122 protein-coding genes and 2 tRNA genes (2 of these 124 cut by a window edge) are annotated in these 109,629 nt (G+C 66.6%); 78 read left to right on the top strand and 46 right to left on the bottom strand.

The features are described from left to right. On the bottom strand, positions 1-771 hold the 5' portion of the coding sequence (locus AB1411_03815; GenBank protein ID MEW6542719.1) for an MFS transporter. It extends 495 nt beyond the left edge of the window; only the first 771 of its 1,266 coding nucleotides appear in the window; the start codon lies at positions 769-771; the stop codon falls past the left edge of the window. Between the two features lie 177 nt (positions 772-948). Between AB1411_03815 and AB1411_03820 the strand changes: the two genes are divergently transcribed. The 7 genes from AB1411_03820 to AB1411_03850 all read left to right on the top strand — a co-directional run bounded on the left by AB1411_03820 (position 949) and on the right by AB1411_03850 (position 10,802). Continuing rightward, a complete protein-coding gene (locus AB1411_03820; GenBank protein ID MEW6542720.1) occupies positions 949-2,664 on the top strand; it encodes an NAD-dependent malic enzyme in 1,716 nt (571 codons plus the stop codon). Between the two features lie 58 nt (positions 2,665-2,722). Further along, the gene (locus AB1411_03825; protein ID MEW6542721.1) at positions 2,723-3,997 is read left to right on the top strand and encodes an NAD(P)/FAD-dependent oxidoreductase; all 1,275 of its coding nucleotides are present in this window, start codon (positions 2,723-2,725) and stop codon (positions 3,995-3,997) included. A gap of 13 nt (positions 3,998-4,010) precedes the next feature. Beyond that, complete coding sequence (gene alsS, locus AB1411_03830) at positions 4,011-5,675, top strand: acetolactate synthase AlsS (GenBank protein MEW6542722.1); 1,665 nt, start codon at positions 4,011-4,013, stop codon at positions 5,673-5,675. A gap of 7 nt (positions 5,676-5,682) precedes the next feature. Beyond that, complete coding sequence (gene budA, locus AB1411_03835) at positions 5,683-6,639, top strand: acetolactate decarboxylase (GenBank protein MEW6542723.1); 957 nt, start codon at positions 5,683-5,685, stop codon at positions 6,637-6,639. 48 nt (positions 6,640-6,687) lie between these two features. Next, positions 6,688-8,370 carry an energy-dependent translational throttle protein EttA gene (ettA, locus tag AB1411_03840; protein ID MEW6542724.1) on the top strand — a complete coding sequence of 561 codons (1,683 nt, stop codon included), beginning with the start codon at positions 6,688-6,690 and terminating at the stop codon, positions 8,368-8,370. Positions 8,371-8,473: 103 nt separating this feature from the next. Continuing rightward, a complete protein-coding gene (locus AB1411_03845; protein MEW6542725.1) occupies positions 8,474-9,961 on the top strand; it encodes a hypothetical protein in 1,488 nt (495 codons plus the stop codon). Between the two features lie 22 nt (positions 9,962-9,983). Further along, on the top strand, positions 9,984-10,802 hold the full coding sequence (locus AB1411_03850) for a methyltransferase domain-containing protein (GenBank protein MEW6542726.1): 819 nt from the start codon (positions 9,984-9,986) through the stop codon (positions 10,800-10,802). A gap of 71 nt (positions 10,803-10,873) precedes the next feature. Here the strand turns inward: AB1411_03850 and AB1411_03855 are convergent, their stop codons facing one another. Together AB1411_03855 and AB1411_03860 are read right to left on the bottom strand one after the other, a co-directional pair. Beyond that, positions 10,874-11,137 carry a type II toxin-antitoxin system RelE/ParE family toxin gene (locus AB1411_03855; GenBank protein ID MEW6542727.1) on the bottom strand — a complete coding sequence of 88 codons (264 nt, stop codon included), beginning with the start codon at positions 11,135-11,137 and terminating at the stop codon, positions 10,874-10,876. Continuing rightward, positions 11,121-11,423 carry a ribbon-helix-helix domain-containing protein gene (locus AB1411_03860; GenBank protein MEW6542728.1) on the bottom strand — a complete coding sequence of 101 codons (303 nt, stop codon included), beginning with the start codon at positions 11,421-11,423 and terminating at the stop codon, positions 11,121-11,123. Before AB1411_03860 ends, AB1411_03855 begins: the two co-directional genes overlap by 17 nt. A 110-nt stretch (positions 11,424-11,533) precedes the next feature. Here AB1411_03860 and AB1411_03865 point away from each other — a divergent pair, with 110 nt between their 5' ends. Further along, on the top strand, positions 11,534-13,228 hold the full coding sequence (locus AB1411_03865) for a tetratricopeptide repeat protein (protein MEW6542729.1): 1,695 nt from the start codon (positions 11,534-11,536) through the stop codon (positions 13,226-13,228). A gap of 12 nt (positions 13,229-13,240) precedes the next feature. On the opposite strand, the gene AB1411_03870 is transcribed toward AB1411_03865, so the two are convergent. Beyond that, positions 13,241-14,203: a threonine/serine dehydratase gene (locus AB1411_03870; protein ID MEW6542730.1), complete on the bottom strand. Its 963-nt coding sequence runs from the start codon at positions 14,201-14,203 to the stop codon at positions 13,241-13,243. A gap of 205 nt (positions 14,204-14,408) precedes the next feature. Here AB1411_03870 and AB1411_03875 point away from each other — a divergent pair, with 205 nt between their 5' ends. Together AB1411_03875 and bamE are read left to right on the top strand one after the other, a co-directional pair. Further along, complete coding sequence (locus tag AB1411_03875) at positions 14,409-15,566, top strand: pyridoxal phosphate-dependent aminotransferase (protein ID MEW6542731.1); 1,158 nt, start codon at positions 14,409-14,411, stop codon at positions 15,564-15,566. Between the two features lie 126 nt (positions 15,567-15,692). After that, positions 15,693-16,175: an outer membrane protein assembly factor BamE gene (gene bamE, locus AB1411_03880; protein ID MEW6542732.1), complete on the top strand. Its 483-nt coding sequence runs from the start codon at positions 15,693-15,695 to the stop codon at positions 16,173-16,175. Between the two features lie 32 nt (positions 16,176-16,207). On the opposite strand, the gene smbP is transcribed toward bamE, so the two are convergent. Further along, positions 16,208-16,579, bottom strand: a complete 372-nt coding sequence (gene smbP / locus AB1411_03885; GenBank protein ID MEW6542733.1) for a small metal-binding protein SmbP — start codon at positions 16,577-16,579, stop codon at positions 16,208-16,210. Positions 16,580-16,602: 23 nt separating this feature from the next. Next, a complete protein-coding gene (locus AB1411_03890) occupies positions 16,603-16,989 on the bottom strand; it encodes a hypothetical protein (GenBank protein MEW6542734.1) in 387 nt (128 codons plus the stop codon). 143 nt (positions 16,990-17,132) lie between these two features. Between AB1411_03890 and AB1411_03895 the strand changes: the two genes are divergently transcribed. From AB1411_03895 to AB1411_03910, 4 genes are all read left to right on the top strand, one after another. After that, complete coding sequence (locus AB1411_03895) at positions 17,133-18,125, top strand: hypothetical protein (protein MEW6542735.1); 993 nt, start codon at positions 17,133-17,135, stop codon at positions 18,123-18,125. 144 nt (positions 18,126-18,269) lie between these two features. Then, positions 18,270-18,443 (top strand): hypothetical protein, encoded by a 174-nt coding sequence (locus AB1411_03900; GenBank protein MEW6542736.1) that lies wholly within the window; start codon positions 18,270-18,272, stop codon positions 18,441-18,443. Positions 18,444-18,575: 132 nt separating this feature from the next. Further along, positions 18,576-18,836, top strand: coding sequence for a DUF5676 family membrane protein (locus tag AB1411_03905; protein MEW6542737.1), 261 nt, complete (start codon positions 18,576-18,578; stop codon positions 18,834-18,836). A 30-nt stretch (positions 18,837-18,866) separates the two neighbouring features. Beyond that, entirely contained in the window at positions 18,867-19,592 is a 726-nt protein-coding gene (locus AB1411_03910; GenBank protein ID MEW6542738.1) for a hypothetical protein, read from the top strand. Here the strand turns inward: AB1411_03910 and AB1411_03915 are convergent. From AB1411_03915 to leuC, 3 genes are all read right to left on the bottom strand, one after another. Continuing rightward, positions 19,589-20,410: an alpha/beta fold hydrolase gene (locus tag AB1411_03915; GenBank protein MEW6542739.1), complete on the bottom strand. Its 822-nt coding sequence runs from the start codon at positions 20,408-20,410 to the stop codon at positions 19,589-19,591. The genes AB1411_03910 and AB1411_03915 overlap by 4 nt on opposite strands. A 19-nt stretch (positions 20,411-20,429) precedes the next feature. Then, the gene (gene leuD, locus AB1411_03920) at positions 20,430-21,047 is read right to left on the bottom strand and encodes a 3-isopropylmalate dehydratase small subunit (protein MEW6542740.1); all 618 of its coding nucleotides are present in this window, start codon (positions 21,045-21,047) and stop codon (positions 20,430-20,432) included. Between the two features lie 101 nt (positions 21,048-21,148). After that, positions 21,149-22,552, bottom strand: coding sequence for a 3-isopropylmalate dehydratase large subunit (leuC, locus tag AB1411_03925; GenBank protein MEW6542741.1), 1,404 nt, complete (start codon positions 22,550-22,552; stop codon positions 21,149-21,151). Between the two features lie 132 nt (positions 22,553-22,684). Between leuC and AB1411_03930 the strand changes: the two genes are divergently transcribed. Together AB1411_03930 and AB1411_03935 are read left to right on the top strand one after the other, a co-directional pair. Then, the gene (locus tag AB1411_03930) at positions 22,685-22,873 is read left to right on the top strand and encodes a hypothetical protein (GenBank protein ID MEW6542742.1); all 189 of its coding nucleotides are present in this window, start codon (positions 22,685-22,687) and stop codon (positions 22,871-22,873) included. A 172-nt stretch (positions 22,874-23,045) separates the two neighbouring features. Further along, positions 23,046-23,792: a hypothetical protein gene (locus AB1411_03935; GenBank protein ID MEW6542743.1), complete on the top strand. Its 747-nt coding sequence runs from the start codon at positions 23,046-23,048 to the stop codon at positions 23,790-23,792. Between the two features lie 187 nt (positions 23,793-23,979). Here the strand turns inward: AB1411_03935 and AB1411_03940 are convergent, their stop codons facing one another. Beyond that, positions 23,980-24,594, bottom strand: a complete 615-nt coding sequence (locus AB1411_03940) for a CBS domain-containing protein (GenBank protein ID MEW6542744.1) — start codon at positions 24,592-24,594, stop codon at positions 23,980-23,982. A gap of 92 nt (positions 24,595-24,686) precedes the next feature. Between AB1411_03940 and AB1411_03945 the strand changes: the two genes are divergently transcribed. Further along, positions 24,687-25,163: an MEKHLA domain-containing protein gene (locus AB1411_03945; GenBank protein ID MEW6542745.1), complete on the top strand. Its 477-nt coding sequence runs from the start codon at positions 24,687-24,689 to the stop codon at positions 25,161-25,163. Positions 25,164-25,205: 42 nt separating this feature from the next. Here the strand turns inward: AB1411_03945 and AB1411_03950 are convergent, their stop codons facing one another. Together AB1411_03950 and AB1411_03955 are read right to left on the bottom strand one after the other, a co-directional pair. Then, entirely contained in the window at positions 25,206-25,925 is a 720-nt protein-coding gene (locus tag AB1411_03950; GenBank protein MEW6542746.1) for a hypothetical protein, read from the bottom strand. Between the two features lie 269 nt (positions 25,926-26,194). Then, on the bottom strand, positions 26,195-26,686 hold the full coding sequence (locus tag AB1411_03955) for a hypothetical protein (GenBank protein ID MEW6542747.1): 492 nt from the start codon (positions 26,684-26,686) through the stop codon (positions 26,195-26,197). Between the two features lie 182 nt (positions 26,687-26,868). On the opposite strand from AB1411_03955, the gene AB1411_03960 reads away from it, so the two are divergent. Genes AB1411_03960 through AB1411_03975 form a run of 4 tightly spaced genes read left to right on the top strand, consistent with a single transcriptional unit; the run spans position 26,869 to position 28,373 of the window. Beyond that, positions 26,869-26,997 (top strand): hypothetical protein, encoded by a 129-nt coding sequence (locus tag AB1411_03960; GenBank protein ID MEW6542748.1) that lies wholly within the window; start codon positions 26,869-26,871, stop codon positions 26,995-26,997. Further along, entirely contained in the window at positions 26,969-27,460 is a 492-nt protein-coding gene (locus AB1411_03965) for a DUF2569 domain-containing protein (protein MEW6542749.1), read from the top strand. The genes AB1411_03960 and AB1411_03965 overlap by 29 nt, the downstream gene beginning before the upstream one ends. Further along, positions 27,457-28,161 (top strand): class I SAM-dependent methyltransferase, encoded by a 705-nt coding sequence (locus tag AB1411_03970; protein ID MEW6542750.1) that lies wholly within the window; start codon positions 27,457-27,459, stop codon positions 28,159-28,161. The genes AB1411_03965 and AB1411_03970 overlap by 4 nt, the downstream gene beginning before the upstream one ends. Further along, a complete protein-coding gene (locus AB1411_03975; GenBank protein ID MEW6542751.1) occupies positions 28,158-28,373 on the top strand; it encodes a hypothetical protein in 216 nt (71 codons plus the stop codon). The genes AB1411_03970 and AB1411_03975 overlap by 4 nt, the downstream gene beginning before the upstream one ends. On the opposite strand, the gene AB1411_03980 is transcribed toward AB1411_03975, so the two are convergent. Beyond that, positions 28,336-29,514 carry a RuBisCO large subunit C-terminal-like domain-containing protein gene (locus AB1411_03980; GenBank protein ID MEW6542752.1) on the bottom strand — a complete coding sequence of 393 codons (1,179 nt, stop codon included), beginning with the start codon at positions 29,512-29,514 and terminating at the stop codon, positions 28,336-28,338. The two genes, AB1411_03975 and AB1411_03980, sit on opposite strands and share 38 nt — an antisense overlap. A 71-nt stretch (positions 29,515-29,585) precedes the next feature. Here AB1411_03980 and AB1411_03985 point away from each other — a divergent pair, with 71 nt between their 5' ends. The 4 genes from AB1411_03985 to AB1411_04000 all read left to right on the top strand — a co-directional run bounded on the left by AB1411_03985 (position 29,586) and on the right by AB1411_04000 (position 32,251). Continuing rightward, positions 29,586-30,476 carry a hypothetical protein gene (locus AB1411_03985; GenBank protein ID MEW6542753.1) on the top strand — a complete coding sequence of 297 codons (891 nt, stop codon included), beginning with the start codon at positions 29,586-29,588 and terminating at the stop codon, positions 30,474-30,476. Then, positions 30,473-30,790: a hypothetical protein gene (locus AB1411_03990; protein MEW6542754.1), complete on the top strand. Its 318-nt coding sequence runs from the start codon at positions 30,473-30,475 to the stop codon at positions 30,788-30,790. The genes AB1411_03985 and AB1411_03990 overlap by 4 nt, the downstream gene beginning before the upstream one ends. Before the next feature lie 76 nt (positions 30,791-30,866). Further along, positions 30,867-31,640 (top strand): exodeoxyribonuclease III, encoded by a 774-nt coding sequence (gene xth, locus AB1411_03995; protein ID MEW6542755.1) that lies wholly within the window; start codon positions 30,867-30,869, stop codon positions 31,638-31,640. 38 nt (positions 31,641-31,678) lie between these two features. Beyond that, on the top strand, positions 31,679-32,251 hold the full coding sequence (locus AB1411_04000; protein MEW6542756.1) for a hypothetical protein: 573 nt from the start codon (positions 31,679-31,681) through the stop codon (positions 32,249-32,251). Between the two features lie 64 nt (positions 32,252-32,315). On the opposite strand, the gene AB1411_04005 is transcribed toward AB1411_04000, so the two are convergent. The 3 genes from AB1411_04005 to AB1411_04015 all read right to left on the bottom strand — a co-directional run bounded on the left by AB1411_04005 (position 32,316) and on the right by AB1411_04015 (position 33,894). Next, positions 32,316-32,504, bottom strand: a complete 189-nt coding sequence (locus AB1411_04005) for a hypothetical protein (protein MEW6542757.1) — start codon at positions 32,502-32,504, stop codon at positions 32,316-32,318. A 123-nt stretch (positions 32,505-32,627) separates the two neighbouring features. Then, positions 32,628-32,939, bottom strand: a complete 312-nt coding sequence (locus AB1411_04010; protein MEW6542758.1) for a transcriptional regulator — start codon at positions 32,937-32,939, stop codon at positions 32,628-32,630. Positions 32,940-32,979: 40 nt separating this feature from the next. Further along, entirely contained in the window at positions 32,980-33,894 is a 915-nt protein-coding gene (locus tag AB1411_04015) for a cation diffusion facilitator family transporter (GenBank protein MEW6542759.1), read from the bottom strand. 142 nt (positions 33,895-34,036) lie between these two features. Between AB1411_04015 and AB1411_04020 the strand changes: the two genes are divergently transcribed. From AB1411_04020 to AB1411_04030, 3 genes are all read left to right on the top strand, one after another. Beyond that, positions 34,037-34,654, top strand: a complete 618-nt coding sequence (locus tag AB1411_04020; protein ID MEW6542760.1) for a methyltransferase domain-containing protein — start codon at positions 34,037-34,039, stop codon at positions 34,652-34,654. Positions 34,655-34,939: 285 nt separating this feature from the next. Further along, the gene (locus AB1411_04025) at positions 34,940-35,185 is read left to right on the top strand and encodes a hypothetical protein (GenBank protein MEW6542761.1); all 246 of its coding nucleotides are present in this window, start codon (positions 34,940-34,942) and stop codon (positions 35,183-35,185) included. Further along, on the top strand, positions 35,169-35,882 hold the full coding sequence (locus tag AB1411_04030) for a S16 family serine protease (GenBank protein ID MEW6542762.1): 714 nt from the start codon (positions 35,169-35,171) through the stop codon (positions 35,880-35,882). Before AB1411_04025 ends, AB1411_04030 begins: the two co-directional genes overlap by 17 nt. Positions 35,883-36,025: 143 nt before the next feature. On the opposite strand, the gene AB1411_04035 is transcribed toward AB1411_04030, so the two are convergent. Continuing rightward, positions 36,026-38,272: a radical SAM protein gene (locus AB1411_04035; protein ID MEW6542763.1), complete on the bottom strand. Its 2,247-nt coding sequence runs from the start codon at positions 38,270-38,272 to the stop codon at positions 36,026-36,028. Positions 38,273-38,459: 187 nt separating this feature from the next. Between AB1411_04035 and msrB the strand changes: the two genes are divergently transcribed. Further along, positions 38,460-38,909: a peptide-methionine (R)-S-oxide reductase MsrB gene (msrB, locus tag AB1411_04040; protein MEW6542764.1), complete on the top strand. Its 450-nt coding sequence runs from the start codon at positions 38,460-38,462 to the stop codon at positions 38,907-38,909. Between the two features lie 6 nt (positions 38,910-38,915). On the opposite strand, the gene AB1411_04045 is transcribed toward msrB, so the two are convergent. After that, entirely contained in the window at positions 38,916-40,019 is a 1,104-nt protein-coding gene (locus tag AB1411_04045; GenBank protein ID MEW6542765.1) for an SAM-dependent methyltransferase, read from the bottom strand. A gap of 166 nt (positions 40,020-40,185) precedes the next feature. Between AB1411_04045 and AB1411_04050 the strand changes: the two genes are divergently transcribed. The 3 genes from AB1411_04050 to AB1411_04060 all read left to right on the top strand — a co-directional run bounded on the left by AB1411_04050 (position 40,186) and on the right by AB1411_04060 (position 42,833). After that, on the top strand, positions 40,186-40,758 hold the full coding sequence (locus AB1411_04050; GenBank protein ID MEW6542766.1) for a DNA-3-methyladenine glycosylase I: 573 nt from the start codon (positions 40,186-40,188) through the stop codon (positions 40,756-40,758). Further along, positions 40,755-41,615, top strand: a complete 861-nt coding sequence (locus AB1411_04055) for an NAD(P)-dependent oxidoreductase (protein ID MEW6542767.1) — start codon at positions 40,755-40,757, stop codon at positions 41,613-41,615. The genes AB1411_04050 and AB1411_04055 overlap by 4 nt, the downstream gene beginning before the upstream one ends. Before the next feature lie 294 nt (positions 41,616-41,909). Continuing rightward, a complete protein-coding gene (locus AB1411_04060) occupies positions 41,910-42,833 on the top strand; it encodes a hypothetical protein (GenBank protein MEW6542768.1) in 924 nt (307 codons plus the stop codon). A 25-nt stretch (positions 42,834-42,858) separates the two neighbouring features. Here AB1411_04060 and AB1411_04065 read toward each other — a convergent pair whose 3' ends face one another. Genes AB1411_04065 through AB1411_04075 form a run of 3 tightly spaced genes read right to left on the bottom strand, consistent with a single transcriptional unit; the run spans position 42,859 to position 45,301 of the window. Then, positions 42,859-43,161 carry a hypothetical protein gene (locus tag AB1411_04065; GenBank protein ID MEW6542769.1) on the bottom strand — a complete coding sequence of 101 codons (303 nt, stop codon included), beginning with the start codon at positions 43,159-43,161 and terminating at the stop codon, positions 42,859-42,861. A 39-nt stretch (positions 43,162-43,200) separates the two neighbouring features. Next, a complete protein-coding gene (locus AB1411_04070; GenBank protein ID MEW6542770.1) occupies positions 43,201-44,229 on the bottom strand; it encodes a class I SAM-dependent methyltransferase in 1,029 nt (342 codons plus the stop codon). 28 nt (positions 44,230-44,257) lie between these two features. Beyond that, positions 44,258-45,301, bottom strand: a complete 1,044-nt coding sequence (locus tag AB1411_04075; GenBank protein MEW6542771.1) for a hypothetical protein — start codon at positions 45,299-45,301, stop codon at positions 44,258-44,260. 264 nt (positions 45,302-45,565) lie between these two features. On the opposite strand from AB1411_04075, the gene AB1411_04080 reads away from it, so the two are divergent. The 3 genes from AB1411_04080 (at position 45,566) to AB1411_04090 (ending at position 47,639) form a co-directional block, all read left to right on the top strand. Further along, positions 45,566-46,393, top strand: coding sequence for a S1/P1 nuclease (locus tag AB1411_04080; protein MEW6542772.1), 828 nt, complete (start codon positions 45,566-45,568; stop codon positions 46,391-46,393). After that, positions 46,374-47,036: a hypothetical protein gene (locus tag AB1411_04085; GenBank protein MEW6542773.1), complete on the top strand. Its 663-nt coding sequence runs from the start codon at positions 46,374-46,376 to the stop codon at positions 47,034-47,036. Before AB1411_04080 ends, AB1411_04085 begins: the two co-directional genes overlap by 20 nt. 198 nt (positions 47,037-47,234) lie before the next feature. Next, positions 47,235-47,639, top strand: coding sequence for a hypothetical protein (locus tag AB1411_04090; protein MEW6542774.1), 405 nt, complete (start codon positions 47,235-47,237; stop codon positions 47,637-47,639). 50 nt (positions 47,640-47,689) lie between these two features. On the opposite strand, the gene AB1411_04095 is transcribed toward AB1411_04090, so the two are convergent. Beyond that, positions 47,690-48,913, bottom strand: coding sequence for a serine hydrolase domain-containing protein (locus AB1411_04095; GenBank protein ID MEW6542775.1), 1,224 nt, complete (start codon positions 48,911-48,913; stop codon positions 47,690-47,692). Positions 48,914-48,943: 30 nt separating this feature from the next. Between AB1411_04095 and AB1411_04100 the strand changes: the two genes are divergently transcribed. Continuing rightward, complete coding sequence (locus tag AB1411_04100; protein ID MEW6542776.1) at positions 48,944-49,450, top strand: DUF4112 domain-containing protein; 507 nt, start codon at positions 48,944-48,946, stop codon at positions 49,448-49,450. Positions 49,451-49,537: 87 nt separating this feature from the next. Here AB1411_04100 and AB1411_04105 read toward each other — a convergent pair whose 3' ends face one another. The 3 genes from AB1411_04105 to AB1411_04115 all read right to left on the bottom strand — a co-directional run bounded on the left by AB1411_04105 (position 49,538) and on the right by AB1411_04115 (position 53,301). Continuing rightward, positions 49,538-51,556, bottom strand: a complete 2,019-nt coding sequence (locus AB1411_04105; GenBank protein ID MEW6542777.1) for a hypothetical protein — start codon at positions 51,554-51,556, stop codon at positions 49,538-49,540. Next, complete coding sequence (locus tag AB1411_04110) at positions 51,546-52,001, bottom strand: nucleoside deaminase (GenBank protein MEW6542778.1); 456 nt, start codon at positions 51,999-52,001, stop codon at positions 51,546-51,548. Before AB1411_04110 ends, AB1411_04105 begins: the two co-directional genes overlap by 11 nt. Before the next feature lie 88 nt (positions 52,002-52,089). Then, on the bottom strand, positions 52,090-53,301 hold the full coding sequence (locus AB1411_04115; GenBank protein MEW6542779.1) for a THUMP domain-containing protein: 1,212 nt from the start codon (positions 53,299-53,301) through the stop codon (positions 52,090-52,092). A gap of 34 nt (positions 53,302-53,335) precedes the next feature. Here AB1411_04115 and AB1411_04120 point away from each other — a divergent pair, with 34 nt between their 5' ends. Both AB1411_04120 and AB1411_04125 read left to right on the top strand, forming a co-directional pair. After that, complete coding sequence (locus tag AB1411_04120) at positions 53,336-54,073, top strand: SDR family oxidoreductase (GenBank protein MEW6542780.1); 738 nt, start codon at positions 53,336-53,338, stop codon at positions 54,071-54,073. After that, a complete protein-coding gene (locus tag AB1411_04125; protein ID MEW6542781.1) occupies positions 54,070-54,801 on the top strand; it encodes an SDR family oxidoreductase in 732 nt (243 codons plus the stop codon). The genes AB1411_04120 and AB1411_04125 overlap by 4 nt, the downstream gene beginning before the upstream one ends. A gap of 9 nt (positions 54,802-54,810) precedes the next feature. Here AB1411_04125 and AB1411_04130 read toward each other — a convergent pair whose 3' ends face one another. Both AB1411_04130 and AB1411_04135 read right to left on the bottom strand, forming a co-directional pair. Continuing rightward, positions 54,811-55,173 (bottom strand): hypothetical protein, encoded by a 363-nt coding sequence (locus AB1411_04130; protein ID MEW6542782.1) that lies wholly within the window; start codon positions 55,171-55,173, stop codon positions 54,811-54,813. A 25-nt stretch (positions 55,174-55,198) separates the two neighbouring features. Continuing rightward, positions 55,199-55,516, bottom strand: coding sequence for a hypothetical protein (locus tag AB1411_04135; GenBank protein ID MEW6542783.1), 318 nt, complete (start codon positions 55,514-55,516; stop codon positions 55,199-55,201). A gap of 140 nt (positions 55,517-55,656) precedes the next feature. On the opposite strand from AB1411_04135, the gene AB1411_04140 reads away from it, so the two are divergent. Both AB1411_04140 and AB1411_04145 read left to right on the top strand, forming a co-directional pair. After that, on the top strand, positions 55,657-56,208 hold the full coding sequence (locus tag AB1411_04140) for a DUF3365 domain-containing protein (GenBank protein ID MEW6542784.1): 552 nt from the start codon (positions 55,657-55,659) through the stop codon (positions 56,206-56,208). 6 nt (positions 56,209-56,214) lie between these two features. Next, entirely contained in the window at positions 56,215-56,649 is a 435-nt protein-coding gene (locus AB1411_04145) for a DUF5069 domain-containing protein (GenBank protein MEW6542785.1), read from the top strand. Here AB1411_04145 and AB1411_04150 read toward each other — a convergent pair. From AB1411_04150 to AB1411_04160, 3 genes are all read right to left on the bottom strand, one after another. Beyond that, positions 56,646-57,176: a DUF2726 domain-containing protein gene (locus AB1411_04150; GenBank protein MEW6542786.1), complete on the bottom strand. Its 531-nt coding sequence runs from the start codon at positions 57,174-57,176 to the stop codon at positions 56,646-56,648. The two genes, AB1411_04145 and AB1411_04150, sit on opposite strands and share 4 nt — an antisense overlap. A 4-nt stretch (positions 57,177-57,180) precedes the next feature. Then, the gene (locus tag AB1411_04155) at positions 57,181-58,353 is read right to left on the bottom strand and encodes an anhydro-N-acetylmuramic acid kinase (GenBank protein MEW6542787.1); all 1,173 of its coding nucleotides are present in this window, start codon (positions 58,351-58,353) and stop codon (positions 57,181-57,183) included. 169 nt (positions 58,354-58,522) lie between these two features. Beyond that, positions 58,523-59,779, bottom strand: coding sequence for an adenylate/guanylate cyclase domain-containing protein (locus tag AB1411_04160; protein ID MEW6542788.1), 1,257 nt, complete (start codon positions 59,777-59,779; stop codon positions 58,523-58,525). Between the two features lie 217 nt (positions 59,780-59,996). On the opposite strand from AB1411_04160, the gene AB1411_04165 reads away from it, so the two are divergent. The 3 genes from AB1411_04165 (at position 59,997) to AB1411_04175 (ending at position 62,861) form a co-directional block, all read left to right on the top strand. Beyond that, the gene (locus AB1411_04165) at positions 59,997-60,914 is read left to right on the top strand and encodes a metal ABC transporter substrate-binding protein (protein MEW6542789.1); all 918 of its coding nucleotides are present in this window, start codon (positions 59,997-59,999) and stop codon (positions 60,912-60,914) included. Between the two features lie 252 nt (positions 60,915-61,166). Further along, the gene (locus tag AB1411_04170) at positions 61,167-61,946 is read left to right on the top strand and encodes a metal ABC transporter ATP-binding protein (protein MEW6542790.1); all 780 of its coding nucleotides are present in this window, start codon (positions 61,167-61,169) and stop codon (positions 61,944-61,946) included. A gap of 96 nt (positions 61,947-62,042) precedes the next feature. Next, a complete protein-coding gene (locus tag AB1411_04175; GenBank protein ID MEW6542791.1) occupies positions 62,043-62,861 on the top strand; it encodes a metal ABC transporter permease in 819 nt (272 codons plus the stop codon). On the opposite strand, the gene AB1411_04180 is transcribed toward AB1411_04175, so the two are convergent. Continuing rightward, a complete protein-coding gene (locus tag AB1411_04180; protein MEW6542792.1) occupies positions 62,858-63,367 on the bottom strand; it encodes a pyridoxamine 5'-phosphate oxidase family protein in 510 nt (169 codons plus the stop codon). The genes AB1411_04175 and AB1411_04180 overlap by 4 nt on opposite strands. A 221-nt stretch (positions 63,368-63,588) precedes the next feature. Here AB1411_04180 and AB1411_04185 point away from each other — a divergent pair, with 221 nt between their 5' ends. Both AB1411_04185 and AB1411_04190 read left to right on the top strand, forming a co-directional pair. After that, a complete protein-coding gene (locus AB1411_04185; protein ID MEW6542793.1) occupies positions 63,589-64,152 on the top strand; it encodes a hypothetical protein in 564 nt (187 codons plus the stop codon). After that, complete coding sequence (locus AB1411_04190) at positions 64,149-64,691, top strand: NUDIX hydrolase (GenBank protein ID MEW6542794.1); 543 nt, start codon at positions 64,149-64,151, stop codon at positions 64,689-64,691. Before AB1411_04185 ends, AB1411_04190 begins: the two co-directional genes overlap by 4 nt. Positions 64,692-64,788: 97 nt before the next feature. Here the strand turns inward: AB1411_04190 and AB1411_04195 are convergent, their stop codons facing one another. From AB1411_04195 to AB1411_04210, 4 genes are all read right to left on the bottom strand, one after another. Then, the gene (locus AB1411_04195; protein ID MEW6542795.1) at positions 64,789-65,031 is read right to left on the bottom strand and encodes a hypothetical protein; all 243 of its coding nucleotides are present in this window, start codon (positions 65,029-65,031) and stop codon (positions 64,789-64,791) included. Between the two features lie 14 nt (positions 65,032-65,045). Beyond that, positions 65,046-66,023, bottom strand: coding sequence for a DNA methyltransferase (locus tag AB1411_04200; protein ID MEW6542796.1), 978 nt, complete (start codon positions 66,021-66,023; stop codon positions 65,046-65,048). 103 nt (positions 66,024-66,126) lie between these two features. Next, the gene (locus tag AB1411_04205; GenBank protein MEW6542797.1) at positions 66,127-66,582 is read right to left on the bottom strand and encodes a peroxiredoxin; all 456 of its coding nucleotides are present in this window, start codon (positions 66,580-66,582) and stop codon (positions 66,127-66,129) included. Positions 66,583-66,599: 17 nt separating this feature from the next. Next, positions 66,600-67,568, bottom strand: coding sequence for an aldo/keto reductase (locus tag AB1411_04210; protein MEW6542798.1), 969 nt, complete (start codon positions 67,566-67,568; stop codon positions 66,600-66,602). Positions 67,569-67,684: 116 nt separating this feature from the next. Here AB1411_04210 and AB1411_04215 point away from each other — a divergent pair, with 116 nt between their 5' ends. From AB1411_04215 to AB1411_04240, 6 genes are all read left to right on the top strand, one after another. Beyond that, complete coding sequence (locus AB1411_04215; protein MEW6542799.1) at positions 67,685-68,335, top strand: hypothetical protein; 651 nt, start codon at positions 67,685-67,687, stop codon at positions 68,333-68,335. 16 nt (positions 68,336-68,351) lie between these two features. Next, the gene (locus tag AB1411_04220) at positions 68,352-69,659 is read left to right on the top strand and encodes a transglycosylase SLT domain-containing protein (GenBank protein MEW6542800.1); all 1,308 of its coding nucleotides are present in this window, start codon (positions 68,352-68,354) and stop codon (positions 69,657-69,659) included. Positions 69,660-69,773: 114 nt separating this feature from the next. Next, positions 69,774-72,353, top strand: coding sequence for a serine/threonine-protein kinase (locus AB1411_04225; GenBank protein MEW6542801.1), 2,580 nt, complete (start codon positions 69,774-69,776; stop codon positions 72,351-72,353). Between the two features lie 18 nt (positions 72,354-72,371). Continuing rightward, entirely contained in the window at positions 72,372-73,193 is an 822-nt protein-coding gene (locus tag AB1411_04230) for a Stp1/IreP family PP2C-type Ser/Thr phosphatase (protein ID MEW6542802.1), read from the top strand. Positions 73,194-73,207: 14 nt separating this feature from the next. Further along, a complete protein-coding gene (locus tag AB1411_04235; GenBank protein ID MEW6542803.1) occupies positions 73,208-73,918 on the top strand; it encodes an FHA domain-containing protein in 711 nt (236 codons plus the stop codon). 33 nt (positions 73,919-73,951) lie between these two features. Next, positions 73,952-74,260 carry a hypothetical protein gene (locus tag AB1411_04240; GenBank protein ID MEW6542804.1) on the top strand — a complete coding sequence of 103 codons (309 nt, stop codon included), beginning with the start codon at positions 73,952-73,954 and terminating at the stop codon, positions 74,258-74,260. 3 nt (positions 74,261-74,263) lie between these two features. Here AB1411_04240 and AB1411_04245 read toward each other — a convergent pair whose 3' ends face one another. From AB1411_04245 to AB1411_04260, 4 genes are all read right to left on the bottom strand, one after another. Beyond that, positions 74,264-74,692 carry an ankyrin repeat domain-containing protein gene (locus AB1411_04245; protein ID MEW6542805.1) on the bottom strand — a complete coding sequence of 143 codons (429 nt, stop codon included), beginning with the start codon at positions 74,690-74,692 and terminating at the stop codon, positions 74,264-74,266. A 125-nt stretch (positions 74,693-74,817) separates the two neighbouring features. Further along, a tRNA-Met gene (locus AB1411_04250) sits at positions 74,818-74,894 on the bottom strand. Between the two features lie 51 nt (positions 74,895-74,945). Continuing rightward, positions 74,946-77,153, bottom strand: a complete 2,208-nt coding sequence (locus AB1411_04255; protein MEW6542806.1) for an ATP-binding protein — start codon at positions 77,151-77,153, stop codon at positions 74,946-74,948. Next, a complete protein-coding gene (locus AB1411_04260) occupies positions 77,150-78,289 on the bottom strand; it encodes an FIST N-terminal domain-containing protein (protein MEW6542807.1) in 1,140 nt (379 codons plus the stop codon). The genes AB1411_04255 and AB1411_04260 overlap by 4 nt, the downstream gene beginning before the upstream one ends. A gap of 273 nt (positions 78,290-78,562) precedes the next feature. Here AB1411_04260 and fmt point away from each other — a divergent pair, with 273 nt between their 5' ends. The 5 genes from fmt (at position 78,563) to pheT (ending at position 85,077) form a co-directional block, all read left to right on the top strand. After that, on the top strand, positions 78,563-79,534 hold the full coding sequence (gene fmt, locus AB1411_04265; GenBank protein MEW6542808.1) for a methionyl-tRNA formyltransferase: 972 nt from the start codon (positions 78,563-78,565) through the stop codon (positions 79,532-79,534). Between the two features lie 44 nt (positions 79,535-79,578). After that, complete coding sequence (gene rsmB / locus AB1411_04270) at positions 79,579-80,970, top strand: 16S rRNA (cytosine(967)-C(5))-methyltransferase RsmB (GenBank protein MEW6542809.1); 1,392 nt, start codon at positions 79,579-79,581, stop codon at positions 80,968-80,970. Further along, entirely contained in the window at positions 80,967-81,683 is a 717-nt protein-coding gene (rpe, locus tag AB1411_04275; GenBank protein MEW6542810.1) for a ribulose-phosphate 3-epimerase, read from the top strand. The genes rsmB and rpe overlap by 4 nt, the downstream gene beginning before the upstream one ends. A gap of 6 nt (positions 81,684-81,689) precedes the next feature. After that, positions 81,690-83,270: a phenylalanine--tRNA ligase subunit alpha gene (locus AB1411_04280; protein ID MEW6542811.1), complete on the top strand. Its 1,581-nt coding sequence runs from the start codon at positions 81,690-81,692 to the stop codon at positions 83,268-83,270. A gap of 106 nt (positions 83,271-83,376) precedes the next feature. Next, the gene (gene pheT, locus AB1411_04285) at positions 83,377-85,077 is read left to right on the top strand and encodes a phenylalanine--tRNA ligase subunit beta (protein MEW6542812.1); all 1,701 of its coding nucleotides are present in this window, start codon (positions 83,377-83,379) and stop codon (positions 85,075-85,077) included. 32 nt (positions 85,078-85,109) lie between these two features. Here the strand turns inward: pheT and rplT are convergent, their stop codons facing one another. The 7 genes from rplT to AB1411_04320 all read right to left on the bottom strand — a co-directional run bounded on the left by rplT (position 85,110) and on the right by AB1411_04320 (position 89,405). Beyond that, entirely contained in the window at positions 85,110-85,466 is a 357-nt protein-coding gene (gene rplT, locus AB1411_04290) for a 50S ribosomal protein L20 (GenBank protein ID MEW6542813.1), read from the bottom strand. A 95-nt stretch (positions 85,467-85,561) separates the two neighbouring features. Then, positions 85,562-85,759, bottom strand: a complete 198-nt coding sequence (gene rpmI, locus AB1411_04295) for a 50S ribosomal protein L35 (protein MEW6542814.1) — start codon at positions 85,757-85,759, stop codon at positions 85,562-85,564. A 44-nt stretch (positions 85,760-85,803) separates the two neighbouring features. Next, a complete protein-coding gene (gene infC / locus AB1411_04300) occupies positions 85,804-86,295 on the bottom strand; it encodes a translation initiation factor IF-3 (protein ID MEW6542815.1) in 492 nt (163 codons plus the stop codon). Between the two features lie 34 nt (positions 86,296-86,329). After that, complete coding sequence (thrS, locus tag AB1411_04305) at positions 86,330-88,273, bottom strand: threonine--tRNA ligase (protein MEW6542816.1); 1,944 nt, start codon at positions 88,271-88,273, stop codon at positions 86,330-86,332. A gap of 66 nt (positions 88,274-88,339) precedes the next feature. Next, positions 88,340-88,414 (bottom strand) — tRNA-Val (locus AB1411_04310). Between the two features lie 84 nt (positions 88,415-88,498). Then, positions 88,499-88,771 carry an HU family DNA-binding protein gene (locus AB1411_04315; GenBank protein ID MEW6542817.1) on the bottom strand — a complete coding sequence of 91 codons (273 nt, stop codon included), beginning with the start codon at positions 88,769-88,771 and terminating at the stop codon, positions 88,499-88,501. Positions 88,772-88,832: 61 nt separating this feature from the next. Further along, complete coding sequence (locus tag AB1411_04320) at positions 88,833-89,405, bottom strand: helix-turn-helix domain-containing protein (GenBank protein MEW6542818.1); 573 nt, start codon at positions 89,403-89,405, stop codon at positions 88,833-88,835. A gap of 558 nt (positions 89,406-89,963) precedes the next feature. Here AB1411_04320 and AB1411_04325 point away from each other — a divergent pair. From AB1411_04325 to AB1411_04430, 22 genes are all read left to right on the top strand, one after another. Then, the gene (locus AB1411_04325) at positions 89,964-90,416 is read left to right on the top strand and encodes an Rrf2 family transcriptional regulator (GenBank protein ID MEW6542819.1); all 453 of its coding nucleotides are present in this window, start codon (positions 89,964-89,966) and stop codon (positions 90,414-90,416) included. 83 nt (positions 90,417-90,499) lie between these two features. After that, positions 90,500-92,998, top strand: a complete 2,499-nt coding sequence (locus AB1411_04330; GenBank protein MEW6542820.1) for a sulfurtransferase TusA family protein — start codon at positions 90,500-90,502, stop codon at positions 92,996-92,998. A gap of 115 nt (positions 92,999-93,113) precedes the next feature. Next, complete coding sequence (locus AB1411_04335) at positions 93,114-93,824, top strand: phosphoadenylyl-sulfate reductase (protein ID MEW6542821.1); 711 nt, start codon at positions 93,114-93,116, stop codon at positions 93,822-93,824. 75 nt (positions 93,825-93,899) lie between these two features. After that, positions 93,900-94,313, top strand: coding sequence for a DsrE family protein (locus AB1411_04340; protein MEW6542822.1), 414 nt, complete (start codon positions 93,900-93,902; stop codon positions 94,311-94,313). 83 nt (positions 94,314-94,396) lie between these two features. After that, entirely contained in the window at positions 94,397-95,452 is a 1,056-nt protein-coding gene (gene trpD, locus AB1411_04345; GenBank protein MEW6542823.1) for an anthranilate phosphoribosyltransferase, read from the top strand. 52 nt (positions 95,453-95,504) lie between these two features. Continuing rightward, on the top strand, positions 95,505-96,302 hold the full coding sequence (cysD, locus tag AB1411_04350) for a sulfate adenylyltransferase subunit CysD (GenBank protein ID MEW6542824.1): 798 nt from the start codon (positions 95,505-95,507) through the stop codon (positions 96,300-96,302). An 88-nt stretch (positions 96,303-96,390) separates the two neighbouring features. After that, positions 96,391-98,235: a GTP-binding protein gene (locus tag AB1411_04355; GenBank protein MEW6542825.1), complete on the top strand. Its 1,845-nt coding sequence runs from the start codon at positions 96,391-96,393 to the stop codon at positions 98,233-98,235. Between the two features lie 162 nt (positions 98,236-98,397). After that, entirely contained in the window at positions 98,398-99,315 is a 918-nt protein-coding gene (locus AB1411_04360; GenBank protein MEW6542826.1) for an Mrp/NBP35 family ATP-binding protein, read from the top strand. 93 nt (positions 99,316-99,408) lie between these two features. Then, positions 99,409-100,152, top strand: coding sequence for a PCP reductase family protein (locus tag AB1411_04365; protein ID MEW6542827.1), 744 nt, complete (start codon positions 99,409-99,411; stop codon positions 100,150-100,152). A gap of 7 nt (positions 100,153-100,159) precedes the next feature. Then, the gene (locus AB1411_04370; protein ID MEW6542828.1) at positions 100,160-100,384 is read left to right on the top strand and encodes an addiction module protein; all 225 of its coding nucleotides are present in this window, start codon (positions 100,160-100,162) and stop codon (positions 100,382-100,384) included. Beyond that, positions 100,385-100,678, top strand: a complete 294-nt coding sequence (locus AB1411_04375) for a type II toxin-antitoxin system RelE/ParE family toxin (protein MEW6542829.1) — start codon at positions 100,385-100,387, stop codon at positions 100,676-100,678. A gap of 238 nt (positions 100,679-100,916) precedes the next feature. Then, positions 100,917-102,116 carry a serine protease gene (locus tag AB1411_04380; GenBank protein MEW6542830.1) on the top strand — a complete coding sequence of 400 codons (1,200 nt, stop codon included), beginning with the start codon at positions 100,917-100,919 and terminating at the stop codon, positions 102,114-102,116. Between the two features lie 69 nt (positions 102,117-102,185). Beyond that, a complete protein-coding gene (locus tag AB1411_04385) occupies positions 102,186-102,440 on the top strand; it encodes an addiction module protein (protein ID MEW6542831.1) in 255 nt (84 codons plus the stop codon). 40 nt (positions 102,441-102,480) lie between these two features. Continuing rightward, on the top strand, positions 102,481-102,777 hold the full coding sequence (locus AB1411_04390) for a hypothetical protein (GenBank protein MEW6542832.1): 297 nt from the start codon (positions 102,481-102,483) through the stop codon (positions 102,775-102,777). A 123-nt stretch (positions 102,778-102,900) separates the two neighbouring features. Further along, complete coding sequence (locus AB1411_04395) at positions 102,901-103,656, top strand: YebC/PmpR family DNA-binding transcriptional regulator (protein MEW6542833.1); 756 nt, start codon at positions 102,901-102,903, stop codon at positions 103,654-103,656. Positions 103,657-103,767: 111 nt separating this feature from the next. Beyond that, positions 103,768-104,370 (top strand): Holliday junction branch migration protein RuvA, encoded by a 603-nt coding sequence (gene ruvA / locus AB1411_04400; GenBank protein ID MEW6542834.1) that lies wholly within the window; start codon positions 103,768-103,770, stop codon positions 104,368-104,370. 18 nt (positions 104,371-104,388) lie between these two features. Continuing rightward, complete coding sequence (locus tag AB1411_04405; protein ID MEW6542835.1) at positions 104,389-104,898, top strand: hypothetical protein; 510 nt, start codon at positions 104,389-104,391, stop codon at positions 104,896-104,898. Then, positions 104,895-105,899 (top strand): Holliday junction branch migration DNA helicase RuvB, encoded by a 1,005-nt coding sequence (ruvB, locus tag AB1411_04410; GenBank protein ID MEW6542836.1) that lies wholly within the window; start codon positions 104,895-104,897, stop codon positions 105,897-105,899. Before AB1411_04405 ends, ruvB begins: the two co-directional genes overlap by 4 nt. 187 nt (positions 105,900-106,086) lie before the next feature. Continuing rightward, positions 106,087-107,169 (top strand): prephenate dehydratase, encoded by a 1,083-nt coding sequence (gene pheA / locus AB1411_04415; protein ID MEW6542837.1) that lies wholly within the window; start codon positions 106,087-106,089, stop codon positions 107,167-107,169. A 52-nt stretch (positions 107,170-107,221) separates the two neighbouring features. After that, entirely contained in the window at positions 107,222-108,304 is a 1,083-nt protein-coding gene (gene hisC / locus AB1411_04420) for a histidinol-phosphate transaminase (protein MEW6542838.1), read from the top strand. A 23-nt stretch (positions 108,305-108,327) separates the two neighbouring features. Further along, entirely contained in the window at positions 108,328-109,341 is a 1,014-nt protein-coding gene (aroF, locus tag AB1411_04425) for a 3-deoxy-7-phosphoheptulonate synthase (protein ID MEW6542839.1), read from the top strand. Positions 109,342-109,457: 116 nt separating this feature from the next. Next, positions 109,458-109,629 carry part of the coding region annotated (locus tag AB1411_04430) for a prephenate dehydrogenase/arogenate dehydrogenase family protein (GenBank protein MEW6542840.1) on the top strand (this coding region is incomplete at its 3' end). Its footprint extends 662 nt past the window's final position, so 172 of the 834 annotated nt are shown.

Here is a 109,629-nt window from a genome sequence, read left to right on the forward strand (position 1 = left end):
GCGATGCAGCACATCGCGCGCGAAGACCGGCAGGAGCGTGGCATAGGGCATGCCCGCGACGCTGATGACCAGAACCAACGCGAGGGCGGCCCGAACGTGGGGCGTCCCCTTGGCGTAGTGCAATCCCTCCCGAAGCTGCGCCCAGACGTCGGCCTGATGGGTCTGGGGGGCTGGCTGGACCCGGATGGCGGCCAGGCACCCCAGCACGATGAGGAAGCTCAGGGAATTGATGAGGAAGCAGGAGCCCTCTCCCATGCTGCTGGCCACCAGCCCGGCCAGCGACGGGCCGACGATTCGGGCCGTGTTGAAGACCGAGGAGTTGAGCCCGATCGCCGAGGCGATGTCTGGGCGCGGCACCAGGTCGGTCAGGAAGGCCTGACGCACCGGCACCTCGACGGAGCCGATGAGGCCCATGAACAGGGCCAGGGCCAGGATCCATTCCACCGTCACGAGGCCGCTGAGCGTGAGGGCCGCGAGCAGCCCGGCCTGGACCAGCAGGAGCCCCTGGACCACGAACATGATCCGGTGGCGGGGCCAGCGGTCCGCGAGCAATCCGCCGACCAGCCCGAAGGCGAGGATCGGGGCGCGGGAGAGGAACTCCGCCAGTCCCAGGAGGAACGGGGAGCCGGTCAACCGGTAAAGCAGCCAGGCCTGCGCCATGCTCTGCATCCAGGTGCCGCAGAGCGAGAGCCCGTGGCCGGTCAGGAAGAGGGAGAAGTTGCGGTGGGTCAGGGCGCGCCAGGGCGAGCCGTGCAGGGACGACGCGCTCACCGCGCGTCCCCGCCGGCGGTCGTCTCTCTGTCGTACATCGCCGTCGTCACCGTATTGCGTTCAATGGCCGAGCGGACCAAGCCAGCCCGTATGATGTATCACAAATCGCGATGGAAGAAAGCCCGGTGGGCGCCAACTTGTCAACCGCCCCCGGCCGTTGCTAAGATCGCGCCGCCCATGATCGACTTCACCATCAAGCGGGACAGCGGAACCGGCGAGGAAACCTGGGAGGTGCCGCTGTCCGGCCACTGGCTCCTCGACCAACCCCTGTTCAACAAGGGCACGGCGTTCACGGAGCAGGAGCGGCGCGACCTGGGCCTGCTGGGGCTCCTGCCGCCCCACGTGGACACGGTCGAAGAGCAGCTCGCGCGCGCCTACGACGCCTACCGCCGCAAGGATTCCGACCTGGAGCGGCACATTTTCCTGCGCGCCCTGCAGGACGAGAACGAGACGCTCTTCTACCGGCTGACGCTGGAGCACATCGAGGAGATGATGCCGATCATCTACACGCCGGTTGTCGGGGAGGCCTGCCAGCACTTCAGCCGCATCTACCGACACCCGCGGGGGCTCTTCATCGCCTATCCCGAGCGCGACGCCATGGATCAGATCCTGGCCAACGTGATCGCCCGGCGGGTGGAGGTGATCGTCGTCACCGACGGCGAGCGCATCCTGGGGCTCGGCGACCAGGGGGCGGGAGGCATGGGCATCCCGATCGGCAAGTTGTCGCTGTACACGCTCTGCGGGGGCATCCACCCGGCCACGACGCTCCCCATCCTCCTGGACGTCGGGACCAACAATCAGGAAGCGCTGCGCGCGCCCCTGTACCTCGGCTGGCGCCACGAGCGGGTGCGCGGGAACGAGTACGACGAGTTCATCGAGCTGTTCGTTCGGGGAGTGGTCCGGCGGTTTCCGAACGTGCTGCTCCAGTGGGAGGACTTCGCCCAGGCCAACGCGGGCCGGCTGCTCGACCGGTACCGGGACCGGCTCTGCACCTTCAACGACGACATCCAGGGGACGGCCTCGGTGACGACCGGCACGATGCTCGCGGCCGTCAAGGTGACCAGCTCGAAGCTCCGGGACCAGCGGGTGGTCACGGTCGGGGCGGGCTCGGCCGGCTGCGGCATCAGCGAGCAGCTCTGCGCGGCGATGGTCCGCGAAGGGCTGTCAGAGCGGGAAGCCCGCTCCCGCTTCTGGCTGATCGACCGGCAGGGCCTGCTCCGCGAGGGCTTGACCCTGCTCCCCTTCCAGGAGAAATTCGTGCAGCCGCGGGCGGCCCTGGCCGGCTGGAAGCTGGCTCGGCCGGACCGGGTCGAACTGGCGGACGTGGTCGCGAACGTGCGCCCCACGATCCTGATCGGGGCCTCCGGCGTGCCCGGCGTCTTCACGGAGCCGGTCGTCCGCGAGATGGCCCGCCACGTCGGCCGGCCGATCATCTTTCCCCTCTCCAACCCGACCGAGCGGGCCGAGGCGAAGCCGGCGGATCTCCTGGCATGGACGGATGGAAACGCGCTCGTCGCGACGGGCAGCCCGTTCGAGCCGGTCTCGTTCCGCGGCAGGACCGTCCCGATCGCCCAGTGCAACAACAGCTACATCTTTCCCGGGTTGGGGCTCGGCGTCCTGGCCGTCGGGGCGAAGCGGGTCACGGACGGGATGTTCATGGCCGCCTCGCTGGCGCTCGCCGAGTGCGCCCCGGCGCTGCAGAGCCGGGAGGCGCCGCTGCTGCCTCCGCTGACCGAGATTCGCTCCGTGTCCCGGCGGATCGCCCTGGCGGTGGCCGCCGAGGCGCAACGGGCCGGCCTCGCCGCGCCCACCTCCCGGGACGAGCTGGAACGGCTCGTGGAGGGGAAGATGTGGGCGCCCCGCTACCCCCGCTTCACGCGGAAGGCCGGCTGAAGGAGGCGGTGCCGGAGGCCAGGGGCTCCTGGCCGGGCGACCGGCGGCGGAGGGAGTCATGCCCGTTCAGGATCGGCCGCACGTGGTGGTTGTCGGGGCGGGCTTCGGGGGCCTCTACGCCGTCCGGGCTCTCAGGCACGCGGAGGTCCGGATCACGGTCGTTGACCGGCACAACTACCATCTGTTCCAGCCGTTGCTCTACCAGGTCGCGACGGCCGGTCTGTCTCCGGGAGACATCGCCCATCCCATCCGCAGCGTGCTGCGCCGCCAGAAGAACGCCTGCGTGCTGCTGGCGGAGGCGGTCAAGATCGACGTCCACGCCCGCACGGTTTCGTTGGCCGACGGCGAAGTCGGTTACGATTACCTGATCCTGGCGGCGGGTGTGCGGCACTCGTACTTCGGGCACCGGGAGTGGGAGGCCCTGGCTCCCGGTCTCAAGAGCGTCGAGGACGCGCTGGAGATCAGGCGCCGCATCCTGCTCGCCTTCGAGAAAGCCGAGCGGGAACCGGACGAGGCCAAGCGCCAGGCGCTGTTGACGTTCGTGATCGTGGGGGCCGGGCCGACCGGGGTCGAGCTGGCCGGCGCCATCGCCGAGATCGCCCACCAGGTGATGGTGCAGGATTTCCGCGCCATCGATCCGCGGGAGGCGCGCATCGTGCTGATCGAAGCGGGCCCGCGCGTGCTGCCCTCCTTTCCGGAGGAGCTTTCGCGTGAGGCCGAGGCCGCCTTGGCACGACTGCACGTGGACGTGAAGAAGCGGACTCCGGTCACCGAGATCAGGCCGGACCGGGTCCTGTGCGGGACCCAGGCTGTCCCCGCCGCCACGGTCTTGTGGGCGGCCGGCGTCACGGCCTCGCCCCTGGCGGCCTCGCTCGATGTTCCGCTCGATCGCGCCGGCCGCGTGCTGGTGGAGCCGGACTTGAGCATCCCTGGCCATCCGGAGGTCTTCGTGATCGGCGACTTGGCCGCATTCACGCACCAGATCGGAGAGCCGCTGCCCGGCCTGGCTCCCGTCGCGATCCAACAGGGCCGGCATGCGGCCAACACCATCCTACGCCTGTGCCAAGGGCTGCCGAGCGAGCCGTTCCGCTACAGGGACCGGGGGACCCTGGCCACGATCGGGCGGGCATCGGCTGTGGCCGATTTCGGCAGGATCAGACTGTCGGGCTTCTTCGCCTGGATCGTCTGGACTTTCGTCCACATCTTCTTTCTGATCGGCTTTCGGAACCGGGTCGCGGTGCTCCTCGAGTGGGCCTGGGCCTACCTGGCCCTCCAACGCTCGGCCCGCCTGATCACCGGGGAAAGCGGGAACCGGGGAACGATCTCCCCATGAAGAAGGAGGTTCCATGCCTGAGGCCAAGCTGCCGACAACCGGAGCGGAATTGCTCGTACGATCCCTGGAGGCCCAGGGGGTGGAATATATCTTCGGCGTGCCGGGCGGCGCGGTCCTGCCGATCGTGGACGTGCTGGCTCGGCACGGCCCCAAGTTCGTGCTCTGCCGGGACGAGACCGGCGCTTCGTTCATGGCCCAGGCCTGGGGCCGGATCACCGGCAAGCCGGGCGTCGTCCTGACCACCTCCGGTCCGGGGCTCATCAACGCGGTCTGCGGCGTGGCGACGGCCACTGAGGACCGGGACCCGCTGGTCGTCATCACCGGCCAGGTCCCGCGCGCCGCTCGGTGCAAGCAGAGCCACATGAACCTGGATTCGGTCAGCCTCTTCGCGCCGATCACCAAGTGGAGCGTCGAGGCGGAGGAGCCGAACAGCCTGCCGGAGATCCTCGTCAACGCCTTCCGCATCGCCGCCCGTCCGAGGCCGGGAGCCGTGCACGTGTCGGTGCCGGTGGACGTGGCCAAGGCGGCCGTCTCCGCCGCGGCGATCCCGGCCCCCGAGCCGGTGCAGCAAGGAGCCGCGCCGGCCGACATCTTGAGCCGGGCCGCCGCCCTGCTGAACGGAGCGAAGGCCCCGGTCGTCCTGCTGGGGGTGAGTGCGAGCCTGCCCGCCGCTTCGGCCGCCGCCCGCCGCTTCGTCCGGCAGCATCCGCTGCCGGTTGCCATGACCTTCGAGGCGGCCGGGGCCCTCTCGCGTGATTTGCTCGACCGGTTCGTGGGCCGGGTCGGCTATGTCCGCAACCAGCCTGGTGACCTCGTGCTCCAGCAGGCCGACCTGGTCCTCGCGATCGGCTACGATACGGTCGAGTATGACCCAGCCGCCTGGAACACCTCGCCCAAGCTTTCAATCGTCCACTTGGATGAGCTGCCGGCGACCGTGGACCGGGCCTACCGGCCTTCCGTCGAGGTCGTCGGCGACATCGCCCGGAACCTGGACGCCCTCTCCCCGCTCGTTCGCCTGACCGCGCCAGCCGAGCGGCCCGAGGTGGTCCAGGCGAGGAAAGCCCTGCGCGACGACGAGCATCGGGGCGCGACCCTGGCCGGCTCGCCGGTGCACCCGCTGCGCTTCATCCACGACCTCCGGCAGACCATCGGGGACGACGTGACCGTCACCTGTGACGTGGGGGCGCACGAGATCTGGATGGCCCGGCATTTCTTCTGCTTCGAGCCGCGGCACCTGCTGTTCAGCATGGGCCACCAGACGATGGGCGTGGCCCTGCCCTGGGCTATCGCCGCGGCCCTGGCCAGGCCGGGCCGCAAGGCCGTCTCGGTCTCGGGCGACGGGTCGTTCCTGATGACCTGCATGGAGCTGGAGACGGCGGTCCGGCTCAGGCTCCCGACCGTGCACGTCGTCTGGAAGGACGGGAGCTACAACCTCATCAAGTCCCTCCAGACGCGGGACTACGGCCGATGTTTCGGGGCGGAGTTCGGCAACCCGGATTTCGTCAAGCTCGGGGAGGCCTTTGGGGCTGCGGCCTTCCGGATCGCGGAGGCGGAGGAGATCGTGCCCACCTTGAAGAAGGCCCTGGCCGCCGAGGGGCCGGCGCTGATCGAGGTGGCGATTGACTATCGGGACAACCAGGAGCTGGTCAAGGCGATCGAGGGCTCGGCCCAACATTGAGCGTATGATGAGCGGTCCGTTCGAGCAGAAGCTGACACGCCGTGGTTTGCTGAAAGGACTGGGAGTGGGCCTTGCGGCTCTGGTCGTTGCCGGCCCCTGCGGTTTGCTCGAACGGGCGGCCAAGGCGCAAGGCACCGGCCCGGCCCGGACGATGCGGAACGAGGAGGACCGAGGAATGGCGATTGACGATGTCTTCATCAGGGCCTTCCAGGCCCACCGGCAGAAGGGGGATCTGTTCCACCACGATTCGCACAAGGCCCACGAGCTGTTCCAGGCCTCGACGATCGGCGCCTTGATGGAGGGCGTCTACGACGGAGAGACGACCTACGCGGAGCTGGCCAAGCACGGGGATTTCGGGCTCGGCACCTTCAACGCCCTGGACGGAGAGATGATCGCGTTCGGCGGCCGGTTCTACCAGATCAAGTCCGACGGGAAGGCCTATCCGGTGGAGCCCTCACAGAAAACGCCCTTCGCGGTCGTCATGCGCTTCGACCCGACCGTGAAGGTCATCTACGAGGAGCTGGTGGACTGGACGCACTTCCAGCAGGCGGTGGACAAGGCGGTGCCGAGCAAGAACGTCTTCTACGCCCTTCTGGCCACGGGTGCGTTCGATTACGTCAAGGTCCGGGCCGTGCCCCGGCAGACGAAACCCTATCCACCGCTGGCCGAGGTGGCCAAGCGGCAACCGGTCTACGTCCACGAGGGACTCAAGGGCACGTTGGTGGGCTACCGGTTTCCCGACTATACCCAGGGCATCAACGTGCCGGGCTATCACGTGCACTTCCTGTCCGAAGACCGGACCAGGGGCGGCCACGTGCTGGACTTCCGCCTGAAAGACGCGACGGTGGAGATTGACGTGACCTCGGACCTGCACATGGAAGTGCCGGCCTCCGGGGCGTTCCTCGACACGGATCTGAGCAAGGACCAGCGCGAGGCGATCGAGAAGGCCGAACGGGACCGGTGAAGGGCTCACCGACACCCGGCGTTGAATCAGCCACACGGAAGAGGAGACATGGCTACGAACGACAAGCAGATCATCTTTTCGCTCATCGGCGTCGGCAAGGTCTATCCGCCGAAGAAGCAGGTGCTCAAGGACATCTACCTCTCGTTCTATTACGGGGCCAAGATCGGCGTGCTCGGGCTCAACGGGTCCGGCAAGAGCACGCTGCTCCGGATCATCGCCGGGGCGGAGCAGGATTACCTGGGCGAGATCACGATGTCCAAGGGCTACACGGTCGGGCTGCTGGAACAGGAGCCGCAGCTCGACAAGGCCAAGACCGTCAAGGAAGTGGTCGAGGAGGGGCGGCGGGGCGTCGTCAACCTCCTCCGGGAGTACGAAGCGATCAGCAACAAGTTGGGCGACTGCTCGCCGGACGAGATGGAAAAATTGCTGGAGAAGCAGAGCGGGCTCCAGGAGAAGATCGAGGCGGTCAACGGCTGGGAGTTGGAGAACCAGCTCGAGGTGGCGATGGACGCGCTCCGCTGCCCGCCGCCGGACGCGAAGGTGGGGGTCCTCTCCGGCGGGGAGCGGCGGCGGGTCGCCCTCTGCCGCCTCTTGATCCAGGAGCCGGACATCCTCCTGCTGGACGAGCCGACCAACCACCTGGACGCCGAGTCGGTCCAATGGCTGGAGCAGCACCTCCAGCAGTACGAGGGCACGGTCATCGCCGTGACCCACGACCGCTACTTCCTCGACAACGTGGCTCGCTGGATCCTGGAGCTGGACCGGGGGCAGGGGATTCCCTTCGAGGGCAACTATTCCTCCTGGCTGGAGCAGAAGCAGGCGCGGCTGGAGAGGGAGGAGAAGGCCGAATCCAAGCGGCGGAAGACGCTGGAGCGGGAATTGGAATGGATTCGCATGGCCCCCAAGGCCCGGCACGCCAAGGGCAAGGCCCGCGTCACCCGCTACGAAGAGCTGCTCAACCAGAAACAGGAGAAGCAGGTCGAGGACCTGGAGATCTACATCCCGCCCGGCCCGCGCCTGGGGGACGTGGTGGTCGAGGCCAAGGAGATCGCCAAGGCCTACGGGGACAAGCTGCTCTTCGAAAAGCTGTCCTTCCACCTGCCGCGCGGCGGCATCGTCGGCGTGATCGGGCCGAACGGGGCGGGCAAGACGACGCTGTTCCGGATGATCGTGGGGAAGGAAAAGCCGGATTCGGGCACGATCCGGATCGGCGAGACGGTCAAGCTCGGCTACGTGGACCAGGACCGGACGCTGGACGGAACCAAGAGCGTCTATGAAGTGATCTCCGACGGGAAGGACACGTTTCCGCTCGGCAAGGTGGAGGTCAACGCGCGGGCCTACTGCGGCAAGTTCAACTTCGGCGGCTCCGACCAGCAGAAGAAGGTGAAGGACCTCTCCGGCGGGGAACGGAACCGGGTGCACCTGGCCCGGATGCTCAAGGAGGGAGCGAACCTGATCCTGCTGGACGAGCCGACCAACGACCTGGACGTGAACACGCTCCGGGCCCTGGAGGAGGGCCTGGAGCAGTTCGGCGGCTGCTGCGTGGTGAGCAGCCACGACCGCTGGTTCCTGGACCGGATCGCCACCCACATCCTGGCCTTCGAGGGGGACTCCAAGGTGGTCTGGTTCGAGGGGAACTACAGCGAGTACGAGGCGGACCGGAAGAAGCGGCTGGGCAAGGAGGCCGACCGCCCGCACCGCATCCGCTACCGGAAGCTGACGCGGGATTAGTTGCTTGATACGAGATAGGATTCGGCTGGATCACAGGGTCAGAAATCCTGGTACGACGGGAACCTCCCACGATGTGGTTCCCGCCAACAAGGAGGGCACCGCTATGAAGGCCCCGATCCTTGGAACGGTCACCATCCTCGCCATACTGGCGATGCCTGCCTGCACGAAGCTCCAGACCTATCATGCCGAGACCCCGGCTGAGCCGTGCCGGGTGACGGCTGATCGTCAGGGGGGGAAGACCTGCGCCTACTCGTCGCTCGTGCAGCGCACGTACACCGCCGGGAAGCTCCAACAGGAACACGATTACTACATGGCCTTTGTAGAGTTCGATGACCAGGGCTGGTTCCGGGAGCCCAAACAGATGGAAAGGCTGCTGGACTTCCTGAACCGCTCCCAGAAAGACGAGGATTTCATCATCATCGTGTATGCCCACGGGTGGCGGCACAACGCGGACGCCTGCGACAACAACGTCCAGTGTTTCCAGAGCTTGCTGGAGCGGCTCGATTTCATGGAACGGACGTTGATGGACCAGTCCAGAAAGGTAGTCGGGGTCTATGTCGGATGGCGTGGATTGTCCGCCACCCTGGAGCCTTTCGAATCCATGAGCTTCTGGGATCGAAAGAACACCGCGCAAGAGGTCGGGTTGGGCGGCGTAACCGAGTTGCTGGCTCGGCTCAACGAGTTTCGGTCACGGGACAATCCGAGACGAAAGGGGCTCGGGACGCACTTGATCGTCACCGGCCACAGCTTCGGCGCCAAGGTGATCTATTCCGCCCTGTCCCACGGCCTGACCGAGCGGGCCATTCCCCGGCAGGCCGCCTCGCTCTCGCCCGCCAAGAGCTTCGGCGACCTGGTGATTCTCATCAACCCGGCGTTCGAAGGGGCGCTCTACGAACCGCTCCATCGGGTCGCCGTCAATCGCTGCTATCCGGAGCGCCAGCGCCCGGTGATGATGGTCGTCAACTCGAAGGCGGACTGGGCGACCAGATTCGCCTTTCCCTTCGGGCGAACCTTCAGCACCCTGTTTGAATCCACGAGCTCGGACGAACAGGGAGAGGCGTTGGTGCGGACCGTGGGCCACATGGACCGCTACGTGACGCACGAGCTGTCGTTGATGGATGGCAAGGAGCCGATCCCGAAGACGGGCGACACGGGCACGTGCGGGTGCCCCTACCTTGCTCCGATCAAGGATTTCGTGGCGGATTTCGAAAGGCAGGAGGGCGAGGAGTGGCAGTTTTACAAGGCGCTTGTTGAGGAGAAACGCCGCTTCGCCCCAAAGAAGCCGAGCCCGGGTTCGGAAGAGAAATCGGCGGATCCGGCCATGGATGCCTACATCGTTTCCGAGGATCTCAACCGGCGAGACATCGCGTATGGTGACCGCGTGCACCTTACCCGGTTTACCAAGGTGCGCGAGTACGAACCGAATCACCCCTATTTCGTGGTCTCGACCGACGAGAAGCTGATCCCCGGCCACAACGAGATCTACGGGGAAGACGTGACGAACTTCGTGCGCCGCTTCTACATCCGCCACATCATGGAGCGGATCAACTTCCCTCCTGGGCCCCAGTGCAAAGCGCCCCTGAACCAGTGAGCGAACGGGGCCAGCGCTTGTCATGTCTGTGACAATTTCCAGTCATGACGGATACTACCTCGCGCGAGGAGCCGGGGACGTCGAGCGGCTGCGCCTCCTGAACCGCGCCTACGGTCCCGAGTCGGAAGCGCTGCTGCGGCGGGCCGGGCTCGCGGCGGGGCTCCGCGTCATGGAGGTCGGCTGCGGCAGCGGGAACATGATCCGCTGGTTGGCCGAGCAGGCGGGCCCCTCCGGCCTGCTCGTGGGCCTCGACATCAGCGTCGAGCAGATCGAGCAGGCCCGCCGCCAGGTTGAAGCCAGCGGCCTGACGAACGTCTCCTTCCTGGCCGCCGACGTCGCGGCGCCGGCCCTGGCGGAAGCCGGCTTCGATCTCGTCTATTGCCGTCTGGTCCTCATCCACCTGACGAAGCCGGCCGAGGCCCTGCGGGCCATGGCCGCTCTGCTCAAGCCGGGCGGCCGCCTGGTCTGCGAGGAGATTGATTCGAGCCGCTGGAGGTGCGAGCCTCCTTCCCGCCTCGTGGCCCGCTCCGCCGAGCTGAAGCTCGCCCTCAGCGATCGCCGCGGCCAGCACTGGCGGATCGGCTCGGACCTGGCCAAGCTGGTCCGCGAGATCGGCTTCCGCCAAGTGACGGCGAGCGAGCACATGCCGCTTGTCCGAAAGGGCGAAGAGAAGCGGCTGTTGGGGATCTCGTTCCTCGACCTGGCCCCCGAACTGCTCAAGGAAGGGCTGACGACGCGGGAGGAGGTCGCCGAGGTGGCGGCCGAGATGGAGCGGGTGGCGGCGGACGACAGGGTCCTGCTGGGCCTTCCCGCGATGGGCCAGGTCTGGGCGGTCAAGTAGCATCAGTCGGATAGAAAGAGGCCTCGGCTGACGAAGGGCGGGCAGCTTCGAGGCCGCTTCCGTTGCCGAGGCTATTTTCGATACACCTCTCTTCGATGCCCTACTTTGACCACCTCGACGATCCGCTGTCCATCGTCCACCGCATAGACCACGCGGTAGTCGCCTTGCCGAATCCGATAGCGATCCTCACCCGACAGTTTTTCACAGCCCGGCGGCCGCGGGTTGGTGGCCAATGCTTTGATTCGGTCTGCGACCCGTCGGAGGGCTTCTGTGGGAAGGGACCGTAACTCCCGCTCGGCGGACTTCTTCAGCAGGACGCTATAGGAGCCCGTCACGCTTCAGGTCCTCGAGCGCCTTCTCGAACGGACGGCTGGGCTCCTTGCGGCGTTTCTCGAACGCTTCAAGGTCCTCGGCGTCCTCCCTGAGCAGCTCGATCACGGCCTCGTTGACGAGCTCGGAAATCGTCCGGTCGGTTTCGGCCGCCTTGACCTTCAACGCCCGGTACACCTTGGGCTTCAGATAGACGGTGGTTCTCGCGTCGTTCGGCATGTTCCCCTTCACGATGACTTGATGGCAGGACATCATAGCATCACCAGAGAGCCGGGCCAAGACCGATCGCATGGCCTTCCCCTCCTCATCAGGGGAAGGAGCGAGGCTCCGCCGCGGGCTCTTTACTTTTCCGCCGGAAATGCCTAGCATCGGCTCCTCTTTTCCGTCGAGGGGAGCCGGACATGAATCGGGCGGAGCGGCGGCGGCAGGCCAAGCTTCAGGGGGGCGCGGGACCGTCGCGCGGGACGCCCGACGTCCAGTCCGCCCTCCAAGATGCCATCTCGTTCCACAGGGCCGGCCGTCACCTGGAAGCCGAGTCCCTCTACAAGCAGATCCTTGAGGCCCATCCGCGCCATGCGGAGGCCTTGCACCTCTCGGGCATCCTGGCCTACCAGACCGGCCAGCTCGACAAGGCCGTTCAGCTCCTCTCGCAAGCGATCCAGCAGGACTCGGGCAAGGCTCCCTATTTCTACAACCTCGGCGTCGTCCTGCAGAAGCAGGGCAAGCTGGAGGAGGCTTCTTCGGCCTATCTCAAGGCCCTGGCTCTGAACCCCCGTTACGTGGAGGCGCAGAGCAACCTCGGCACGGTCCTGATGGAGCAGGACCGGTGGGCGGAGGCGGCGGCCCGGTACGAGAAGCTGCTGGCTTTGAAGCCGGACTATGTCGAAGCCCACAATAACCTGGGCGTGGTGCTCAAGGAGTTGGGACGGACGGAGGAAGCGGTAGCTTCCTACCGGCGGGCGCTGGCCCTCAAGCCGGACCATGTGGAAGCCCACTGTAACCTGGGCACCGCCCTCCTGGACGACGACAAGCCGGACGAGGCGGTCGCCTCCTTCGAGCGGGCGCTGGCCCTCAAGCCCGATTACGTCAAGGCTCACTACAACCTGGCCTTCGCCTATCTCCGGCAGCACCACCTCGACCGGGCCCTGGCCTCTCTGCGCAAGTCAGCCGACCTGAAGTACAACCACGGCCGGCCCGTGCCGGACCAGCTCGTCTACAAGTCCCGGCTCAAGCACGACGCCGAGCAGGTCCAGTATCTGCTGGATCGAGGGGTGCTCCCTCAGGGCTACATCCTCTACCTGGAGGCCTTGAAGCAGTTGAGGCAGCGCGCCGCTCGGCAACCTGGCTCAGGGACCCGTGTCGCCCTCGGCCGGGACGAACTGCGGGACATCGCCCCCTCCTTCAACCGCATCCTCCACTACGCCGACTGTCCCGCCCTGCCGGGCGGGGCCGTGAATCCGGCGCTGAACAGGGCGGAGATCGAGGCGCGCTACAACGCGTCCCACCCGGAGGTCACGTACGTTGACGGGCTGCTCACGGACGAGGCCCTGCAATCGCTCCGCAAGTTTTGCCTGGAGTCCACGATCTGGAAGCGGGACTATGAGAACGGCTATGTCGGGGCTTTTTTCGGCGACGGGTTCGCCTGTCCGCTCCTTCTCCAGGTCGCGGAGGAGCTGCGGGAGCGGTTCCCGGGGATCTTCAAGGATCACCCGCTGCTGCAGAGCTGGGCCTTCAAGTGCGACAGCGAGATGAAGGCCTTGAACATGCACGCCGACGCGGCGGCCGTGAACGTGAACTTCTGGATCACGCCGGACGAGGCCAACCTGGACCAGGAGAGCGGGGGGCTGATCGTCTGGGACAAGGAAGCGCCGAAGGAGTGGAACTTCAAGGAGTACAACAGCACGAGGAACGAGCCCAAGGTGCGGGAGTTCCTGCGCGCGAGCGGCGCGAAGGCGGTCCGCGTTCCCTACCGGCAGAACCGGGCCATCGTCTTCAACTCGGACCTCTTCCACGAGTCGGACGTGATCCGCTTCCGGGAGGGCTACGAGCACCGCCGGATCAACGTGACCCTGCTCTACGGCCGGCGGGGGACGTAAGAGAAGCGGTCGCTAGGCTCTGCCGCCCCGGACGGCTTCGAAGAATGTCGAGAAGTTCACGTTCCCGCCGGTCACGATCACCCCGACCCTCTTTCCGATCAGCGCCGGCTCCCGCCGTAGGAGCGGGGCCAGGGCCACAGCGCTCGACGGCTCGATGATGAGCTTGAGCCGCTCGAAGGCGAAGCGCATGGCGGCGACGATCTCCTCCTCCTCGATCGTGAAAAAGCCGGCCAGGTGCTGCCGCAGGATCGGGAGCGTCACGTCGCCCAGGCTCGTCTTCAGCCCCTCCGCCAGCGTGTTGGGTGCGGGCATCGGCACGATCCGGTTCTCGCGGACCGAATGGAGGGCATCCAGCGCGCCGGTCGGCTCGCAGGCATAGACCCGGATGGACGGGTTGAGCCCGTGGGCCGCGATACAGGTGCCGGAAAGGAGCCCGCCCCCGCCCACCGGTGCGAGGACCAGGTCCAGATCGGGCACGGAGGAGAAGAATTCCAGCATGACGGTCCCCTGTCCCTTGATGACCTGGGGATCGTTGAAGGGATGGATGTACACCCCGTCCAACTCGACGAGCAGGGCCGGCAGCTTGCGCTCGGCTTCCAGATGATTGGCGGCCTCGTGGATCGTCGCTCCGTAGCCCAGCACCGCCTGCCGTTTCGTCGGATTGGTGAGGCCGCCGGTCAGGATGTGGGCCTGGCGGCCGAGGAGCTTGCAAGCCAGCGCGACCCCCTGTGCATGGTTGCCGGATGAGATCGTCACGACCGGTTTGCCCTGCTGCTCCGGCGGCAACGTCGAGATCGCGTGGTAGGCCCCCCGAAACTTGAACGCGCCGACGCGCTGGAAATTCTCGCACTTCAAGAACACCGAGGCGCCGGAGGCCGCGTCGAGCTGGCGGCCGGTGAAGACGGGCGTCGCGTGGGCGACGCCGTGCAGGCGCTCGGCCGCCCGGCGGATGTCGGCGAGGGTGATCGCGTCCATGGCAGGCGCCAGTTGTAGCACGGGCCCACTCGGAGTTCCAGGTGTCCGACCCGATTGACCGGCCGGGCCACGGTTCCGAGGTTTCCTGCTATACTCCCGATCAGTTGAACTCCTCCGTTGTGGCGTGAGTCTTGTCGCATGGGCACGATGGGTTCTGGAGAGAACCGACATTGGAGGGATAGAATGGTGCGCGAGGACGTGCAGCATGGTGCATGACGGCAATCAGCGGCTGGCGAGGCTGGCCCAGTCCGAGATCCGGGCCATGACCATCGCCTGCGAGAGGGTCAAGGGCATCAACCTAGCCCAGGGGGTGTGCGACACGCCCGTGCCCGCGCCGGTGGTGCAGGGGGCGGAGCGGGCCATGGAGAAGGGCTTGAACACCTACACCCGCTACGACGGGCTGCCGGAGTTGCGCCAGGCCCTCGCCCGCAAGCTGGCCGCCTACAACGGCATCGCCGCTGACCCGGAGACGGAGATCACGGTCAGCGCCGGCGCGACCGGCTCCTTCCACTGCGCCTGCCTGGCCCTGCTCAATCCCGGGGACGAGGTCATCCTCTTCGAGCCCTTCTACGCCTACCACGTCAGCGCGCTGGTCGCGGTGGAGGCGGTGCCCAAGACCGTTCCGACGCACGCGCCGGACTGGACCTTCTCGTTCCAGGACCTGGAGCGGGCGGTGACGGACAGGACCAGGGCCATCGTGGTCAATACGCCGGGGAATCCCTCGGGCAAAGTCTTCAGCCGGGACGAGCTGCAGGGCATCGCGGACCTGGCCCGCTGCCACAACTTGTTCGTCTTCACGGACGAGATCTACGAGTACTTCCTGTTCGACGGCCGCCAGCACGTCAGCCTGGCGACGCTGCCGGGCATGGCCGAGCGAACGGTCACGATCGGGGGCTACTCGAAGACTTTCAGCATCACCGGCTGGCGGATCGGCTACAGTGTCGCGCAGGCCAAGTGGGCCCAGATGATCGGGGCGATGAACGACCTCCTCTACGTCTGCGCGCCCACGCCGCTCCAGTACGGCGTCGCGGCGGGGATCACCGAGCTCGGCCGGTCCTTCTACGAGGGGCTGGCGAGGGACTATCAGGACAAGCGGGACCGGTTCTGCCGGGCGCTGACGAAAGCCGGGTTGCCTCCCTCCGTTCCGCAGGGGGCCTATTACGTGCTGGCGGACGTGTCGCGCCTCCCCGGCGCGACCGGCAAGGAGCGGGCGATGGCCCTGCTCGAACAAACCGGCGTGGCCGGCGTGCCGGGCGAGGCCTTCTTTCAGGGCGACACGGGCAACCGGTTCATCCGGCTCTGTTTCGCGAAGACGGACGCGGACCTGGAGGAGGCCTGCCGACGGATCGAACGGCTCGATTAGCGGCGAGCGGCTGATCGGCGGCAAGGAACGGCAAGGGACGGACTCCGCCGAACGGACCGCCCTGCTTTGGTTTGCATTCCCGAACCGGTTCCCCTACCATAGGCCCGCGTTGAGGGGGAGGTCGCCATGGTGCGTCGCGTGAGTCTGGGGCTCTGCTGGCTGCTGCTGGCCGGGTGCGTCTCGCTCGGCAACGAGAAGATCGCCGACGAAGCGACGGTGGGCCGGGTCAAGGTCGGCGAGACCACCAGGGAGCAGGTCCTGGCCATGCTGGGCGAGCCGGACGAGCGGCGGCGCGCCGAGCTGGCGGATTATTCGCAAGAATGGTGGGCCTACCAGTACGAAGCCTCGCAGTTCAATCCCCTCGAATACCTGCTCATCGTCGGCTTGTTCTACAGCGGAATCGGCACGCCGGACAGCCGGACGGAGCTGCACGTCTTCTTCGACCAGAACGGGGTCGTGCGGAGCCTGGTTCGTCAAGCCACGGTCTACGACATGGGCGCCCCGTTCATCCCGCCGACCCTCACGAGCCGGGTGACGACGGCGGTGCCCTTTGCTGGCGCGCCGGGCGGCTCCGTCAGCTTCCAGTCAGAATTGGACCGCCGGTACTGACGGGACACGGGACGGGCCCGGTCGGTTCGCGGTCAATACCCGTCGCTCGATGACGCCTCGGCTTGTGGCTTCGCCGCCTGCGAGAGGTGCGTCACTGCCTCCTCCGCCGCCTTGGTTGCTTCCTCCCCGTGTCCAGCCATGCCGTGCTCGATCGCCTGGTTGAGCTTCTTGATCCCTTGAGCCAGATGCGGGCTCTTGGTTTCGGTCCGAGCCGCCTCGGCGTGCGTGAGGGCCTCGCGGGCCTGCGTGACCAGGGCGTCTGGATAGCCCTGCCGGCCTTGCGCGGCCGCGGCCTGCGCATGTTCGACGGCCTGGGGCACGTGCTGGCCCTCGGCCGCGGCGCCGGATGACAGCAAGACGACGAATCCCAGTGCGGCCACGACCATTCTGGTTTCCGGTTTCATGACGTCCCCTCCCGTGGTGAGCGTTACGCACCCTCCAGCTCGACGACCCGGCGCTTTCCGTCTTCATCGGCCTGAATCGTCATCCGGATGGCTGTGCCTGGACGGAGCCGGCGGAAGAAGTCCATCATGCCGGGGTTGCGCGGGTAGACGAGCAACTGCGGCTCGGAAGGGACGGGCACCCACCGGCCTCCGTCGTAGACGTGGGTCCAGAGGATCCAGATGGCGGGATCGTAGGTGTCGAAGGTGAGCAACCGACCGGCGATCAAAGTCGGCGTCTCGAAGCGCATGGACGGGACGATGTCGCCGGACGGTTCGGGTGGTTCCAGGGTCGGAGCGTCCTGCGCGAAGCCGGGGCTTGCCGCCAGCAGAATCCCGGCCAGAAAGAGCGATAGGCTCGCCACCCGGACCATGGACGATTATAGCACCGGCCCTCCGGGAAGCGTTCCACGGGCTCACGGAAGCCGACCACCCGTGGCCGGCGCGCGACCTCGCGGGGTGCGGGGGCGAGGCGATTGCATTCCCCTTGCGGTTTTCCTAGGATGGGAAACGCGTCATGAAGCTGGTGAAGCTCGTCAACGCCAGGGCCGGCGAAGCGCTCGCGATGCTCCGGGCCATGCGCCGGGTGGCCACTCTGGACGGGACCAAGCCGCTGACCGGACCCAGTCGCTCGTCCTTGCAAGGCGTGTCCCGGTACGCCTTCGGCCTCAAGGGCGAGGTGGACGTGGACGGGCTCGCTTCGATCGCGCCGGCGGAGCTGGCGGCGGCTCTGCCCGATCCCGCACTGGCCGAGTGGGCCGCGCGGTTCCTCGCGGTGACGGCGCTCGTGGACGGGGCACTGGACGGAGGGAAGATCGCGCTGGTGCTCGATTATGCGGCCGCGCTCCGGGTGCGGGAGGGCTATCTGGCGCAACTCGGCGCGGCGGCGCGCGGGAATCTGGACTGGGCCCTGGCGGACATGACGCGCCAGAACGTCAAGAGCCTCTGGGATCGGCCGTGGCGCGACGACGAGGACATCATGGCCTTGATCCTGCCGTACAAAGGCGACCGGGCCGATCCGGCCCTGGTCGCCCGGCACGAGGCCCTCGGCTCCCTGCCGCCCGGCACGTTCGGCCGGGCCTACTGGGAGATCTACAAGAAGAACGGCTACGCCTTTCCCGGCGATCCGAACGGGGTCAACGCGGCCTTCGCCCGCCCCCACGACTCCACGCACGTCCTCAGCGGCTACGACACGACGCCGCAGGGGGAAATCCTCGTCTCCACCTTCACGGCCGGCATGCATCCCAAGCTGCCGCTGGAGGGGCACATCCTGCCGGTGATCTTCAGTTGGCACCTGGGGATCGAGATCAACGAGTTCGCCGGCTCGGCCAGGGGGGCGCTGGATCCGGAGAAGTTCTGGGTGGCCTGGGCGCGCGGCGCCGCGGTCTCGGCGGATCTCTTCGCGCCGGAGTGGGATTTCTGGTCGGTGGCGGGAGAGCCGGTCGAGTCGGTGCGGAAGCGTTACCACGTCCCGGCGCTCGACCCGCGGCACGCCGCCGGCGGGCACTGACGGCCTCCTCTCCGGCCATCCTCCCTCGGTCTGCAGACTGTTCTTGCACAGATCGGGTTCGGGGCGTAGGCTAGTCCTGTCGGGCATGACCTCCTCGTGAGACTCCGGACAGCCGTTCATCCTGGTCGGAATGGAGGTGTCGTCATGGCGGAGCCGGCGTTCAAGCAACGGTTCGGCGGGGAATCGGCCGCTGAGGGAGAACCGCACAGGGAGCCAGCGGAGTGGGAGACCAAGCTCGGGAAGATCATCTTTTATCTCACCTGCGCCCTGAGCCTGTGGTTCTTCTATTGGCTGAACGGGATTCAGTGCCCCTGCTGAGGGGGGTCCGAGGGGCGAGGCGGCGCACCCTCCGAGCTTCTGCCGCGGTTTCGTGACGGGGGCGGATCGGTCCGGCGCTCGTTGCATTCGGCAGACGTTTTCCCTACCATGCCGGCGATCATGGAGCGCGGCGTGATCCGTCCCGTCCCGTTCGCCAACGCGTTGACGATCACCGCCACCGGCCTTTTCGTCTTCCTGATCGTCTTGCGGGACCTCGCTCCCTCGTTCTTCGTGTATTTCTTCAACGCCCAGTTCTTCGGGGCGGACGTCGCCTCCCTCCTGCCGGCTCGGCCCGGCCCGTTGCGACTGATCGCCGACCTGCTCATCATGCTGGTCGGGGCCTGGCTGTTCGGCTACTGCTGGGCCTGGTTCTACAACCGGCTGACCAAGTAGCCGTCCGTTCAACCGGCTGAACCGGTCCCTGTGCGAGAAGAGCGGCTTGGAGGCCTGACCGTCCGGATCACCGGCGGAACAGACGGCAGGGGCGGAGGCGTCGGGCCGGTCGTCGTCCTGCTGCACGGATTCGGGGCGCCGGGCGACGACATGGTCTGGCTTGGGCGGGCGCTGGATGCACCGGCCGGAACCAGGTTCGTCTTCCCCGAGGGGCCGCTCTTCCTGGACCTGGGAATCGTCGAGTCCCACGCCTGGTGGATGATTGATTTGGAGAAGGTGGCCCGCGAGGTGGCGGCGGGGCGACTGCGGGAGCTCTCGCGCGAAGTGCCCCCCGGCCTGACCGAGGCGAGGGAGCGGGTCGTCGCGCTGCTTCGGGACCTCGACCGCCGGGCAGGCGTCAAACCGAGCCAGACCGTGCTCGGAGGATTCTCGCAGGGGGCCATGCTGGCTTGCGACGTGGCCCTGCGCCAGGAGCAGCCGTTCGCCGGGTTGGCGCTGTTGTCGGGCACCCTGCTGGCGAGGGACCAGTGGGAGCCGCTCGCGCGGAGACGGCGGGGCCTGAGGATCTTCCAGAGCCACGGGAGCCAGGACCCGCTTCTGCCGTTCGCCCTCGCCGAGCAGTTGCGCGATCTCTTGACCAGGGCCGGCCTGTCGGTGGAGTGGATCGGCTTCCGGGGCGGGCACGAAATTCCGGAGCCAGTCATCGGCCGGCTCGGCACGTTCCTCAAGAGGATTCTGGGACCGCCCGCCCGCTAGCCGGCCCGCGCCAGCCAGCCCCGCACAGCCGAGAAGAAGGCCTCCGGCTCTTCCACGAACGGGAAATGCCCGCTCCGCTCGAAGATGACCAGCTCGGAGCCGCGGATGCCCTTGTGGAGCCGCTCGGACTGGGACGGCGGGGTGATGAAGTCGTCGCGGCCGGTCGCGATCAGGGTAGGGACTCGGATCCGGTCCAGTCGGGCGACCGTGTCGTACTGCCGCTGCAGCTCCTCCCCGCGCAAGGCGGCGCCGATCGAGAACTGGGTGCGCCGGAACAGTCGCTGGGCGGCCTCGAGGTCGAACGTCGCGTAATAGAGGGGGGCGGTCAGTTGGAAGGCGCGCCGCTGCGCCCGCTCGTCGTCCAGCTTGCCGATCTCGATCGCCGCCAGCATCTCGGGCGTCGCGCCCTTGCGCAGGGCGTTGGCCCGAATTTCCTCCTCAAAGTCCCAGGCCGGAGCCGTGTTCAGCAGGACCAGACGGCTCACCCGCCGCGGATAGCGGAGCGCATACTCCAGCGCGATGAAGCCTCCGTAGGAATGGCCCAGGACGGCGACCCGGTCGAGCTCGAGCGCGGCCCGCAGGGCGTCCGCATCGGCGGCGAACTGCTCGAACGTGAGGGTCGAAAGTGGCGGCCGACCCGAACGGCCGTTGCCGCGCTGGTCGTAGTAGACGAGGCGCAGCCGGTCGCCGAGCGGATCGAGCGCGGGATGCAGGTAGGTATGGTCCAGGCCCAGCCCCCCGTGCATCACCAGGCAAGGAAGGCCGGCTCCGACCTCCAGATAGAAGAGATCGGTGCCGTTGACCGCCGCAATCGGCATAGTGGCGTTCGACCGCGGCTTACCGGTCGGAGAAGAGCCAGGGCGCCTCGGCCTTACGCCGGCGCTCGTAGGCCGTGATGGCCGCTTCGTGCTGGAGGGTGAGCCCGATGGAGTCGAGTCCCTTGAGCAGACAGTCCTTGCGGAAGGGGTCCACATCGAACCGGTAGACCGTCCCGTCCGGCGTCGTCACGGTCTGGGCCGCCAGGTCCACCGTGAGCCGGTAGCCTTCCCGCGCGGCGACCGCATGGAACAAGGCCTGGACCTCTTCCGCCTTCAGGACCACCGGCAGGATCCCGTTCTGGAAGCAGTTGTTGTAGAAGATGTCGGCGAAGCTGGGCGCGATGAGGCACCGGATGCCGTAGTCCAGCAGCGCCCAGGGGGCATGCTCCCGGGAGGACCCGCAGCCGAAGTTGTCGCGCGCGAGCAGGATCGTCGCGCCCCGATAGCGGGGCTGGTTGATGAAGAAGTCCGGGTCCGGCGAGCCGTCCTGCTTCGTCCGCCAGTCCAGGAACAGCCCTTCCTTGAGCCCCGTCCGCTTGATCGTCTTGAGGAACTGCTTCGGGATGATCTGGTCGGTGTCCACGTTGACCCGATCCAGCGGCGCGACCAGCCCGGTCAATGTCGTAAACGGCTCCATGCAAACCCTCGTTAGACGTGAAACGTGAAACGTAAGACGTGAAGTGACTCCAGAAATCCGTTCGTCCTCGTCTCACGTCTTACGTTTGCGTCTCGCGGTTCTTAGGACCAGTGCCGGATGTCCACGAAATGTCCTTCCACCGCCGCGGCGACCGCCATGCCCGGGGAGACCAGGTGCGTGCGGCCCCCCTTCCCCTGCCGCCCCTCGAAGTTCCGGTTGCTGGTGGAGGCGCACCGCTCGCCCGGCTGGAGCACGTCGGCGTTCATGGCCAGGCACATGCTGCAACCCGGTTCCCGCCACTCGAAGCCGGCCTCGCGGAAGATCCGGTCCAGCCCTTCCTCCTCCGCCTGCTTCTTGACGAGCCCCGATCCGGGCACCACCATCGCGTGGACGCTCTTGGCCACCTTCTTGCCCTTGGCGTACCGGGCCGCCAGGCGCAGGTCCTCGATCCGGGAATTGGTGCAGGAGCCGATGAACACCCGGTCGATCGCGATGGCCGTGATCGGGGTGCCGGGCGTCAGGCCCATGTACTCCAGCGCGCGTTCCGCCGCCTGGCGCGACTTCTCGTCCGGCATCTCGCGGGGGTCCGGGACCTTGCCGTCCACGCCCGTCACCATGCCGGGGCTCGTGCCCCAGGTGACCTGGGGAGCGATCCGCTCCGCGCGCAGCTCGATGGTCCTGTCGAACCGGGCGTCCGGCTCGGTGCCGAGCTGGCGCCAGGCCTGCGCCGCCCGTTCGAAGAGATCCCCCTTGGGAGCCAGCGGCCTGCCCTTGACGTAGGCGATCGTCTGCTCGTCCGGCGCGACCATCCCCGCCCGGGCCCCGGCCTCGATGGACATGTTGCAGAGCGTCATCCGTCCCTCCATCGAAAGCGCGCGGATCGCCGAGCCGGCGTACTCGACGACGTAGCCCGTGCCGCCGGCCGTGCCGATCTGTCCGATGATCGCGAGGATGATGTCCTTGGCGGAGCAACGGTCCGGGAGCACCCCTTCCACGCGGACGACCATGGTCTTGGGCCGCTTCTGGAGCAGGCACTGGGTGGCCAGCACGTGCTCGACCTCGCTGGTGCCGATCCCGAAGGCCAGCGCGCCGAACGCCCCGTGGGTGGAGGTGTGCGAGTCCCCGCAGACGATCGTCATGCCCGGCAGCGTGAAGCCCTGCTCGGGCCCGATCACGTGCACGATCCCCTGCCGGACGTCGCTCATCCCGTACAGGGTGATCCCGAACTCCGCGCAGTTTTCCTCCAGCGTCGCCACCTGCTTGGCGCTGACCGGGTCCGTGATGCCGAGGCGCCGGTCGGTGGTGGGCACGTTGTGGTCGGGGACCGCCAGGGTCGCGGCGGGCCGGCGCGGCTTGCGCCCCGCGACGCGCAGCCCTTCGAACGCCTGGGGCGAAGTCACCTCGTGGACCAGGTGCCGGTCAACGTACAGGAGCGTCGTGCCATCCGCCTCCTCCCGCACGACGTGGGCGTCCCAGATCTTGTCGAACAGCGTCTTGCCGGCCATGCACGCTCCTTAGGACCCGCCGCGGTCGGCGGCGGGAGGCTGGATTATAGCAGGCTTGCCCTCCGCTCTGCACCCGCCGCCGAACGGGCCGGCCCGGTAAAGTTTCCGGGAGAATCAGCCGATCCTGACAACATGAGCGAGCCCATCAACGCCGACCTCGTGACCATTCCCCGCTGGACGATCCAGCGGGAACCCCTGGCGCCGGACTGTCCCCGTTGCGGCTCCAGCGTCGTGCGGGTCCTGGCCGACGACCGGCACCAGTTCTTCTGTAGCTGCCAGATTCTGGCGGACCTCTACGTCCCCCGTCACCGGAGCCGCTGACCACGGGGCACGGGGTCCGGCCTGGTTGAAACCCTCGTGCCCGCTCCCCCGCATGCTTCAGCCGACCCGATTGCCCCGCAGCCGGTTTTCCTGTAGGGTGGCGGGGCCGCGGCGCGACCCCGTCGGTTCAGCCGCTCCGTGGCCGGCTATGCGTCCTCTTACGCCACCACCGGTGGGATTCCGGCGACGTTTCCTTCCGTTTTGCGCGGGCGTTGCGCTCCTGTGCCTGCCGGCCGCGGCGGCGGAGGGAGGGGAACAGTTGTCGCTGGGGGAGCGGGTCTTCGGCGCGGACAGCATCGTCGAGGCACGGCTCCCGCTGCACGCGCCGATCCCGAAGCGTTGGCCCAACCAGACCTACGATCCGAAGGGGTGGGCGTTCCCCAAGGAGCTGATCGATCAGGCGCTCAAGGGGGCGCGCATCGAGCGGGTGCTCAAGGCGCCGTCATCCGGCAAGCCCGTGCTGCCCGCGCAACCCTACATCTTCTCGATCGGCTCCCCCTGCTGGTGGATGAGCCACGAGCGGGGGGAAGTGCGGAGCCTGTTCTTCCTGCGACGGGACGGAAGGGGACGTTGGCGCGAGCTCGCGGGGGTGGAGCAGGAGCAGGGCCTGTACAGCGACCTCAACCCGGCGTACGAGGATCTCGTGGCGGCGATCAAGATCGTAGCCGGCTGGCCGGCCCAGGCTCCGGAGGAGGCCAGGGAATCCCAACGGAGGCTGCTCAACGCCAGCCACAACCCCTACCTGCTGCACCTGGCCTCCCTGTACCTGACCAAACATGCGCCGGCCGTGCTCGAAGAGGTCTGGGGCAAGCCCGGCTCCCCGGAGCGCAGACAGTATGAGAAGCTGGCGACCGAGCCGGCGCCGAAGAATTCCTGTGTTCCGGCTTTACCTGGTGATTTGCGGGAAAAGATCCCGTGAGACTACAGGGCGCTCAAAAAGGCCATCCAGCGAGGCCGCAGGGAGCGAGGACCCCGAGACTATAACCCGTTGCATTTTACAGAGCAACGAGTACCCGCAGATTGGATGAGGGGTTTGACGGGGACCCATTGCATGGCTTTGTGCAATGGGTGGCGAGAACAAAGCTGGAGCCTTTTTCAGCGCCCTGTCAGGTCCAGAGTTCGAGCGGCGCGTGCGTCATCACGCGGCGCAGGATGTCGCTGATCGTCACGATCCCGACCGGATGGTGCTGGGCGTCGATGATCGGGAGCGCGCTGATCCGCTCGTGCAACATCACGCGGGCCAGCTCGCGAATGTCCGTCGCGGTCGTGGCGGTGAGCACCTCCGTGGACATGATGGCGGAGATCGGATGGGTGAGCGAAGGCGCGTGTCCCGTGGCTTCGAGGAGGCTCGAGAAGCCCAGCAGGTCGCGGTCCGAGGCGATGCCGACGAGGGCGCCGGTCGCGGAGGTCACGGGAAGATGACGGAAGCCCTTGCTCTTCATCAGCGCCCAGGCTTCGGTCAGCGTGGCCTCCGGTCTCACGGTCAGCACCGGGACGCTCATGATGTCCTGGGCGAGTATCGCCGGCTTGCGGGTCTGGGGAGCCTGGCTCTTCTCGTAGGCCATCCGCGCAGCCAGGACGGTGATGTCCAGCCCGGCCTGACCCTGGTGCTGGGGCGGGTCCTGCCCGTAGCGCTGCACGTCGGCGACCTTCGGCTTGCCGGTGACGGACCTGGGCCGATAGGTCTCGACGGCTCCGTTGACGGCGAGCACGACCGGCATGGAGACTCCTCCTCTCGTCTTCCTATCGGCTGGTTCCCGCGAAACCTTGAGGGAAAGCCGGGCAGCCGCTGCCCGAGCCGGGAGGGCGCCGGATGATGGGGGAACAGTGGAACGAACCGCCGGTGGTGGCCTGGTGTCAGCTCCTGCTGGACAGCTTCCGCCGGTGGACGGGCCGCGAGTTGATCGAGCGAACCGGTCCGGCCGAGACCCAGGCGGCGGCGCTCTTCCATGCCCCGTTCGTCCTGGTCTCCCACGGGACCGGGACGGACCCGGTCCTGAATTATGGGAACCGGGCGGCGCTGGACCTCTGGGAGATGGACTGGGAGCGGTTCACCCGCACGCCGTCGCGGTTCACGGCCGAGCCGGTCAACCAGGCCGAACGGGCGCGGATGCTCGCCAAGGCCGCTGCGCGGGGCGTCATTCACGATTATCGGGGGGTGCGGATTTCCGGCAGCGGGCGCCGCTTTCTCGTGGAAGACGCGGTCGTTTGGAACGTGACGGACGCCGAGGGAACGAAGCGGGGCCAGGCGGCCACGTTCTCGAAGTGGAAACTTCTAGATGAACCGTGACGGGTGATGGGCGGTGGACGGCGGATCGGGCTGCCGGCCCGCTCAATGGAGCCGCTTGAGGACCGTGTCGGTGCCCTGCTCCCGCCAGACCATCCGGTTGCGACTCAGCTCCACGATCTCGTAGACGCGCGCGAGCTGGGTCCCGGACAGCATGTCCAGCCCCGGCACCGCCGCGCCTCCCGGGACCATGCCGACGCCGACCATGCCGTTGATCAGGATCTTGATGTGCCGCTGGTCCGGGAACGTGTAGCCGGCGGAGAGCCGCCGGATCAGCACGGTTCCGTCCTTGAAAAACTCCCAGGTCTGGCTGTTCCCGTCCTCCCACTGTCCGAGGACGAGGGTTTCGGGGTTGCCGTCCACCGGCCCGGACGAGGCGCCGGGTTCGGCGCCGACCGGCACGAAGTAGGCGTTTGATCCCTGCACGGAGCGGATGGCGGTTCCCGCGATCGTCATCGGGCCCCTGGCCGTGTCGAGCTGGATTTCCCCGCCGCGGACGGTCACGGTGCCGGCGAAGAGGGACCCGCGGTCCAGGGTCATGCCGGCGGGAGACAGGGCGCGCAGGCGGACGGCCTCGATCTGGCGCGTCCCGAACGCCGTCTCGATGGTCAGGGTCCCGCCCGTGATACGGCCCTCGACCAATCGCCCGTCAGCCGTGGCGATCCGCACGGGCGGATTCTCGGACTGGGGGCTCCGCATCGCCACGGTGGCGACCAGGATCACCAGCAAGCCGAGGAGGAGCCACGAAAAGCTGAGCCGACGCATCGCCAGATCTCCCGACAGAAGAAACGTCAGTCTTTATGTCGGTTGCCTGTCCCATAACCTTGAGCGGATTTTGGCGATCCCGTCGCGCCCTGCCGCTGCGGGGTTGGACTGCGGAGCGAGGCCGCGCCATCAGGGCGTCCAGCCGAAGCGGGAAGCATTCGGAAACTCAAAGAGTTGCCGTTCGGCGCCACGTACGCCTGCTTGCCGGAGGCCTTCTACGCGCTGGTCCCGCCGGCGCCCCGGCAGAGCGGCGTTCCCCGCTCAACTCGTCAACCGGGCCTCGACAGGCAATCTGGGCAGAGCCCGCGGCTGAACTGCGTTCCCGAGTGCTCTTCCAGGTAGAGCTCCAGTTGCTTCCAGTACCCCCGGTCGTCCCGGACCTTCTTGCAGGAGGAGCAGAGCGGCAGCAGGCTCTCCAGCGCAAGGAGCCGGCCGCGCACCCGCTCGTGGAGCATGGAGAAGACCGCGGCGACGCCGATCGCCAGGACGGCCATGGCGCGGTTGGCGACCGCCATCCAGTAGGGCCCTCCTCCCGGCTCCGACACGTACAGGCCGACGACCGTGAGGATGGTCGCGGCGACGGCCACGGGGAGGAAATAGCGCCGCCCCGGAGTCAACAACGTCAACAAGAGCGGCACCGTATAGAGAACGGGGACCAGAACGCCGACCGGAACGAACATATCAAGGATAAAAATTCCGACGATCAAGAGAGCGATGACGGCCGCCAGCGGCAGGCCCGCCGTGGGCACAGGGTCCTTCATGGCACCTCCTCCCTGAGTAGTGGGGGTGGGTATGAAGCCTATATAGGCAAGGCTTGTAGGCCGATTTTATCCCCTGGTCAAGGGGTTCTTGGCCGGTCGGTTGACTCCTGGAGCGAAATCGGTAAGCTTGCCGGCGGCATGGGACGGGTCGAGCCGGTGGAACTATGAAGCGGAGCAGGGGGATGCGGGGATGGTGGCCGGCTCTGTCGGTCTGGCTGGCGGCACTCGTGCGCGCCCGGTGTCCGCACGGGGTCTGGGTGGAGGAGGAGGCGGAAGCGGGTCATGAAGCGGCGGCACGTTCCTCCTCCTGACACCAAACGGGCCCTCGGGGGGTGGCTGCTGCTCCTCGCGCTGGCTTTCGTCGCTCTGCCGATCCGGCTCCTGCTGTTCATCTGGGAGGACCTGCTGCCGGCCTTTTCCCGGGAAGCCTGGCCGCTCCTCACGACGCCGGGCAGCCCGGCCTACCATCCCCTCAACAAGCCGATCCTGCTGTTTGAGCTGATCGGGAACAGCCTGACCCTGCTGGGCGCGCTGGTCGTCGCCAGCCTGTTTTTTCTGCGACACCGGCGGTTCCCCCTCCTCGGCGTGGTCTTCCTGGCTCTGGCCGTGGCTTTCTATGTCGCGGACTACTTCATCACGCGACAGCTTCCGCTGGTTGCGGAACAGAGCGGGAGCGAGTCGAAGCTGGACCTGATCGGCGCCCTGCTCGTCGGCGTCGCGGTCTCGACCTATCTGCTGGTCTCGAAGCGGGTCAAGGAGACCTTCGTCCGGTGAGGCGCCCCGTTCGTCAGAGAGGCGTCGTCGCCCGTTCCGCCGGTCAGTTCTTCACCCAGTACGACCGGGTCGGCCGCACCTATACGAAGGCGAAGCGATCCGGCCCGCCGCTGGACTACCGGCTGGCCTTCCGGGCGCGACTGCCGCGCTCGCTCAAGGGGAAACGCGCGCTGGACGCCGGCTGCGGCTACGGTCCGGACCTGGCGGATCTCGCGCGCCGAGGCGCCGAAGTCTACGGTATTGATCCGTCCCCGACGATGATCGAGCTGGCTCGTCGGCTCTCCCCGGCCTTCGCGAACCTGTCCGTCCAACGTGTCCGCCGCACCAATTTCCCCGACCGCTTCTTCGACCTCGTCATCAGCATCTACGCCTTCCACAACGAGCCGAACCTGAAGCCCGCCTTCCGGGAGGTCCACCGTATTCTCAAGCCGGGCGGGCTGTTTCTCTACGTCGTCCAGCATCCGCTGTTCGTCTTCCAGGCCAAGCCGACCAAGGTTTACCACGAGCAGGAAGTCTTCAGGTTCGACATCCCCAAGGCCTTCCCGCCGGTGAAGATCAGCCAGCCGTCTCACACCCTCTCGGAGTATTTCAACGATTTCGTGTTGAGCCGGTTCGACGTCCTGGACTTCGCGGAGAGCCGGGACCCGCTGCCCCCCTGGTTCCTCGTCAAGCTCCGCAAACGAGCCTCGGGTCGCCGATGACTTCCACCCGCACCAGGGCTTTCGTCGCCCGGACGGTGGGCATCGTCTGCATCGCGCTGGGGTTCGTGGCCGGGATGCAGGGACTGGACCGGCCGGACTCGCTCTGGATGGGCACCGCGCTGGGCCTGCTGGCGACGGGGATGCTCGCGCAGGGCTACGCGCTCTACTGCACGTTCAAGAGGATGAAGGGGAAGGACGGCCGGGGGCGGTAGCGGAGCGGGCCACCAGGTCCGCGCATTCCCGGCAGCTCCGGACCAGATCGGGGCCGCGCAGGCGGAGGGCTCCGCCGAGCAGCAGCAGCACGTCGTTGCCGTAGAAGCGGCAGAGCTCCGGCACCCGCTCGACCGTCACCCCGCCCCCCACGATCGGCAGGCTCGGCTTGAGCGTGCCGAACCCGTCCCTGAGCCCGCTCGCGATCTCCCGGCACTCTTCCGGCGTGAAGGAGAACCGGCTGCCGTAGGTCGGGAAGATGCAGGCGTCAGCCCCGGCCAGACGCGGCAACCGTCCGAACAGGACGGACGGGGCCAGGCCGCCGGCCTCGTGGGCGACGGAAGGGCCGAGCCAGGCCGGATGCATCACCACGGGCAGGCCCAGGTGCTCGTCGGCGGCCAGCGTCCGCAGCGCGTCCCAGCCGGCAAGGCCGGGCGCGAGCATGAGCCCGCCGGCTCCGGCCCGCTTGGCGGTGCGGGCCCGCTCGCCGACGAGCGGCGCCGGCGCGGTGACGTTGGGGACGTACAGGCACCGCCGGCCGGTCTCCCGACCGGCCCTGGCGACGGCCTCCGCGCAGCGGGCGACCCGTTCCGCGAACGGGGCGAAGGGCTGGTCGGTCAGCACGCTGTCGTCCTTGATGAAGTCCATCCCGCCCAGCGCGAACTGGTAGGCGAGATCGGCCAGCTCCTCCGCGGAGAGGCCGATCGGCTTGACGACCGTGCCGAGCAGCGGCCGGTCCGGCACGCCGAGGAGATCGCGCAGGCCGGCTGTCCCGAAGCGGGGACCGCGCAGCCAGGCGAAGCCGCCGGGCGGAAGGTCCAGGCCGCCCACGCGGACGCCTCGTTTGAGGCTGATGGTCCCGTACGCGACATTGAGGAACTGGGGCAGCTCTCCCGCGACGAGCTCGATCGCGTAGCTGATCGCGGCTTCGAACCGTCCCGAGGGCAACGGTTTGAAGGAGTCCAGACGGCCGACGAGCCGGTCCCGGATCGGCCCCTCCGGGATCGCCGCCTCCGGCAGTTCGACGGTCTGCTCGATGCCGATCGCCGTCGCCAGAGCCCTGGCCTCCCGCTCCGGACCGTCCAGATGGTACCGGACCGTGAACCGCTCGCCGGAAATGCCAAGGGGGTCGGAAGTCGGCATGGGCGCAAGCTAGCACCGGGGCAAAGACCGGTCAACCGGCGATCCGGTATAATGCCGCTGGCGGAGCGACTATGGTCACCTTGCAGATTCCGACGCGCACGATCCTCAATCCCACGGGCGGATACCTGGGCGAGGGATTCACCCACACGATCAACCTGTACCGGGGCTGCGCATTAGGCAACTCCCTCTGCGGCCTCTACTGTTACGCCCAGTGGAATCCCCACCATACGTTGGGACGGGCCTGGGGCTCCTTCTTGGACGCCAAGGCCGGGGTGGTCGAGGCTTACCAGGCCCAGTATGACCGGCTCAAGCAGCCGCGCACCGGCCCTCCCAAGCCCTTGCGCATCTTCATGTCGAGCGTGACCGAGCCCTACCCGCCCCAGGAGCGGGCCGCCCGTCGCACGCGACGTCTGCTGGAGGCGATGCTCGACCGGCCGCCGGATCTGCTCGTGCTCCAATCTCACACGACCCTGGTCGTGGACGACCTGGCCCTGCTCCAGGAGCTGCACCGGAAATGCCAACTCCAGGTGAACATCACGGTCGAGACGGACAAGCCGGCGCTGCCGCCGCCCTTCGCCCGCCACGCCTATACGCCGGCCGAGCGGATCGGGGCGCTGAGAACGTTGCGGGAGGCGGGCCTCTGCACGGTGGCGGCGGTGAGCCCGTTGCTGCCGCTGGACGATCCTCCTCGGTTCGCCCGTGAGCTTGAGCGGGCCGCGGAGCGGGTGGTCCTGGATCACTACTTGATCGGCGACGGGAGCCGGGATGGCCAGCGGACCAAGCAGACCAGGCTGCCGATGTTGCTGGAGGGGGCCGGGTTGATGGCTTGGACCGGCTTGGCACGCTTCGAAGAGGTCGTCGCGATCTTCCGGGAGGTCTTCGGCCGGGAGGAGCGGGTCGGGGTCAGCCGGGCCGGATTCAACCGGGTTCACGACCCCGCGGCCCAGGAGCTGCCCGGATGAGGCGTGAGGCAACGCGGCTGGGGCTCGGCCTCGCCGCCGGCTTGCTCCTGGCCTGCTCGACCTGGCAGGCCGACTACCTGGCGCAGCATGTGGAACGGGCGACGCAGGCTGAAGTGGAGCAGAAACTGGGACGTCCGGTCTTGACGAGGCCGCTCGACGGCGGCGGGACCGAGTGGGTCTATCACGTGTTTCCCCGTTCGCTCTTCGACTATCCCTACCGGGGCCATCCCTACGGGGACGGGTCGTGCGAGGAGTACCTCCTCACCTTCGACCAGCAGGGGATTTTGACCACGTGGCTCAAGCAGGACTGTTAGAAGTAGACCGATGCCGCCGCCTCGCCGTGACCGGGGCGCCTGACTTCGCCCAAGCCCCGTGGTACCATGACGGCCCATGAAGATCGCGACGTTCAACGTCAACTCGCTCCGCAAGCGTCTCCCGCTCGTGCTGGACTGGCTGGCCGGACACCAGCCCGACGTCCTCTGCCTGCAGGAGACCAAGGTGCAGGACGAGGATTTCCCGGCGATGGCGCTGACCGCGGCCGGCTACCACGTCACGTTCCGCGGGATGAAGGCCTACAACGGGGTCGCGGTCCTGACCAGGAAGCAGCCGGAGCAGGCGTTCTACGGGCTGGACGACGGAGGCGAGCCGGACGAGGCGCGCCTCATCCGGATCGTGTATCAGGGGGTGCCGATCATCAACACCTATATCCCGCAGGGGTACCTGATCGAGTCGCCCAAGTACGCCTACAAGCTGGAGTGGTTCAAGCGGCTCCGCCGCTACTTCGACAAGCACCTCTCGCCGAAGAAGCCGGCCGTCTGGTGCGGGGACATGAACGTGGCACCGCGCCCGCTCGACGTGCACAGTCCCGAGAAGCACCTCCAGCACGTCTGCTACCACGAGGACGCCCGCAAGGCCTACCAGGACACGGTCGCCTGGGGCTTCGTGGACGTGTTCCTCAAGCTCTATCCGGACCGGCAGCAGTACACCTTCTGGGATTACCGCCAGCCCAGCTCCCTGGAGGCCAACAAGGGCTGGCGGATCGATCACATCCTGGCGACCAAGCCCCTTGCCGAGAAGGTCGCGGAGGTGGCGGTGGACATCGAGCCCCGCCGCGCGAAGGAGCCCTCCGACCACACCTTTCTCTGGGCGGAGTTCAAGGTTTGACGGATTCGAAGCGTGAACGGACCACGATGAGCCGCCGCTTGAACAGACTGACCGTGTTGCTCCCCTGCCTGCTCCTCTTCGGTTGCGCGAGCGCGGAGAGCTTGTACGACACGGTGATGGGGGCGGGACCCTTGGCTCTGTCAGACGTCCGGGAAGACCAGGCGAAGAACTATCTCGTTGACGCCTTGAACTACTGGCTGGGAAAGCCCAAGGACGAGCGTGTGCGGGTGGTGGGATCGCCGAGCCAGTGTGCTCCGCTCAACACGGCGGAAGAGGTCTGCGAGTGGCGGCAACCGACGCAGCAGGTCCTGTTCACCTACGACAAGGACGGCATCGGTAAGTCGTGGAGCTACCGCGGCGATTACGGCGAGTTCACGAACGCGAATTACCAGTCGGCGCGCCTCCTGCCGGCCTCCTCATCCCGAGCGGCGCAGCAACGGGAAACGGAGTGGGTCCACCCGACCAAAAAGAAAACGGACCTTTCCCAGGACTTTCTGGAATGTCAGAGCGGCCTCCTGCAGAACCCCAACGTCCAGACGGGCAGCAAGTACGCGGTGCAGGTTCAGGCCGAGAAATGCCTCCAAGAAAAGGGATGGGTGCGGGGGCGGTAGCGGACGCCGCCAGGCTGACCCCGGGCGCGAGCCGTCGCGCCGTCTGCAGCCGGACCGCTGCTCCCTATCGCTTCAACGGCAGTGCTTGGGAGAGCTGCCCGGCCGCGCTGCCGACCGGCTCGGCGAGCCGGTCCCGCCGGACGGTCGGGTCCACGATCGCGCCGCAGTTCACGCACCGCCAGACGAACGGATCCTCGAAGAAGTCCGGCACCCACTCCCGCACCATGAATCCCTTGCACCGGCGACATTCCATAGCTCCCTCCTGTTCACGCCGGCCTGAAAGACCGGCCGGACAGGAGGGGATGGTAGCGCCGGAAGATGAAGGGAAGGTTAACCCCGGGTTAAAAGTTTCTAATCAACCGGAGAGCCTGACGGGTTAAGTCCGTTCTTCGATGCCGTACCTGGGCGGGGTGATCGCCTCCCCTTTGCAGCGGGGGCAACGGCTGGGGCGGGTCAGTCTGGTCCGCTCCCGGAAGACGAAGCCGCAGTCCCGGCACCCGGAAGGCTCCAGGAGGAAGCGGCGCGTCCGGTCGTGCGTCAGGGAGCGGACGATGTGCCGGAGATGGTCCTCGACCTGCCGCTCCGGAATGCCTGCGAGCTCGGCCAGCTCGCGGGAGGACCGGAGGGTGCCGGTGATGAGCTGCACGAGCCGCTGACGGACGGTCAACTCGGGCGCGGCCATCGTCACCCCGACCCTCGAAGCTCCATCGCGTGCGCCTTTTCTTCGCCTAGACCACGACCACGCGCGACGTGCTCGGGGCGATCACCACGTGGCTGCCCGGAATCTTCTGCTCCAGGCCGGCCCGCATCGCGTCAATGGATTTCTGCACGTCGCCCATCGTCCGGTCCGGATCGAATTCCAGGAAGATCTCGATGTAGATGTTGGTGCCGGACCGGCGGGAGCGTATGCCGTGAAACGCGACGTACTCGTCGTAGTAGGCCGTCAGCTCCCGGAGGATCACCAACTGTAGCGATTCGTCCAGCGCCCGGTCGAGCAGGTCGGCGGCGTTCTTGGAGACGACGTTATAGATCGAGTTCACGAGGAATCCGCAAAGGACCAGGGAGGCGATCGGGTCGATGTACATGGACCAGGGGTGGTCCTCCATCGCGAGCGTGAGCCCGAGCGCCGCGACCACGCAGACGTTGGCGACGGTCTTGGTCCGGAACAGGTGCCATTGAGACTCCATGACCGGGGACCGGTCATGGCGGGCCACCCGATAGGTCCGCAGCCACCGGATCGTGTTGGCTCCGGTCGCGTAAATGGCCACGAAGAAGCCCAGCTCCACCTGGCGGGCGACGACCGGGTGCCGGAGCCGGTCGACGGCTCCGGACAGCGCCACCACCAGCGAGACGATCATCACCCCTCCGACGATCAGGCTGGAGAAGTTCTCCAGCTTTCCGTAGCCGTACTCGTAGGCCAGGGCCTTGCCCTTGGAGATCCGGCGGATCATCAGCCAGGTCATCCCGCAGGCGAAGGTCTCCCCCAGGTTCCGCAGCAGGTCCGTGAAGATGGTCAGGGAGTTGCTGATGAGGCTCGCCGTGAGCTTCAGCGCGAAGGAGAGAGAGCTGGTCAGGAAGTTGACGCGGACGAACCGCTCCTTGACGCGGTAGGCGCTGGCGAGGGCGGCGAGACGGGACCCCATGGCTCCTCTGGCTTGACGACCCCCGCCAAGCTACCGGCTGAGCCTGCCCGAGTCAAGCCGGAGGCCGGCTTGACAGGCTCCGCCGGTTCCGATATCCGATGGGGGAATAACGGAGGGCGTCCACGATCAGCGGGGTGTTCGGATGAGACGACTGGTCGCCTTGCTCCTGGCTCTTGCGGTCTGCCCGTCCCTGGTGGCCGCCGCCCCGAAGGACCGGGAGCGGTGGGATTCCCGGTACGGCGGAGAGGGCTATCTGTTCGGCACGGACCCGATTCCCTTCCTCGCCCAGCACGTCCACCTGCTTCCGAAAGGCAAGGTCCTCGACCTCGCCATGGGCGAGGGGCGCAACGGGGTCTATCTGGCGGCCCAGGGGTTTCAGGTCGTCGGGTTGGACATCTCCGAGAAGGGGCTCGCCAAGGCCAGGAAGCTCGCCGAGGAGCGGCACGTCTCCATCGAGACCCGCGTCGCGGACCTGGAGGAGGTGCAGCTCGAGCGGAACGTCTACGACGTAGTGCTCTGCACCTACTACGTCCAGCGGGACCTCTTCCCCCGGATCAAAGACGCGCTCAAGAGCGGCGGGGTCGTCGTCATTGAGGATTATACGGTTGAGTACCTCAAATACAACCCGTCCTTCCCGAAACCCTACGTGCTCCAGACGAACGAGCTCCTGGAACATTTCAAGGACTTCAAGATCCTCCGTTACCAGGCTTACGACGACGGGAAGACCGCCTACGCCAGCCTGATCGCCCAGAAGCCCTGACCGGAACTTTTGTCCAGGATGTCGGTTCCTCCTTGATTCTGTCGGTTTGCGTGTTACAATAAGGCCGTGATCGGGAAGAGACCTGGCGAATCCTCTCCGAATCCCCTGCTCTCTCCCCCACGACGTTTTGCCGGTCGCTCCACCGGCGGCCCCAGACGGCTGGGCCCGCAAGCTGGCGCCACCGTGAGAGTTCTGCGCCGCGGCGGGTGAAGGGCCGTTCCTCTCAAGCCCCCGCCCGGACTTGACGATACTCTTGTTAGGACGCAGAGCACGGAGGGGCCACCTGTGGGCGACGCACGAAAACAACCGAGACCGCTCAGCCACGACGAAGCCAAGGCTGCCGAAGCCGCGTTTCAAGGCCGGCCCTTCAACGAGGACTGGTCGGAATCCGCACGGACGATCTATGACGGTCTGATGGACGCGATGCGCAAGCGGAGCGGCATGTGGAGCGACGTCCCGTTGTTGGACGATCGGTCGCACGACGGCGAGACGGAACTCGACTACGTCACATCCTATGGCGAAACGGAATGACATGACCCAGCGGACGACGAGGGCGGAGAACCGGGCCAAGCGCGGTTCGTCCCGTCTGTGGTGGTCGTTCGGCCTGCTCGCTTCCCTGATGCTGCTCGCGCCCCAGGGTGCGGGGGCCAGCACGTGGCCCTCCCATCGGGAGCAACTTCTCCCGATCGTGGGCGTGACCGTAGGGCAGAGGCCGACCGGGATCGTGACGAACCTCATCCTGTCCTTCGACGATCGGGGGGATCATGAAGGCCTGGTCGTGCAGTTCCGCTCGACCCCCGGGCGGTTCTCGCGGATGGCCCAGACCGCGGTCGAGCAGGCGATCTACCGAACCGCCAAGGCCGCCGGCCTCTCCACCGACTCCTGGACCGTGGTGCTCAGCGTGCCTTACGAAGGCGTGACCATCTACGGGGACAGTCTCTCCGCGATGGTGGCGCTGGGGGTGGTCGCCCTGGCCAAGGGGGACTTCATTCCGCCCGACCGGGTGATGACCGGGACCGTCGCGCCGGACGGGCACATTGCGCCGGTGGGTGCCGTGCCGCTGAAGGTCGCGGCGGCGAACGAGGCGCACATGCACCGTGTGCTGGTGCCGGACGAGGTGGATGTCACCGACGGGGATTGGAAGACGCCCTTCCTCGTGCAGGTGTCTCCGGTCGGATCGGTCAGCCAGGCGTATGAGGCCTTGACCGGCCGCGCCCTCAAACCTTGACCGGGCGTTGAAAAAGGCCTCCAGCTTCGTTCTCGCATCGCTTCCACCCTCAACGTACAACTGAAGAGTACGCCTCGGGTGTTCACTCGCTGCGGCCTCGCTGGGCGGCCTTTTTGAACGCCCGTTAGTCGTTTGTCCAACCCTCAGACTAGCAGCAGGCCGGCGCGCCGCGCCTGATCCCAGGCGTCGGTGCGCAGCAGCCGGTCGAAGGCGCGCGGTCCCCCAAGGGGATAAGCCGCGCGCACATCCCGGAGCCAGGGATAGCCCTCTCCCCTCTTGCCGTGTTGCGGCGTCGCCTCCCGGATCAACTCCACGAGCCAGGCCGCCTTGTCCGGCGGAAGCGTCAGCACGACGTCCTCGGTCCGGCTGGGCAGAATCGCGCGGGCCCGATGCCGTCCGGCCAGCTCGACCACCGGCGTCCCCCCGATCCAGACGAACCGGCGCTCCCATGATTGCGATCGCCGCTCGTGGCCCGTACGGAAACCGCCGGCCCCGTCATCCGCGAGCCGGGGCTGAGCCAGAGCCCGAGCGACCCAATTCCGCGGGACAGGGGGCCGTGCCAGCCGACGGGCAGCCGGATGCTTGAACCAAGCCCGCACGTCGGACGCGAGGCTCTCCCCCTCCATGTAGGCGTCGAGCGCCAGCCGCAACCCGTTGCCCAGCCAATCAGGGGCCTGCCCGACCGGATCCCTGTGCGTCAGATCGTTCTCCGCAAAGCCGCCGAAGGCCGGCCCGGTGAGCCGGATCCCGTGGACGGTCGGGTCCAGCCCGACGGGACTGTGGGCGGTTGCCACGAACCGGTGCCAGAAGGCCGACTGGATCAGATCGTGGGCGAAGAGCTGCCGGACCCGCTCCAGACTCTCCACGGTCTCCGCGATCGTTTCGCCGGGGAAGCCGTACATGAGATAGGCGTGGACCAGGATGCCCGCTCGGCGGAAGGCCGCGGCGACGCGCGCCGCCTGATCCACGGTGATCCCCTTCTTCATTGCGGCCAGCAGCCGGTCGCAGGCCGTTTCCAGACCGGCCGTGACCGCGATGCAGCCGGAGGCGGCCAGCAGCCGGCAGAGGTCCGGCGTGAAGGCCTCTTCGAAGCGAATGTTGCCCCACCAGGAGATCGTCACGTCCCGCTCCAGCAGGGCCAGCGCCAGCCCCTTGAGCCCCGCGGGCGGCGCGGCCTCGTCCACGAAATGGAAGCCCCGCCGCCCCGTCTCGGCGAGCAGAGCTTCGACCCGGTCTGCCAGGATCTCCGCCGGCGCGGCCTCATACCGTTCGATGTAGTCCAGCCCCACGTCGCAGAAAGTGCATTGCTTCCAATAGCAGCCGTGCGCGACCGTCAGCTTGTTCCAGTGTCCGTCAGACCAGAGCCGGTGCATGGGGTTCAAGGTGTCCAGGATCGAGAGGTACCGGTCGAGCGGCAGGCCGTCGTAGGTCGGCGTCCCCAGCTCGGCCATGCCGAAGTCCCTCGCGCCCGCCCCGTCCCGCCAGACCACGGTCCCCTCGACGCGCAGGAAGGTCCGGCAGAGCTCGGTCTGGTCGCGCTTCCCCTGGAGGTGCTCGAGCAGGCAGAGGAGCGGCCGCTCCCCGTCGTCCAGCGTCACATAGTCCACGAGGTCGAAGACGCGCGGGTCTTGCAGCCGCCGCAGCTCGGTGTTCGCGTAGCCGCCGCCCAGCACGATCCGCACCGACGGCTGCCGCGCCTTGAGGGCCTGGGCGATCCGGAGGGCTCCGTAGAGGTTGCCGGGGAAGGGCACGGTCAGCCCGATGGCCGAAGGTCCCGTCGCCTCCACGTGCCGCCACAGGGCCTCCAGCATCAGCTCGTCCGTCAGGCTCGGAGGCTCGGCGAGCGCCTGGGCGATCGGATCGAACGAGGAAGCGGATCGGCCTATCTGCTCCGCGTACCGGCTCAGGGCGAACTGCGGAGCGATCGTCTCGCGGATGAGGTCGGCCAGGTCCTCCAGGTACCGCGTCGCCCAGTGCTTCGCCCGGTCGGCGGAAGAATCGGCACGGAGGCCGGGAGGCTTGGGCTTCGCGGATGCGAACCGGGGCCCTTGCGGGAGGAATCCGCCCTGGCAGATGCGGGGCGCCAGGGCGGGGTCGGCTCCCTGCAGGAAGGCGATCACCGGCTCGATCGTCGCGAGGTAGTCTCGCTCGAGCGCCAGCATCTGTCGGGCCTCGCCGGGCAGGCTCCCCGGTCGAGCCCGAATCTGCGCGAAGGCCCGCGCGAGCCCGGACCGCGAGAACAGCGCGAGCGCCAATTCGATCCCCAGGTCCGCCTGCGCGACGGAGTAGCCCCGCGACCGTAGGAAGCCGGTCAGGTAGGCGGTGGACGGATAGGGGGTGTTCAACTGGGTGAGCGGCGGGATGAGGAGGAGCAGAGAGCCCTGGGACATGCCAGAGAACTACCACATGCGGCACCGGATGGCCAGGGAGCCACTCTGAGCTCGGGAGGTCGGTGTAATGATCCGCCGGGAACCTAGACTAACAGGGTAGGAACGACGGGCGATGGGCTGAGACGGGAGGGACGCAATGGAACGGCGGACGGTGCTGAAAATGGGGGTGGCGCTGGGGCTGGGACTTATGGCAAAACTGTTCGGAGAGCGGACCGTGTTCGCCAAGGAGGCGGCCGTGAAGGAAACGTTCGAAGTCGTCAAGACCGACGCGGAGTGGAAGGCGCGGCTCACGCCCGAGCAGTACCAAGTGCTCCGGCACGAGGCGACGGAGCCGCCGTTCCAGAACAAGTATTTCGACAACAAACAGCCGGGGACCTATGCGTGTGCCGGTTGCGACCTGCCGCTGTTCTCCTCCGAACACAAGTACGACAGCCGCACCGGCTGGCCGAGCTTCTGGCAGCCGATCGACGAGAACGCGGTCCGCACCAGGACCGACTACAAGCTGATCTTCCCGCGCACCGAGGTCCATTGCCGGCGCTGCGGCGGCCACCTGGGCCATGTCTTCGAGGACGGCCCTCCGCCCACGGGCCTGCGGTACTGCATCAATTCCGCCGCGCTGAGTTTTGTCCCCGCCTGACGGACGTCAATCTTCGTCGGGCTTGGCGATCAGGAGACAGACCGTGAGCCACCGGCAGCGGGTGGCGGAGGGATCGGCTTCGATCTTGCGGCGCAGGGCCGCGTAGAAGTCTTCGACGAGTTGCTGCCGGGCGTCCGGCGACCGGTCGGAGTCCAGGGAGCGGAAGAGCGGCGGCTCGCTCCAGGCCCGGAACCAGGCCGTGAGGGCCGCGGCGTAGGCGCGGGCGTCCCGGCCGTGCTCGTACTGCTCCCAGAGGGGATCGGGCAAAACGACCGGCGAACACTCCTCCAGCACCAACTGGGCGCTCAGCGGACCCCGTTCGAAGGGCTCGCGGAACTCCTCGATGCGCCGGTTGTAGGTCGGCACCAGCATCCGCTCATATTCCCCGGTCCGCAAAGCCCTGGCCTCCGTGAGTTCCCGCAGGGCCCGGTTCGCCAGGTCCAGGAGCCCCTCCCCGCCGCTCAAACCCCGCTCGTCTGCGGCCCCGGCCAGGATGACCAATCGGCCGCCCGGCCGCAGCTCGTGCGCGCGATGCTCCAGGAACCGCTGCCAATCCTCCCGCCCCTGTTTCGCGAAGGCCTCGGCCAGTTGGCCTGTCGCGCGCGGGGTCCAGATGTGGTCCGGCATGGTCGCGGGGACCTTGCTGAGCCAGTGCAGGGCGATAGCCGACCAGCCCAGGCTCACCTGCCCGGCCGGGAAGAGCCGCTCGAAAAAGGACCGGCCGGTGGCGAAGGTGAACACGTTCGAGGCCCCGCGCAGGTAGCTCTCCGGCGAGGACTCCAGCAGCAGGAAGAGCGAGGAGAAATCGTTGGCCGGCTGGTCGTTGTGGACGATGGCGATCGGCACGGCCTCCGAGGCCCGCCGGCGGACCAGGCCGATGACGGTCTTCATCGGCTCGAGCGAGTTCCGCCCTTCGGATGACCCGTAGTCGGCGACGAGGAACGCGCCGCCCGGCTCCGGCAGCGGCACGGCCTTGACGGCCCGCTCGAGCAGGGGCAGCCCGTAGGCGATCGCGCTGCGCTGGAGCTGCGAATGGGTATTGTAGAAGCCCTGTCCCCGCATGACGGCCTGGTGGGCGGGCACGGGAGGCCGGGTCTCTGATGGGCTCATAGGGGCTCCTGGAATGGATCCTCGAACATGCGCGGCAGCCAGCATTCTGCCGGGAGTCGGAACGGATTGCAAGCCGGCCGTCCGGCCCTGCGCGACGGCCTGAATCCTCGCGGCAAATCCCCTATAATGGCGGCCCGTGACGAAAAGCCGGGGAGACAAACCGCAAGTGACCCGCTGCGCATGGGCGACGACCGATCCGGCCGTCCGCTACCACGACGGGGAGTGGGGCGTGCCGGTCCACGACGACCGGAGGCTGTTCGAGTTCCTGATCCTGGAGGGAGCCCAGGCCGGCCTGAGCTGGGAGACGATCCTCAAGAAACGGGAAGCCTATCGCGCGGCCTTTGATCGCTTCGACCCGCGGGCCGTCGCGCGCTATGACGGGAAGAAGATCCGGCGCCTGCTCGCCGATCCCGGCATCGTGCGCAACCGGCTGAAGATCGCCGCAGCCATCCGGAACGCGCGCGCCTTCCTGGCCGTGCAACGGGAGTTCGGGAGCTTCGACGCCTATATCTGGCGATTCGTGGGCGGGAAGCCGATCGTGAACCGGCGGCGCTCGCTCAAGGAGGTGCCGGCCCGCACGCCCGAGTCGGACGCGATGAGCAAGGATCTGAAGCGGCGCGGGTTCACGTTCGTCGGCTCCACGATCTGCTATGCGTTCATGCAAGCCGTCGGGATGGTCAACGATCATACGCTCCGCTGCTTCCGGTACCGGCAGCTCAAGGAGGGGAGGAGCCCATGACGATCGCATTTCTGGGAACCGGCCTGCTGGGCCGGCCCATGGCGGAGAAGCTGGCGGCGGCCGGGCATGCGGTCGTCGCTTACAACCGGACCGTCGCCAAGGCTGAGCCGTTGTGTCAGGTCGGCGCCGTGGTCGTCGCTCGGCCGGAGGAGGCGGTCCGTGCCGCCTCCTGCACGATCCTGATGCTGGCCGACGCGCGGGCCATCCGCCAGGTGCTGCTCGAGACTCCCGCGCGCCAGGAGCTGGCCGGCCGCACCGTGATCCAGATGGGTACGATCGGCCCGCAGGAGAGCCGGGCGCTCCAACGGGAGGTCCTCGCGGCGGGCGGCGACTATCTGGAGGCGCCGGTCCTGGGCAGCATCGCTGAGGCCAAGGCCGGCAGGCTGCTCGTGATGGCGGGCGGAACCCAGGAGCAGTTCGCCCGGTGGGCGGACCTGTTCCGAAGCTTCGGGCCGGAGCCGCGTCTGATCGGCCCGGTGGGCCGGGCCGCCGCGCTCAAGCTGGCCCTGAACCAGTTCATCGCGGCGGAGATCGCGGCCTTCTCGCTCAGCCTGGGGCTGGTCTTGCGGGAGGAGATTCCGGTGGAGACCTTCATGGGGGTGCTGCGGGAGAGCGCCCTCTATGCCCCGGTCTTCGACAAGAAGCTTCCGCGCCTGCGCGCGCGCGACTATGCCAATCCCAACTTCTCGACCCGACACCTGCTGAAGGACGTGGATCTCTTTCTCGCGGAAGCGGAGACGCTCGGGCTGGTCACCGAGAGCCTGGCCGGTGCCCGTGCCCTGTTGAGCCGGACGGTCGAGCGGGGCCTGGCCGAGGTGGATTACTCGGCCGTGTATGACGCGATCAATCCGCGATAACCGGATGTTGAAAAAGGCCTCCAGCTTCGTTCTCACCACCCATTGCACGAAGCCAAGCAATGGGTACCCGCCGTCTCCCTGCGACGTACCAGAAAACGTACGCCTCAGTCGCCGTACTCCCTGCGGCCTCGCTGGGCGGCCTTTTTGAACATCCTGACCTGTGTTTTGCCGTCATCGGTTTGACATGAAAATCATAAGTCACTATCCTTCCGTGGCCAATGCCAAATCAAAGGCAAAGTCGCCAACGTTCCAGCAAGCGCTTCGGGGCGGGAGAGCTTTTTTAGTTGGTCCGCCATGTCCAAGAAGCAGATAGCTCCATTGAGAGATGCGCAGAGATTTTGCAGGGGTGAGATTGAGCGCATGCTCAAAAACTCTCAGACCAAGGTCATCATGCCCGTGATCACGCTTGGGCTGCTTCGTGAGTTCTTAAAAACGGGCAGGCAGGTATTCAGCGACAAGGAAATCGGGGGCACCTATAAGGCTGCCGTCAAGGACCTGAAAGACTATCTCCATCACGATGTCCATTTTGGCGCCAAATACTACGACGCCTATGGAAGCCGAATGTCTCGTTACAGCGTCCTCAAGCCGGTTGGGCACCTAAAATACAAGCTGATGCCGCCCTACACAGAGGTTGCGCAGCCCCTTTGCGAGTGGATTCCTTCCAGGGTCAATCAGCACATTCAAGAGCGTTTGGGTGTGATCCCATCGCTCCAGGATTCAAGTAATAGAGTGGCTCTGGCCAGTGACAAACAGCGGCTTTTGGGTCTGATTCATGAGCAGATCAACAAGACGGCGGCTAACTTTGAGATTTTCAGCTTTGCCGTCCTGAAGGTCCATTTGGAGAAGTTCGCGTGCAAGATCTATCGTGACACACGAACTGCTGCCCACGACCAAGGAGTTGATCTTTCCACCAATTTCGGCGTCGTTTATCAGGTCAAAAAGCTCCAAATCAGAACGGAATCGGAAGCTGACCAGGTGTATGCTGAGCTCAAACTTAACTTTGACAACAAGCGCCTTCAAGATGGCAATGTGATCTTGGTCATTGATGACATCTCAAAGGGAGTGAAGAAATACCTCATCGACATGAAAGTGCAGTCTATCAGCAGGCAGGACGTCCTGAAGCTTGCGGCCAATTTTGACGAACCTGAGGACAGACAGAAGGTGCTACGAATTGTTTATGAGGAATTCCGTCGGGAGTACTCGAGCAGAATCGAATGAGTTGTCAGGACTTGTGCGGCCAGGATTAAGCCATATTCGGAGAAACGATTTGCTCAACCAAATCTTCTGCCATGCGGAGTGCTTTTTCTTCCGACACAAAGTGTTTCTCAAACTTTGTGATGTAGTCTACTGGGTAATTCCCCTCCACCACGCAGGTGGTTGCTCCGCCAAACCCATCAGCTTCTACGACAACGACCTCGTCTTCTAGTGCATAAAGTGGTGAGAGGTAAAGGACAGCGTCCGGAGCACTGATCCCCATGTCCCGACGAATCGCATCAACTTCCGCCTGCAGGCGCTTGAGTTGTTTTAGCTGCTGGTCTCGGCTCATGGCTTAGCCCTCCTAGTGGCTTACTAACAATCCAAGCCGCTATCGAGGCTTCTTGGATACGAACGTGGGGAAGATGCCCTGCGTGTCGGGCACGGTCTGCACGTCCCGGAAGCCTGCCGCCTCCAACTGACCCTTCACGACTTCCCTCGGCTTCACGAGCGACTCCCACAGGGCTCCGACCAGCACCGTGAGGACCACGGCCTGGAGCCGCCAGTGCGTCAGGTTGATCCGCCTCCAGACATACTCGGTGTGCGGCACGACGTGGCCCGTGACGAAGACCCCGCCGGGCTTCAGGGCTCCGTACACGTGGCGATAGAACCGCTCACACTGCTCGTTGGTCAGATAGATGTTGAGGCCGGAGGAAGTCAGCAGGTCGAACTCCTCGCGGACGGGCGGCTTCGAGAACCCCGGCGCGAGCGCGTCGCCTTCGCGCAACTCGACTACGACGTGCGGCGGCCGGCCGGCAGAGAGGAGGTCGGCGAAGGCTTGCGCGCCTTTCAACGCCTCCGGGTCCTTGTCGATCCCCACCAGGCGCGCGCCCGTCGTCAGGCGTCCGAAGTCCAGGGCCAGCAGGTCGCGCATGCGGCCGCAGGGCAGGCTGGCCAGCACGGCTCCGTCGCGGAGCAGGGGCTGGGTGTGCCGCTGGTGGAGCCTGGCCCGCTCCTGCGTGGCGAGGAACAGCGGGAACGTGAAGAAGGCCAGCTTGTCGAAGAGACAGAGGGCGCCCTCTCGCTCCTCTCGCCTGAGCGTCGCATGGTAGTCGGCGTCGAACAGGAGGTCGGTGATCCGCCAGTTGAGCCCGCGCGCGCAGAGGAGGAAGCGGCCGACCTCGCTCTTGGCCGCCTCCTCGGCGAGCGAGCGCAGGAAGGCCCTCGGCTCCTCGAACCGGAGGCCGCAGGCGGTGCCGAACTCGGCCCGCACCTGCTCCATCAACGGTTCCAGGCCGAAGCCGTACTTGGTCTCGAACCGGCGCGGGTCCAGGGTCTCGACCCGCTTGGCCGCGCCGTCCAGGGCCTGCTCGATGGAGTTGGCCTCGGCGAGATGCGACTGGAATCGTTCGGAAGACATGCGGGGGCCATTCTAGCACTCCGTGAGGCTAGAACGTCCACAGGAGGGAGAAGAAAACGCCCTGCCGCCGGGCGTTCGCCTGGTTCAGGTTCGTCACCGAGACGGTCCCGTTGCTTCCGAACGCGGTGGAGGTGCCGCCGGTGGTTTTCATGTCCCAATAACGATAGCCGGCCTCGAACGTGAGGCTTTGCCAGAGCGTGAGTCTTGCCGCGCCTTCCATCTGGATTCCCTCGCCGGTCGCGATATCAATGAAGGAAGGATCGTGCTTCAGGTCGGTCCGGAGGTTGTGGTTGTCGTCGTTGCGGTAATAGGTGTAGGGGACGTAGAAGAGGCTCCCGACGAGCTGGACCTTCGTGAGGACCGGGAGTTCGGCCTGCGAGAACAGGGGGACCGCCACCTTGGGGCCGAGACGCAGGCTGATCCATTGCACGGTCTCGGTGAGGGCCGTCACCGTGGTGGGTTGATCGCGGGCCCCGCCGCCGGAAATGTCAACGATCCCCTTCGCGCTGTACTTCTCCGTCCAGTACTGGAATCCGAGCAGCAGGTCCGCCGCGCCGACCTGGTCCGCATACTTCCAGCGAAGGAGTCGCGGCCCCACGTCCAGGGAGACGTACCAGACCTGCCCGTCGGTCGAGGGGCTGAGGGTGTTGCTGCACACCGTGCCGGGGATCGGAGACCCGGTGCAGGTCCGGTTGTTGTTGGTCCAATCCAGATCCTGCAGGGTCCCCTTGGACGAGATGGCTCCATAGCCGAGAGACAGGTTGGCCACGAACCGCTGAATCGCCAGATCGGCCGCCAGCTCGTAGATCGGGATGTTCTGCCCCTGGAAGATCAGCTCCGAGAGGACGTTGGGCTGCCCGCCGCTGCCCTGGATGTTGTAGGCCAGCTTCCCCTGACTGAGCCAGATCCTTCCGCCCAGCGTGAACGTGGACGGATAGTCCCCGCTTCCCGTCAGATCGCCGGAAAGCACCTTCTGGATGAGCGGCTGAGGAGTGGACTGAGCCAGCGCCAGGTCCAGCCCGGACAGCCAGACGGATGCGATCACGGCGAACGGGATGAGCCTGGCACGCATCAAATGTTCCCGGTGGACGGAACGGCCGACGGCGGCTCGACGCGGGAAGATAGGTCCAGTACTAGCCAGGGCGAGCGGGACTGTCAAGGAAGGGAATCCTCGATATTCGGGTGCGGTCAGTTCCGAGCCCTGACGCACAGGCTGCGGCGCAACGCAGAGTCCGCTGTCCAGCCGGATCGCCTCCCCCGCTGACAAAGGCGGCTGGGGGCTGATGCCGCCGGGCCGACTGTGATACAACCAGGCCTGTCACCCACGCGGCAAACCATGGCGACGACGGCTCTCTTGCGGACAAGCATCTTTCACGTCCTGGCCGGTGCGCTCCTCTGCCTGTCGCCCGCGCAGGGCTGGGCCTGGGGCGACGAGGGACACAGGATCGTGGCGCTGGTGGCCGAGAGCCGGCTGACGGATCGAGCGCGGGATGCGACGAGGGCGCTGCTCGACGGCGACAACCTCATCACCGTGGCCACCTGGGCGGACGCCGTCAAGGGCGAGCGGTCCGAGACGGCGTCCTGGCACTATACCGACATCCCGAAAGCCGCCGATTCGTACGACCCAACCCGCGATTGCCCCCAGGGGAATTGCGCGGTGGAGCAGGTCGAGCGGTTCCGGACGGTCCTGGACAACCAACTGAGACCCCGATCTGAGCGGATTGAAGCCCTCAAGTTCCTCGTGCATCTCGTGGCGGATCTGCACCAGCCCCTGCACAGTGTGGACGATCGCGACCGGGGCGGGAACGAGGTCTTGGTGACCTTCATGGGCCAGCGCACGAGACCGGATCGGGACCGCCCGTGGAACCTGCACGCCGTGTGGGACTACGGGCTCATCGAGCAGGTCGGGATGACCGAGACCGACTATGCCCGCCACCTCACGAGATGGCTGCGCGGCCAGCCGGTTGCCGAGTGGGAGCGCGGCACGGTGCTCGACTGGACGTTGGAGGCCCATCGGGTGGCCGTGGCCCAGGCCTATGCCGTTCCCGCGGATCGGCAGCTCGGGGCGGACTATCTGCGCGCGATGCGGCCGGCGCTGGATACGATGCTGGCCAAGGCGGGCGTGCGGCTCGCCAAGATGCTCAATGACCTCTTTCGAAAATAGGCTGCCGCTGGCCGGCGGTCTCGCGCTCCTCCTCGCCGCCTGCATCCCCTACAAGCCCACGGTCTCGCTGGAGGACAGTCCGCAGGCCATTCCCGTGAACGTCCTGGTCCAGACGCTGCGCGACGCCACGCTGCCGGCGGACAGGGAAGATCCGGCGGAGGGGGGCGTCTCGCAGACGAGCCTCCGGATGATGGAGGGCGAGCCGGGCCCGCTCGTCACCCAGGCGGTCTTCGGCGGGCTGCACGCGAGTGGCCTCTTCCGGTCCATCAGCAGGAAGGAGGAGCGGCCCGATCTGATCCTGAGTGGCACGATCCGCCGCTTCTCCGGCCGGGTCGTCCTGCCCGCCTGGGTGCTCACGCCGGTCATCGGCCAGATCGGGCACCTCGTCCTGGGCCCGACCCAGGAATGGATCGGCGAGGTGGACCTGGAGGTGACGCTCTCCACGCCGCACGGGCAGGTCGTCGGTACCTATCGGGGCCATGCGGCCTACGACGAGCTGGCGGAGCATGACCGCCGTCACTGGGCCACGCCCCTCTACCCGGCCCACCAGCGCCTGAACGAAGCCCTGACGGAAGCCGTCCGGCAGGTTCACGATCAGATGCTCGCGGATCGGGAGAAGCTGGTGGCCTCGACGGCCCGGTAACTGCCGGCTTCCGGCCCTGTGGCATCTCTCACAGCCGACTGCGCGATTCCTGCAACAGTTTGGCGACCTCGGCGCGAAATCAATTCACAAGTGTCTCAAATGTTGGAGTGTCTTGGTTGGCCTCGCTCTTGCCTGATCGGGGAGCTCTGTGGTTAGGTGAGGCGTCTCGGGGACCAACAGCGAAAGGAACAAATGGTCATGTCGATGCGAACCCCGGTGTACGTGATGCTTCTGAGTGCGATCCTGCTGACGGCTTCCCTGGCCGCCGCAGCCAGGCCGCATCTCGTGAGCGACCGGAGCCAGGCTCCGCAGATGGTCGGTCCGTTCAATGACCGGACGGAGCCGGCGGAGAGCCGGTTCGCTCCCTTCTCCAATCCTTCAACGGATCTGCTCCGGCAGCCGCCCGGCAGGGCCGGCCGCGTTCATCCGGACGACGCGGCGGTGACGCCCTACTTCGGCGCCGGCTTCAACGGCGGGTACCCCACCCAGCAGGATCGGATGCTCCGGGAGAGCCTCGTGCAGGACGATCGCAAGCAGCGCGATCTCTTCGGCAAGAGCCTCGTGCCGAACGAAGTGCAGATGGGCGTCCGCATCCCGTTCTGATTGACACCGCACATTGCGAGGGCGTGCCGGCAGCCGCCAACGAAGCCAGGTCACCCCTTGACCTTGTCCGGATAGACCGTCTGGATCAACTTGAGGGTCAACGCGTCGGCTCCCGCCCGGTTCGGGTCCATGGTCAGCAGGACCACGAAGGTCGCATCGAGCTCGGGTGAATAGAGGATGCAGGTGTCGTAACCCGGCACCTCGCCCCGGTGGCCGATGAACCCGGCGAGGGTCAGCACCCCCAGTCCGTAGCGCGCGGCTCCTCCCGTGGGGATGGCCACGGTCTTGAACTGCTCCTCCTGCATCTTTTTGCTGACGAGCTGCCCGGTCCCGAGCGCCTTGGCGTAGACCTTGAGGTCGTTGAGGTCCGAGACCATCGCGCCGGCCGTCCAGGGCCAGGAGGGGTGCAGGGCGGTCACGTCCGTCATCGCGCCGGGCGTCTTGCTCCCACGGAGCGTCATCGAGAGGGTGAAGAGGTCCGCGTCCGCGATGTAGCCCTTCGCGTAGGGCTCCTGCAGGGTCTGGTCCCTGGGGAACGAGGTGTTGGCCAGACCCAGGCGCTTGATGATCCGCTGGTCGATCTCCTCGGCCGCGCTCTTCTTCTCCTTGCTCTCGTCCTCGAGGATCAGGCCCAGGAGCGCGTAGCCCGTATTCGAGTAGTGGTATTCCTTGCCGGGCGGGGCATAGTCCCGGTGGGAGACGGCGAAGTTGATCAGCTCCTCGGGCGACCAGACGAGCAATAGGTTCGCGTAGCTGACCGCCTCCAGGGCCGGGTCGTCGGTATAGCTGAACAGCCCGCTGGTGTGGTTGAGCAACTGCCGGATCGTGATGTCCTTGGCGTTGAGGATGTTCAGCTTGTGCTTGCGGACGTACTTTTCGATCGAGTCGTCGAGGCCGATCCGGCCCTCGTCCACGAGCTGGAGGACCGCCGTCGCGGTGAACATCTTCGTGAGGCTGCCGATGCGGACCTTGTGGGTGACCGCGAGCGGGGTCTTGGCGCCCGCATCGGCCACCCCAAAGGCCTCGACCCAGGTCCCGCGGTCCGGAGCCCAGACGCCGATGATCGCGCCGGGGATGCCCGCCTGCTGGATGGCGGTCTGGACCGTGCTTCTGAGCGAGACGAGCTGCTGCTCGCTGAAGGTGGCCGCCGGCTTGGGGGGCCGCGCCTCACCGCCGGATTTGCACCCGCCCGTTCCCGACAGGAGCAGGATCGCAAGGGTCGCCGCCAGGGTGGAACGTCCGAGACGATTCAGGCCGATCGTGATCCTTTCCACAGGGCCTCCTTTCTGCTACATCTCTCCGCCGTGACCGATCGGGACCAGGCAGGACGGCGTTCCGGCTCCGCCGATCCGGAGCGCGAGCTGTTGGTGACGACCGCCGAGACGCTGGCGGCCATCCTGGATTCGGCTGTCCGCATTCCCGGCACGCGGATCACGGTCGGACTGGACCCGCTGCTCGGGTTGATCCCCGGCGTCGGGGACCTGCTGGCCAGCCTGATCGGGGCCGCGATCCTGGGCATCGCGGCCCGCCTGCGGGTTCCGAAGATCGTGCTCGCCCGGATGTGCCTCAACCTGCTCCTCAACGGGGCGCTGGGCGCGGTGCCCGGCGCCGGCGACGCCTTCTCCGTCTGGTTCCGCAGCAACGTTCGCAACGCGGCGTTGCTCCGCCGGGTGGTCCAGGTCCCTCATCCGACCACGGCCCCGGACTGGGCCTTCGTCGTCGGCATCCTGGGGATGACCCTCGCGCTGCTGATCGGGGCGATCCTCGTGATCCTCTGGCTCCTGGCCCGACTGTGGGAGTTCCTGCGGTAGCGGATTCGCCGGAGCCGCCGACCTCCCTCTCTACCGAGCCGGACCGGTTCTGTCAATGGAAGGCGGCTTGCGCGACAGAGCCGCACGTCAGCGATCCAGAAAGAGCGCGCCCTCACCCGTCAGGATCTGTCCGTTGTCGCGCTGGCCGGAAGCCGAGGCCGGCACGAGGACGTACTCGTCCTCCTCCGCTAGGTCGAAGAACCCGCCCAGGCTCTTGCTGTGCGCCGTGCCCATGCCGGTCGGGACGAGGTACCGGTCCTTGCCGCCCTCGTCAACGAAGAGCCCCCAGGCACCGAGATCGGCCAGGCCGAGCCCGTCCGATTTCGAGAGGTCGTAGCGGTCGTCGCCGGTCCCCGCGTCCAGACAGAGGGCGACGCTCCGGTCCCAGGCGGCCCCGCCGTCATAGTGGGGGCCGGTGGAGCCATAACGGTCGTATCCCTCGTAGTCCACGTGCAGGCCGAGGCCGCCGTGTGCGGCTGCCCCCAGCCCGTACCGGGCTGCAAGGTGCTGATCGTGGCCGGCGAGGTCCAGCTTGATCCCCGCGCCGAAGAAGTAGCCGGCGCCCTGCGAGAAGTTGGCGCTCCGGTACCGGTCGTCGCCCGCCAGGTCAAGGAGCCAGCCCTCCCCGCCAGCCACGCCGTCGAAGGAAAGAGTCTCGCCGTCGCGGCGGACGACCCGGAAACCGGAGCCGGCTCCCAGCCCGAAGCAATCGTACTGAAAGAAAGGGTCGTCCCGCTTGGCCTCCGGATGCTCCTCGATGTTATAAGCGCTGGCGAGATGATCGCCGCACTCGTACCGGTCGTCGCCGTCCCCGTCGAGGACCGCGCCGAGCCCCAACGGGCCCCCGAAGCCGAGGGAATAGCCGAAGCTGGTGAAGCGGTCCTCCCCGAGCCGGTCCATCAGGAGCCCGAGCCCGCCCAGGGCCGCACCCTGCGTGAAGGTGGCCCCAATGTACCGGTCCGCTCCCTCGCGATCGTCCAGGATCCCGATGCCCGCGAAGCCGGTGCCGCCTGACCCAATGGCCAGCTCGTAGGTGTCGTCCCCGAACCGGTCAACCAACAGGCCGACGCCCAGCCGGCCAGTCGCCAGGCCCAAGGGCGAGGCACGATAGGCGTCGTGGCCGGACAGGTCCAGGATGACGCTGATGCCCCGTTCCGGCGAAGCCGGCGCGGCGATCGCTCCTTCATAGAGGTCGTCCCCGCCCAGGTCGAGGATCAGGGCGAACCGCTGATCCAGGTGATACCGGTTGGGCCCGCGGTCGCCGATGACGATCAAGCCGGCTGGCGTCTCTCTGACGAGGAGCACGTCGCCGGTGACGCCGGGCGGAGGAGGCTGGGCCGGCTGGTCGGCGAAGATCTCCTCCATGAGCCCCAGCCACCGGTCGTCGTCCAGCCGCGCCAGCACTTGAGCGGCGGCGAGCAGCGAAGTCTGGTCAATCTGCCGGCCCACCAGGTCGCAGAAGCGCTGCATGGCCTGAACCTGCTGGCTGGTCCGCTCGTCCGTCTCGTCCACCTGGGGCGTGAACTGCTCCACGAGGGTCGCCGCATGGTCGAAGAGGAACTGCCGCTCGGCCTTATTGAGCTTCCGCAGGGCATGCTCCCGGAACTGTCCGGCCTGTTGCAGCACCGACGTGAGAAAGGCCATCTGAACGTCAACCAGCCGATCCTCTGGGACGGGCGGGACCGGCGCCGAGGCGGCCACGATGTTTCCCGTTGCCGCCAGGGTCTCGAGCAACTCCGACAGGGGGATGGAACCGGACCGGGCCAGGCCGGCGAGGCGGAGTCCGTACCGTTCGAAGGTGCTCATCCCGGCCCAGGGGGCGGGCAACCCCTGCGCGACGAGGTCCTGCGCATGGCTGGCCGGAATTGCGTCGCGCAATGAGGTGAGCGTGACCGTCTGCGCGGCGGAGACGCGGCGATCCAACTCGATCTGGACGATTCCTTGCAGCCTGGGGATCGCCGGCGCGGGTAGGGCATCCACCGTCGGGACGGTTCCGGAGGGAGGCCCCGAGGCGCAAGCGCTCACCAGCACGAACAGTGCGCCGACCCCGAGAATTTCTGACAGACGGGTGGAGGCCTGGCTGGTCACCGCAGGGCTAGTCTTCACCGATGTCTTCGTTCCAAATCTCGGGATGGGCTGCGATGTAGGAGGCCAGGATCTCGATACACTCGCGGGAGTGGAGGTCAATCACCTCGACCCCCTGCTGGCGGAGCCAGTCGAGACCACCCTGGAAGTTCACCGACTCGCCGGCCACGACGGTCCCGATGCGGAACTGGCGGACCAGCCCGCTGCAGTACCAGCAGGGGGCCAGGGTCGTGACCATGATCGTCTGCCGGTAGCTGCGCTGCCGGCCGGCTTTGCGAAACGCGTCGGTCTCGCCGTGGATGGAGGGGTCGTTCTCCTGCACGCGGCGGTTGTGCCCGCGCCCGAGGAGCAGGCCCTGTTTCGTGAAGAGGGCGGCGCCGATCGGAATCCCCCCTTCGGCCAGCCCCTGCCTGGCCTCCTCGATCGCGACCCGGAGCATCGCCTGGTAGTCGGGCACTTGGCTCATCGGTCCCGTTCTCCTCTTCTGATGGTGTGGCGCATCGGTCCGATTGGTCCTCGGCAACCCCACGGAGCGTGCCCCTCCCGGACCATGCTCACCGGGAGGGGGCCCCACGGAGCGTGCCCCTCCCGGACCCACGTACCAGCTTGAACTCGAACAGCCGGCACTCCAACGCCCCGTTGAAGAGCGGGGTACGGCGGGACGGGGCCAGCCCGATCAGCTTGGGCAGTCGCGGGTCGGCACTCAGGAGATAGGCGCGCCAGCCGGGAAACTGTTGCTTGAGCCGGTCGCCCAGCTTGGGATAGAAGGCCGCGAGGGCCTCCCGCTCCCCCACCCGCACCCCGTAGGGCGGGTTCGTGACGATGAGGCCGGACTCGGCCGGAGGCGTCAGCTCCAGCACGTCGGCCAGGCGGAGCGAGACCGAATCAACCAGCCCGGCCGCCTCCAGGTTGGCCCGCGCCGCGTCCAGCGCCGCTTGGTCGCGGTCGCATCCGTAGAGGCGGAGCGGGAGCCCGGCGGCCTGGCGCGAGCGGCTGGCCTGGCAGAGGGTCTCCCAGGCCCGCCGGTCGAAATTCCTGAGCCGCTCGAACGCAAAGCGCCGGCCCAGCCCCGGCGCGATCCGTCGCGCCATCAGGCCGGCCTCGAGCAGGATCGTGCCGCTCCCGCACATCGGGTCGAGCAGCGGCTGGTCGCCGGTCCAGCCGGCCAGCTTGAGGAGGCCCGCGGCCAGGTTCTCGCGCAGCGGCGCCTCGCCGCCGGCCAGGCGGAAGCCCCGCTTGAACAGGGCCTCTCCCGACGTGTCGAGGTACCAGGTCGCGGTCCGCTCCTCCAGGAAGGCGTCGATCCGGATGTCCGGCTTGGCCGTGTCCACGCTGGGTCTGGCGCCGGCGGCCTTCCGGAAACAGTCGCAGATCGCGTCCTTGATCCGCAGCGTCACGAAGTCCAGGCTCTGGAGCGGGCACCGGCGGGCGCTGACCTTGACCTTGATCGTCTGGTCGGGCGTGAACCAGTCGGGCCAGGGGAGGAGGCGGGTCGCCTCGTAGAGGTCCCGCTCGTCCCGGTAGGCCCCCTGGCCGACGCGCCAGAGGATGCGGCTGGCCAGGCGGGACTGGAGGTTGGCCGAGTAGCAGAGGGTGAAGGGCCCGGCGAACCCGACGCCGCCGGGCGCAGGCTCGAGGTCCTGGGCGCCGAGCTCGGCCAACTCGACGGTGAGCAACGGCTCCAGCCCGCGCGGGCAGGGAGCGAAGAAGGGCTCGATCCGACCGGCCGCCACGGCGTCCCGGCGCTTTTTGCTATAATCGGCCATTCGCCGTCGCGGCACCGGAATCCGGAATAGCAAGATGAACGTACGAGGAAAAGTCGCGCTCGTGACCGGCGCCGCCAGACGGGTCGGGCGCGCGATCGCGCTGGCCCTGGCGCAGCGGGGCGCCTCGGTCGCGATCCATTGTAATCGTTCCCGGCGGGAGGCTCAACGACTGGCCGAGGAGCTGCGCCGCCGGTTCGGGACCGACGCGCGGGTCTTCACCGCCGACCTGGCCGACGTGCGCCAGGTGACGCGGCTGGCCGACGCGGTCGTGCGCCGCTTCGGCACGGTGCACGTGCTGGTGAACAACGCCTCCCTCTACGAGAAGAGCCGCTTCGGCCGGACGAGCCTGGCCGAGTGGAACGGGCACCTCGACGTGAACCTGCGCGCGCCCTTCTTCCTCAGCCAAGCCCTCGGTTCCCTGATGAAGCAGGCCGGCGAGGGGAAGATCGTGAACATCGCCGACTGGTCGGCCCACCGTCCCTATGCGACGTACATTCCCTACTGTGTCTCGAAGGCCGGGCTCCTCTGCCTCAACGCGGCCCTGGCCAAGGCGCTGGCGCCCGAGGTCCAGGTCAACGCCATCCTGCCTGGGCCGGTCCTGTTGCCCGAGGGCACCAAGCCGAAGCTGGCGCGCGCCGTGCGGGAGGCGACCCTGCTCAAGCGGCTGGGCCGTCCGGAAGACGTGGCGCAGGCGGTGCTCTTCCTGATCGAGGGATCGGACTTCGTGACCGGCGCGGCCCTGACCGTGGACGGGGGGAGGCTCATCGCGTGACGGACAGGAAACGGCTGGACGGGAAGGTCGCGATCGTCACGGGGAGCAGCAGCGGGATCGGCAAGGCCATCGCCCTGACCTTCGCGCGCGAGGGGGCCCGCGTGGTCGTGGCCGCCCGCCGGCCGGCGCTCTGCGAGCGGGTGGCGGCCCAGATCCGCGAGCGGGGCGGAGAGGCGCTCGCGGTGCAGACCGACGTGACGGACGAGGCGCAGGTGGATCGGCTCGTCCGGGAGACCGTGAGCCGGTTCGGCCGGCTCGACATCCTCGTCAACAACGCCGGCATCGGCGGCGGGGGCCGTCTCGTCGAGACGAGCACCCAGGCCTTCGACGAGGTGCTCGACACCAACCTGCGGGGCACGTTCTTCTGCTGTCGGGCCGGCTTCCGGCAGATGATGACGCAGAAGACCGGGGGCACGATCCTCAACATGTCCAGCGTCGCCGGGGTGCAGGCCTGGGCCGGGACCGGCACCTACAGCGCCTCCAAGCACGGGATCATGGCGCTCACGAAGGCGCTGGCCGACGAGGGAAGGCCGTACAGGATCAAAGTCAGCGCGATTTGCCCCGGCGGCGTGGCCGACGCACTGGTAGACGCTCCGCCCGAGGAGATCGAACGCAGCGAGCAGATCAGCCCCTACGACATCGCCGAGACCGCCGTGTATCTCGCGTCCCTGGGGCCCTACGCGGTCGTGCACCAGGTGATCGTGGACCGGCTGGGTGCGGACTGGTAGATCGGGAGATCAGTCGCAGCCGATGCGGCGCCCCGACACGATCAGCCCGTTGGGATCCGAGAAGAAGATGAGCTGACAGCTCACGTTCCCGCCGTACATCGGCAGCGTCCCGTAGTAGTCGGCCTGGCCCGGCATCCGGTCGATGGTGAAATCCCAGCCCATCTCGAGGTACCCGTCCTTCGATTCCTTCGGGTGCAGGTTGGGCGGCCCCAGCTCATAATAGAGGTCGCTCTTCTGCTTGCCGATCCAGCGGTTGATCACGTCGTCCCAGGTCTGATAGTTCCCGGTGACGCCCGGCTGCATCTCGCTCGCGCAGCCGGCGATGACTAGCGCGAGCAGCAGGGCCAGCAGTCTCATCGTCCGTTCGCTCATCACGCGCTCCTTCCTTTTCATCCGCTTACGGAGCGGCCCAGAGGACCCGATTGTCCTTGTCCAGCAGGCGGAGGGCCTGTTTCTCGTCCGGCGAGAAGTAGAGGCGCCGGTTGCCCTCCCTCCCCGTCAGGACCAGACCGATCTCTCCGTTGGCGTCAAGCCCGAGCCCGGCCCTGGTGCGGCCGAACTTGTCCACCAGCAGGAACTCCTCCGCGTTCACGACCTTGAAACGCTGCTGGGCCCAGGCCGGGTCGGTCGCCCAGAACCGGCCGGAGAGGGCGCCGCCGACGAGCCCGGCCAGCGCCGCGACCATGAGCACCGTCGCAAACTGTTTCCGATCCATAGGTCCGCTCCTCCCGTCTGACTGTTCCCGCCCTTGTATCACGTTCCGCCTTGCGATGCGATCCCTTGTGTCCGTGAAATCCTTTGCAGTAAGATCGGCCACATTTTCTCGGGCTCATTGGGGGGAAAGAGGAGGAGCACATGCAACGGCGCAGCACCAAACGGGCGGCTCTGCTCGCGGGATTCCTCAGCCTCGTGTGGCTGGTTTCCTCCGTGCAGGCCGAGGAGTCCTACGAACTGGCCGCCAGGTACATCCTGGAGACGGTCAAGGCGTTCCGGGCTGCCTACGTCATCAACGTGGTCGAGCACGTGCGGGAGGGCGGGATCCTGCCCAACGAGGAGTGGGTCAAGAATTCCCACACCATTCCCCTGCCCGCCCAGTTCGTGAAGGCCGCCGCGGCGGACATCGAGGACTTCGAGATCGGCCTCATCGGTCTCACGCCGATCTACCGGAACAACCTCCCCCGGACCCAGGCGGAGGCCGATGCGCTCATGAAGATGGCAACCGACCGGACGAAGCGGGTCGTCACCTTCGTGGACGGGAAACAGTTCAAGGCCATGTCCGCGGACGTGGCGGTCGTCCAGTCCTGCGTGGACTGCCACAACGGCCACCCGAACAGCCCCTGGCGGAACTTCAAGAAGGGCGACGTCATGGGGGCGCTCGTGGTGCGGTTGAACATGCAGAAGAAATAGCCCGCGATGGCCCCGCCCTATCCGCGCAGCCCCACGGTCCGGCTCGGCGGCCTCGCGCACCTGGCTCGGTTCATCGATAAGGTTCGCCTGCGCCACGCGGGTCACATCCAGGACTACAACTTCCTCACGACCGGGTTCGACAAGCACCTGCTCGAGTTCCTGGACGTTGCGCCGCTGGCGATCGAGCAGCGCATTCTCGCTGGCGGCACCGACGAGGAGATCCTCGCCTGGGTGCGGGCGAACGGCCGGCCGCGGTCGGCGGACGAGGTTGCCCGCTGGAGCGACCTGCTGCTGAGCAGCAAGCCCAAGGACGACGAAGCACGCCAGCGGTTCCAAGCCCGGCTGGCCGAGGTGGCCGCCAAGCGCGGAACGACGGTCGAGCGACTGCCGAAGGTCAGCACCTGGGCGGAAGCCATTGATCTGGACGAGGATCGACTCTAGCCTTCTTCAGCCGTGCCCAGGAGTTCCGCCAGCGCCGGGACCGTATAGGCCATCCTGGCGTCGAGCCGGACCAATTCGAGCCCCGCCTTCTGCAAGATCCCCTCGACCAGCCGGTCCCGCTCGCGCTTCTGCGGCGTGGTCCGAGTCTGATCGTCCAGCTCCACCACCTTGGCCACCGTCAACGTTCCCGGATGGAGGAGGAGAAAGTCCACGCGCTTGAGCGCGATCCGGTTCAGAAAGGCCGTCCGCGTCGCCCGATCGCTCCCCCCGATGTCCACGAGACACCAGAGCGGCACCTGGGCGAAGACCAGGTACTGGTCCTGCACGGCCAGCCGCAGGAGGTTGTAAAAGGACGCCTCGGTCTCGGTCAGCACCGGCTGGGCTTGGAGGATCAACCCCTCGGGCACCGGCGGCTGGATCGCCTGGGCCCGGTCGGTGGGAGCCGTCTGCTGGCGGCGACCCAGACGCAGCACGAGCAGGAGCGCGAGCCCCAACCCGCCCAGGACCAGGAGGGCCGTTTCGGTCATGCCGTCACCGCCGTGTCCCGGTTCGGACCCGGCTCCCCGGCACGATCTTGCCCAGGACCACCGGGTGGGACGCACCCGTCACGGAGGGCACGTTGGTGCCTTCGCCCTGCATGGCCTGGTAGGCCAGCACGGCGAACGCCGCCGATTCGAAGGCCTTGCTCGACCAGCCCAGGTCTTCGAAGGTGCGGACCGGGGTCGGCGCGAAGACGCTGCCCAGGTCCCGCATGAGCGATCGGTTGCGGACGCCGCCTCCTCCGACCACTACCTCGTCAATCGTTCCCTTCAGCCACCGCCTCGCCCCGCCGATCGCCGCGGCGGTCAGCAACGTGCAGGTCGCCATGACGTCCTCCGGGGCGAGCTTGCGCCGGCGCATGTGGGACAGGACCCGCGCCAGGAACGGCTCTCCGAACTCCTCCCTCCCGGTCGTCTTGGGGGGGCGGCGCGTGAAGAAGGGGTGGGCCAGCAGCTCGGCCAGCAGCAGCGGGTCCACCGCTCCCCTCGCGGCGATCCGTCCGTTCCGGTCCATGGCCAACCGGCCGCGGGTCAGACGGTGCGCCAGTGCGTCCAGCACCATGTTGCCCGGTCCCGTGTCGAAGGCGCGGATCGAGTCCAGATCGCCGCCGGCCGGCAGGTAGGTGACGTTGCCGATCCCGCCCAGGTTCGCGATCAGGCGCGAGACGCGGGCGTTCCGGAACAGGAGGTGGTGGACGTAGGGGGTCAGCGGCGCTCCCTCCCCGCCGGCGGCCAGGTCGCGGGGCCGGAAGTCGGCCACGGTGGTGATGCCGGTCCGTTCGGCGATGATGCAGGGCTCCGCGATCTGCAGGGTGGAGCGGATGAGCCCGAGGCCCGGCTCACGGACCGGTTGGGGACGGTGGTGGACCGTCTGGCCGTGGGAGCCGATCAAGTCCACGTCCGACGGACGCAGCCCGGCCCGTTCGATGACCTTCAGGGCGCCCCTGGCGAACCACTCGCCCAGGACCGCGTTGAGGTGGCAGATCTCGGCAACCGTGCCGTGGCTCGCGGCGTCCAGGATCCGCCGGCGAAGCCGGGGCGGGTACGGGGTGGGCGCGAAGGCGCGCAGCCGGACCCGGAGCCCGCGGGCGGCGGGAGCGATCGAGACGAGCGCGGCGTCCACTCCGTCCCCCGAGGTGCCCGACATCAAGCCGACGACGTTCACGCCTGCTTTTCCCTATTCACGAATGACGAATCGCGAGTGACGACAGACGATCCTTACAGAACGCGGGCTACGCTAGCCGATGTCTCGTGAGCGGTCAAGGGAAAGCTCGGCCCGGGAGCGCTCCAAGAAGCTGCTGGTTGGAGCCCGGGTCGGGGCCGGCGGCCGCCGGTCAGAGATTCTCGCGAGGGGTTGCCGAGCGGAGCACTTCTCGAATGGCGTTCGCGTCGAGGCGCAGCACTTCCGAAACCGAGAGGTTGGCGATGTCGGCCGACTTTGGCGCTCGCTCGTGGTCCGGCAGGTCGAGGACGCGCGAGTAGGTCCTGGGAATGAGGTGCTCCCCGTTCCCGGACGGCCTCCTGATCCCGTAGGTCACGTGCTCGAGGATTTGGGAGGGCAACGAGCTGAGGAAGTGCTTGGTGGCCCAGATGGCGCCGTCCCGGGCCTGGCCCGAGAGCCGCGCCGTGATGTTGACGGTGTCGCCGAGCGCGGTGAATTCCGGCGTCGGCAGGGTCGGCAGGTAGCCGAACCATTCCCGGCCTTCGTGGAGCCCGATGTTGAGGACCAGGTCGTTCAGCCAATGCTTTTTGACCTTCCAGGACGCGCTGATCTCCTGCATGATCTGCCGGATCGAGTCGGCGCAGAGGAGGGCGTTCACGATGTGGGCATAAGCGCTGTCGTGCCGCGCCAGAAAATAGCGCACCACCCCGTCTCCGACGTGCTTTCCGGAGGCGCCGCCGTGGTCGCGGAACGGCTGCTCCAGCCGCGACCACATTTCGGTGATCAGCTCGAAATATTCCTCCGGAGGCAGGTCCGCGCAAATTTTTACGGAATTCTGAAGGTCGGCCACTAGAACCGCCATCGACTTCATGGCGGGCAGCTTGTTCATCAGGAGGTCGGAGATGACGTTCTGGCGTCCGGTCAGCAGATCCAGCATGGGGGACAGATTCAGGGCGGCGGGAATCCAGATGACGAGGATCCCCTCCCGGAAGATCGCGGCGACGCGATGGTGCCGGTCGAACGGGGACTTCCGGAAGCGCACCGACTCTTCCCGATAATCAATCGCCGGCAGAGCGGGGAACTCTTGAGGCCAGACCTGCTGCAGCCATTCCACGACCTGGCTCCCGAGCGGCACGAGCATCGGGTTCTTCGTCGGAGGCGGGATGTCGCCTTGCACCAGCGGCAGGTGGCTCTTGACGAAGCTCTCGAAGTCTCCGACCAGCTCGATGGCTTCGGTCGTGAAGAGCAGCTTGAAGAAATGCCGCTCCTCGATTTGGGCGATCTTGCGGACGGGGCGTCCGAAGATCATCTCCTCGGCTTGGGCGTTGAGCCATTCAATGTCCCAGTTCCGGCTAACCATGTACGCCGGATACGCGATCTGGGTGATCACGCGCGGGATCTGGGGTTGAATGTCGGCTTTCGTCGTCATCCGTTTACCTTGCTCGCGGCCTTGGAGGGGCCTCTCCGGCGGTTCTTGCCTGCATCCCCTCTGCCTCTGCTGAGGCAGCGTGACTCAGTGAAATCACAGTCTACGTAAATTGTCAAACATAAACGCGAATTCGACATGGCGCGTGCGGCGTCGCTCGTCGCGCCGCGGCTGTTCCGACGCGTTGACTTTCGCCGGATGCGATGCTACGGTCCCGCGCATGCTTCGGAGGCTCCTGGCGTGCGCCCTCGCGATCAGCGCGGCGGCCGCGTCCTTCCTGCTCGCTCCACCGACATCGGCTTCCGCTGCGGAACCGGTCCGCGTGGTCGTCACGATCCCGGTTTTGAAGGATCTGGCGGAACGGATCGGGGGGCCGCACGTGCGCGCCACCTCGCTCCTGACCGGCCTGGAGAGCGAGCACAGTTACTCCCCCAGGCCCAGCGACCTGGTCGCGGTGCGGAAGGCGCGGGTCCTCCTCGAGATCGGCCTCGGGCTGGAGGTCTGGGTCTCTTCGCTGGTCCAGAACTCCGGAAACCCCGCGCTCCTCGTCGTCACGACCTCGCAGGGCATCGAACCGGTGCGTGAGCCGGCCGGACACACGGGCGGCGGGCACGAGCATCAGGCCGGCAACCCGCACGTGTGGCTGGACCCGGAAAACGTCAAGGTCATGGTGCGGCACATCGCCGAGGCTTTCGGCACGGTGGATCCGGCGCACGCGGCGGATTACCGGGCCAACCAGGCGGCCTACCTGCGCCAGCTCGATGCCCTGGAAGCGGAGCTGTCGGCGCGGCTCGCGCGTCTTCCGGACCGGCGCATCGTCGTGCACCATCCGGCCTGGCCCTACTTCGCCCGGCGGTTCGGGTTCCTGGTCGTGGGAGAGATCGTGAGCCAGGCGGGATCGGAGCCGTCGGCTCATCACATTCAGGAGCTCATCGCGGGTATTCGAAAGGAGCGGATCCGGGTCGTGGTCTCCGAGCCCCAGTTGAACCAGAAGATTCCGCAGATGCTGGCGCGCGAGACCGGCGCCCGCGTCGTGGTCTTGACGCCGCTCCCCGGGGCGGTGCCCGGCACCGAGACCTATCTGGACCTCCTGCGGTACAACGTCCGGCAGCTTGCACTGGCCCTCGAAGCCTCGTAGGCTATCAGGATGTTGAAACAGTCCTCCAGCTTTGTTCTCGCATCGCTCAAAGCCTCAACGTACAGCGAAGAGTACGCCTCGGCTTCTCGCTCGCTGCGGCCTCGCTGGACGGCCTGTTTGAACATCCTGGGTGTCCGAGAACTCCACGGCTGGCTTTGACGGTTACATTTTTGAGCATCAGCGGAGTTCTTTAGCAGCCAACTAGACGGAATCAACGGCACCGACCGAAACGCCGCCGCGGAGCTGCATTCCATGGGCAATACGATCATCCGGTTCTCGCACGCGACCTTCGGGTTCCCCGGCGTCGTCGCCCTGCAGGACATCTCGCTGGAGATCGGCGAGGGGGAGTTCGTCGGGGTCATCGGCCCGAACGGGTCCGGGAAGACGACCCTCTGCCGGGCGGTGCTGGGGCTCATGCCCCCGCTGGAGGGAAGCCTCCAGATCTTCGACTGCGCCTGCGAGGAGCTACGGTGCCATCACCGCGCGCGCATCGGATACCTCCCGCAGAAGGGGACGCTGGACCGGAACTTCCCGATCACGGTCCTGGAGGCCGTCATGATGGGCCGGTACGGCGCGCTCGGGCTCCTGCGGCGGCCGGGCCGGCGCGACCGTGAGATCGCCCTGGAGGCCCTGAGCAACGTGGGCATGCAGGACCATCGCAACAGCGCGCTCGGCCACCTATCCGGGGGGCAGCAGCAGCGGGTCCTGATCGCGCGGGCGCTGGCGCAGCAGCCGCAGGTCCTGCTGCTGGACGAGCCGACCACCGGGCTCGACATCACCACGCAGCACGGGGTGCTGGACCTGGTCCGTCGCCTGCACCGGGACCTCACGTTGACGGTCCTGCTGATCACGCACGACATCAACATGATCCGCGACCACGTGGACCGGCTCGTGTTGTTGAAGACCCGCCTCTACGCGGCCGGGCTCCCGGAGGAGGTGCTCCGGCCCGAGGTGCTCCGCCAGGTCTACGGCAAGGACCTCGTAATCACCGAAAAGGACCTGATCATCGTCGAGGACTATCACCACCATTGATTCCGTGAAACGTGAGGGGTGAGACGTGAGGGCTTTCAATGCCAGGTCGGTTTCCTGCGTCTCACGTTTCACGTCTCACGTCTGACGCGGCGTTCCATGATCGAGATGCTCTCCTACGAGTTCATGCAGCGCTCGCTCCTGGCGGCGGCCCTGGTCGGGGCGGTCTGCTCGGTGATCGGCGTCTTCGTGATCCTGCGGGGGCTGGCCTTCGTCGGGGCGGGCACGGCCCACGCGGCCTTCGCCGGCGTCGCGTTCGCCTACCTGGTGGGACTGCCCCCGCTGCCGCTGGCCGTGGCGTTCGGCCTCGTGACGGTCTGGGTGACCGGCGTGATGGAGGAGCGGGGACGGATGAAGCTGGACGTCTCGATCGGCATCCTCTACACCGCGACGATGGCGCTGGCAATCCTCTTCATCGGGCTCATGAAGGGCTACAACGCGGAGGTGTACGGGTACCTGTTCGGGAGCGTGCTGTCGGTCACGCCGGAGGAGCTGCGGGCGATCCTGTGGCTGGGCCTGATCGTCGCCGGGGTCATCCTGCTGTTTGCGAAGGAGCTCTACTTCATCGCGTTCGATCAGGAGATGGCGGAGGCGTCGGGCGTGCCGGCCCGGCGCATCTTCTACCTGCTGCTCACGCTCGTGGCACTCACCGTGGTGGTGTCGCTGAAGACCGTCGGGGCCATCCTCGTGTTCGCGATGGTCCTGATCCCGGCCGCCACCGCCTACCAGCTCACGCACAGCCTCTACGCGATGACCGGCTACGCGGTGCTGGTCGGCGTCCTGTGCGCGGTCGGCGGCGTGCTGCTCTCCTACGTCTGGGACCTGCCGTCCGGGCCGGCCATCGTGCTCCTGGCCACGACCGTCTTCTTCCTCTCGGTGCTCTTCTCGCCCAAGCGTCTCCGGCGGGTGCCGGCTTAATCATTCGGGACCGACCGGTAGTCGTCAGCCGCCACCCAACCCATCACGCCGAAGCCGCCGACGTAGTAGAGATCCGCGATCTCCATCCGGTAGAAGGCGAAGTCGCCGAAGTCCACCCAGTCCCCTGCCTCCGGGTGCCTGGCCAAATAGGCCTGTCGGGCCGGCTCCCGCTCCTCCTGCGGGACCCTGGAGACGCGCCCCAGGACCGTGACGCGCGCGGCGGCGAGTGGATCGCCGGTCGCCGCGCCCTCCATGACCATCAGGCTGGCGCGCGGATCGGCCTGCAGATTCTTCGTGTGCATGGCCATCGTGCTGATCAGGAAGAGCGGGCGACCTCGTCCGTCCAGGGCGTAGGGCATGACGGACCCGAAGGGCCAGCCGGGATGTTGCTGAGACAGGGTGGAGAGGCTTCCCAGACGGCCCAGCTCCAGCAACCGGCGGGCCTGCGCCGCCAGGGAGGAGCCGGGAGCAGGAGCCCGCTCATTCTGTGGAGCGCGGTCGGCCAAGGAACGTCCCATTACAGTACAAGGTGTATCTTTGGATATCGGCCGCGGCGCCGTCAACCTTGAGCCAGGCGAGGAGGCGTCGCGCAATTCTACGGTGACCGGCGGCGGGCGTTTGTGATACACAAGCAAGCGGGAGCCGGTTTGGCCCGGCCTCTCGCTTGCGTCGGAGTGCGGAGATGGCGGACTCGCCGACTCGAAAGGTCACCCTCCAACCGGGGCAGATGCTGATGGTTCGGGTCGCCCCGCCGGGCGAAGCCACCCAGACCGCCCTGTTCATCCGGGACCGCACCCAGACGGTCACAAGCTTCGGCCGCACGCCCGGCATCGCCGGGCGGTACCGGGGCCTCGACTGGCAGCGCCAGGTGCTGGTCGTGGCGCTCGTCATCCGGGTGCGGACGCCGCAGGACCCGCAGTTCTACCGGCTCTGGCTCAACCTGAGGGAATCGGCCTCAACGACAGCCCATCTGGTGGACCTGGCCGTGCAGCCGAAGCTGACCTTTCAGTTCTTCGGCGACGGGGGACGGCCCCTGACGGCCTGCACGATCAGGAATCCGTTTCAGGACTTCTCGCGGGCGGTCCTCAAGCAACTGGAAGAGTACCCGGCCTGGGACCAGGATCAATTCAGCCGGGCGGTCGCCGAGTTCACGGACCGGTATCGGACGGCGAAGAGCCTTTGGGAGGGGCTGGCCCGGATCAATCCGTCCGAGGTGCCGACGCTCTTGATCCGTCCGACTTCCCCTCCCCGGGAGCCGGTCCGGAAACGGGAGCGGGCGGATCAGTCATGAAGTACTGCAGCCAGTGCGGCGCGCCGGTCTCCCTCAAGGTGCCGCCGGGCGACAACCTCCCGCGCCACGTGTGCGAAGCCTGCCAGGCCATCCACTACCTGAACCCCAAGATCGTCGTCGGCTGCATTCCCGAATGGGAGGGCCGGATTCTCCTCTGCCGCCGGGCGATCGAGCCGAGAGCCGGGCTCTGGACCATCCCGGGTGGCTTCATGGAGACGGGCGAGCATGCGGTGCAGGCGGCGGCCCGGGAGACGAGAGAGGAGGCCAAGGCGGAGGTGGAGATCACCGGCCTTTTCGCCCTGTTCAGCCTCCCGCACGTGAGCCAGGTCTACATGATCTTCCGGGGGACGATGCGCAGCCCCGACTTCGGGCCGGGCAGCGAGAGCCTGGAGGCGCAGCTCTTCGACTACGACAAGATTCCCTGGGAGACCCTCGCCTTCCCCGTCATCCACGAGGCGCTGACTCGCTACGTGCGGGACCTGGCGCGCGGCCAGTTCGACGTGCACGTGGACGTGGTGGACCGGCCTTGGCCCGGCTGAGGAGTCCGCGTGCGCGTGGGGCGCGGCAGCTCGGATAAGGCGAGAACTTCTCAAGGAAGTAGATGCGAAGGTACGGTCGAGGTTTGCGAGACGAGTCTTAGCCGTCGCCATTGCGCGGGACCGGTTTGCCGTCGCGGACGACCACGTCCTTGCGTTGGTAGACGGCCCTGCCTTGGAGCTTCTGAGCCGCGTTCTTGACGCCAAAGGTGTGAGTCCTCCCTCCTCCTGCCTCGCCGGCGCCGCTTTTCTCGTATTTCCAGTCTGACTTTTCCAGGAACACCACATCAACACGCCAGATGACGATGGGTTTCCCTGGCTCAAGCGACTCGGTTTGGTCCACGCGGGACTGATGGATTAAAGTCCTCTTTGCGAGCCATTCCCGTTGCCTTCCTTTGGCTTGAGGTCCGCGAGGGCAGGAATGGCCTTGGTCGCGAGCTGGTAATACTCCGAATTGATCTCTAGACCGATGCTCCGTAGGCCACAGGCAGAGGCCGCCGCAATGGTCGAGCCCGCCCCCATGAACGGATCGAGGATCACACCCTGTCCAAACGGCAAGGCCGCCCGGACAAGTTGGCGCACGAAATGTTGAGGCTTGAGAGAGGGGTGTGGGGCGATACCACGTTCAATCCCGCGGGCTGGAGAGGAATAGATCAAGTCTTTGAAGGGCTCCTCCGCCGATATCCGCCGCAGTCCCCCGGTCTTCCACTTCCGCAGGTTGTCTTGGACCCGTCCTTCACATGGTTTGCGGAAGAGCCCCCAGGGCTCCCAGCAGGACTTGGGCATGACGGAGATTTCCGGGAACTCTTCATGAGCATTCTTCGGCCGATCCCCACCCCGCAGGGTGTAGACGACCCGGATAATCTCCCCTCGCTTTTCGTAGCCGGCCGCGACGAATGGCTCATACACGAGATAGGAAACCAGCGGGTTGGTGGCAATGAAGAGATGAGCCCCCGGGACAAGCACGGGCATGAGGCTTTCGGCCAGGCGCTGGAAGAACGTGCGCAGCTCCGTCCGATCCCGTTCGCTCAGAACGGTGAAACGGGGCAACGGCTTGCGTTGGCATCCATCGAAGGCGGGAGGGATTCGCCACACTCCCCCGCGCCCCTTGCGCAATTTTTCAAGCTCCCGCGGGGTGTATTCGACGAGGCCGTAAGGCGGGTCTGTCACGACGGCGTGGATGGAATTGGGCGCGACATGCGCCAACCATTCGAACGCGTCAACGTGGAAAATCTGGTACTTGCCGAGCTTTGAAGAGGAAGGAGCGGAGAGAGAAAAGAGAGGGAGGGTCCCGTTCTGGCTACGGCTCTTTATCGTGCGATGAGCCAGAGGCATGTCCGGGCGATAGTCATTGGAGGTGAGGGTGCCAGTGTGTCGCGGAATCCTAGCACTTCTCGGTAGGGGCGGCAATAGCGCAGAAACTGTGGTGGGAAAACGGTTAGGACCTGAGGGCCGTGAGGACTTCCTGCGCGTGGCCGTGAACGCGGACCTTGGGGAAGATGGCCTTGAGGCGGCCGGCTTGGTCAATGACGAAGGTGCGGCGCCTGGGTCCGATCAGCCCGTTGATGAGCGGGCGGTAGACCCCGTAGGCCTTCTGCACGGTCCCGTCCTCGTCAACGAGCAGCCGGAAGGGCAGGGAGAATTTCTCGATGAACCGTTGGTGGGAGCCCCGGTCGTCGGGGCTGATGCCCAGCACGACCGCCTCGGCCCGCTCGATCGCGGCGATCTGGTCGCGGAATCCGCAGGCTTCGACCGTGCAGCCGGAGGTGTCGTCCTTGGGATAGAAATAGAGGACCACCTGCTTCCCGCGGAGCCCTGCGAGCGAGACGACCTCCCCGCTCTCGCAGGGAAGCGAGAAGTCCGGCGCCGGGTCGCCGACCTTCAATTCGGGCATCGGCCTTTCCGATCCCTTCAGTCGTAAAAGTTCCGCAGCCAGACGTGCCGGCCGAGAGAGGCGAGGAGCCCCTCGCTCAGGCGGCGTCCGTCCGAGACCGAGCAGTTGGCCTGGACGTGCTTTTTGGTCCTCATGCCCGGGATCACCGTGCTGACCGCCGGCTGGGCCAGGCAGTAGCGGAGGGCCAGCTCCGGCAGGGTTTTGGCCTCGGCGCCGAGCAGCGGCGTGAGCTTGGCGGCGCGCGCCGCCACCTGGGCCTTGCGGTCCCCGCGGAAGTACTCGTTCCGCCAGTCGCTTGCGGGGAACGTCGTTTCGGGCGTGATCGTGCCGGTCAACCCCCCTTCGTCGAATGGGCAGCGGGCCAGCAGGCCCACGTCGTGCTGCAGGCAGGCCGGGAAGAGGGTCTCCACGGGAGACTGGTCGAAGATGTTGAAGATGACCTGGACCGTGTCAATCAGGCCGCTGGTCACCAGCTTGAGCGCCGAGTCCGGCTCATGGTCGTTGATCGAGACGCCGATGGCCCGGACCTTGCCCTGGGCCTTCAACTGCAGCAGCGCGTCCAGCCAGCTCCGGTCCTCCATCCATTCGTCGCGCCAGACGTGGAGCTGCTGGAGGTCGAGGCAGTCCAGCTTCAGGTTGCGCAGGCTCTGCTCGGTGGACTCGATGATGTGGGAGGGGGGAAAACAGTCCTGCGCCCGGTCCGCTGGCTGGGCCGGCCAGTGCTCGTTCTTCGGCGGGACCTTGCTCGCCACGTAGATCCGCTCCTTGCGGGACCGCACCACCTGCCCGACGAGCTGCTCGCTGTGTCCGTCCCCATAGACCAGAGCCGTGTCAATGAAATTGGTGCCGGCGTCGATCGCGGCGTGGAGGGCGGCGACGGATTCCTTGTCCTCCGCCCCGACCCACATGGTTCCGCCGATGCCCCAGGCGCCGAACCCGATCTCGGACACCTGATAGCCGGTCTTGCCCAGCCGCCGGTATTGCACGATCTCCTCACGCCAAGGGTGGTCGGAGGGGCTACTCTACAATGGGGTCTCGGCCGGGCGCAACGGAGCCCTTCGAGTGTTGTCTGTCAGGGGCCTCGGTGCTAAGCTTGACCCCGATGGACAGCCGGCTGCCGCCCGATCACGCCATGCCGATCGAGCACAAGTACCATGACCTGGTCTCCTTCCGCCGGGCGCTTGACGAGCGGCTGCGTGCGCTGGAGTTGGACCTCAAGCGCGTGGCCGGGGACATCCCCGCGCAGGTGGCCAAGCGGAAGGCCCTGGCCCAGAGCCTGGAGCTCGGCCGGCGGCTCTTGGAGATGTACGAGCCGGTGAAACATTCCCCCGGCTGGATCAGGGCCGGCGCCTCGGTGGTGAGCGATCCGGTGCCGAACCTGGTCACTAAGCAGGAGGGCGAGGAAGACATTCTGGAGTTCGAGCACAACCGGCGGTCCTACTCGCTCCGGTTCCGACGATGCCCGGAGCAGCAGTCTCCCGGTCTCTCTGCCGAGGGCGACGTGCCTCATGCGCTGCTGTCCTTTTGCAACGAACAGGGGATGGCTCTGTTCGCCAACTCGATCGTGGAAGAGCAGGACGCGCGGGGGCGCTACTGCAAGCCGCTGGACATCGAGGTGTTCATCCCCGGCGAGTGGATCAAGGACTTTCTGGAGCTCTCCGAAGAGATCGCCGCACTCAAGCGCGAGATGGAGATTCGCAGGAAGTACGACCCGGCTGAATTGGAACGGCTGCGGCGGCACTTCGGACTCTGAGCGCAGGAGGCGAGCGATGCGGGGCAGATCGGCGATGGGACTGGCAGGGGGGCTGGCGCTGGCGACGGCGCTGTGGGGATCGGTCGCGACCATCCCCGTTTCGGCGGGCGATGCCTTCGAAGAAATCAACAAACGCTTCCAGCAGAAGCAACAGGAGCTCGACGACTCGCTCCGTGCCGTGCAGGAGCAGTATCGGGCCAAGCGGACGGCCATGGAGGCCCAGTGGAAACGGCGGGAGCAGGAGATCGAGGCCCGGTGGCAGCAGAGGAAGCGGGAGATCGAGCAGAAGTGGGACCGGGCCCTCCGGTCCACCCCCACGTCCTGGGTGGACTATTCATCCGACGACGAGGCGCGGAGCGTCGTGGACTTCGAGAACGGCACGGTGGAGGTCACGGCCCTGGCTCCGGTCGGGGAGACTGGCTCGTGGCCGGCGGCGCCGGCCGCGGTCGCCGCGCTCGCATCCGGGCCGGCCGGCTCCGGCAGGGCGCTGGCCGTGCCCGTTTCGCTGCGCGCCGAGGTCGCCGGGGTCCCGCAGCCGCTGGTGCTGGCCGCGCTCCCGGCCGCCTGGGCCAAGATGCTCCGCCAGTTCGAGCAGGTCTTCTCACAGGAAGCCAAGTCCGGGCAGCCGGTGCTGGCGAACCAGGTGGTGAGCCGGGCCGGCCAGCCGGTGGACAAACAGACGGTGAAGGCCTACGTGCAGGACGAGGTCCTGCCGGGTGCGGTGGTGGGCGAGAAGCCGGTGCCGTCCCGGGACGGCGTGGCGCGGATTCAGGTGACGGCCCGGGTCAAGATGGCTCCGGACCACGTGAAAAAGCGGGCCCAGCAGTACCAGGACGTGGTCCCGGCGTACGCCAAGCAGCACGGGCTGGATCCCCGTCTGCTCTACGCGATCATCCACACGGAATCCTTCTTCAATCCCAAGGCCCAGTCTCCCCTCCCCACCTACGGGCTCATGCAGCTCGTGCCCCGCGGTGCGGCCCGCGACGCCTACAACTTCCTCTACAAGGACGACCGGGTGCTCGACGATGAATATCTCCTGGATCCGGCCCACAACGTCGAGTTGGGGGCGGCCTACCTCCGCCTGCTGCGGAAGCAGCTCTTCGCCACCCTCGACGACGGGGACAAGAAGAACTACCTGTTGATCTGCGCGTTCAAGTGGGGGCCGGAGAACACCCAGAGCAAAATTCTGAAGCAGGTGCGGGTGCAGGACCTGACCGACACGCAGATCTTCAGCCTGCTCACCCAGCGGACGCCGGAAGAGACCAGCGCCTACCTCAAGCAGGTCCGTGACCGGATGCAGCTCTACGGGGACCAGGCCCCCTGAACCGTCTTCGTTCTCGGCGTCCTCGCATCACCGATCGCGCCAGGCCCGATCCGTTGACTTGCCGGGGATGTTTGTCTACCCTGACCTGACGCTGCACCGTCTCCAGAGGGAGCTGTGGGCACCCTTCTCTCCCGCCAACGGTTGGCCGAATGGACGATCGGGGGACTGCTCTCCCTCCTGGTCCTCGTCGGCTACTTCGCGGACTGGCCCCTCATCCACCGTCTCGACACCCTGACCTACGACCTGCTGGCGCCGTTGCGGGCCCACGGCCAGCCGTCCGACCAGATCGTGATCGTGGGGGTGGACGACGACAGCCTGACCCGCATCGGCCGCTGGCCCTGGCCCCGCACGACGATCGGCGAGCTCGTCGACATCCTGCGGGAGAGCGGGGCGAAGGTGATCGGCCTGGCCCTCCCCCTGTCCGAGCCGGATCAGAGCCAGGGGTTGCAGGAGATTCGCGCGATCCGGCGCGAGCTGGCGGTGCAGGCGGAGGCGCTGGCGACGGACCTTGCCGCTGCGCCCAAGCCGGCGGACGCCGACCTGCGGCTCCAGGAGGTCTACGCGGGGTTGCTGCACGATCTCGGCGAGGTGGAGATCCGGTTGGATCACGACACCAAGCTGGCTGAAGCCCTGGCCCGGACCCCGCAGGCCGTCCTGCCGGTCGCCTTCGAGCTCGGCCCGCCGCTGGGAGCCGAGACCGAGGAGCCGACCGGGCCGATCCTGGCCAGCGCCACCAGCCTCGTCGAGAATCCCGGCGACCGGCTGCTCTTTCCGCCCGTCGAGGCCCGGAAGCTGATCCCGCCCCTCCCCGCCTTCCAGCACGAGAGGCTGGCCTCCGGCCACCTGGCCCTCCGCCCGGACGGGGACGGGGTCCTGCGCCGGGACCTGCTGCTCGTGGAGTACCGCGGCCGCTTCTACCCCTCGCTGGCGTTGCGCACCGTGACCGCCTTCCTCGACCAGCCGGCCGACCAGGTGCGCGTCCAGTTGGGCAGCCGGGTCTCGGTCGGGGCCGTGCCGATTCCCACCGATCTCTCGCTCCGGCTGCCGGTCAGCTTCAACGGGCCGGCCGGCACCTTCAAGACCGTTCCGGCCCATGCGGTCCTCACCGGCGAGGCGCTGCCGGCCACGTTCCGCGGGAAGCTCGTGCTCGTGGGCCTCCTGGCCGGCGGGGCGGCGGACCGTCACGCAACGCCCGTGGCGCAAGCCGTTCCCGGCGTCGAGGTCGTGGCCAACGTGGCCCAGAACATCCTCGCGCAGAACTTCCTCTCCGTCCCGGACTGGGCGCCCATGTGCGAGCTGGGGACGCTCGTGCTCGTCGGAGCCTTTCTGGTCGCGGGCCTGCCGCGCCTGACCATGAGACTCGCGGGGCTCGCGGTGCTCGTGACGTTGATCGCGCTGGCCGCCTTCGCCTCGTTTCTGTACGTCTCCTCCGGCTCCGTGCTCTCAGTCGCCCCGGCCGGCCTGCTGCTCGTGGCGGGCTACCTCGTGGTCGGAGCCAAGCGGTTCTTCCTGACCGAGCAGCGGCAGGAGCTGGCTGAAGCGGACTCGATCGAGACCAACAAGATGCTGGGACTCTCGTTCCAGGGCCAAGGGATGCTGGACCTGGCCTTTGAGAAGTTCCGCAGGTGCCCGCTGGACGGGTCCGTGAAGGGATTGCTCTACAACCTGGGGCTGGACTTCGAGCGGAAGCGGATGTTCAACAAGGCGGTCGCTGTCTACGAGCACATCCAGACCGAGGACCGGTCCTACAAGGACGTGGGGAAGCGGATCGCACGGTTGAAGGAAGTCGGGGAAACGCTGATCTTCGGCGCCGGCGGGCTCAAAAAGGCCGGGCCGGAGGGCACGGTGCTGGTGGAAAGCGCGGGGATCAGGCCGACGCTGGGCCGCTACGAGGTCGTCAAGGAGCTGGGCCGCGGCGCGATGGGTGTGGTCTATCTGGGCAAGGACCCCAAAATCCAGCGGTCCGTGGCCATCAAGACGATGCGGCTGGACGAGGTGGACCAGGATCAGGTCGCGGGGGTGAAGGAGCGGTTCTTCCGCGAGGCGGAATCGGCCGGCCGCCTGTCCCACCCCAACATCGTCACGATCTTCGACGCGGGTGAGGAGCAGGAGCTCGGCTACATCGCGATGGAGGTGCTGGACGGCACGGACCTCAAGGATCGCTGCCGGAAGGACAACCTCCTGCCCGTGCCGCAGGTGCTGGAGCTCGTGGCGACCGTGGCGGACGCGCTTGACTACGCCCACCGGCAGGGCATCGTGCACCGGGACATCAAGCCGGCCAACATCATGTTGATGAAGGACGGGACCGTGAAGGTGACCGACTTCGGCATCGCGCGGATCGCGGCCTCGTCCAAGACCCAGACCGGCGTCGTGCTCGGCACGCCCAGCTACATGTCGCCCGAGCAGGTGGCCGGCACCAAGGTGGACGGGCGCTCGGACCTTTTCTCGCTGGGGGTGGTGCTCTTCGAGTTGCTGACCGGCGAGAAGCCGTTCCAGGCCGAGAGCGTGGCGACCCTCCTGTTCCAGATCGCCAACCAGCCCCACCCGACTCCGAATCAGGTCCGGGCCGAGCTCCCGTCCTGCTGTCAGGCCGTGGTGGACCGGGCGCTGCAGAAGGACGCGGCGCAGCGGTACCAGCGGGGGAAGGACATGGCGCGGGACCTGCGGGCCTGCCTGCAGACGCTCGCCGGGTGATTGACGGGAGCCATGACGATGGACATCGCGTTCGGGGCCAGGACCGACGTCGGGCTCAAGCGGGCCCACAACGAGGACAGTTTTTGCGCAGACCCGGGGCTGGGCCTGTTCGTCGTCTGTGACGGGATGGGGGGGCAAAACGCCGGGGAGGTGGCCAGCCACCTGGCGGTGGAGGTCATCCAGAAACACCTGTTGGAGGCGCGGGACGGGGTCGGTCGCCCCGTGATCGGCCAGTACGACGATCGCTTCTCCCCCAGGACGAACCGGCTGGCCAGCGCGATCCGGCTCGCCAACCAAATCATTCACGGAGCCGCGCAGATCAAGCCGGAGCAGGCCGGCATGGGCACGACGGTCGTCTCCGCCCTGATCACGAATCAAGTCCTCTCGGTCGCGCACGTGGGCGACAGCCGCCTCTACCTGGTCCGGGGCGACAGCCTGGAGCCGCTGACCGCCGACCATTCGCTGGTGGCCGAGCAGGTGCGGCGCGGCCTGCTCACCGAGGAGGAGGCGGAGCTGTCTCCCCAGCGCAATATCGTGACGAGGGCCCTGGGCGTCGAGGAATCGGTCGAGGTCGATCTGGACGAGCTCCCGTTGATGCAGGGCGACCGGCTGCTCCTCTGCTCGGACGGCTTGACGCGGGGAGTCAAATCGGGTGATATCATGAATGTCCTCCGGGGCGAGGGGGATCCGCAGGCGGCCTGCGACGAGTTGGTGCGCCTGGCGAACGGGGCGGGCGGAGAGGACAACACGACGGTGGTTCTGGTGGCTTTGCGGACTTCGTCCCGCGGTCGGATCTGGACGACGATTCGCCGTCGGTGGGCCGCGATGTGGTCATCGTAGGCTTGGAGAGCGGTATGCCGAAGATCTTCCTCAAATTCAACGAGGCCGTGCTCAAGGAGATTCAGCTCGACCGGCCGCAGCTCACGATCGGCCGGAAGCCGGACAACGACCTGGTCATCGACAACCCGGCGGTGTCGGGGCACCACGCGCGCATCGTCCAGGAGGAGGGCGCCTACGTCATCGAAGACCTGGGCAGCACGAACGGCACGTTCGTCAACGACAAGCGGATCGAGAAGCGGCCGTTGCAGGACCATGACCGGGTGCTCATCGGCAAGCACCTGCTCCTGTACCAGGACGAAGCCAGGGCCGCGCCGCCCCCCTCGCCGCCCAAGGCCTTCGACTCGGACAAGACCGTGATCCTGGATACGCAGAAGCAACGGGAGCTGTTGAAGGCCGAGCAGGCAACGGCTCCCGCCAAGCCGAGGGAAAAGGTCGGCGTGCTGCAGGTGGTCTCCGGACAGACGGATCGCAAGGAATACCAGCTCACCGGGCGCCTGGCGATCATCGGCTCCCAGGACGGGGCGACGGTCCGGCTCACCGGCTGGTTCGCCCCCAAGGTGGCGGCCTTGATCGGGCGGCGCAGCGACAGCTACAACGTCAGCATGTCGGAAGAGGGCAAGAAGATCCTGCTCAACGGCACCCCGGTCCAGGGCCGCAGCGACCTCAAGGATGGAGACCTGCTGGAGGTCGCCGGCGTCAAGATGTACTTCTATCTGAAGGATTAGTCCGACGCACGACTCCCCCGCACCCGTTCCCCCATGAAGGAAACATTCCAGACGCCCCTCGTCCTCGCCGCGCTGACCCTGCTCGTCGGCTGCGGAACGCCCATGATGATGCCCTACCTGGAATCAGCCAGGGGGCAGGCGACGCAGGAGGAGGTGAAGGAACGGTTCGGCGCGCCGGTCAAGGAAGCGAGACTGGAGAACGGGACCACCCTCTGGACCTACCGCCATCTCAGCTACAACCCCGACCCGCCCTTCGGCGTCGAGTCCTGCGTGGACTACACCCTGACGTTCGACGCCAAGCACGTCCTGCGTGAGTGGACGGCGAAAGAGGGCAACTGCTGATCGTCAGTTGGGGACCGATGCGGCAGGCGCGCCGCTCGGAGCCAGCTTCTTGAGCGTCTCCACGGCTGGGCCATGCTCCAGGCTCTCGGCCACGGCCAGAGGGGTGGGGGTGTACCAGTTCGACGCCGAGACGAGGGCGCCCTTCTCCACCAGCAGTTGGATGACCTCTGGGTCGCCCTTGTAGGCGGCGGCGTGGAGGGGGGTCCAGCCGGTCAGGTCGGAGGCGTTGACGTCCGCTCCCTTGTCCAGCAGGGCGCGGACCGTGTCGAGATGGCCGTGCGCCGCGGCCAGGGTCAGCGCACGGGTGCCGACGAGGGGCACGGCGGCATTGACGTCGGTGCCCTCGCCGAGTGCATCGAGGACCGCCTTCGTGTCGCCGCTCCCGGCGGCGGTCAGCAGCGAGAAGAGGCAGCCGGACAAGAAGAGCGGCAAGGAAAGGCCAGCGAGAGCCAATCCTCCCCGTGCGACCCTCCCTCTCTTGGAGGGGCGGAGCCGACGTGCCGACGATGTCCGGATTCGGATGTCCAACTGGCCTGTGGCGCTTGCCCGAGAAAGGTTGGTTGCGGGGGAAGGATTTGAACCTTCGACCTTTGGGTTATGAGCCCAACGAGCTACCAGGCTGCTCCACCCCGCGGCCGGATACTATCAACGAGACCTAAACGAAGTCAAGGTGAGGACAAGGCCTTCATTGAGTTGAGCGGCCGACGAGCGTTTCACGAACCTTTTTGAGGATCGCGGCCGGCGTGAACGGTTTCTGGAGAAAGGCCGTCGCTTGATCGAGGATGCCGTGATGCCCGATCGCGTCGTCCGTGTAGCCGGAAATGAAGAGGACCTTGGCCTCGGGTCGAACGACCTCGAACCGTTGGGCCAGTTCCCGGCCGCTCATCCCCGGCATCACGACGTCGGTGATCAGCAGGTGAATCGGCCCGGCGCACCGCTCGCTGATGGCCATCGCCTCGAAGCCGTTCGCGGCTTCCAGCACGGTGTATCCGCTCTCCTCGAGGACCTCGCGGGCGAGCGTCCGCACTCCGTCCTCGTCTTCCACCAGGAGGACCGTTTCCAACCCGCTCGGGGCTTCTTCGATCTCCGGGCCGGAGGAGAATGTGGCGGGAGTCCCCTCGGCTCTCGGCAAGTAGATGGTGAAAGTCGAGCCCTGCCCCGGCGCACTCGTGACGACGATGCCCCCGTTGCTCTGCCTGACGATGCCGTAGACGGTGGCAAGTCCCATCCCGGTCCCCTTGCCGGGCCCTTTCGTGGTGAAGAACGGCTCGAAGAGGCGGGCCTGGGTCTCGGGACTCATCCCGCACCCGGTGTCGCTCACCGCCAGCTTGACGTAGGGGCCCGGCGGCATGGAGCCGTGCGGATGGTCGTAACGCGCGTCCAACTCGACGTTGTCGGTGTGGATGGTCAGTTGACCGCCCTGTTCCATGGCATCACGGGCGTTCAGCGCCAGGTTCAGGATCACCTGTTCAAGCTGCCCCGGGTCGGCCTGCACCAGCCAAAGCTCGGGGCACAGCGAAGAGACCATCTTGATGTGCTCCCCGATCAGCCGGCGGAGCATCGTTTCCATGTTGGTCACCAGGAGGTTCAGGTCCAGGACCTTCGGCTGCAGGACCTGCTTGCGGCTGAAGGCCAGCAACTGGTTCGTCAGCGACGTGGCCCGTTCGGCCGCCTGCCGGATTTGCTCCGCGCTCCTGCGCAGCGGGTCTTTCGGGATCAGTTTGCGGAGGAGCGTCTCGCTGTAGCCGATGATGACCGTCAACAGGTTGTTGAAGTCGTGGGCGATCCCCCCGGCGAGCTTTCCGACCGCCTCCATCTTTTGCGCCTGGCGTAGGCTTTCCTCGCTCAGCCGCAGCGACTCCTCGGCTTGCCGGCGCTCGATGGCGACCTTGGCGATGTGCACGGCCGCCTCGACCAGTTGGAGGTCGTCGGAGGCCGGCTTGCGCGGCTCCCGGTAGTACATCGCGAAGGTCCCCAGCACCTGGCCGTTGGTGGCCAGGATGGGCTTGGACCAACAGGCCCGCAGTCCGTGCCGGAGGGGAAGCTCACGATGCTTGGCCCACAGGGGATCGGTTGCGATGTCCTCGACGATCACCGTTTCTCCCAGAAAGGCCGCGGTCCCGCAGGAGCCGACGGTCGGCCCGATCGCGATGCCGTCAATGGCTCGGCAGTAGTCGCCTGGCAGGCTCGGAGCCGCCCCGTGCCGGAGATGCCGCCCGCTCTTGTCCAGCAACAGGATCGAGCAGAGCATCGAGGGGAACTGTTCCTCGACGCTGCGGACCAGGGCTTCCAACACGACGTGGAGCGGATGGCCCGCCGCGAGCAGTTCCAGCACCCGGTTCTGGCGGAGCCGCAGCTCCTCGGCGCGCCTGCGCTCGGTGATGTTGCGCACGATGACCAGGATCTGCTCGCCCCGCAGCGGAACGAGCCGGGCCTCGTAAAACTCGTTCCGTCCGTAGACCACCAGGGCGTACTCCAGGCTCAGGATCGAGCCCCCCCTTTTACGCAGCCGGGCGAGGGCGTCCTCGAAGCGGCTGCCGATGTCCCCCAGAGGGACGTCCTGGATCCGCTTGCCTAGCAATCGCTCGGGAGGGAGGTAAAAGTCTGCCACGCTCCCGGCCTTGTACTCGAGGATCGTGCCGGCTGCGTCCAGCCGGAAGAAGATGTCCGGAAAGGCCTGGACGATCGCGCGCAGCTCTGAATTCGACTGGAGCAGCTCCTGGGAGCTCAGGTCCAGGGAGCGCTCGAGCATGCTCCGGTCGGCGTCGGCTTCCCGATAGGCCTTGTCCACCGCCTCCACGAAGGGCCGCCATTCGGGCGGCACCGAGTCGAGGCTTCCGAAGAACCGCTTCAATTGGCGCTTCAGCAGGCTGTGGTAGGGCAGCATGGTCATTGCTCGGCCAACGCGGTGATGGTCATGGTCTGGTTGTGCAGCTCGCAACGGGCGCTCGGATTGAACGGCGAGATTTCCCCGTAAGAGTAAAAGCCGGTCAGCACCGTGTGGCGCCCCAGCACGTCGCGGACCCCTTCCACCTCCTCTTCGATCCGCTGCTTCAGGACCAGTTTCCGTCCGACGCAGCTGATCAGAACAGCCAGCTCGGGCGACATCGTCCCCAAGGACTGGGCGCTGGTCCTTGCGGCTCCGATGGCCCCGTCGATCAGTCGGTCGAAGTTGGCCTTCATGAGCCGCACGTAAGCCCCTTCGGGGACGTCGCCTGCGAACGTCATGCTCTGGTTCGATTCGTCGACCGAGAGAATGGTGCGCACGACCCCGGTCTCTCCCCCGCCGATCCGCAGGCTCAGGGGAAACAGGAGCCCGGTGGCCGGAAGGCCATCTGCATGCTCGCCGAGATACGTCTTGTAGAGGCCGAGGGCCGATTTGCCGTCCACTTCATAAAGAACGTTCCCCTTCGATCGAGTGATCAGCCGCTCGGGTCCGAAGGGGTCCCAGCCTCCAAGGGAGCCATACCCGACTTTGAGCCGGTCTCCGTAGAGTCCAAGGACCGCGATGATGTGAGGCCGCGGAAGGTCGTCCCACACGACGAAGGTCTCGCGGAAGCTGGCCCCGTCCCCGGAGAGGCCGCCCGTCACCGTGACGTGCTCGGGCAGGTGTTGGGTCAGTCCCTTGACCAGCTCGCTGCCGTTGATCTTGAGCCCCTCGGAGAGCACGAGCACATGGGCGAGACCCCGGTGGTCGAGCGATTCCGCGAGATGCTTGCCCGCCGAGAAGCTGCTCTCCTCGTGTTCGATGCTGATCCGTGCGCCCTTGAGCCAGGTGTGCTCGAAATGGACCGCCGTGAGCACCAGCGAGTCGTCGAAGACATGCGTGCCGCAGATCTCGCCCGCGGTGGAGCAACCGAGGAGATGGGCGTGCGGGTAGCCGCGTCGGATTTCGTCAAACAAGGTCCGGTTTTTGAGGATCGCGGAGCTTCCGAAAACGAGGACCAGTTGCACTGCGGAGCCGAGCGAACCGGGGCCGGTCGGTTCCCATCCCTTCGCAGGGGCCCAGCGGACCTGCTCGATCTTCATGCGCCCCCCCGAACTCGGGCGGGTGCGGGGGCGAGGTTAACGAGGCTCGGCCGGTTGGGGACGACAGGGGGAGGGGCGAGGAAGGGGGCGAATCCCGTCAGCCAGGAAGAATGGAAAGCCATTGGATCCCTACCTCTGAAGCGATGAGGCCGATGATCCAGGAGACGGTAAAAGAGGGGGGAAGCCTAGTGGATTTTCACAGTGCTGTCAAGGGTGCGCTCTCTGCCCGCGGCGTCGGTTGATTTCGGCCCATTGGCGTGTTAAAGCTGCGCCATGCGCCTCGTGTTCATGGGCACGCCGGAGTTCGCAGTCCCCTCGCTGGAAGCCCTGTTGCGGCACAGGGAGTCGGACGGGTTCGAGGTCGTCGGCGTCGTCACCCAGCCGGACCGGCCGAAGGGACGCAGACACGAAGTGGTCGCCTCCCCGGTCAAGCGGGTCTGCCTGCGCGAGGGGCTCCCGCTGCTGCAGCCGGCCAAGATGAAGGACCCGGCCTTCCTGGACGCCCTGCGGGCCTGGCGGCCCGATCTCGTCGCGGTGGCGGCGTTCGGGCGCATCCTCTCTCCGGCGATCCTCGCGATCCCTCCCAAGGGCTGCGTGAACGTGCACGCCTCCCTGCTGCCGAAGTACCGGGGGGCCGGCCCGATCCAGTGGGCCATCATCAACGGCGAGCGGGAGACCGGCATCACCACGATGCGGATGGACGAGGGGATGGATACGGGCGCCATCCTCCTGCAGGAGATCGTGCCGATCCGGGCCGACGACACGGCCGGTTCCCTGTCGGTCCGGCTGGCCGAGGTGGGCGGAAGGCTCCTGATCGAAACGTTGCGCTGCCTGCGGGACGGCACCGTGACGCCACGCCCCCAGGACCATGCCCAGGCCACGATGGCTCCACGGCTCGAGAAGGACGACGGCCTCATCGCCTGGACGCTGGACGCCCAGGCCATCGCCAACCGCGTCCGCGGGCTGTCTCCCTGGCCCGGCGCCTTTACCTATGCGGGCAAGGATCGCTGGATCCTGTGGCAGGCCTCGGTCGCCGACGGACCTTCCGGCTCCGCGCCCCCCGGAACGATCGTGGCGGTGGAGAAGGATCGCCTCCTCGTCGCAACCGGTCGCGGGCTGCTGGCCGTCACGGAGCTCCAGCCGGCGAACAGCCGCCGCATGACGGTGACCCAGTACCTGGCCGGACATCGGCTTGCGCCGGGAGCGGTGCTCGGTGCCGCGACGGCACCGGCCCAGGCGAGCTGACTCGTCGGTCCGTCCCGTCTATGGCGCCGGCTTCTCCATTGCCCGTGTCGTCTCCGATCCGGAAAGGGGCCAGGTCCGCGGCGCTCGAGGTGCTGACGCTCGTCGAGCGGCGTCACGACTTCGCCGACGAGGCGCTGGCTCGCGTGCTGGAACGTCGCCCGTTCGATGGGCGCGAGCGGGCCCTCTGCACGGAGCTGGTCTACGGCGTCCTGCGACATCGGGCCACGCTCGACTGGCGGCTCGCGCCCGTATCGGACCGGCCGATCGAGCGCCTGCCGCTCCCCGTCAGGATCGCGCTCCGCCTCGCCGCCTATCAACTGCTGCACCTCCAGAAGATTCCCGCCTCGGCGGCCGTGAACGAGTCGGTAGGCCTGGTCAAATCGGCTCGGCCGTCGCTCGGCCGGGACTGGAGCGGGTACGTGAACGCCGTCCTCCGGAGCCTGCTGCGGGCCCCCGCTCCTCCCTGGCCGGACCCGTCGGTTGATGCGGGCCAGGCCCTGGCCGTCCGCTACTCCTGTCCGGTCTGGCTGGCGGCGCGCTGGATCGACCGGCACGGGCTGGCGCGGGCTGAGGGCCTGTGCCGCGCCGCGCTCACGATCCCGCCGCTGACCCTGCGTGCCAATACCCTGCGGGTGGCCCGCGGGGCCCTGGCCGAGGAGCTGGTCCGGGCCGGATATGCCGTCAACCCGACGGCCGTCAGCCCGGTCGGCCTCGTGTTGGAGAAGTGCGGGCCGGTGGCGGAATTGGATCAATTCCGTCGGGGGCTCTGTTACGTCGAGGACGAGGGGGGACAGTTGGTGGCGCCGATCCTGGACCCGCAGCCGGGCGAGCTGGTGCTGGACGCCTGTGCGGCGCCAGGCGGCAAGGCCACGCATCTGGCCGCGCTGATGCAGAACCGCGGGCAGATCGTGGCGATGGACCGGAGCCAGCCGCGGCTCCGGTTGCTGGAGGAGAATTGCCGGCGGCTCGGCATCCGGATCATCACGCCGGTCGTGGCGGACGCGGCTGAGGACCTGTCCCGGCTGGTCGGGACGGAGCTGCCCGAGCGGCCTTTCGACCGGATCCTGCTGGACGCCCCCTGCTCCGGACTGGGCGTGCTGCGGCGGCATCCCGAAGGCAAATGGCAGAAGGAGGAACGGCTGCTGCCGACGCATCAGACGAGGCAATTGGCGATGCTTGATCGGGTGGCGCGCCTCTTGCGACGCGGCGGAGTGTTGGTCTATAGTACCTGCTCCACCGAGCCGGATGAAAACGAGGACGTCATCGAGCAATTCTGCAGGACGCACGCGGAGTTCCGGCGGGAGCCCGCCGGACCCTGGCTGCCGGAGGCCGCCCGCGATCTGCTGACCGGCCGGGGGGACTTCTCGACCCTGTTCAATACCCGTTCCATGGATGCCTTCTTCGCCGCCCGGCTCCGAAAGGCCGACCGTTCATGACTCGTCCAGGCGTCCGCATCGCCCCGTCCATCCTCTCCGCCGATTTTGCCCGTCTTTCAGACGAGGTGTCCCGCGTGGAGAAGGGCGGAGCCGATTTGCTCCACATCGACGTGATGGACGGGCATTTCGTGCCGAACCTCACCGTGGGGCCGCCGATTGTGGAGGCCCTCCGGAAGGTCACGAAGCTGCCGCTGGACGTGCACCTGATGATGACCAACCCGGACGCCTTCATCCCGGAGTTCGCCAACGCCGGGGCCGATTACCTGACGGTCCACGTGGAAACGTGCCCGCACCTGCATCGCACGATCCAGTCCATCAAGGAACGGGGCGTGAAGGCGGGGGTCTCGCTCAACCCGGCGACCCCGCTCAACGCCATCGAGGGCGTCATCGGAGACGTGGATCTGCTGCTCGTCATGACCGTCAACCCGGGGTTCGGCGGCCAGCACTTCATCGCCTCGACGCTCGAGAAAATCTCTCGCGCCCGACAGATCATCAACCGGAGCGGCAGCGCGGCCCTGCTCGAGGTGGACGGCGGAGTCAAGGTGGAAAACGCCGCCCAAATCGCCCGGGCGGGCGCGGACATCTTCGTCTCCGGATCGGCTATCTTCTCCAGCGCGGACTATGGCGCCACGATCAAGGCGATGCGGCAGGCCGCCCAGGCCGCGCGCAAAGGGATCAGGGGCGCGGGCGCTGCGGCCGGCGGGAGGGCGTGAGGCACGGTGGATCCCTCTTCCCTCATCAGCAGCCTGCATCCGCTGGAAATCAAGGTCCTGACCTCGCTCCGCGACCGTCAAGCCCAGTCCCCGTCCGGGTCCCTGAAGGAAGAGGAGCTGGCCCAGGCCGCGTCGCTCGAGCTGGCGCAGGTCAGCATGGCGATCGGGTGGCTGCTGACCAAGGGCTTGCTCGCCGTCCAGCAGGAAACCGTCGTCCGCCTGGCGTCCCTCACCCCGATCGGCAAGCGGTACTTCGAGAAGTATTCGCCGGTGGAGCGGATCCTCTCGGCCCTGCGGGACGCAAGCAAGACCGGGAAGCGGCTCACCATCCAGGACATCCAGGCCCGGGAGGGGCTGGAACCCAGCGAGGTGAGCGGCGCGGTCGGGGCCCTGAAGAAGGAAGGGGCGGTCAGGATCGTGCCGGGCGGCTTCATCGAAGCCACGGGGGCCCCGAGCCCCACCGCCGAATCGCTCCGCGCGCTGCTGCGGGATCTGCAGGGCACGTCCAAGAAGCTCGACTCGTTTCCGGAGCCCACGCGCCGGGTGATCGAGCAGCATGCGGTCAAGCGGGGGAACGCCCAGGAACCCTTCCGGATCGACGACCGGGTCGAGCGCTGGTACCGGCTGACCCAGGAGGGGGCGGCCGTCGCGCAACTCGTCTCGGAGGCAGGCCCCCTGGAGGAAGTGTCTCAGCTCACGCCGGAGCTCCTCAAGGACGGGTCCTGGCGGACCAAGCGCTTCCGCAAATACACGATCAGCCTCCGTCCGCCGCGCGTTCCGACCGGCAAGCGGCACCCCTATCGCGAGTTCCTGGACCAGGTCAAACACAAGTTCGCGAGCATGGGGTTCGAGGAGATGCGCGGCCCCCTAGTCGAAACCGAATTCTGGAACATGGACGCCCTGTACATGCCGCAGTTCCACCCGGCCCGCGCGATCCACGACGTGTACTTCGTCAAGCAGCCGACCCACGCGCGCGAAGACGGCTCGCACGAGCCGTTCCTTGCACGGGTGGCGGCCGTCCATCGTGACGGGGGCGACACGGGCTCGACCGGCTGGGGCTATGACTACGACTTGGCGCGCGCCCGCCGCCTGGTGTTGCGGAGCCAGGGGACGGCGGTCTCGGCCCGCACGGTGGCCGCAGGCCCCAAGGTCCCGGGCAAGTACTTTTCCATCGCCCGGTGCTTCCGGTACGACCAGGCGGACGCCACCCACGCCACGGATTTTTTCCAGATCGAGGGCATCGTCCTGGGCTCAGACATCAACTTTCGGACCCTGTTGGGCCTCCTGGACCTGTTCGCGCGCGAGGTGGCCCAGGCGAAGGAAAGCCGGTTCCTTCCCGCCTATTTCCCCTTCACGGAGCCCTCGGTCGAGTTGCACGTGCGCCATCCCAAGCTGGGTTGGATGGAGCTGGGCGGCGCCGGCCTCTTCCGGCCGGAAGTCACGCTGCCGCTCGGCGTGACCGTGCCGGTCATCGCCTGGGGATTGGGACTGGACCGCATGGCCATGGTCGCGCTGGGGATTCACGACATCCGCGACCTGTTCTCTGCGGATCTGGACATGATCCGCACGACGCGGGCACATTTCTGAGAAACCGTGATCGGTGGAAGGTGATCGGTGATGGGTGTCAGCCAGGAAAGGGGCTTCTCCGGATTCACTGATCACCCATCACCCGTCACCTGTCACCGCTAGGAACATGCCGACCATCTCGATTCATCAGTCTGATCTCGCGCAGCTCCTGGGCCGTTCGGTCTCGCCCAAGGACCTGGAGGCCTGGCTTCCGCTCGTGAAGGGAGAGCTGAAGGACCAGGACGGCGAGACCGGGGAACTGCGCATCGAGCTGCAGGACAGCAACCGGCCGGACCTCTGGTCCTGCGAGGGCGTGGCCAGGCAGATCCGCGTCAAGCTGACGGGCGCCGCTCCGGCCTATCCGTTTTTCCGCGCCTCTCAGAGGCCGGCCCGCCGGCTGGTGGTCTCGCCTGGCCTGGAGTCGGTGCGCCCCTTCGTGGCGGCCTGCGGCGCCACCGGGTATCGGGTGACGGAGCACGGGCTGGCTCAGCTCATCCAGGTCCAGGAGAAGCTGGCCGACATCTTCGGCCGCAAGCGCCGAACCGTCTCGATCGGTCTGTACCGCCTCCCCTCCATCGTCTTTCCGGTGAGCTACCGGCTGGTCAAGCCGGACGAAGCCCGCTTTACGCCGCTGGGCTTCGAGGACAAGCTGTCCTTGCGGGAGATCCTGGCCGTGCACCCGAAGGGCGTGGAGTACGGGCCCATCCTCGCCGGCCGCGACCGGCTGCCCTTGCTGGCCGATCAGGAGGGGCAGGTGCTCTCGCTCCCGCCCGTCATCAACAGCCGGGAGATCGGGGAAGTGCAGGTGGGGGATCAGGCGTTGTTCGTGGAAGTCACCGGGACCGACCTCCCGATGGTGCTGCTGACGCTGAACATCCTGGCCGTCAACCTGGCGGATCGCGGCGCCGCCATCGAGCCGATCGAGGTGGTCTATCCCTACGAGACCCGGTTCGGCAAAAGCGTGCGCACGCCCCTGGACTTCGGCAAGGCCCGGTCCATTCCGCTCAAGCTCGTCGAGACGGCGCTGGGCGAATCCCTGGACGCGGAGCAGACGCGGGAGGCCCTGCAAACCTACGGGTACGAGGTCGGCGCGGCTCGCGGGAAACTGTCCGCCAAGCTTCCCCCGTACCGGAACGACCTGATGCACGCGGTCGACGTCGTCGAGGACATCGCCATCAGCCGGGGGTACGGGACGTTCGCGCCGGTGATGCCGTCCCAGTTCACGGTGGGCAGCTTGTCACGGCTGGAGCAGGTGTCTGACCAGGTCCGCGATCTCATGGTCGGGCTCGGCTTTCAAGAGATCATCTCCAACATCATGGCGTCGCGACCCGAGTTGATCGGGCGCATGCGCCTGGCCGACAGCGCCTGGGGACAGGTCGTGGAAGTGGAGAACGTCATGTCCCAGAGCTATTCCTGCCTGCGACAGTGGATCACGCCGTCGCTGTTGCGGGTGGAGGCGGCGTCCAGCCGGGCCTTTTACCCGCACCGGCTGTTCGAGGTCGGAGAGGCCGCCGTGCCGGATTCGACGCAGGAGCTCGGGTCGCGCACCGTCCTGGCCCTGGGCGCGTTGATCGCCCACGCGAACGCGAACTTCTCCGAAGCCCATTCCTGCCTGGACGTGCTGCTGTTCTATCTGAATTGCGCGTACGCCCTGGAGCCGGCGGGGCACCCCTCGTTCCTCGAAGGCCGGGCGGGGCGCATCCTCATCCAGGGCCGGCCCGCCGGCCTGATCGGCGAGCTTCACCCGGAGGTGCTGGAGCAGTGGGAGATTGCGATGCCGACGGTGGTGTTCGAGTTGGAAGTCGACCGGCTGCTCGGAAGGAACTGAAGAAGGTGGCCAGTTACGCCCTGACCACTCTTTCACGCAACTGCGGCCTTGGCCATCTGAGCCAGCTTGTCGAATCCCGCCGGGTCTTTGATGGCCAGATCCGACAGGACCTTCCGATCCAGCAAGACGTTGGCCTTCTTCAGCGCGTTCATGAACCGGCTGTACGTCAGGCCGTGCTGCCGGACGGCTGCGCTGATGCGGGTGACCCAGAGCCGCCGGAAATCCCGCTTGCGCTTCCGTCGTCCGATGTAGGCGTAGACCTGGCCCTTGTCCACGGACTCCGTCGCGGTCCGGAACAGCCGACTCTTTCCCCCGTACTGGCCTTTCGCCAGCTTGATCCGCTTCTTTCTCCGCTGTCTGGTCTTGAACCCGCCTTTTACGCGAGGCATGTTTCAAACTCCTTTGTGGCTCGAGGTGCGAGGCACGGGGCTAGAGGCAAAAGGCAACCATTTCCCTCGCCTCGCGCCCCTTGTCCCTCGCCTCATCATCCGTTGTAAGGCAACAGGCGGCTGACGGCCAGGCGCATACCGGCGTCGACCGCCGCGGCTCCCGTGATCCGGCGCTTGCGCGTCCTCGATTTCGAAGTCAAGAGGTGGCGCTTGCCGGCCTTGCGCCGCATCAGTTTCCCCCCGCCGGTCCGTTTGAACCGCTTGCTCGTCCCGCTGTGAGATTTGAGTTTCATTCCCGCCATGTTTCTTGCTCCTATCGTTTTATAGCTGGAAGCCGTTAGCCCTTCGGCGCGACGATCATGATCAGGCTCCGGCCCTCGAACCGGGGCGCATACTCCACGGTGCCGACTTCGCCCAGGCTCGCGATCACCGTGTCCATGACCGCCCGGCCCATTTCCTGGTTCGCCATTTCCCGTCCGCGAAACGTCACCGTGACCTTGGTCTTGTTGCCGTCCGCGAGGAATTCCTTCATGTGCCGGATCTTGATCTCCAGGTCGTGCTTGTCGGTCCGGGGCCGCAGCTTGATCTCCTTGACCTGCGTGGATTTCTGGTGCCGGCGGCTTTGGTGCTCCTTCTTGCTCAGCTCGTACTTGTACTTCCCGTAGTCCATGATCCGGCAAACGGGCGGCTGGGATGTGGGTGCGACCTCGACCAGATCGTAGCCCAGATCCAGCGCCTTTCGGTACGCGTCGGGGGTCGCCATGATGCCCAACTGCTCCCCTTCGGGACCGATGACGCGGACTTGCGGGATCCGGATTTCACGATTCACGCGAAGCTTGGGGACGATACGGCACCTCTTGGTGTCAGGTTGACTGCAGCGACATCGCCTGGGCGATGTCGGCCTGGATCGTGGCGAGCACTTCCGCCTGGGACAGTGGGGCCGCAAGCTGCTCGCCGCCACGCTTGCGGACGGAGACCTTTCCCTCCTGCTTCTCGCGCGCACCGACGACGAGCATGTAGGGAATCTTGGCCTTCTCCGCCTCGCGGATCTTGTAGCCCGCCTTCTCGTTGCGCGCATCCACGTCCACGCGCAGTCCCGCGGCCCGGAGCCGCTCGGCGACGGAGTGGGCGTAATCCAACTGGTGTTCGCTGATCGGGAGCACGACGGCCTGGACCGGGGCCAGCCAGGTCGGGAAGGCGCCCGCATAGTGCTCGAGGAGGATCCCGAAGAAGCGCTCGATCGAACCCATGAGCGCGCGGTGGATCATGATCGGCTGGTGGGCCCTCCCGTCCTCGCCCGTGTAGGTCAGCTCGAAACGCTGGGGATTGTTGAAGTCCACTTGCACGGTCGAGCACTGCCAGGCCCGGCCGAGCACGTCCTTGATCTTGATGTCGATCTTGGGGCCGTAGAAGACCCCTTCGCCGGGGTCGACCCGGTACGCCACTCCCCGCCCCTTCAGCGCCGCCTCCAGCGCGCCGGTGGCCTGGGCCCAGTTGTCCGCCGAGCCCACGGCCTTCTCCGGCCTGGTGGAGAGGTACACCTCGAACTCGGAGAAGCCGAAGGTGCGCAGGACGAAGAACGTGAAGTCCAGCACGCGGCTGACTTCCGGTTCGATCTGGTCGGGCCGGCAGAACAGGTGGGCGTCGTCCTGTGTGAATCCCCGCACGCGCAGGAGCCCGTGCAGCACGCCCGTCCGTTCGTAACGGTACACCGTGCCCAGCTCGCCGTACCGGATCGGCAGGTCCCGGTAGCTCCGCAGGTGGGACTTGTAGATCATGATGTGGAACGGGCAGTTCATGGGTTTGAGCTGGTACTCGCTGGCTTCCAGCTTCATCGGCGCGAACATGTTCTCGCGGTAGTAGTCCACGTGCCCGCTGGTGCGCCAGAGGTCCAGCCGTGCCACGTGCGGCGAATAGACCAGCTCGTAACCCTGCCTGAGGTGCTGCTCGCGCCAGAAGTTTTCGATCAGGAGGCGGACGAGCGCCCCCTTGGGATGCCACAACACGAGCCCGGGCCCGATTTCGTCCTGGATCGTGATCAGGTCCAGCTCCCTGCCCAGCCGCCGGTGGTCGCGCCGCTTGATCTCCTCGAGCTTGGCCAGGTGGGCATCCAGCTCGGCCTGGGTCGGGAACGAGGTGCCGTAGATCCGCTGGAGCATCGGGTTGCGCTCGTCGCCCCGCCAGTAGGCACCGGCGCTGGAGACGAGCTTGATGGCTCCGACCCGGCCGGTCGAGGGCAGGTGCGGCCCTCGGCAGAGGTCGATGAAGCCGCCCTGGTCGTAGAGCGATGCGACCTCCTCCTCGATGGATTCGAGGATCTCGGCCTTGTAAGGCTCCCCACGCTGCCGGAAGAAAGCAGCGGCTTCCTTCCTCGGCATTTCCAGACGCTTGAACGGGCGGTTCGCCTTGATGATCTCGCGGGCGCGCGCCTCGATTTTTTCGAGGTCCTCCGGAGTGAACGGCCGCTCGAACGCGAAGTCATAGTAGAACCCGTCCTCGATGGCCGGCCCGATCGTGAGCTGGGCGGAGGGGAACACTTCCTTGACCGCCTGGGCCATGATGTGGGTGCTGCTGTGACGGTAGACCTCTTTCCCCTCCGGCGAATCGAAGGCGAGCGGCTCCAGGGCCGCGTCCTCGGTCAGGATCGTGGCGAGGTCTCTGGCGACCCCGTTCACCTTGACCGCGAAGGCGTCAGGAGTCAGCGCGCCGGCCTCGCGCAGGGCCTGCTCGGCGGTGCAGCCGGACGGGACCTGTCGGGCGGCTCCGCCCGGCAGGGTGACGGCAATCTGTTGGGTTCCGATCGGCATCGTTTCAAACAAGAAAAGGCATCAGAACCGCATCCGGAGCCTGGCGGTCCGATGCCCTCGGTCGGATGGTAGGCGCGGACGGTCTTGAACCGTCGACCTCTACCGTGTCAAGGTAGCGCTCTCCCCCTGAGCTACGCGCCTAACGTCCGCGGCCATGCTAATATAGCCCTGCCCGCAGTGTCAAGAACGTCACAAAGAAGAAGGAGTTAGGAGGTTTCTGCCGGCCTAGCGAACGGCGGCCCGCAGACCCTTGCCGGGTGAGAATTTTGGGACCCGCGCAGCCGGAATTCGCAACGCCTCGCCGGTGCGGGGATTGCGACCCGTCCGGGCTTTCCGCCGCCCCACAGAGAAGGTGCCGAAGTTCACGAGGCTGATCCGCTGGCCTTTCTTCAGCGTGGCCGTGACCGCGCCGGTGAACGCGTCCAGCGCACTGCCCGCGGCGACCTTCGTGATCCCCGCCGATGTCGCCATTTTTGCGATCAACTCTTCCTTCGTCATCGTGCCTCCTCCTTATGGGGCCTCTTGCGAGGCAGGCTGGTCAGGTCCGATGGGGTTCATCTCAGGCCTGCCGGGCCTTTCCCCGGCTGACCGTGATCCGGAGCTCCTTGATTTTTTTTCGAAGCGTATTGCGGTTCATGCCCAGGACATGGGCGGCTTGAATCTGGTTCCCGTTCGTTTCGCTCAGGACCCGGGCGATCAGGGGACGCTCGACGGCCTTGACCAGCATCGGGTGGAGATTCCGGGCGGTTCCATTTTTCATCTCTTTGACGAACCCGCCGAGCTTGGACTCGATGTACCCTTCCAGATCGACCCCGGCCTGGGGGTGCCCGTTGCCGTTGACCCAGGATCGCAGGATGCCCGGGGCGTGGCGGAGCACGGATCGTGATCCGGTGACGAGGAACGTCCTGTGTGGATTGATCAAGCGCTGAACCTCAGCCAGTTCATGGGACTGCCCCCGTTTGGTCTCCACGATCACGCCGTCATAGGTGCGCCTGGCGGCCGCCCGTTGCAGGGAGGCCCAGTCTTTCACGACCGTGACCGAGGCCTCCTGGAGGTCGTGTTTGAACTGCATCTGGAGGTCCGAGTCGGTCGCGAGAAGGAGCAGGCTGAAGACGGATGTTCGAACGGTCATGTGCGGACACCAGTCGCAGAGGGAGCGAAGAGGGCCGGAGTATGCTCCAAGGGTCGAACGATGTCAATCGGGAAAATCCCCCGATAGTATCGCGCGTGGCACGCAACGAAGATGCCAACCCAAAACCGCAACGATCCTGATGGATTTCGACGGAACCACATGGAGCAACTCGCAAGGGCGGCCACAAAATGCGGGGCACCGTGCCGATGTTTGGCGAGCCGTGGAGGAACAACCGGCCGCGCACGGTCGGCGATGGAGGACAAGATCATGGGAACGTGGCGACGCTCGAGCGTCTCTCTTCTGAAGTAGAAATTTTCCGGGAGGCGGGCATGACTGAGTCGTGATCTCGAAACGGCGCGATGCCGGTCCTCGATGAAAGAGTGCGGTGAGGAAAGGAGGATCTCACCGACGAGAATCGCCGGTGCGAGGCGGGAGGAATCCGGATTGCCGGTCCTTACGGCCTAGCAAGGGGGGCGGTCAAAAAATCGCTTGACGGTGCGGGGGGCTTCACTGTAGGATAGTCGCGAATTTCATTTCCTATCGGAATACTCAAATATCATGAAGGTCTCACAGAAGGCGACTTACGGTATCATGGCGGCTCTCGATCTGGCCGCGCATAACGGCACGGCGCCGGTCCAGGCCAAGGCCATTGCCCGCCGCCAGGCGATCCCGCTGCGATTCCTGGAGCAGGTGCTGCACGCCATGAAAAACGCAGGGATCGTAGACAGTCTCCGGGGAGCGCAGGGCGGGTATCTGTTGAGCAAGCTGCCGGCGGAGATTTCGTTGGCCGAGATCGTGGAAGCCCTGGACGGATCCCTGTCTCGCCCGTCGGGACATCGAGTCGGCCCGCGCCGTGCCGGGGAGCAGGCGAAGCCGGAACTCCTGCTGGCCAATGTCTGGGAGCGGGTCCGGCAAGCCGAGATGGAGGTATTGGGAGCCGTGACGCTCCAGGAGCTGGCCGACCGCCAGCAGCAACTGGAGCAGGAACGGGCGTTGATGTACCACATCTAAAGAATTGACGATTGTTGGATTGATACATTGACGGTTGATGGATTTAAAGCCGCCAATTACACGACCTTCATGGAGAAATTCCTATGACTCCCCAAACGACCCATCCAGTCGAGATACAGACGACCCCCATCCCGCCCGCGATCCTCGAGGAAATCGAGGCGTTTGAAGCGGAAGTGGCCCGCGTCAACGCCGGCGAGGTCTCGACCGACATCTTCAAGCCGTTCCGCCTCCAGCACGGGATCTACGGCCAGCGCCAGCCCGGAGTGCAGATGTTCCGGATCAAGATTCCGTTCGGCGGCTTGACCGCCAACCAGATCCGGCGGGTTGCGCAACTGGCCGAGACCTACACGACCGGCGTCGGCCACGTGACCACGCGCCAGGACATCCAGCTCCACTTCGCGGATCTGAACGACGTGGGCACCATGATGCGGCGGCTGGCGGAAGTCGGGCTGACGACCCGCGAGGCCTGCGCCAACACCGTGCGCAACGTGACCGCCTGCCACCTGGCCGGGGTCTGCCAGGGCGAGGTCTTCGACGTGACACCCTACGCCAAGACCGTGGCCCTGCACCTGCTCCGCAATCCGCTGAACCAGAGCCTGCCGCGGAAGTTCAAGATCGCCTTCTCCGGCTGCCGCCATGACTGCGCCCTGACTCCGATCCACGACGTCGGGCTCCTGGCCGCCAGGCGCGAGGACGGGACCATGGGCTTCCGGATGGTCGTGGGCGGCGGGCTCGGCTCCACGCCCCGGATCGCCCAGGTGCTGCGCGAGTTCGTCCCGATGGACGAGCTGATCCCGACGATCGAGGCCGTGATCAAGGTCTTCGACACGCTGGGCAACCGCAAGAACCGCCACAAGGCCCGGATGAAGTTCGTAATCGAGAAGCTGGGCTTCGAGGAGTTCAAGCGGCGCTGGGAGGAGGCCTACGTCGCCATGGGGCACGCGAGGCCCGACCGGAGCCCGATCAGGCTCCTTCAACACCAGGACGAGCCGCCGCTCATCATGCCGACCTCCCTCAAGGGCGGGAACGGCCAGAGGAACGGCGGAGGCAACGGCCACGCCGACCCGGAAACCGCCTACGCCACGTGGAGGCGGACCAACGTGATCCGGCAGCGGCAGCCCGGCTACGCCGCCGTGCTCATCAAGCTCCCGATGGGAGACATCACGTCGCCCCAGATGTACCACATGGCCGACTTGGCCGAGCGGTACTCCAACGGCAACCTGCGGACCACCATCAACCAGAACCTGATCGTCCGGTGGGTGCCCGAGTCCAAATTGGAGGACCTCCATCGCGAGCTGGCCGCCCAGGGCTTGGCGGACCCCGGCGCGGAACAGGTCGAGGACATCATCGCCTGTCCGGGTACGGACACCTGCGGCCTCGGGATTACCTCCTCCAAGGGGCTGGCCCGCGCCATGGCGGAGATCTTCCCGCCCGGCCGGGTGCCCGAGGATCTCAAGGACGTGACCGTCAAGATCAGCGGCTGCCACAACTCCTGCGCCCAGCACCACATTGCGACGATCGGGCTGCACGGGGTGGGCAAGCGCCTCGGCGACCACGTGGCCCCCCACTATGAGCTGCACCTGGGCGGGCAGGTGAACGGGACGGCCCGGATCGGTCAGATGACGGTCAAGCTGCCGGCCAAGAACGTGCCGGCCGCCGTCTCGCACCTGATCGAGGTCTACCGCCGCGACCGCAAGCCGGGGGAGAATCTGCAGACCTTCATCCTTCGGGCGGGGAAGTCGGCCCTCAAGGACGAGATGATTCCCTACACGATCGTTCCGGCCTTCGAGGAGGCCCCAGGCTATTACTACGATTGGGAGGGGGAAGACGAATTCGTGCTGGAGGATCTCGGCCCGGGCGAGTGTGCCGGCGGGGCCTTGGAGATGATTGACAACCGCATCCTGGAGGCGGAGCAGGAGCTGTACCAGGCACGCCTCCAAGCGGAGAAACACCAGCACGCCTTCGCGGTGAACAAGGCCTATCGGGCGGTGTTGGCCGGGGCCAAGGCCCTGCTGGTGACCGAGGGCCTCGATCCCGCCACCGATGCCGAGACCCTCGCCGAGTTCGAGCGGCATCTGACAAGTAAAGGCGTTGTCCCCGCCTCCTACCGGAATTTGAGTGAACAGGTCGGAGACCTGGGCCCGAAAGACGTCACGCCGGAATTCGTCCAGGCCAAGCTGGCCTTCGCCCGCGGCTTCGTGGAGGCCTGCAAGGCCGCCACGGAGGAGATGGGGAAGGACCTGAAGCTGAAGCAGGCCGAGGCGTCGGGAGGCGGGCAGCCGTCCGCCGCCGAGCCGGCGCCGGCTTCCCAGCCGGCAACCACGCAGCCAACGGTCTCCGAGCCGGCGGCCCCGGTCTATGACCTCCGCGGGGTGGCCTGCCCCCTCAATTACGTCAAGACCAAGCTGAAGCTCGAGATGATGGAGGCGGGCGAGAGGCTGGAGGTCTGGCTGGACGCGGGCGAGCCGATCAAGAACGTGCCGATGAGCCTGCGGAACGACGGCCACAAGGTCCTGGCCGAAGAGCCGTTGGATGCAGAGAAGGCCCACTACAAGGTGCTGGTCGAGAAGGTGGAAGGCTGAGACATGCTCAGGGGGTGGTGGTCGGTGGTCAGTGGACAGGATCGAGACGCTCTTCACGGACCCCCGACTACTGACCCCTGACCATGGTAGAAGGCAGGTAGAGAGGCGGCGCTGCATGACGGCCAGCAATAGACCCTCCGATGTGGAACTGAAGGCACTCAGCGACTCGTTCGAGTCGAAGCAGCCGCAGGACGTGCTGGCCTACGCCCTGGAGCGGTACGGCTCCCGGATCGTGCTGGCCTGCAGCTTCGGCGCCGAGGACGTGGCGCTGCTGGACATGATCCAGCGGATCAGCCCGCGGACGCCGCTCTTCTACCTGGACACGGACTTCCTGTTTCCGGAGACCTACGAGGTGCGGGACCGTCTCGTCGCACGCTACGGCCTGCAGCCCCAGCAGGTCATCCAGGTCAAGTCGAAGCTCACGCCCGAGCAGCAGGCCGCCCGGTACGGCGAGGCCCTCTGGGCGCGCGATCCGGACAAATGCTGCGAGCTGCGGAAGGTGGAGCCGTTGACCCGCGTGCTCGGCGGCTACGAAGCCTGGATCACCGGCATCCGGCGGGACCAGGCGCCCACCCGCGCCAACGCCGGGCTGGTCGAATGGGACGAGAAGTTCCAGCTCGTGAAGTTCAACCCGCTGGCGAAGTGGTCGGCCGCGGACGTCTGGGCGTACATCCGCGTCCACGAGGTGCCCTACAACGTGCTCCACGACCGCAACTATCCCAGCATCGGGTGCACCCACTGCACCGCGCCGGTTCAGCCGGGGGAGGACCCGCGCGCGGGCCGATGGAAGAATTTCGCCAAAACCGAGTGCGGACTGCATAAGTAGCGGACAGCAAGCAGCGAGCAGCCGCAGCAGGGGAAAGCTGCTCGCGACTTGCTATTCGCTGGTTGGGGAGGAGGAATGAAGAAGCTGGCGGTGATCGTGACGCGAGGCTCGTACAACAACCTGCTGCAGGCCTGCGAGTTCGTCCGGATAGCCGCGTCGGCCGGCATGCAGGTGAGCGTGCTCTTCCGGGACGAGGCGGCGGCCAAGCTGACGTCGGACCGGGTGAAGACACTGGTGTTTTCCGACGCCTACAAGGGAAGGGAGTCGCGGGCGCGGGAGATCCTGCGGGAGCGGAAGCGCGACGATCTGGCCGCGATTCTCCGCGAGATCAAGGAGCAGGGGGACGTCAAGTGGTCCGTCTGCCGGGACTCGATCGAGCTCTTCGAATTGAAGGTGGACCAGCTCATCCCGGAGTTGGACGAGGTGCAGAAGGCCGAGGCCTTCTGGAAGGAAGAAGTGGCGCAGGCCGACCGGGTCCTGACGTTCTAGGGAGGGAGTAGCGAACAGACGATAGCGAACAGCTCGGTATTCTGAGCTGCTGGCTATTTGCTGCCCGCTGTTCGCTGGTATTCATGCGGCAACTCATCGCGAAGATCGGCAAGGGCCCGAAGGCCTCCAAGGATCTGACCTGGGAGGAAGCCAAGCGGGCCATGCGCCTGCTCATCGAGGGGCAGGCCACGCCTGCGCAGGCCGGCGCGTTCCTGCTGGCGATGCGGATGAAGGGCGAGTCGGTCGCGGAGCTGGCGGCCTTCACCGCCGTCGCGCGGGAATACGTGGGGCCGCTGCCGCTGCCCAAGCCGCTGCCGCTCGTGGACGTGCCGGCCTACGCGGGGAAGCAGGAGACCTTCCACGCGGTGATCGGCGCGGCCATCGTGGCCGCCGCCGGCGGAGCGGCGGTCCTGGTCCACGGCCATGAGGGAATCCCGGAACGGCCGGGTACGGCCGGCGTCCTGGCCAAGCTGGGCATTCCGACCGACCTGAAGCCGGGACAGGTCGCGGAGGAGCTGGCGGCCAAGGGATTCGCCTATTTGGACATCGCCCTCTATCATCCGCCGGTAGCCCGGTTTCTGGACCTGCGGCGGGAGTTGGGCGTGAGGAGCCTGTTCCACCCGGTCGCCAAAATGCTGAATCCGGCCAGGGCCGGATCGCAGGTCATCGGCCTGAGCCATCCGCCCTATTTCGAAAAGACGGCCGAAGCCTTGAAGCTGCTCGGCGGCAGGCGGGCGCTGATCCTCCGCGGCGTCGAAGGGGAGCCGGAGCTCTCGATCGCGTCCGTGACCAAGGTGCTGGAGCTGCACGACGAGCGCATCTTCCCGCTGACCCTGCAGCCCAAGGACTTCGGGCTGCCGATGGCCTCTTCCCAGGTCATGGCCGGGTTTCCCCCCGCGCAGGTCGAGCAGGAGGCCGCATTGCTCGCGCGCCTCCTGCGCAACGAGTTGCGGGGCGGCCAGCGGGACTGGATCGCGCTGAACGCCGCCATGCTGCTCTACGCGGCCGGCAAGGCCGCCTCGATCTCGGCCGCGCTGCCCCCGGCCCAGCAGGCCCTGGACTCGGGCGCCGCGGCCCGCAAGCTGGTGGAGCTCGCAACGGCCGGAGAGCCAGTCGGCGCGGTTGTCACGAAAACGTGAGTTGCGAAGTTCGCTGTTGATCAGAAACTGAAAACTGACAACTCTTTTGTTTATGAAGCACCTCCGCCAGCTCGAAGACCAGAGCGTCTACATCCTGCGCGAAGCCTACAAGCACTTCGACAACCTGGCCATGCTCTGGTCCATGGGAAAGGACTCGACCGTGCTCCTGTGGCTGGCGCGCAAGGCGTTTTTCGGCCACGTCCCCTTTCCCCTGCTGCACGTGGACACCAGCTACAAGATCCCCGAGATGATCCAATACCGCGACCGGCTGGCGCGCGAATGGCGCCTGAACCTGGTGGTCGGGCAGAACAAGGAGGCGCTGGCCGCCGGCATGAACCACACGAAGGGCCGGGTGGTCTGCTGCACGGCCTTGAAGACCGAGGGGCTGAAGCAGCTCATCGAGCAGCGGGGCTACACCGGGATCATCCTCGGCGTGCGGGCGGACGAGGAGGGGACCAGGGCCAAGGAGCGGTACTTCTCCCCGCGCGACAAGAACAACGAGTGGGACTTCCGCGACCAGCCGCCGGAGCTCTGGGACCAGTTCAAGACCACGTTCCCGCCGGGGACGCACATCCGCATCCACCCCTTGCTGGATTGGACCGAGATCAACATCTGGGAATACATCAAGCTGGAGAACATCCCGTTCATTGACCTCTATCTGGACCGGGGGGACGGGACCCGCTACCGGAGCCTGGGCTGCGCCCCCTGCACGTTCCCGATCAAGTCCACCGCCAAGACCGTGGACGACATCATCCGGGAGCTGCGCGAGACCACCGTGCCCGAGCGGGCCGGCCGGGCGCAGGACGAGGGGCGCGGGATGGAGCTGCTCCGCAAAGAAGGCTACATGTGAGTGAAACAATGCTGAACGATGAACGCGGAACGCTGAATCAGGCCTCTGTCCGTTCATCACCCATCATTCAGAGTGCGACATTCTGACCATGAACGCCACCAACACCAAGCCCGGCGAGCACCTCAACATCGTGATCGTCGGCCACGTGGACCACGGGAAGTCCACGCTGCTGGGCCGGCTCTACGCCGACACCGGCTCGCTCCCCGACGGCAAGCTGGAGAAGGTCCGGGCCATCTGCCGCCAGCAGGGCAAGGAGTTCGAGTACGCCTTCCTCTTCGACGCCTTTTTGGAGGAGCAGGAGCAGGGGATCACGATCGACACGGCCCGCACCTTCTTCACCTGGAAGCAGCGGCAGTACATCATCATCGACGCGCCTGGGCACAAGGAATTCCTCAAGAACATGATCTCCGGCGCCGCGCGGGCGGAGGCGGCGCTGCTGCTGATCGACGCGCTCGAGGGCGTGCGGGAGCAGTCCAAGAAGCACGGCTATCTGCTCTCCCTGCTGGGCGTCAAACAGGTGGCCGTGGTCGTGAACAAGATGGACCTGGTCGGCTACCGGCAGGACGTCTTCCGGGGGATCGAGAAGGAGTATCGGGACTTCCTGGCCCAGTTGAAGGTCGTGCCGGAGCAGGTCATCCCGGTGAGCGCGAAGCTGGGCGACAACATCGCCGGCCGCAGCGACGCCATGCCCTGGTACGGCGGGCCGACCGTGCTCGAGACGCTCGAGCGCTTCCGCAAGGAGGCGGCCCGCATCGAGCAGCCGCTCCGGTTCCCGATCCAGGACGTCTACAAGTTCGACGCGCGGCGGATTCTCGCCGGCCGGATCACGGCCGGCCGCCTGCGGGTGGGCGACCGCCTGGTCTTCTCCCCGTCCAACAAGACGGCCGGCGTCAAGTCCGTCGAGGCCTTCAACGTCGAGCCGCCGCCGGCCGAGGCGCAGGCCGGCCAGTCGGTCGGGATCACGCTGGACGAGCAGATCTTCGTCGAGCGCGGCGAGCTGGTCTCCCACCAGGACGACCTGCCGCTCGTGTCCACCGCCTTTCGCGCCAACCTCTTCTGGCTGGGCCGCCGCCCGCTGGAGCAGGACCGCCAGTACGTCCTGCGGCTCGCGACCCGCGAAGTCGAATGCCAGGTGGCCATCATCCACCGGATCGTGGACGCGACCGACCTGGCCCAGCAGTTGGGCGGGAACGTCGTGGGCCGGAACCAGGTGGCCGAGCTGACGATCCGGACCAAGGCCCCGGTGGCGTTCGACCTCTCCAGCTCGTTCGAGGCGACAGGGCGGTTCGTCCTCGTGGACGAGTACGACATCGCGGGCGGCGGCATCGTCACTGAGCTGGTCCACGACGAGCAGGAGTTCCTGCGGGACGAGGCGCGGCGGCGCGACTTCGCCTGGGTCAAGGGGGAGGTCCGCCCGGAGGACCGCGCGCTCCACTACGGCCACCGGGCCGCGGTCGTGCTGTTCACCGGCGCCCCGCACACGGGCAAGTCGTTCCTCGCGCGCAAGCTGGAGTCGCTCCTGGTGGCGGAGGGACGGCACGCCTATCTCTTGGAAGGGGAGAACCTCCAGCGCGGCCTGGACGCGGACCTGGCGGCGACGGACCGGGCGGCCACGACGGAGACGATGCGCCGCTACGGGGAGGTGGCGCGGCTGCTGACCGACACGGGCCTGATCGTGGTGACCACGACCAAGACCTTCGCCAACGCCTACCGCGTGGCGGCCCAGGCGATCCGAACGCTGGTCCACCCGGCCCCGGTCGTGGCCGTCCACATGAGCAAGGGGGAGGAGGAGCCGCCGCCCGACACGGACCTGCACTTCGTGGGGCCCCAGAACTTCGACGAGGCGGCCCGCCGGGTGATCGAGGAGCTCAAGAAGCGTGGGGTGCTGGCGCAGGCCATCGGCGCCAAGCCGACGTTCCAGTACTCGATCTGAACAGCAGGCGCGAGGTGCGGGGCACGAGGCGAGAGGGTTCGTGCGTGGTTTGACTCCGTGGAAAACCCTGTGTTAGGGTTGCTGCCTCAAGCCCAAGCAAGAGGCGATGATCTGTGACCCATAGCCTCTCGCCCCTCGCCTCGCGCCTTCTGAAAGGGCCGCATGGAAGAAAAAAACCTCAAGACGATCCTGGATAAGCTCCAGTACACCGACGACGCCAAGGTGATCCAGCAGATCACCGAGCAGGTGAAGCAGGTGCAGGCCCGCATGGCCGGTATCCGGCGCAAGCTCGTGGTCATGAGCGGGAAGGGCGGCGTCGGGAAGAGCATGACGACCGTCAACCTGGCGCTGGCCTTTGCCCGGCTGGGCCACAAGGTCGGCCTGCTGGACGTGGACCTGAACGGTCCCTGCGTCCCGCGCATGCTCGGCATGCACGGCCAGTCGCTCACGCTTACGCCGGAGGGCGCGCTGCCGCCGACCGGCCCCCTGGGCGTCAAGGTCGCCTCCATGGACTTCTTCCTGGACGCCGGCTCGCCGGTCCGCTGGAAGGGCCCGATGGACCTCAGCCCGGTCTGGCTGGGGGTGATGGAGATGAACGTGATCCGGGAGTTCCTGGCGGACGTGGCCTGGGGCGAGTTGGATTACCTGCTGACCGACCTGCCGCCCGGCGCCGCCGCCGACAAGCCGCCCGTGATCGCCGGGTTCATCCCGGACCTCGCCGGCGCCATCGTCGTGACGACCCCCTCGGAGGTGGCCTCCGACGTGGTCCAGAAGTCCATCACCTACGCGCGGGACATGGGGATCAAGGTCCTGGGCCTGGTCGAGAACATGAGCACCTACCGCTGCCCCTCCTGCGGGTCCGAGCACGAGCTGTTCGAGGGCAATACCGAGGCCCTGTGCGAGGCCCTGGACGTGCCGCTCCTGGGCCGCATCCCGTTCGACCGGACGCTGGCCCGCACCTTCGACAAGGGCGCGCCGCTGCTGGACGAGACCTATCCGACCCTCCAGCGGTACCGGGAGATTGCCGAGCGGGTGCAGGCGCTCGTAGACTATAAGAAAGTGCTGGCGGAAAAACTCTAAACGACGGGCGAGAGGGGGGGCACGAGGCGAGAGGGTCCAGAATGAAGGTAACACCTCGCCACTAGCCCCGCACCCCGTGCCCAGGAGTTGAAGATGAAATTCGTCTGTTTGAACTGCGAAACCTACATGACCTTCGAGAAGGTGGAGAAGCCGGCGGAGGGCTCGCTAGGCGTCTTCTTCGCCTGCCCGTCCTGCGGCGCCAAGTTCTCGATGGTGACCAACCCGGGCGAGACCCAGATGGTCAGCTCCCTGGGCGTTCAGCTCGGCGGGCGGACCGCCGCGGCCCAGCCCTTCGAGATGACCCGCGGCACGCTCAAAGAGGAGGCCCTCGCGGGAGCCGGGCAGATGGGCGCCTACCTGAACGAGAAGATTCAGGCCGGCCAGCCGGCCGGGGCCAAGGCCAGCGCTGCGCCCCAGGCGAAGGAAGGGGAGAAGTCCGGAGGCGGCTGCCCCTTCTCGGCCATGGTGGCCCAGATGGGGCTCACCTCCTCGACCAGCCAGGCCGGAACCGCCGAGTTCACCTGGACCGCCGACGCCACGGAGAAACTGGAGCGGCTGCCCTCGTTCGTCAAGCCGATGGTCAAGGCGAGCATCGAGGCCTACGCGCGCAAGCAGGGCCTGACCAAGATCACGCTCCAGGTCATGGACGAGGCCAAGAGCGATTCCAACGGCATCGCCTGGTCGCCGGAGGCGGAGCGGCGCCTGGAGAACATCCCGGACTTCATCCGGCCCATGGCCAAGCGCGAAATCGAGCGGCTGGCCAAGGAGCAGGGCGCGACGACCGTCACCGCCCAGGTGATGGACTCGGCCAAAGAAAAATTCATGAAGTTCATGTAAGCAGGCCATGAACCTGGAGAAACTTGAAGCCGAAGCGCTCAAACTGGACCCGAAGGCACGGGCGCGTTTGGCCGGCAAACTGCTGGAAAGCCTCGAACAGCTCTCCGACGAAGAAAACGCTCGCCTGTGGGCGGAGGAAGCCCAGCGGAGGGACGCGGACATGGACGCGCATCCCGACGCCGAATGTTCTGCCGAAGAAGTCTTTCGCGAGGCCAGAGCCAAGCTGAAATGAATGGAGCGAGTCTCCTTTCATCGGCTGGCCCGGCATGAACTGCTCGACGCCGCCTTCTTCTACGACGTCGAAAGCCCGGGACTCGGCTCCGCGTTCCTCGACGAAGTCGGACATTGCAGCCGAACCATCCTCGAGTTTCCTGAAGCTGGCCCGCTGATGACCGGCACGGTCCGCCGGCGACTCGTTCGCCGATTCCCCTACGCGCTTCTCTATTCCATCAAAGCCGACAGAATCCGCGTGCTGGCGGTGATGAATCTGAAGCGGCGCCCGATGTACTGGGTGGGCCGTGAATGACGCTCCCCTCGTCCGAGCACCACCAGCCCCACAGAAATAGGCTACTGGCCAATGTAGGCTGGGCCAGCAGCAGTGTTTTCTCGTTGGCGGTTATTGACACGGTTCCTCGAAATGCCGATGATGTCAGCAACGTTCGGCTAACAGAGCTCGGGCACGGTCAGGGATAAGCTGCCAGTATCTGGGTCCCTGCCGCCGCTCACTTAGTTAGGTGCCCCTGCCTGGTTTTCTGGAGACCACAGTGCCCCTGGCGCTGACACCTTCTGAGCAGCTGACGTACTCGACGGTGCGCATCGAGTGCGAAACCGCGACTGGCACGAGCGTGGGCACTGGCTTCTTCTACCGCTTCGCCGAACAAGGCGAGCAGTATGTCCCGGCAATTGTCACAAACAGGCACGTCGTTGAAGGAGCACGGCAAGGGCGGATCTTTCTTCACACCTCCGACACTCAGGGTAATGTCATTGCGGGGCAGCACTATAGCTGCACGCTTGAGCAGTTCGCGGACTTCTGGATTCCGCACCCAGACGCGACGGTGGACCTCTGTGCTCTCCCGATAGCTGCGCTCCATCAGGACGCCGAAGCGCGTAGCACGCCTCTCTTCTATATCGCTCTCAACGCCTCCGTGACGGCCACACCAGCGTTGTTCGCCGAGCTCACGGCGCTCGAAGACATCGCCATGATTGGCTATCCCACCGGCATCTGGGACTCGAAGAACAACATGCCGATCATTCGCAGGGGTATTACCGCAACGCCCTCGAACCAAGACTACGAAGGGCGACCCGAGTTCATGATCGACGCCGCGTGTTTTCCAGGATCGAGCGGATCTCCGGTGTTTCTCTATAACGTTGGCTCGTACGCCAGTCGTGATGGGGCCACGGTCATAGGCAGCCGCATCGCTCTCCTCGGGATCCTGTACGCAGGGCCGCAATTCACGGCCGAGGGGGACCTCGAGATCGTGACCGTGCCCACACAGCAAAAAGTGGTGTCGCGCGCGCTCATCCCGTTAACTTGGGCGTCGTCATCAAGGCCACTCGGCTTGCTGACTTCGAAGGCATCTTCGCGTCGCGATCATGACGTAGGTGTTGACGCCTGCATGGATATAGCGCTCGAGTCGCGCGTCCGGCGCGCGGCACACGAGAAGCCCGACCCGCCACAAAACAGGAGCGACGAATTTATGAAGAAGAGGAAGTCTGAGTTACACGACTGGCTGCGACCGGAATACAAGCGCTCCGATTTCGGAAAGTTTGTTCGTGGGAAATATGCCAGGCAGGTTCGCGCCTCTACGAACGTTGTCGTGCTCGATCCACAAGTCGCAAAAGTTTCCCCCAATGATGAAGCGGTCAATGCGGCCCTGCGCGGCCTCATGGAGGTCGCGCGGTCCTCGGCTCGGCGACCCTCGCGTTCAACTCGGACTCGCGCGAAAGTGGCGCGCGCCGGTTAACTTTGACGTTAGCAGCTTACATGGATATTCGGTAAACTGAGCGCCTGCAAGTCACGCGAGGGAGCCGTTATGGCGCGCCAAGTTGAAAAGATCAAGCAAGAAATCCGCCCGTTGAGCACTGCGGAGAAAGCGAAACTGCTCCGCTTGCTCATCGCCGAACTCGATGCTCCGGCTGACACCGACGTGGAGAGCGCATGGCTCGAAGAGGCGCGGAGACGGCACTGGGAGTTCGTGGAAGGAAAAGCGCATGGAATCCCTGGCGGGCGTGTATTTGAAAATATTCGCGCGCGTCTTCGCCGACAAGCTATGAATCCCAGGGGCTGAGAGCCGATACTGCGCGAGGCTCATCCCTGCAGTAAGGGCGATGGACGCGAAGCCTTCAAAGAATCCGACCGTGGCGGGCATCCTGTCCGGGCTGATGCCGGGCTTGGGCCAGTTCTACTGCCGGCAGTGGAAGAAGGGGGCGGGGTTCCTGGTCGGCGCGATCGTGGTGGACGCGGCGCTGGGCGTGTCGGCCGGATTCCTCAAGCTGCTGCAAACCGGCGGAATGGGCCTCACGCCGGACGAAGCCACCTCGATCCTCCTCCGTTCGCTCCCGTTCCTGGCCCTTGCGCTCTGGAGCGTCGTGGACGCGGTCCGCACGGCCAGGCGGTCTTCCTAACGATAGGTGAACGGACCGCTGTTTCTCCGCGTCTTCTTCTGCTCCCGCGGCGTTGACTCCCTGTGGACGGCTGTGTTACAACGAGCCGCAAATCACGACAATTCAGGGGTATGGAGGGGTTCCATGGGCGGCCATAGTCACTGGGCCACCATCAAGCGGCACAAGTCCGCGCAGGACGCGAAGCGCGGCAGGATTTTTACGCGGATCATCCGCGAGTTGACCATCGCGGCCCGCTCGGGCGGCGATCCCGCCGGCAATCCCCGGCTGCGTCTGGCCGTTGCCAAGGCCAAGGACGCGAACATGCCGGGCGACACGATCAAGAAGGCGATCCAGCGGGGGACCGGCGAGTTGCCGGGCGTGACCTACGAGGAGTTCACCCTGGAGGGGTACGGGCCAGGGGGCACGGCCCTGCTCCTGGAAGTGACCTCCGACAACCGCAACCGCAGTGTGGCCGAGATCCGGAGCCTCCTCACGAAGAACGGCGGGAACATGGCGGAGGCCGGCGCGGTGGCCTGGCAGTTCCAGAAGAAGGGGCTGCTCGTCGTGGACAAGGCCAAGGTGGAGGAGGACCGGCTCATCTCGGTCGCCCTGGAGGCCGGCGCCGAGGACGTGCGGGTGGACGAAAAAGCCTTCGAGGTCGTCACCGCGCCCGGCGATTTCGAGGCCGTCAAGAAAGCCCTGGCCGACGCGAAGATCGAAGCGTCTCTGGCCGAGGTGACCTTCGTGCCGCAGAACCACGTGCGGCTGGAGGAGAAGGCGGCCGAGCAGATGCTCAAGCTCATGGAAATCCTCGACGAGCACGACGACGTGCAGAAGGTCCACGCCAATTTCGACATTCCGGACGAGGTGATGGAGAAAGTCGCAGCGGCGGCTGGCTAAAAGGCCGTGACGGGTGACGAGTGATGAGTGACAAGTTGCAGGCAAGTCATTCATCTTGCATCACTAAGTCGGCAGCGTTCACGCGTCACGCGTCACGCGTCACGTGATTCGATGATCGCGGCACTGACCGGCCGGCTCACCTTCAAGGCGCCCTCCCACGTCACGCTCGATGTCCACGGCGTCGGGTACGAGGTTTTCATCCCGCTGAGCACCTTTTACGCGCTGCCCGACGTCAACGAGTCCACCTCCCTCAGGATCCACACGCACCTCCGGGAAGACGCGATCCAGCTCTACGGGTTCCTCACGCACCTGGAGCGGGACGCCTTCGTGCTGCTGACCGGCATTTCCGGGATCGGCCCCAAGCTGGCCCTGAACGTGCTCTCGGCCCTGAGCGTGCCGGACCTAGTCTCCGCGGTGCAGGCCGGCGACGTGGACAAGCTGGCCACCGTGCCGGGGATCGGCAAGAAGTCGGCCGCCCGCATCGCACTGGAGCTCAAGGACAAGGTCCTCCGGCTCCATCCCGTGCCTTCGGCCGAGCCGGCGCAGCCGATGGGAGGGGCGAACCAGTTGCAGGATGACGCCCTGTCCGCGCTGGTCAACCTGGGCTACAAGCAGGCGGAAGTGAAGACGATCCTGAAGCGGCTGGCGCCTCAACCCTCGCTCTCGCTCAAGGACTTGATCCGGGACGCGCTGAAAGAGCTGGCCAAGGGCTGAGGGCCAGGGAGAGAAGCCATGAACCATGACGACCCTCGCGCGAATCGGTTCCGTCGCGTCGCCCTGGTCGTCGGCTTTTCCCAGGTGCTGCTGCTCCTCCCGGTCCCTCGGCTCGTCCTGGCGGCGGATGCGCCGGATCAGCCGAAGAGCATCCGGATGACCTGCGGGTCCTGCCCGAGCGGCTATGCCACGACCGGGGTGACGAAAGAGCCGGCCATCTGCAAGGAGGGCGACCATACGCTGGTCGAATGTGTGCCGCTGGGCGCCATGAACCTCCTGTCCGTCTGCGGCTCTTGCCCGGAGGGCTATGTCCAGGTCGGAAGCTCGACGGTGCCGGCGCGCTGCGGCGACATCGAGGGCGGACGCATGAGCCAGTGTCAGCTCCAGCAGATGGAACGGGCCCTGCCGGACCCGAGGCAGGGCGGGGTCTTCTGTCCGCCCAATTGCGCCGGCATCCTGCCGACGCCGGGGCAGGGCACGCTTGAGCGACCGCCGAAGTTTAAGCCTGCTCCCCAGGAATCCAAATGACCGACCGCATCCTCACCAACCAGATGACCGAGGAGGAGCGGGGCCTGGAGTCCACCCTACGGCCCCAGACGCTGGAGGACTACGTCGGCCAGGAGCGGATGAAGGAGTCGCTCCGCATCTGCATCGAGGCGGCCCGGCGCCGCAACGAAGCCCTCGACCACGCCATCTTCTACGGCCCGCCCGGCCTCGGGAAGACGACGATCGCCCACATCATCGCGCGGGAAATGGGCGTGGCGATCCGCTCGACCTCCGGGCTGGTCCTGGCCCATGCCGGAGACTTGGCCGCCGTCCTGACGAATCTCCAGGAGCGGGACGTGCTGTTCATTGACGAGATTCACCGGCTGCCGGCCTCCGTGGAGGAGGCCCTCTACCCGGCGATGGAGGACTATCAATTGGATCTCGTGATCGGCCAGGGCCCCTCGACGCGCACGATCAAGCTGGACCTCCCGCGGTTCACGCTGGTCGGGGCCACGACCCGCGCCGGCGCCCTGACCTCCCCCCTCCGCGAGCGGTTCGGGCTCGTCCACCGGTTGGACTTCTACGCCCCGGCGGAGCTGCAAGCGATCGTGACCCGCTCCGCCGGTCTCCTCGGCATTCCGATCGAGCCGGACGGTTCCGCCGAGATCGCCGGACGGGCCAGGGGGACCCCCCGCATCGCCAACCGGCTGATCAAGCGGGTGCGCGATTTCGCGCAGATCAAGGCCCAGGGACGGATCACCCGCGAGGTCGCCCGGGATGCCCTGGCCTGGCTGGGGGTGGACTCGGCCGGCTTCGACGAGATGGACCGGAAGATCCTCCTGACGATCCTCGAAAAATTCGGGGGCGGGCCGGTCGGGGTCGAGTCCCTGGCGGCGGCGGTGAACGAGGAACGGGACACGCTCGAGGACGTGTATGAGCCCTTCCTCATCCAGGCCGGCTATCTGGAGCGGACGGCCCGCGGTCGGCAGGTGACCAGGTTGACGTTCCAACACTTTGGAAAACAAAAGGATTTGCTGACTTAGCCTTGGGAAGTTCACAGTTTTCAGTGGTCAGTTTTCAGAGCGGAGTTCCAATGCCTGGCGCCTTTGGCTGAAAACTGACAATTGAGAACTGATTACTCTCTACGATCCTCCCAATCCCCTTGATAATCCTTGCAAAGCTCGCCCTGTTCCTGTAGCATGATCTGTCTTCGTACGCGCGGGGAAATTCGTGGGAAGCGACAAGGACATTCAGCAGTATCGCAAGGAGATTGACCGGATCGACGACGAAATCCTGCGGCTATTGAACGAACGATCGGAAAAGGTGATCGAGATCGGCAAGCTCAAGAAGCGGTCGGATCAGACGGCCAATCTCCACACGCCGCGGCGGGAGGCCGAGATCGTGGACCGCCTCATGCGCCAGAACCGGGGGCCATTTCCGAACGAGGCGATCCGGCCCGTCTACCGGGAGATCATGTCCGCGTCCCTTTCGCTGGAGGGGCCGCAAAAAGTGGCCTACCTGGGCCCGAGGGCCACCTTCACGCACCTGGCCTGCATTCAGAAATTCGGGTCCTCCGCCCAGTACGTGCCGGTCAACAGCATCAAGGAGGTTTTCAACGAGGTGGAGCGGGGCCGGGCCAACTTCGGCGTCGTGCCGATCGAGAACTCGACCGAGGGGGTGGTGAACCACACCCTGGACATGTTCATGGACTCCAACCTGCTCATCTACGGCGAGGTGCTCCAGGAAGTCTCCCATCACCTCCTCTCGAAGGCGGAGCGGATGGAGGACATCAAGAAGATCTACTCGCACCCGCACGCGATCGCCCAGTGCCGGCAGTGGCTGGAGACCAACCTGCCCCACGTGCCGGTGGCGGAGGTGCCGAGCACGGCGCGCGCCGCGGAGCTCTGCGCGGACGATCCGACGTCGGCGGCCATCGCGTCCGAATTGGCCGGCCAACTGTACGGGCTCAAGGTGCTCAAGGCCCGAATCGAGGACAACATCAACAACTTCACTCGCTTCCTGGTCCTCTCGCAGAAGCCGCCGGAGCGGACGGGCAAGGACAAGACGTCGATCATGCTGTCCGTCAAGGACAAGGTCGGCGCGCTCTACGAGCTCCTGCGCCCCTTCGCCTCCTACGGGCTGAACATGACCAAGATCGAATCGCGCCCCTCCCGGCGGAAAGCCTGGGAGTACATCTTCTTCGTGGACATCGAGGGGCACGTGGAGGAGGACCGGGTCAGAAAGGCGCTGGAGGAGATCAAGGGCCGGTGTCTGTTCATGAAGATTCTGGGGTCGTATCCCGCGCACAGTTGAGCAACGTGAAGCGCGGACGAGAGACGCTTCGCGAGAGACGCGCGACGAACTTATGGCGCTCAAGGTTCATCCCGACATCGCCTCGTTGACGCCCTACGTGCCGGGCAAGCCGGTGGAGGAGGTCGAGCGCGAGCTCGGCATCCCGAAGGCCGTCAAGCTGGCGTCCAACGAGAATCCGCTCGGCCCTTCGCCCAAGGCCCTGGCCGTGCTGGCCGAAGCGACCGGCACGCTCCACCGCTATCCGGACGGGGGCGCCCACCGGCTGCGCGCCGCGCTGGCCGACCGCTTCAAGCTGGCCATGGATCAGGTCATCCTGGGGAACGGGTCCGACGAGATCATCGGCCTGCTCGCCCGGGCGTTCCTGGCCCCCGGAGACGAGGCGGTCATGGCCGACGTCACCTTCCCGATTTACAGGATGGAAGTGACGGCCGCCCACGGGAAGCCGGTGATCGTGCCCTTGAAGGACTGGCGGCACGATCTCTCCGCCATGGCCGAGGCGGTGACGGATCGCACGAGGCTCGTCTTCGTCTGCAATCCGAACAACCCCACCGGCACGATGGTGGGGACGAACGAGGTGGCCGCCCTGATGGCCCGGCTTCCGGCCCACGTCATCACGGTGTTCGACGAGGCCTACTACGAGTACGTGCAGAGCCGGGACTTCCCGGACAGTCTGGGGTACGTGAAGCGGAACCGGAACGTCGTGGTGCTCCGGACCTTCTCCAAGGTGTACGGGCTGGCCGGCCTCCGGATCGGCTACGGTCTGACCACCCAAGAGATCGCCGACTACCTGAACCGCGTCCGGCCGCCGTTCAACGCCAACAGCCTGGCCCAGCGGGCCGCGCTCGCGGCGCTGGGGGATGAGGAGCACGTGGCCAGGAGCCGGACGCTCAACCGGACGGAGATGGCGCGGGTCCGGGACGGGCTCGCGGCCCTGGGGCTCCGGCCCGTTCCCAGCGAAGCCAATTTTCTCTACTTCGATGCGGGGCGGGGCGGCCGGGAGGTCTTCGAGGCCCTGCTCCGAAAGGGCGTGATCGTCCGGCACATCCAGGGAACGATGGTGCGGGTGACGATCGGGTTGCCGGAAGAGAATCAGCAGTTTCTGCAGGCGCTTACCACCGTCATGAAGCCGTCATAGAGGAAAGGCGAGGAAGGGAAACCATGATTATCGTGTTGAAGCCTGAAGCGACCGACCGGGAGATCGACCACATCCTCGATCGGCTCCGCGAATTAGGATTGAAATCGCACATCTCCAAGGGCGAGGAACGGACGATCATCGGCGTCATCGGCGACGACCGGATTCTCCAGAACCAGCCCTTGACCGTGTTCCCCGGGGTCGAGAGCGTGACGCCGATCCTGGCGCCGTGGAAGCTGGTCAGCCGGGAGTTCAAGCGGGAGAACACGGTCATTGACGTGCACGGAGTCAAGGTCGGCGGCAAGAAGCTGGCCATCATGGCCGGCCCCTGCGCGGTCGAGAAGCTGGAGCTGACGGTCGGCATCGCCCACGAGGTGAAGGCGGCCGGCGGCAACATCCTGCGCGGCGGAGCCTACAAGCCCCGGACCTCCCCCTACTCCTTCCAGGGACTGGGCCGCGAGGGGCTGGACTACCTCCTGGAGGCCAAGCGGCAGACCGGTCTGCCGGTGGTGAGCGAGATCCTGGACCCGCGCGACATGGAGCTGTTCCTCGAGAAGGCGGACATCATCCAGATCGGCGCGCGGAACATGCAGAACTTCGAGCTCCTGAAGGAAGTCGGGGCCTACGACAAGCCGGTCCTGCTCAAGCGCGGGCTCTCCGCCACGATCAAGGAGTTCCTCCTGTCCGCCGAGTACATCATGTCCCGCGGCAACCGCAACGTGATGCTGTGCGAGCGGGGCATCCGCACCTTCGAGACCCAGTACCGCAACACCCTCGATCTGGCCGCGGTACCGACCCTCAAGGAGCTGTCGCACCTGCCCGTCATCGTGGACCCGAGCCATGCGACCGGCAAGTGGAACCTGGTGGCGCCCATGGCCAGGGCCGCGGTTGCGGCCGGCGCCGACGGGCTGCTGATCGAGGTCCACTCCAACCCCGAATGCGCCCTGTGCGACGGGGAGGAGTCCATCAAGCCGACCAAGTTCAAGGACCTGATGCAGGACCTCGCGAAGATCGCGCAGGCCGTCGGGCGGGAAGTCTGAGGCGGTGACGAGTGATCGGTGATGAGTGACGAGTTGACCGGAAAGGCGGTGCTAAGACTCGACCGGCCGGAAGAACTCTTCATGCTCATCACCCCTCACCCCTCACCCATCACACCATGAGCCTGCATTTCAAGAAGGTGGCCATCGTCGGGGTCGGGCTGATCGGCGGCTCGCTCGGGATGGTGTTGAAGCAGCGGGCGATGGCCGACACGATCGTCGGGATCGGCCGCCGGATCGAGAACCTGAAGGCGGCGGTCGAGCTGGGCGCCATCGACCGGTACGTGACGG

The sequence above is a fragment of the Nitrospirota bacterium genome, from assembly GCA_040757595.1.
Classification (GTDB): domain Bacteria; phylum Nitrospirota; class Nitrospiria; order Nitrospirales; family Nitrospiraceae; genus JBFLWP01.

Excerpts from the sequence above, each read along its gene's own strand:
- AB1411_03820 (MEW6542720.1), top strand. The coding sequence starts at position 949 with ATGATCGACTTCACCATCAAGCGGGACAGCGGAACCGGCGAGGAAACC.
- AB1411_03825 (MEW6542721.1), top strand. The coding sequence starts at position 2,723 with ATGCCCGTTCAGGATCGGCCGCACGTGGTGGTTGTCGGGGCGGGCTTC.
- alsS (MEW6542722.1), top strand. The coding sequence starts at position 4,011 with ATGCCTGAGGCCAAGCTGCCGACAACCGGAGCGGAATTGCTCGTACGA.
- budA (MEW6542723.1), top strand. The coding sequence starts at position 5,683 with ATGAGCGGTCCGTTCGAGCAGAAGCTGACACGCCGTGGTTTGCTGAAA.
- ettA (MEW6542724.1), top strand. The coding sequence starts at position 6,688 with ATGGCTACGAACGACAAGCAGATCATCTTTTCGCTCATCGGCGTCGGC.
- AB1411_03845 (MEW6542725.1), top strand. The coding sequence starts at position 8,474 with ATGAAGGCCCCGATCCTTGGAACGGTCACCATCCTCGCCATACTGGCG.
- AB1411_03850 (MEW6542726.1), top strand. The coding sequence starts at position 9,984 with ATGTCTGTGACAATTTCCAGTCATGACGGATACTACCTCGCGCGAGGA.
- AB1411_03860 (MEW6542728.1), bottom strand. The coding sequence starts at position 11,423 with ATGCGATCGGTCTTGGCCCGGCTCTCTGGTGATGCTATGATGTCCTGC.
- AB1411_03865 (MEW6542729.1), top strand. The coding sequence starts at position 11,534 with ATGAATCGGGCGGAGCGGCGGCGGCAGGCCAAGCTTCAGGGGGGCGCG.
- AB1411_03870 (MEW6542730.1), bottom strand. The coding sequence starts at position 14,203 with ATGGACGCGATCACCCTCGCCGACATCCGCCGGGCGGCCGAGCGCCTG.
- AB1411_03875 (MEW6542731.1), top strand. The coding sequence starts at position 14,409 with ATGGTGCATGACGGCAATCAGCGGCTGGCGAGGCTGGCCCAGTCCGAG.
- bamE (MEW6542732.1), top strand. The coding sequence starts at position 15,693 with ATGGTGCGTCGCGTGAGTCTGGGGCTCTGCTGGCTGCTGCTGGCCGGG.
- smbP (MEW6542733.1), bottom strand. The coding sequence starts at position 16,579 with ATGAAACCGGAAACCAGAATGGTCGTGGCCGCACTGGGATTCGTCGTC.
- AB1411_03890 (MEW6542734.1), bottom strand. The coding sequence starts at position 16,989 with ATGGTCCGGGTGGCGAGCCTATCGCTCTTTCTGGCCGGGATTCTGCTG.
- AB1411_03895 (MEW6542735.1), top strand. The coding sequence starts at position 17,133 with ATGAAGCTGGTGAAGCTCGTCAACGCCAGGGCCGGCGAAGCGCTCGCG.
- AB1411_03900 (MEW6542736.1), top strand. The coding sequence starts at position 18,270 with ATGGCGGAGCCGGCGTTCAAGCAACGGTTCGGCGGGGAATCGGCCGCT.
- AB1411_03915 (MEW6542739.1), bottom strand. The coding sequence starts at position 20,410 with ATGCCGATTGCGGCGGTCAACGGCACCGATCTCTTCTATCTGGAGGTC.
- leuD (MEW6542740.1), bottom strand. The coding sequence starts at position 21,047 with ATGGAGCCGTTTACGACATTGACCGGGCTGGTCGCGCCGCTGGATCGG.
- leuC (MEW6542741.1), bottom strand. The coding sequence starts at position 22,552 with ATGGCCGGCAAGACGCTGTTCGACAAGATCTGGGACGCCCACGTCGTG.
- AB1411_03930 (MEW6542742.1), top strand. The coding sequence starts at position 22,685 with ATGAGCGAGCCCATCAACGCCGACCTCGTGACCATTCCCCGCTGGACG.
- AB1411_03940 (MEW6542744.1), bottom strand. The coding sequence starts at position 24,594 with ATGCCGGTCGTGCTCGCCGTCAACGGAGCCGTCGAGACCTATCGGCCC.
- AB1411_03945 (MEW6542745.1), top strand. The coding sequence starts at position 24,687 with ATGATGGGGGAACAGTGGAACGAACCGCCGGTGGTGGCCTGGTGTCAG.
- AB1411_03950 (MEW6542746.1), bottom strand. The coding sequence starts at position 25,925 with ATGCGTCGGCTCAGCTTTTCGTGGCTCCTCCTCGGCTTGCTGGTGATC.
- AB1411_03955 (MEW6542747.1), bottom strand. The coding sequence starts at position 26,686 with ATGAAGGACCCTGTGCCCACGGCGGGCCTGCCGCTGGCGGCCGTCATC.
- AB1411_03960 (MEW6542748.1), top strand. The coding sequence starts at position 26,869 with ATGCGGGGATGGTGGCCGGCTCTGTCGGTCTGGCTGGCGGCACTCGTG.
- AB1411_03965 (MEW6542749.1), top strand. The coding sequence starts at position 26,969 with ATGAAGCGGCGGCACGTTCCTCCTCCTGACACCAAACGGGCCCTCGGG.
- AB1411_03975 (MEW6542751.1), top strand. The coding sequence starts at position 28,158 with ATGACTTCCACCCGCACCAGGGCTTTCGTCGCCCGGACGGTGGGCATC.
- AB1411_03980 (MEW6542752.1), bottom strand. The coding sequence starts at position 29,514 with ATGCCGACTTCCGACCCCCTTGGCATTTCCGGCGAGCGGTTCACGGTC.
- AB1411_03985 (MEW6542753.1), top strand. The coding sequence starts at position 29,586 with ATGGTCACCTTGCAGATTCCGACGCGCACGATCCTCAATCCCACGGGC.
- AB1411_03990 (MEW6542754.1), top strand. The coding sequence starts at position 30,473 with ATGAGGCGTGAGGCAACGCGGCTGGGGCTCGGCCTCGCCGCCGGCTTG.
- xth (MEW6542755.1), top strand. The coding sequence starts at position 30,867 with ATGAAGATCGCGACGTTCAACGTCAACTCGCTCCGCAAGCGTCTCCCG.
- AB1411_04005 (MEW6542757.1), bottom strand. The coding sequence starts at position 32,504 with ATGGAATGTCGCCGGTGCAAGGGATTCATGGTGCGGGAGTGGGTGCCG.
- AB1411_04015 (MEW6542759.1), bottom strand. The coding sequence starts at position 33,894 with ATGGGGTCCCGTCTCGCCGCCCTCGCCAGCGCCTACCGCGTCAAGGAG.
- AB1411_04020 (MEW6542760.1), top strand. The coding sequence starts at position 34,037 with ATGAGACGACTGGTCGCCTTGCTCCTGGCTCTTGCGGTCTGCCCGTCC.
- AB1411_04030 (MEW6542762.1), top strand. The coding sequence starts at position 35,169 with ATGGCGAAACGGAATGACATGACCCAGCGGACGACGAGGGCGGAGAAC.
- AB1411_04035 (MEW6542763.1), bottom strand. The coding sequence starts at position 38,272 with ATGTCCCAGGGCTCTCTGCTCCTCCTCATCCCGCCGCTCACCCAGTTG.
- msrB (MEW6542764.1), top strand. The coding sequence starts at position 38,460 with ATGGCAAAACTGTTCGGAGAGCGGACCGTGTTCGCCAAGGAGGCGGCC.
- AB1411_04045 (MEW6542765.1), bottom strand. The coding sequence starts at position 40,019 with ATGAGCCCATCAGAGACCCGGCCTCCCGTGCCCGCCCACCAGGCCGTC.
- AB1411_04055 (MEW6542767.1), top strand. The coding sequence starts at position 40,755 with ATGACGATCGCATTTCTGGGAACCGGCCTGCTGGGCCGGCCCATGGCG.
- AB1411_04060 (MEW6542768.1), top strand. The coding sequence starts at position 41,910 with ATGTCCAAGAAGCAGATAGCTCCATTGAGAGATGCGCAGAGATTTTGC.
- AB1411_04065 (MEW6542769.1), bottom strand. The coding sequence starts at position 43,161 with ATGAGCCGAGACCAGCAGCTAAAACAACTCAAGCGCCTGCAGGCGGAA.
- AB1411_04070 (MEW6542770.1), bottom strand. The coding sequence starts at position 44,229 with ATGTCTTCCGAACGATTCCAGTCGCATCTCGCCGAGGCCAACTCCATC.
- AB1411_04075 (MEW6542771.1), bottom strand. The coding sequence starts at position 45,301 with ATGCGTGCCAGGCTCATCCCGTTCGCCGTGATCGCATCCGTCTGGCTG.
- AB1411_04080 (MEW6542772.1), top strand. The coding sequence starts at position 45,566 with ATGGCGACGACGGCTCTCTTGCGGACAAGCATCTTTCACGTCCTGGCC.
- AB1411_04085 (MEW6542773.1), top strand. The coding sequence starts at position 46,374 with ATGACCTCTTTCGAAAATAGGCTGCCGCTGGCCGGCGGTCTCGCGCTC.
- AB1411_04090 (MEW6542774.1), top strand. The coding sequence starts at position 47,235 with ATGTCGATGCGAACCCCGGTGTACGTGATGCTTCTGAGTGCGATCCTG.
- AB1411_04110 (MEW6542778.1), bottom strand. The coding sequence starts at position 52,001 with ATGAGCCAAGTGCCCGACTACCAGGCGATGCTCCGGGTCGCGATCGAG.
- AB1411_04115 (MEW6542779.1), bottom strand. The coding sequence starts at position 53,301 with ATGGCCGATTATAGCAAAAAGCGCCGGGACGCCGTGGCGGCCGGTCGG.
- AB1411_04120 (MEW6542780.1), top strand. The coding sequence starts at position 53,336 with ATGAACGTACGAGGAAAAGTCGCGCTCGTGACCGGCGCCGCCAGACGG.
- AB1411_04130 (MEW6542782.1), bottom strand. The coding sequence starts at position 55,173 with ATGAGCGAACGGACGATGAGACTGCTGGCCCTGCTGCTCGCGCTAGTC.
- AB1411_04135 (MEW6542783.1), bottom strand. The coding sequence starts at position 55,516 with ATGGATCGGAAACAGTTTGCGACGGTGCTCATGGTCGCGGCGCTGGCC.
- AB1411_04140 (MEW6542784.1), top strand. The coding sequence starts at position 55,657 with ATGCAACGGCGCAGCACCAAACGGGCGGCTCTGCTCGCGGGATTCCTC.
- AB1411_04145 (MEW6542785.1), top strand. The coding sequence starts at position 56,215 with ATGGCCCCGCCCTATCCGCGCAGCCCCACGGTCCGGCTCGGCGGCCTC.
- AB1411_04150 (MEW6542786.1), bottom strand. The coding sequence starts at position 57,176 with ATGACCGAAACGGCCCTCCTGGTCCTGGGCGGGTTGGGGCTCGCGCTC.
- AB1411_04160 (MEW6542788.1), bottom strand. The coding sequence starts at position 59,779 with ATGACGACGAAAGCCGACATTCAACCCCAGATCCCGCGCGTGATCACC.
- AB1411_04165 (MEW6542789.1), top strand. The coding sequence starts at position 59,997 with ATGCTTCGGAGGCTCCTGGCGTGCGCCCTCGCGATCAGCGCGGCGGCC.
- AB1411_04170 (MEW6542790.1), top strand. The coding sequence starts at position 61,167 with ATGGGCAATACGATCATCCGGTTCTCGCACGCGACCTTCGGGTTCCCC.
- AB1411_04175 (MEW6542791.1), top strand. The coding sequence starts at position 62,043 with ATGATCGAGATGCTCTCCTACGAGTTCATGCAGCGCTCGCTCCTGGCG.
- AB1411_04185 (MEW6542793.1), top strand. The coding sequence starts at position 63,589 with ATGCTGATGGTTCGGGTCGCCCCGCCGGGCGAAGCCACCCAGACCGCC.
- AB1411_04190 (MEW6542794.1), top strand. The coding sequence starts at position 64,149 with ATGAAGTACTGCAGCCAGTGCGGCGCGCCGGTCTCCCTCAAGGTGCCG.
- AB1411_04200 (MEW6542796.1), bottom strand. The coding sequence starts at position 66,023 with ATGCCTCTGGCTCATCGCACGATAAAGAGCCGTAGCCAGAACGGGACC.
- AB1411_04205 (MEW6542797.1), bottom strand. The coding sequence starts at position 66,582 with ATGCCCGAATTGAAGGTCGGCGACCCGGCGCCGGACTTCTCGCTTCCC.
- AB1411_04215 (MEW6542799.1), top strand. The coding sequence starts at position 67,685 with ATGGACAGCCGGCTGCCGCCCGATCACGCCATGCCGATCGAGCACAAG.
- AB1411_04220 (MEW6542800.1), top strand. The coding sequence starts at position 68,352 with ATGCGGGGCAGATCGGCGATGGGACTGGCAGGGGGGCTGGCGCTGGCG.
- AB1411_04230 (MEW6542802.1), top strand. The coding sequence starts at position 72,372 with ATGGACATCGCGTTCGGGGCCAGGACCGACGTCGGGCTCAAGCGGGCC.
- AB1411_04235 (MEW6542803.1), top strand. The coding sequence starts at position 73,208 with ATGCCGAAGATCTTCCTCAAATTCAACGAGGCCGTGCTCAAGGAGATT.
- AB1411_04240 (MEW6542804.1), top strand. The coding sequence starts at position 73,952 with ATGAAGGAAACATTCCAGACGCCCCTCGTCCTCGCCGCGCTGACCCTG.
- AB1411_04255 (MEW6542806.1), bottom strand. The coding sequence starts at position 77,153 with ATGACCATGCTGCCCTACCACAGCCTGCTGAAGCGCCAATTGAAGCGG.
- AB1411_04260 (MEW6542807.1), bottom strand. The coding sequence starts at position 78,289 with ATGAAGATCGAGCAGGTCCGCTGGGCCCCTGCGAAGGGATGGGAACCG.
- fmt (MEW6542808.1), top strand. The coding sequence starts at position 78,563 with ATGCGCCTCGTGTTCATGGGCACGCCGGAGTTCGCAGTCCCCTCGCTG.
- rpe (MEW6542810.1), top strand. The coding sequence starts at position 80,967 with ATGACTCGTCCAGGCGTCCGCATCGCCCCGTCCATCCTCTCCGCCGAT.
- pheT (MEW6542812.1), top strand. The coding sequence starts at position 83,377 with ATGCCGACCATCTCGATTCATCAGTCTGATCTCGCGCAGCTCCTGGGC.
- rplT (MEW6542813.1), bottom strand. The coding sequence starts at position 85,466 with ATGCCTCGCGTAAAAGGCGGGTTCAAGACCAGACAGCGGAGAAAGAAG.
- rpmI (MEW6542814.1), bottom strand. The coding sequence starts at position 85,759 with ATGAAACTCAAATCTCACAGCGGGACGAGCAAGCGGTTCAAACGGACC.
- thrS (MEW6542816.1), bottom strand. The coding sequence starts at position 88,273 with ATGCCGATCGGAACCCAACAGATTGCCGTCACCCTGCCGGGCGGAGCC.
- AB1411_04315 (MEW6542817.1), bottom strand. The coding sequence starts at position 88,771 with ATGACGAAGGAAGAGTTGATCGCAAAAATGGCGACATCGGCGGGGATC.
- AB1411_04320 (MEW6542818.1), bottom strand. The coding sequence starts at position 89,405 with ATGACCGTTCGAACATCCGTCTTCAGCCTGCTCCTTCTCGCGACCGAC.
- AB1411_04325 (MEW6542819.1), top strand. The coding sequence starts at position 89,964 with ATGAAGGTCTCACAGAAGGCGACTTACGGTATCATGGCGGCTCTCGAT.
- AB1411_04330 (MEW6542820.1), top strand. The coding sequence starts at position 90,500 with ATGACTCCCCAAACGACCCATCCAGTCGAGATACAGACGACCCCCATC.
- AB1411_04335 (MEW6542821.1), top strand. The coding sequence starts at position 93,114 with ATGACGGCCAGCAATAGACCCTCCGATGTGGAACTGAAGGCACTCAGC.
- AB1411_04340 (MEW6542822.1), top strand. The coding sequence starts at position 93,900 with ATGAAGAAGCTGGCGGTGATCGTGACGCGAGGCTCGTACAACAACCTG.
- trpD (MEW6542823.1), top strand. The coding sequence starts at position 94,397 with ATGCGGCAACTCATCGCGAAGATCGGCAAGGGCCCGAAGGCCTCCAAG.
- cysD (MEW6542824.1), top strand. The coding sequence starts at position 95,505 with ATGAAGCACCTCCGCCAGCTCGAAGACCAGAGCGTCTACATCCTGCGC.
- AB1411_04355 (MEW6542825.1), top strand. The coding sequence starts at position 96,391 with ATGAACGCCACCAACACCAAGCCCGGCGAGCACCTCAACATCGTGATC.
- AB1411_04360 (MEW6542826.1), top strand. The coding sequence starts at position 98,398 with ATGGAAGAAAAAAACCTCAAGACGATCCTGGATAAGCTCCAGTACACC.
- AB1411_04365 (MEW6542827.1), top strand. The coding sequence starts at position 99,409 with ATGAAATTCGTCTGTTTGAACTGCGAAACCTACATGACCTTCGAGAAG.
- AB1411_04370 (MEW6542828.1), top strand. The coding sequence starts at position 100,160 with ATGAACCTGGAGAAACTTGAAGCCGAAGCGCTCAAACTGGACCCGAAG.
- AB1411_04375 (MEW6542829.1), top strand. The coding sequence starts at position 100,385 with ATGGAGCGAGTCTCCTTTCATCGGCTGGCCCGGCATGAACTGCTCGAC.
- AB1411_04385 (MEW6542831.1), top strand. The coding sequence starts at position 102,186 with ATGGCGCGCCAAGTTGAAAAGATCAAGCAAGAAATCCGCCCGTTGAGC.
- AB1411_04390 (MEW6542832.1), top strand. The coding sequence starts at position 102,481 with ATGGACGCGAAGCCTTCAAAGAATCCGACCGTGGCGGGCATCCTGTCC.
- AB1411_04395 (MEW6542833.1), top strand. The coding sequence starts at position 102,901 with ATGGGCGGCCATAGTCACTGGGCCACCATCAAGCGGCACAAGTCCGCG.
- ruvA (MEW6542834.1), top strand. The coding sequence starts at position 103,768 with ATGATCGCGGCACTGACCGGCCGGCTCACCTTCAAGGCGCCCTCCCAC.
- AB1411_04405 (MEW6542835.1), top strand. The coding sequence starts at position 104,389 with ATGAACCATGACGACCCTCGCGCGAATCGGTTCCGTCGCGTCGCCCTG.
- ruvB (MEW6542836.1), top strand. The coding sequence starts at position 104,895 with ATGACCGACCGCATCCTCACCAACCAGATGACCGAGGAGGAGCGGGGC.
- hisC (MEW6542838.1), top strand. The coding sequence starts at position 107,222 with ATGGCGCTCAAGGTTCATCCCGACATCGCCTCGTTGACGCCCTACGTG.
- aroF (MEW6542839.1), top strand. The coding sequence starts at position 108,328 with ATGATTATCGTGTTGAAGCCTGAAGCGACCGACCGGGAGATCGACCAC.